This window comes from Kitasatospora aureofaciens, from assembly GCF_019192735.1.
Lineage (GTDB): Bacteria > Actinomycetota > Actinomycetes > Streptomycetales > Streptomycetaceae > Kitasatospora > Kitasatospora aureofaciens_A.
This window is the reverse complement of sequence record NZ_JAHTKP010000014.1, coordinates 1-115,343: the sequence shown is the minus strand read 5'-3', so window position 1 is coordinate 115,343 and position 115,343 is coordinate 1. Positions and strand designations below refer to the sequence as shown.

The window sequence follows — 115,343 nt, the reverse complement described above, 5'->3', positions numbered from 1 at the left end:
CGGCCGGTACGTCGACCCGGAGCTCGCGGCGGACGCGATCAGCGCGGGCGAGACCCCGCTGACGCCGCGCGAGACGGACGTCCTGGAGCTGGCCGCCGACGGCACCCCGATCGCCGAGATCGCCGTACGGGCGGCGCTGTCCCAGGGCACCGTCCGCAACTACCTCTCCTCGGCGGCCACCAAGCTGGGCGCGGAGAACCGGCACGCGGCAGTGCGGATCGCCCGCGAGCACGGCTGGATCTGAGCCGGGCCAGCGGGCTCTCACCAGGTCAGACCCAGCTGGTGCCGGTCAGCCGCTCGTACACCTCGATGTACTTGGCCCGGGTCTGCTCGACCACCTCGGCCGGCAGGGCCGGTGGCGGCTCCTCGCTGTAGCGGTCCCAGCCGGAGGCCGGGGAGACCAGCCAGTCGCGGATCAGCTGCTTGTCGAAGGACGGCTGCGAGCGGCCCGGCTGCCACTCGTCGGCCGGCCAGTAGCGGGAGGAGTCCGGGGTGAGCACCTCGTCGCCGATCACCAGTTCGCCGTCCAGCAGGCCGAACTCGAACTTGGTGTCGGCCAGGATGATGCCGCGGTCGCGGGCGATGTCCCGGGCCCGGGCGTAGACGTCCAGGGTGGTGCGGCGCAGCTGGGCCGCCAGCTCGGCGCCGATCCGGCGGGCGGTCTCCTCGTAGGGGACGTTCTCGTCGTGCTCGCCGACCTCGGCCTTGAGCGCCGGGGTGTAGATCGGGGCGGGCAGCTCGGAGCTGTTCTCCAGGCCCTCGGGCAGGGCGATGCCGCAGACCGTGCGGCTCTCGTTGTACTCGGTCAGGCCGGAGCCGGCCAGGTAGCCGCGGGCGACCGCCTCGACCGGGATCATGTCCAGGCTGCGGCAGATCAGGGTGCGGCCCTTCCAGTCGGCCGGGGCGCCGGCCGGGATCTCGGTGGAGATCACGTGGTTGGGCACGATGTCGGCGATCCGGTCGAACCACCACAGGGAGAGCTGGGTGAGGACGCGGCCCTTGTCGGGGATCTCGTTCGGCAGCACCCAGTCGTGGGCGGACATCCGGTCGCTGGCCACCATGACCAGTTCGCCCGACGCGGTGCGGTAGAGGTCGCGCACCTTGCCGGTGTGCAGGTGGACCAGGCCGGGTACCTGGACCGGCTCGGGCTTGGTGACAAATCCGCTCAAGGTGTTCAGTCCTCAGGGGTCGTTCGCGGGCGTGGGGCACCGCGAAAGGGGAGGTCACTGCCCCAGCAGTCTTTCACGAACGCCCGGAGCGGCCTCCGGCCCCCGTCGGCGGCCGGCATTCAGGGCTGGTTCTTGCAGAGCCGGTCGAGCAGGTTGGCGGTGGCGCGCTGGATGCGCTCGTCGGTGAGGCCGGGGCGGCCCAGCGCGGGTGACCAGGCGAAGGTGCCGGCCGCGAAGACGTACGCGCCGCTGGGCGCCCGGTACAGCGAGGTCTCCTGGTAGCGGGTGCGGCCCGCGAGGTCCCGGTACGGGGAGTGGGCGAGCAGGACCCGCTCGGTGTGCTGGGGCAGCGCCACCTTCGGGTAGTAGCGGTCGGCCTCGCCGGCCACCAGGCCGGGCAATTCGTCGCCCTCCTGGAGCCCGGTGCCGTCCCACAGCCAGTGCGCGGTGTGCCGGGCGATCAGCGGGACGGGGGCGGCGACCCGGCCCGAGTACTGCACCCCGAGCAGGTGCTGCTCGGGCTCGCCGGCGTCCCGCCACAGGGCGCTGGCGGCGCCGGGCACACCGGCGGCCGGGCTGCCGGGCTGGACCTTCTGCCGCTTGCGGCAGTTGAGCAGCCGGTTGGGCTCGCCCGAGGCCGCGGCGGTCAGCTCGACCCTCCAGTACATGGTGTTGGCGGAGAGGAAGACCAGCGAGGTGCCGCCGTCCCGGGCCCGCTCGACGGCGCGGCGCATCGGATCGGACCAGTACTCGTCGTGGCCGGGGAAGACCAGCGCCCGGTGCCGGGCCGGGTCCACCAGGCCGGCGTGCAGGTCGGTGGCGGTGGCGTAGGCGAGGTCGTAGCCGTAGCGCTCGGCCCAGCGGATGAAGTCGTACGCGTGGCCGACGTGCAGCGGCAGCCCGGCGGTGGCGTGCGGACGGTCGAAGGAGACGGTGACGGCGGCCTCCTGCTCGCCGACCAGCCCGCCGGCGTCGTCCCAGGCGTGGTAGAGGCTGGCACCGCTGCGGCCGTCCTCGGGGAACAGGTTGTAGGCCTGCCAGGTCACGTCGGGGACCACCAGGAGGAGCTCGGCGGCGTGCGCCTGGTCCTCGAAGTCCCGGACGGTGAACGGGATGTGGCTGCGGTGCAGCATGTCCGCGGTGGTCAGCACGGCGACGTAGGCGCCGGGCTTCCAGTGGCCGGGGATCTGCAGCCGCCAGGAGTGCCACCAGTGGTGGCAGGAGACGGTCCGCCCGACCACCAGCGGGGCGGGCTGGGCGAGGCCGGCGATCAGCGGGCTGGACGTCATGTGGTGGGCGCCGTCGCCGCCGTAGTGGCCGATCCGGTAGACGTCCACGGTGAAGTCGCGGGGCGGGTTCACGGTGACCCGGAAGTCCACCGAGCCGCCGGGGCGGATCACCCCGGCGGAGGCGAAGCCCTTGATCTGCTGGACGACGTCGTCGGCGCTCTGCGGGGTGCCGACCGGCGGCCTGGGCCGGGCGCCGCCGGCCAGCGGGCGCTGGCCGGGTGCGTCCACCGAGACGTACCAGGGCACGGTGCCCTCGGCGTCGGCCAGGTACTCGTCGGGGCTGCGCAGCCAGGGCAGCGGGCCCTGGCCGAAGGGGTCGGAGACGCTGTAGGCATGCGTTCCGGACTCCCAGCGGCGGTTGAGTTCGGTCCCCACGCGCCCCTCCCAGGTGCACTTCCGTCCGGTTGGCACGTGCCCCCCGGATGTGCGTGCGGTCTAATACACCACACTGTGCTGGCGCTGTGTCACTCCACGGTAGCAATTGGTGGCGGGAATCTTCCGGGCGTCCGCTGCCAGGTCTCCGGCCTGCGGAGACGGCCCCCGGCCGACCGGCCCGGGGGCGCGTGGGCGGGCGCCGAGCGCCGCCCGGAGGATCAGAGTCGGACGGGCTTCTCCAGGCGGACGTCGGCGGCGTCGAGCCAGGCGCGCAGGGGACCGTCCTGGCCCTGTTCGACGGCCTGGGCGACGGACGCGGCAAGGTCGGTGCGGCGGACGCCGCCGAGGAGCAGGACCGGGCCGTCCAGCCAGTCCAGGCCGGGGGTGGCGCCGGCGGTGTCGACGGCGGCGCAGCAGACCATCGCGGTGACGTGGTCGACCAGCAGGTCGCGGCCGCTCCGGGCGGGTTCGAGCAGCGGGGCGGGGGCGGTGGTGCAGGCCAGCTGGGCGGCGAGCGCGGCGGCCAGCTGCTCGCCGTCGCCGTCGGCGAGCCGGACCAGCAGCCGGGTGAGCGTCGGAGCGCCGGGGCGGGCCTGCGGGGCGAGCCGGTCCAGGGCGGACTGCAGGGCGGCGGCGCGGGCCCGCCAGCCGGCGTCCACGACCTCGGCCGGGTAGTCGGCCCACTCCAGCTCGTGCCAGGCGCCGGCGGCGGGGCGGCCGAAGAACAGCTCGGCGGCGAGCCGGGAGACCGCCCGGTCGACGGTTCCTGGCTCCTCCAGCAGGTCGCAGGCGGGGCGGTCGCCGAGCCGGGTGCCGTAGCCGTCGGCCAGCCGGTCGCGCCGGGACAGCTCGGTGAGGGCGGCGACCACGCCGGCGTTGAGGTGGGCGGGGTGGCGGCCGAGCCGCCAGGCGGGCAGCGCGACCCGGGTGAGCAGCCGGTCCCAGCCCGCGTAGGCGAGGCCGACCTGCTCCTGGGCGGCGATCCGCAGGCCGTAGTCAACGGCTCTGGCCTGCTCGGAGGCCCAGCTCGCGACGGACCGCTCCAGTTCGGCGGCGTGGCCGCGGCAGGCGCCGAGCAGGCGGCGGGTGATCCGGTCGGTGAGGACGGCCGGGCCGCGGCGCGGCGCCCGGGGCGGGCCGGCCAGGGTGGCGCCGCCGAGGCCGGCGGGGGCCGGACCGGTGTCCAGGCTGGCGTCGAGGCTGCGCAGGAAGCGGCGGGCGGCGGCGATCTCCGGGTCGGCGGAGGCGGCGGTGCCGGCCACCACGGGCGCGAGCAGGGCGCGCAGTTCGCCGGACCGCATCCACCAGAGGAACGGCGAGCCGATCACCAGGACGGGGGCGGGCGGCTCGTGCCGGTGGCGGGGGCGCCGCTGCGCGGGCGGGACGTCCTCCAGCCAGCTGTCGCAGTCCGGGGTGAGCGCGATGGCGGAGGGGGCGGGCACGTCCAGCCGCTCGGCCAGTTCGTCTATCAGCCGGTACAGCTCGGGGGCCTCGGCGCGGTCCAGCGGGACGGCCGGGGTCTGCGGCGGGACGGCCCGGCGGTAGGCGCGGGCGGTCAGGCCGGCCACCAGGAGGGTGAGCGCGGCCACCGCGCAGACCGCCCAGCGGGCGGCGTCCCAGCCGGCGGCGTCGGCGGAGCCGGGCGCGCCGATCCGGCCGGTGAACCGCCCGGCGAGCAGGACCACCGCGACGGCGGCGGGCAGGGTGGCGGCGGCCAGGGCGAGGCCCCGGATCCGCAGGACCACCTGGGCGTGAGCGCGCGCGGTGTCGACAGCGGCCATACGGTGCGGCACCCCCTTCGGAGCCCTCGGGCGCCCGGTGACGGGCCCTGAGCCGACTCGAAACGATCAGTTCCGACCGGGAAGCGGAGGTGTCCGATCCCGGTAGTGCATGCTGCGTGGCGCTTCTGACATGTTCGACGCCCCGGTCCGGGTGGGTGTTCCGGATCGCCCCGGTTTCCACTCGTCCCGGTGACGTTGCCCGAACTTCCGGACGACATACCGGACGACCCTCGACCGGTCCGGTGCGAAGCACCCGGGCGACCGCCCGGCCGGACGCCGTCCAGCATCCCCCCGCGGGGGCACCGCTACCCGGCGGCGACCCCAGCGCGCGGCCACGGCGCCGTGCGATCCAGCGCACCATAAGGCCGGGCACCCGGTTACGTCAGCCGGATGCGGTTGCTGTCACCCGATGTGCTGGATTCCGGCCGCCGAACGGTGCGCCGCCCACCACAGCCACTCCAGCCCCGGAACGCCACAGGGCGCTGCGCCCATGGGGTTGTTTCCCACGGCACGCGGCGCCCTGCGGGGTGCGCACGCAACGAACGGCTGCAGCAACGGCTAGGCGGTGGCCGCCTTGAGCGCGATGTCGGTGCGGTGCTGGCCGCCCTTGAGCGAGATCCGGTCGACCGCGGCGTACGCGCGGTCCCGCGCCTCGGCCAGGTCGGTGCCGGTCGCGGTGACGGACAGCACCCGGCCGCCGGCGCTCAGCACCCGGCCGTCCTCGTCCGCCCTGGTACCGGCGTGCAGGACGAACGCGGTGCCGTCCGCCTCGGCCTCGGCCAGGCCCTCGATCGGGTCGCCGGTGCGCGGCGCGGCCGGGTAGCCCTCGGAAGCGACGACCACGGTGACGGCCGCGCCCTCGTCCCAGCGCAGCGGCTCCAGCTGGTCCAGCGTGCCGGTGGCGGCGGCCAGCAGGACGCCGGCCAGCGGGGTGCGCAGCCGGGCCAGCACGACCTGGGTCTCCGGGTCGCCGAAGCGGGCGTTGAACTCGATCACCCGGGTGCCGCGCGAGGTGAGCGCCAGGCCGGCGTAGAGCAGGCCGGAGAACTCGGTGCCGCGGCGGCGCAGTTCGTCCACGGTCGGCTGCAGGACGGTCTCCAGGACCTCCTCGACCAGCCCGGCGGGCGCCCACGGCAGCGGCGAGTAGGCGCCCATGCCGCCGGTGTTGGGGCCCTCGTCGCCGTCCAGCGCGCGCTTGAAGTCCTGCGCGGGCTGGAGCGGGAGGACGGTGGTGCCGTCGGTGATCGCGAACAGCGACACCTCGGGGCCGTCCAGGTACTCCTCGATGACCACGCGCTCGCAGGACGCGGCGTGCGCCAGCGCGGCCGCGCGGTCGGAGGTGACCACGACACCCTTGCCGGCGGCCAGGCCGTCGTCCTTGACCACGTACGGCGCGCCGAAGGCGTCCAGTGCCTCGGCGGCCTCGTCCGGGGTGGCGCACACGTAGGAGCGGGCGGTCGGCACGCCGGCGCCGGCCATCACGTCCTTGGCGAATGCCTTCGAGCCTTCCAGCTGCGCGGCGGCGCCGGACGGGCCGAAGACGGGGATGCCGGCCGCGCGCACGGCGTCGGCGACGCCCGCGACCAGCGGGGCCTCCGGGCCGACCACGACCAGGTCGGCGCCGAGCTTCGCGGCCAGGTCGGTGACCTGGGCACCGTCCAGCTGGTCGACCGGGTGGACCGTCGCCACCTGCGCGATCCCGGCGTTGCCCGGGGCGCAGTGCAGCTCGGTGACGGCGGGATCTTGGGACAGAGAGCGGCACAGGGCGTGTTCGCGGGCGCCGCCGCCGATGACGAGGACCTTCACGGTTGGCAAGGGTAGTCGGTGGCCTGTTCCGGCCGCTCTCCGGTCCCGTCGGAACCTCCAGTCGAAGACCTCCGTACGCTCACGATGTCGGAGGATCCTCCAAGCCAGGGCTCGCCCGGTCGGCGGCGGGTGCCCGGGTCAGGACGGCAGGTGACCGGCCCCTCGCTCGGACGGGTGAAATCTCGCCGACCCCCGCATCCCTCCCACCTCGGGTTCCGGTGGCCGAATCCCATAACGATCAATGGGGAAGCGCCCCCACGGTCAGCCATTTGGCGGTAAGAAGTGCTGTTGGACAACCACCGGCAGACGTCACGTCGGCCGATGCGCCGCCAGACCCAGCCGCCCGCCCGCCACAGGGAGCCCCACAGGTGAGCCAGCCGGAAATGCAGCCCGAGGAGAGTGCCTGGGGCAAGGAGATCGGCGAGGAGGACCAGCCCGTCGCCGCCGTCGCCCGCCGGGCCTCCACCCGCCGGCGGACCGATCTGAGTGCCCGCCAGTTCCCGCTCGGGGACTGGGGCGAGCCCGCCGAGCGGCTGGAGGAGCTCTACCGCTGGTCCGAGGAGCGGGCGGTCGAGGCGATCGAGTGGTACCGCAAGGACCGGGTCTGGAAGCGCCGCTGGGCACGGCTGCTGCGGTTCGGCATGGCCGGCTTCGCGGTCGGCGGGGTGACCGCCCCGCTGGTGGACCTGACCGGCGCCGTCGCGCACGGCACCAGCTGGGGCTACGTCGGCCTGGCGCTCGCCGCCGCCTGCTACGGCACCGACCGGGCGTTCGGCCTCACCTCCGGCTGGATGCGGGACGTCAGCACCGCGCAGGCGCTGCAACGCCGCCTGGAGGCCTTCCAGTTCGACTGGGCGTCGGAGTGCGTGCGGGAGGTGCTCGGCCCGACCGAGGGCACCGCGGGCGAGGCCGCCGAGCGCTGCCTGGGCGTGCTGCGCCGGTTCTGCGAGGACGTCTCGGACATGGTCCGCACCGAGACCTCGGAGTGGATGCTGGAGTTCCGCGCGTCGATGACGCAGTTGCCCACCCAGGCCCCCGGGACGTGGGGCGGGCGCAGCGAGACCGGGGTGGGCGCCCAGGTGCGGGTGCTGCCGCCGCCGGGCACCCGGCCCACCATGCCGCGCCAGCGGCCGCCGGAGGGCCCGCTGCGCTGAGCCGCGGGCCGCAGCCGCAGCCGAACGGCCTCGGGCCTCAGGCGAAGACGATCATCGAGCCCTGGGTGAGGCTCCGGGTCGCCGCCGCGTACAGGCCCGACCAGGCGTGCCGCTCCCGGGCGAAGGGGTGCAGGTCGTCCAGCGGCGGGCCGAACGGCTGCTCCAGGCCGGTGGGGCCGAGCGGCTTGGTCGGGGCCGGCGGGTTGAGCGGGTCGATGCCCAGCGCCGGTGCCACGGCCTGGAGTTCGCGCAGCAGTCCGTGGCTGGAGCCGAGCGGCCCGCCCGAGCCGAGCAGCACCTCGTCCACCAGCGGCACCGCGAACTCGATCGGCACGTACGCGCCCGCGTGGTCGAAGTGCCAGACCAGGTGCGACTGTTCGGCGCTGCTCTCGAACATCTCCAGCAGCTGCTCGTAGTCGCCGCCGAGCGAGTCCACCGGCGTGATGTCCAGGCCGGTGAGGCCCAACAGGTAGGCGCGGCGCAGGAAGTGCAGCGAGTCGTAGTCGAAGGCGGCTATCGGCTCGACCGCCCCGCTGATCCCCGGGACGTACTGGTAGACCGGCACCTCGGGCAGGCCGCGCGAGGTCAACACCGCGTTGTAGAGCGCGAGATCGTCCCGGAAGGGGTTGTCGGGGCTGTGGCTCAGCACGTCCACCAGCGGGACGAGCCAGAGGTCGCAGGCCATGGCCGGCTCTTCCTCTCCGGGCGGGCAGTCGTCCGGCCGGGGGGGCGGCACGACGACAAGCGGGTACGGGGGCGGGGTCGGTACCCGGACGGCCGTTACGCGGGGCGCCCGGTTCGACGACCGCCCACCCTACCGGCCCGGCGCGCGGTGCGGGTCGGGCCGTCCCTGCGGGTGCTCGGGGGACGGCTCGGGCAGCCGCCGGCCGAACCGGCCGTACGGGATCGAACGCGGCTGTGGCACCAGGCCGAGCCCCAGCCCGAGTTCCCGGCCCAGTTCGCGGCCGACGTCCTCGCCCCGCCGGGGCCGGTCCTGCCCGGCCGCGCCCGGCGCGGGCGACGGCTCGGGTTCCGGTGGCGCCGCGGGATCCGGCACGGCCGCGGGGTCCGGCTCCGCGTCCACGAACTCGGTGAGCAGCCCCAGCACCGTCACCGACTCCAGCGGCTCCCCGGCCAGCCCGGCCAGCATCCGGACGGTGAACAGGTTGTACTCGCAGATGATCCGGTGCGCCCCGGCCAGGTCCCGCGCCTCGATCGCGTCCACCAGGTCGAGGTGGCGGTCCCAGCACACCCCGGCCAGCTTCGGCATCTCCCGCAGGTAGGCCGCCGCGAACATCCAGGACTGCACCCGCAGCCAGTCCAGGTAGGCGCCGATCCGGCGGTTGCCGAGCAGCCCGGCGACCTCCTGCCAGAACCGGCGGTCGCAGCCCACCATCACGTCCAGGTTCCCCGCCCGCGCTGCCCGCACCGCCGCGTCGGCCCGGCGGCGCAGCGAGGGCAGCCGGGTGACGTCGGGCAGCGCCCGGCGGGAGCTGAACTGGCGGTAGTAACTGTCGGTGAGCAGCACCCGGGACTCGAAGATCTCCAGGAAGTCGTCCCAGCCGAGTTCGGGCACGGTGAACCCGCGGTGGTGCTCGGCCCGCAGCAGCCCCTGCGCGCCGAGGTCGACCAGCGCCTCGCGGGCCGGGGTCGCGGAGACGCCGTACAGGTCGGCGATCTCCTTGACGGTGAAGTTGCGGCCGGCCTCCAGCCGGCCGGCCATCATCTCCTCGCGCAGCGCGCCCGCGATCTGCTCGCGCAGGCTGTTGCGCTGGATGACGGGACGGGTGTCGCCTGCGCCGTTGCCGGACATGCGCGCGACCTCCTCGGGCGGGCCGACCGGCCGCCCCTCGGCGAACCGGCCGAAGAGCGGCTGGGAACACGACGAGTGCTCATCTTCTCAAACCCGCCACGAGCAGGTACAAACCAACCCCCGGGGAACCCCCGCGGGCCCCCGGTGCCCCGCTCAGCGCTGGACCGGCGCCGGAATCCCCAGCAGGCGGTCCCGCAGCACCGGGAACTCCGCCCGGGCCTTGGCCACCTCGGCCGGATCGAACTCGACGGTCAGCACCTGCTCCCCCGACCCGGCCTCGGCCAGCACCCGGCCCCACGGGTCCACCACGATGCTGTGCCCGGCCTGCTCGACCCCGCCGTGCGTCCCCGCGGTGTTGCAGGCCAGCACGTACGCCTGCTCCTCCACCGCGCGCGCCCGGGCCAGCAGCGTCCAGTGCTCGCGCCGCCGCTCCGGCCAGGCCGCCGGGATCACCAGCAGCTGCGCGCCCGCGTCCAGCAGCGCCCGGAACAGCTCCGGGAAGCGCAGGTCGTAGCAGGTGGCCAAGCCCAGCGTGCCGAAGTCGGTGGCCGCCGTGACGATCTCCTGCCCGGCGCCCATCACCACCGCCTCGCCGCTGTCGAAGCCGAAGCGGTGGATCTTGCGGTAGGTGTGCACCAGCTCGCCGTCCGGGGCGAACAGCAGCGAGGTGTTGTAGATCGGACCGTCGGGATCGCGTTCGACGATCGATCCGGCGTGCAGCCAGACCCCGGCCGCCCGGGCCGCCGCCGCCATCGCGTCCGAGGTGGGCCCGTCCAGGGTCTCCGCACCCTCCGACCAGAGGTCGTACGCGAAGCCGCCGAGGGGCCACAGCTCGGGCAGAACCACCAGGTCGGCGCCGTGTTGGGCCCGTACCAGGGAGGCGGCTCTGGCCCGCCGCTCGGCCGGCGGCTCGGCGTCGGAGACCGCGAGTTGGATCAATGAAGCGCGCACAGTACCACCGTCCACGGCAAGAGTCCTACGATCGTCACCCGAAAGCGCTGCCCAGCTGTCTCCCGGCAGCGTAACGTGCGGTTAGCGTGTGCGCCCGAAGGCCGGACCAACCCGGCCGGCCGCGGAGGCAGGGTGTGCGCGGCAAGGCAGCTGACGGAGGGCCGGAGATTCCCGTGACGGACAACCAGACCGTGCAGGCTTACACCGAGGCGTGGACGCAGAGCATCGAGTCCATATCGGAGCTGGTGGCCCCCCTCCCCGAGGGCTCCTGGAACCGGGCCACGGAGTGCCCCGGCTGGTCCGTGCGGGACGTCGTCTCGCACATCATCGCCGTCGAGTCCGAGCTGCTCGGCGACCCCCGCCCGATCCACGCGCTGCCGCGCGACCTGCGCCACGTCACCAGCGAGTTCGCCCGCTACGTCGAGCTCCCGGTGGACAAGCGCCGCTGCCACACCGCGCTGGAGATGACCGGCGAGCTGGAGTACACGATCATCCGCCGCTCCCGTGCGTTGCGGAACGCCAAGCAGACGCCGCAGGAGCCGGTGCGCTGGCCGGCCGGCCCGTTCGCCCGGGACGTGCCGTACCACGAGCTGCTGCGCCGCCGGGCCTTCGACGTCTGGGTGCACGAGCAGGACCTGCGCCGGGCCCTGGACAAGCCCGGCAACCTGGACTCCCCGGGCGCCCTGATCACCCGGGACTTCCTGCTGGAGGCGCTGCCCAAGGCCGTCGCCCACAACGCCGGCGCCCCGGCCGGGGCGACCCTGGTGCTGGACGTCACCGGCCCGGTCGAGTTCCTGCGCACCGTCCGGGTGGACGCGGCCGGCCGCGGCAGCGTGGACGAGTCGATCAGCCTGGCCCCCGACGTCCAGCTGACCATGGACTGGGAGACCTACGTCCGGCTGGCCTGCGGCCGGGGCCGCCCCGGCCCGGTGAGCATCGAGGGCGACAAGGAGCTGGCCGAACGGGTGCTCGCCACCTTCGCCGTCACCATCTAGCCCGCGCGCCCCCGGCGTATACGTACGAGTGCGCGCCTGATAGGTGCGCCTCGTGCTTCCGTACGTCAACTTGGGACCAGTACCTCACCTGTTCGACCTCGTTGTTCCGGGCAGTCCTGCCATCACCCGGAAGAAGGAGGGGCGTCCTCATGGACGACGTACAGGAACAAGAGATGGTGCTGGTCCGGTCGAGCTTCCCGGTCACGGGGCAGCCGATCCGCGTCGTGATGATCGACGGCGAGCCGTGGTTCGCGACGACCGACGTGTGCGCCGTGCTCGATCGGGGCAGCCCGAGCTGGGCGAGCAGGATGGTCAATCCCAACGACACACGGACCGTCGATATGCGCTCGGTATGCCTGAGTTCAACTCAGGCATACCGCGTTTCCCCAGGTCAGAATGGACCCGTCCGCGGGAATCCATTCCTGAACGTGGTCAGCGAGGCGGGGCTCTACCTCCTCGTCATGAGGTCGAAGAAGCCCAACGCCCGGCCGTTCCAAGACTGGGTCACCGGAGAGCTGCTCCCTTCCATCCGCCGCGGGGACACCGACATCCCCACGCAGCAGCGGCGGATGGCGGAGACCCTGGCCGAGGCGATCGGCCAGCAGGTTCAGGTCATCGCCGAGATCGAGCACGAGGACTGGCCGGGGGTGACCATTCACTCGGACGGGACGGTGCACTGTCGGCACGGGGAGATGGTCTTCCACATGCCGACGCGGGAGGAGGACAGCGGGCCACCGTTCGGCGGGTACTACGCCTGCCCGGCCGTGGAGCGGGTCGGCATCCGGGGCAGTCGGGTGCTCCCGGGCTGCCCGAAGCTGAAGCTGGTGGACCTGATCCGCCTGCGGCGCGCTGCGCAGCCCGAGTCCGCGCCACCTGATTACGGGCTCATGCACGCGGAGCTGCACGACGCCCGGATCTACGGGACGCCACCGCAGATGGCCGAGATGATGCGGGAGTACGGTCGCTGATCAACGCGATTACCCTCAGAATTTCTGAGGGTAATCGCGCCGTATGCCTGACTTCTAGTCAGGCATACGGCGGCAAACTATCACTTGGGGTGATGGTTACCGACGTTTCCGCAGGTCGGAAACCCTACGTCGCCACCTTCCGCCGCAGCCGCAGGATCATCGCCGTCCCCACCGCCAGCGGCACGTACTGCCAGCAGAACGCCCAGCGGAAGGCGGCGGCCGAGTACGAGCCGGCGCCGGCCGGGGAGAGTGCGTCGAGCAGGACGCCGATGCCGAACAGGGTGATCATCGTGCCGATGAACCCGCCCATGTTGACGATCCCGGAGGCCGTCCCGAGCCGCTCCACCGGGTTCCGGGCCCGGGCGTAGTCCAGGCCGACCAACGAGGCCGGGCCGTTGCTGCCCATCACCAGGATGATCCCGGCCAGCAGCCAGAACGGCGGGTGCCCGCCGGGCCAGGCCAGCACCAGCGCCCAGCCGAGCCCGGTGGCCGCGATCACGGTGAGCACGATCGGCATCCGGGCCCGCGCCGAGACCGACAGCACCCGGCCGAACAGGAAGCCGAACGACATGTTGCTGAGCACCAGCAGGGTCAGCAGGCCGCCGGCCTCGGCGCGGGACATCCCCTGCGCCTCGACCAGGTAGGGCAGGCCCCAGAGCAGGCCGAAGGCGTTGCCGGGGAACTGGGTGGTGAAGTGCACCCACAGCCCGAGCCGGGTGCCCGGCTCCCGCCAGCACGCCCGGACCTGCCGCCCGATCCTCGGCCGCGGCCTCGGTCGGTGCTCGGCCGGGTGCACGGCCGCCGGGGAGTCCTTCAGGAAGAGCGCAACCAGCGCGAACACCGCGACGCCGAGCAGGGCGATGGCGGCGAAGGTCGGCGTCCAGCCCTCGCTGTGCAGGGCCTGCGCGAGCACCACGGTGGTGACCAGGTTGCCGCCCATCCCGGCGAGGCCGGTCAGCTGCGCGACGAACGGGTTCTTGGCGGCCGGGAACCAGCGCGCGGCGATCCGCAGCACGCTGATGAAGGTCATCGCGTCGCCGCAGCCGAGCACCGCCCGGGAGGCCAGCGCCGGGGCGAAGGAGGAGCTGAACGCGAAGGCCAGCTGGCCGGTGCTGAGCAGCAGGATGCCGAGCAGCAGCACCCGGCGCGGGCCGAACCGGTCGACGAGCAGGCCGACCGGGATCTGCATGGCCGCGTAGACCAGCACCTGGAGGATCGAGAAGGTGGAGAGCGCGGAGGCGCCGATGCCGAAGCGGTCGGCGGCGTCCAGCCCGGCCACGCCGAGGCTGGTGCGGTGGATCACCGCGAGGATGTAGACGCTGACGCCGATGGACCAGGCCAGCCAGGCGGCGCGCCCACCGGGCGGGGCGGGCGCGGGAACCGGGGCGACCGGCGATGCGGGCGCGGCGGCGGATAGAGGCTCGGCGGCGGATCGGGGAGCGGGGGCGGACAGGGGACGGGCTGAACGGGCGGGCTCCACGGGCATAGTGCGTCCACAGTAGTCATCCCATCATTGGACGCCCAGCGTGGGGTTCGGTCGATCGGCCACGAACCCGGCCTCAGCCGGTGACCGTCCAGGACACCGACCGGGTCATGTACCGGTCCCGGAACGCCTCGTCCCGCACCCAGTCGGTGGTGTCCCGGACGGTCGCGGTCACGGTGGCCGTGCGCCCGGGCACGAGGTTCAGCTGCGCGGTGTCCAGCCAGCTGCGGTCCACCGCCTGCGGCTCCACCGGGACGCCGTCCACCTTCCAGTCCACCCGCAGCTGGCGCGCGCCGGTCAGCGGCAGCGGACGGACGTCCAGCTTGGGGCGCCCGCTCACCTCGCCGGGCGGCGGCACCGGGGTGTCGGTCGGCCGGACCCGGCGGTACAGCTCCTCGATGATCGCCTCACGCGACGGCAGGTTGTAGACGCTGCCCAGAGTGCGCATCACCGAGTCCGGCGTCGGCCGGTAGAGCCCGTTGGTACTGCGGTACGCCCCCACCGTCCCGCCGCCGTCGGGGGACTCGGCGCCCAGCCAGCGCCACCACTTGGTCTGCTTCTTGCGCATGTCGTCGGCGTTGAGGGTGGCGAGGTTCGGGTAGTCGGCGTCGTCCGGGGCGCTGTCGTACTCGTCCCCCAGGTCCCCCACGGTGTGGCCGATCTCGTGCTGGATGATCCGCCCCGCGTCCGGGCTGCCGCCCGCCAGGGTGGTCACCCCGGTGCCCCCGGCGCCGCCGTATTCGCTGGAGTTGGCCAACGCTATCAGGTACTGCGGCCCGGCGCTGTCCCCCGCGTACCGGGCGGTGGCGGCCTCGTCGGCGCAGAGCAGCCGGGCGGTGCCCTCGCACCAGAAGTGCATGCCGAGCGGGGTCGCGGGGTTGCGTCCGCGGCTCTCGGTCTCGGCTATCCCGGAGGCCGGGGAGATCACCTCGACCCTCCGTATGTTGAAGAACCCCTGGTAGCTGCGGAACGGCTCGATCTCCATCAGCGAGCGCCAGGCCCGGTCGGCCTGCGCCCGGAACACGTCCTGCTCGTCGGCCGTGTAGCCGTCGCCGAGCAGGACCAGGGTGATCCGGTTGGCCGGGTCCCCGGTGCGCCGTATGTCGACGGTCGGGGCGGGCCCGGCGATCCGCGCGTCGGCGCGTTGCGCGGTGTGCGGCGGTACCGCCCGGTCGGCCGGGGCGCCCGGCCCGATCACGCCGAACGGCGAGGGCCCGGCCAGCTCCAGGGCGGCCGGGAGTACGGCGGTGGACACCAGCACGAGCGCGGCCAGACTCCGGACGAGACGGCCAGGGTTGCCAGACGGCATACGGGTGCGTCCTCGGGGCTCCGGTCACCCGGTGTCGCCCGGGTGGTGGAGCGGAGACGTACCCGGACCGGCGTGTCGCCCCTACCGGCCGACGAAAATGTCACCGACCTGGCCGAACGATCCGCAGCATCCCAGTCATACCAACGAATCCCTTCGGCGCCCCGAATCCTTCACCGGGCCCCCGAATCCTTCGGCGCCGGTCAGCGCCGCCGCAGGTTCAGCACCAGATGGGTCCCGAGACCGAACAGCAGCCCCCAGAACGCCGAGCCGATCCCGAACAGGCTCATCCCCGACGCACTCGCCAGGAACGTCACCACCGCCGCGTCCCGCCCCCGCTCCTCCGCGACCGCCGCCGCCAGGCTCCCCTGCAGCGACGCCAGCAGCGCGACCCCGGCGATCACCGCGATCAGCTCCTTCGGCAGACCGGTGAACAGGCTCACCAGCACCCCGCCGAAACTCCCCACCAGCACGTACAGCGCCCCCGAGGACATCCCCGCGATGTAGCGCCGGCGCGGATCCGGGTGGCTCTCCGGGCCCGAGCAGATCGCCGCCGTGATCGCCGCCAGATTCACTCCCGGCGAGCCGAACGGCGCCATCAGCAGCGACACCACACCGGTCGACCCGATCAGCAGCCGGTCGTCCGGCCGATACCCTAAGGCCCGCATCACCCCGAGGCCCGGCGCGTTCTGCGAGGCCAGCACCACGATCGTCAGCGGCAGTGCCAGCCCCACCACCGCCGACCAGGAGAACGCCGGCATCGTGAGCACCGGCACGGTCGGCCCTCCCGAGCCCAGGTGCAGCGGCAGCCCCGTGGTCACTGCGGCCAGCACCCCGCCCACCAGCAGCGCCACCGGGACGGCGTACCGCGGCGCCAGCCGCTTCGCCAGCAGGAACGCCGCGAAGCTTCCCACCACCAGCACCGGCGCGCTGTGCACGGCGCCGAAGATCCCGGCGCCGAAGGAGAACAGGATCCCCGCCAGCATCGCGTTGACGATCCCCACCGGCACCGCCGCGATCAGCCGCCCGAACCACCCGGTCACCCCGAACAGCGTCACCACCACCGCGCACACTGCGAACGCCCCCACCGCCTCCCGGTACGGGTACGCCCCCAGGCTCGTCACCAGCAGCGCGGCCCCGGGCGTGGACCAGGCCGTGATCACCGGCGTCCGGGTCCACCAGCTCAGCAGGAAGCCGCTCACCCCGCTGCCGATGGATATCGCCCAGATCCACGACGCGGTGTGCGCCGCGTCCAGCCGTCCGGCAGACGCGGCCGCGAGCACCACCACCAGCGGCCCCGAGAACGACACCGCTATGCAGACCAACCCCGCCAGCAAAGCCGGCCCCGACACGTCCCGCCGCAGCGACCGACGCTCCCCACTTCCGCCCGCCACCGTCTCCGGGCGGACCGTCAGCTCCTTCGTCATCCCGGCAGTATCCCGAAGCCCCGCCGAAGACTCCCGAAAAAACTTCTGAACCCACCTGCAACCCCCGGCGGGGATGTGCGTCTATACGGATGAAGGCACGGAGAGCGAGACCGGCAGAGCCGGGGGGCGCTTCCGCTCGACAAGGAGCGGGGCCGGTCGTCTTCACCCATCACACCGTCAGCACATGACCCTGGGGAGTCACGTCATGCGTATGCCCGTTATCACCGGTTTTGCGAAGAACACCCGCGCGCTCTCCGGCCGCCGCCGTATCGCCGCTCTGGCCGCCACCGTCGTCCTGGCGGGCACCGTCCAGGTGATGGCCAGTGACAGCGCCTGGGCCTGCGGCGACCCCGACAACGCCCCGGTCACCGCGGTCGATCCGGCCGTCGCCCAGGACCACGACTTCAGCCTCCACGGCCCGGGCGCGAAGGCGGACTTCATCAGCCCCGTCCCGAAGACGCTAACCATCGGCGGCCCCAAGGTCGAGTTCGGGGTCGAGATCGCGAACTTCAGCAAGGCCGACTACAACAAGGTCGCCGCGGGCTTCGGGCTCTTCAACCCGAGCGGCGCCACCCCGAAGCCGTCGCAGGTCACCGTGGAGGTCATGAACCACGGGCAGTGGAAGCGCCTTGCGATGAAGGGCGGCTGCGACCCGGCGCTGCACGCCACCGGGGTGGAGTCCCTGGGCGAGCCGCTCGCGGTCGGCCACGCCCGCCGCTACATGTTCCGGGTCTCGATCGCGGCCGACGCGCCCACGGACCTGAACGAGCTGGAGCTGTACGGCGGCAGCTTCGCCTTTGCCACGACGAAGGTCAAGGTCCTCCACCCCGCTGCCAAGCCCACGGCCACCGCCACCCCGAAGCCGACCGCCCCCGCCAAGGCCAAGCCCGCCCCGGCCGCCCCGGCCGAGCCCGCCGCCGACCGGACCCCGGCCGCCGAGGCGCCCAAGACCCCCGTGGCCACCCCAAGCGCCGCACCCGCCACCACCGCGCCCGCCGGCACGCCGGAGCTCGCGCAGACCGGGGCCGGCTCCGTCAACGGCTTCCTCCTCGCCTCCTCCGCCACCCTCCTCGCCCTCGGCGCGGGCGTCCTGATCGCCGTCCGCCGGCTCCGCACCCAGCGCTGACCGGACCACGGCACGCACGAAGGGGCCCCCTCCGCACGGCGGTGCGGAGGGGGCCCCTTCTTCGGTCAGACGTCCTACGAGGCCGTCAGCCCCAGGTGATCAGGCGCTTCGGCTGCTCCAGGAGCGCTGCCACGTCGGCCAGCACCTTGGAGCCCAACTCCCCGTCCACCAGGCGGTGGTCGAAGGAGAGCGCCAGGGTGGTCACCTGGCGCGGGACCACCTTGCCCTTGTGCACCCACGGCAGTTCCCGGACCGCGCCGAAGGCGAGGATCGCAGCCTCGCCCGGGTTGAGGATCGGGGTGCCGGTGTCGACGCCGAAGACGCCGACGTTGGTGATGGTGACGGTCCCACCCTGCATGTCGCCGGGCGAGGTCTTGCCCTGGCGGGCGGTGTCGATCAGCTCGCCGAGCGAAGTGGCCAGGCCCGCAAGGGTCTTGGCGCCCGCGTCCTTGACGTTGGGGACGATCAGGCCGCGCGGGGTGGCCGCGGCGATGCCGAGGTTCACCTGGCCCTTGATGACGATCTCCTGGGCCGCCTCGTCCCACTGGGCGTTGATCTCGGGGTGCCGCTTGATCGCGGTGAGCAGCGCCTTGGCGACGATCAGCAGCGGGCTGACCCGGACGTCCCGGCCCAGTTCGCCGCTCTCCTTGAGCCGGCGGACGAACTTCATCGTGCGGGTCACGTCGACCTGGACGAACTCGGTGACGTGCGGGGCGGTGAAGGCCGAGGCCACCATCGCCTGGGCGGTGGCCTTGCGGACGCCCTTGATCGGCACCCGGACGTCGCCCGCGGTGGGGACGAGCACCGGCGCCTCGACGGCTTCGACCGCCGCGACCGCGACGGGCTCGGCAGCCGGGGCCGCAGCGGCGGCGACGGCCGACGCGAAGGCGTGCACGTCCTCGCGGGTGATCACACCGTCCCGGCCGGTCGGGGTGACCGCGCGCAGGTCGATGCCGAGGTCCTTGGCCAGCTTGCGCACCGGCGGCTTGGCCAACGGCCGCTCGCCGGCGGGCTGTTCGGCCACGACGGGCGCCGGCACAACCGGCACAACCGGCACAACCGGCGCTGCCGGAGCTGCCGGGGTCACCACGGCGGTCGTGGTGGTCCGGCGGACCCGCCGCTGCGTCACGCCCGTGCGCGGCCCGTAGCCGACCAGCACCTCGCGGCGCTCCGGCTCCGCCGCCTCGGCGGGCGCGGGCGCGGCAGCGGCGACGGGCGCAGCAGGGGCGGCCGGAGCCGCGGCCCCGCCCTCCCCGGCGACCGCGACCGAGATGATCACGGTGCCGACGTCGACGGTCGCGCCCTCCGGGAAGAAGAGCTGCTCGACGACCCCGTTGAACGGAATCGGCAGCTCCACGGCGGCCTTGGCGGTCTCCACCTCGCAGACGACCTGGCCGTCCGTCACGGTGTCACCGGGCTTGACGTACCAGCTGAGGATCTCCGCCTCGGTGAGGCCCTCGCCGACGTCGGGCATCTTGAACTCGCGGAGCGAGCGAACTTCGGTGGTCATCTTCGCTCCCCGGGATCAGTACGCGAGTGCGCGGTCGACGGCGTCGAGCACGCGGTCCAGGTCGGGAAGGAAGGCTTCCTCGACCCGGGACGGCGGGTATGGCGCGTGGTAGCCGCCGACCCGCAGGACCGGCGCCTCCAGGTGGTAGAAGCACCGCTCGGTGAGCCGGGCGGCCAGCTCGGCGCCCATGCCCAGGAAGACCGGCGCCTCGTGCACCACGACGGCCCGCCCGGTGCGCTTGACCGACTCCTCCAGGGTGGCGAAGTCCACCGGGGAGAGCGAGCGCAGGTCGACGACCTCCAGCCGGCGGCCGTCCTCCTCGGCGGCCGCGGCGGCCTCCAGGCAGACCTTGACCATCGGACCGTACGCGAGCAGCGTCGCGTCGGTGCCGGGCCGGACGATCCGGGCGTCGTGCAGCGCCAGGTCGGCGGCGGCGCCGACCTCGCCCTTGTCCCAGTACCGGCGCTTGGGCTCCAGGAAGATGACCGGGTCGTCGGAGGCGATGGCCTGCCGCAGCATCCAGTGCGCGTCGTGCGCGCTGGACGGGGTGACCACGCGCAGGCCGGCGGTGTGCGCGAAGTACGCCTCGTGCGACTCGCTGTGGTGCTCGACCGCGCCGATGCCACCCGCGTAGGGGATGCGGATGGTGACGGGGAGCTTGACGTGCCCGAGCGCGCGGGCGTGCATCTTGGCCAGCTGGGAGACGATCTGGTCGAAGGCCGGGTAGACGAAGCCGTCGAACTGGATCTCCACGACCGGGCGGTAGCCGCGCAGCGCGAGGCCGATCGCGGTGCCGACGATGCCGGACTCGGCGAGCGGGGTGTCGATGACCCGGCCGTCGCCGAAGTCCTTCTGCAGGCCGTCGGTGATCCGGAAGACGCCGCCGAGCTTGCCGATGTCCTCGCCCATCAGGACGGTCTTCGGGTCGCTCTCCAGCGACTTGCGCAGCGCGTCGTTGAGCGCCTTCGCGATGCTGAGCTGACCGGCCATCAGAGGTTCTCCCCCGCCTCGAAGGAGGCCGCGTACTGGACGTACTCGGCCCGTTCCTCATCGACCAGCGTGTGCGGCTCGCTGTACACGTGGTCGAAGATCAGGGTCGGGTCCGGGTCCGGCATGCCGCGCACGCCCTCGCGCACCCGCAGCCCCAGCTTCTCGCTCTCGGCGTCGATCGAGGCGAAGAACTCCTCGTCGGCCAGGCCCTCCTTCTCCAGGAGGGCGCGGAGCCGGGTGATCGGGTCCTTGGCCTTCCAGGCCTCGGTCTCCTCGGCGAGCCGGTAGCGGGTGGGGTCGTCGGAGGTGGTGTGCGCGCCCATGCGGTAGGTGAACGCCTCGATCAGCACCGGGCCGTTGCCGCTGCGGGCGTGGTCGAGCGCCCAGCGGGTGACGGCCAGGCAGGCCAGCACGTCGTTGCCGTCGACCCGGACGCCGGGGAAGCCGAAGCCGGAGGCGCGGCGGTACAGCGGGATCTTGGTCTGGGTGGTGGTGGGCTCGGAGATGGCCCACTGGTTGTTCTGGCAGAAGAACACCACGGGGGCGTTGTAGACCGAGGCGAAGGTGAAGGCCTCGTTGACGTCGCCCTGGCTGGACGCGCCGTCGCCGAAGTACGCGATCACCGCGTCGTCGGTGCCGTCCTTGCTGATGCCCATCGCGTAGCCGGTGGCGTGCAGGGCCTGCGCGCCGATCACGATGGTGTACAGGTGGAAGTTCTTCTCGTTCGGGTCCCAGCCGCCGTGGTTCACGCCGCGGAACATGCCGAGCAGGTTCAGCGGGTCGACGTCGCGGCACCAGGCCACACCGTGCTCGCGGTAGGTCGGGAAGGCGTAGTCGCCGGTGCGCATGGCGCGGCCGGAGCCGACCTGGGCGGCTTCCTGGCCGAGCAGCGAGGCCCACAGGCCCAGCTCGCCCTGGCGCTGGAGCGCGGTGGCCTCGGCGTCGAACCGGCGCACGAGCACCAGGTCGCGGTAGAGGGCGCGCAGCTCCTCCGGAGTGGTGGTGAGGGGGTAGTCGGGGTGCTCGACCCGCTCGCCTTCCGGGGTGAGCAGCTGTACGAGCTCCGGCTGGGCGTCCGTCCCCGTGGCGCGGAGGGTGTCAGGGACGCCGGGGGTCGCCTTCTTGCGAGCCCTCGCCGTGCTTTTGACGGTCACGTTCACTCCTCGGTCTGTCCGGCCGCCCGGGGTCGCCGGTGACCGGTCCGGTCACCGCCTCGCGGGGCGCGCGTGGGTGTGCGCACCTACTGCGGGGCAGGTGGTGATCCTGTTCCGACGGCGTCCCTCACGAGAACGTTACCCAGCGTCCGCCCTTGGCGCGCCTGCGCTAGGACGTCCTACTTGTTCAGGGCCTACAACCCCGAGGGTGCCGCGGGCAGCGCGCCGTCGGATGGGTGGGGGTGACGGACCGCGTGACGCAGCTCTCAATTCGGGCGCCTTCAGGACACCAGCGCACGTTATCCGGGCGACGGCCCGTACGTAAGGGGGTTCTCGGTATCGGTTTCGGACCGGTCTGGCCGGATCGCACCCCTGGGGCTGTGGGGACGATAGGTCTTTCCTACGGTGATATGGGAGGCTTTGGGCGTGACTGATAACGGACAAATCAGGGTATTCCTGCTCGACGATCACGAGGTGGTCCGGCGGGGCGTGCACGATCTGCTCTCGGTCGAGGACGACATCGAGGTGGTCGGCGAGGCCGGCACCGCCGCCGAGGCGCTCACCCGGATCCCGGCGGTCCACCCGGACGTCGCGGTGCTCGACGTGCGGCTGCCGGACGGCAACGGCGTCGAGGTCTGCCGGGAGGTCCGGTCCCGGCTGCCGGAGATCAAGTGCCTGATGCTGACCTCGTTCTCGGACGACGAGGCGCTGTTCGACTCGATCATGGCGGGCGCCTCCGGCTACGTCCTGAAGGCGATCCGCGGCACCGACCTGATCACCGCCGTCCGGGACGTCGCGGCCGGGAAGTCGCTGCTCGACCCGGTCGCCACCAGCCGGGTGCTGGCCCGGCTGCGCGACGGCGGAGAGAAGGAGGACGAACGGCTCGCCCAGCTCACCAAGCAGGAGCGCCGGATCCTCGACCTGATCGGCGAGGGGATGACGAATCGTCAGATCGGCAACGAGTTGCACCTGGCCGAGAAGACGGTGAAGAACTACGTCTCCAGTCTGCTCGCCAAGATGGGAATGGAGCGGCGCACCCAGGCGGCGGCCTTCGTGGCTCGGCACCAGGCGGACCATCAGTACTGATCGGAACCAATCGCACAGTCTTGACTGTTTGTCAAGGGCCCCCGCCAGGGGGCCATAACCTCTGGCTGTGACTTTCAGCCAGACCCTCTCCTGCTCCCCGGCCCGCCCCGACCTCTCCGCCCCGCCGATAGGGACCCTCAGCCCGCCCGTCCCGCGCGCCACTCTGGCCGAGGTCCTGTGCCGCTACCGGGTGGGGCGGATACTGACCGCCGAACCGGTCGCCGAAGGGCTGCTGAACCGGGGGTACCGGGTCACCGCCGAGGCCGGAACGTACTTCTTGAAGTGCTACGTCGACGCCGCCACCGCCAACCGTCCGAAGATCGTCGCCCACCACCGCGCGATGGCCGCGCTGCACGCGCTCGGACTGCCCGTCGCTCCCCCGCTGGCCTGCGCGGAACGGGCCGGCACGGTGGCCGGCTACGGCGGCCGGCTGTTCGCCCTGTTCCCGTGGACCGTTGGCCGACACCGGCACGGTACCGAGCTCTCCCTCCCGCAGTGCGACGCGCTCGGCACGCTGCTCGGACATCTGCACGGCGCGCTCGACGACGTGTGCGCCCCCGTCAGCCAGCCCACCGGCTACCGGAGCGCCGACCCTCGCCACAGCGCCGACCTCGCCCGCGACCTGCTCGCACACGCCCGCGCCCACCACCCGTACGGCGAACTGGACGCCCTGGTCGAACAACGGCTCACCGAACGGCTGGAACTGCTCGCCGAACACGCCCACCGCCGGCCCGCCCCGCAGACCGCCCCGCCCACCGGCTGGACCCACGGCGACTTCCACGGACTCAACCTGCTGTACGCCGGCGAACCCGGGAGCGCCCCGGGCGGAGCGTCCGTCGCGGCGATCCTGGACTGGGACAAGCTCGGCCCGCAGCCGCGCGCCGAGGAGGCCGTTCGCGCCGCCACCCTGCTCTTCAACGACCGGACCACGGGCGCGCTCGACCTCGTCCGGGTCCGGCACTACTCACAGGCCTACCGGGCCACCGGCGCCGCCACCGCCGAGCACCTGGCCGCGGCCGCCCACCGGGTCTGGTGGGAGCGGCTGAACGACTTCTGGATGCTCCAGTGGCGCTACCAGCGGGCCGACCACCGGGCCGACCCGCTCTACCCCGCCTCGGCGGGCCAACTGGCCTGGTGGTGCCAGGAGTACGAACAGGTCCTGGACGCCTTCGCCAACTGACCCGGACGGTCAGGGCGTCGCCGGCGGCTGCGTGATCGGCGGCGGCGTCACCGGCGGGTTCGACTTGCTCGGCGCCGGGTTCGCGCCCGTCGGCGTGCTGCTGCCGCCGCTCGGCGTCGACGGCGCCGAGCTCGGAGTGCTGCTGGCCGAGGAGCTGGCCGTCGGGGTGTGCGACGCGGACGAGGACGGCGTCGGGGTCGGCGTGTGCCTGCCCGTCGGCTGCGGCGACATGTTGTTGCCGCCGTTGCTGCCGCCGTAGTTGCCGTTGTCGGTCGGCTGTGACGGCTTCCGGCTGCCCGTGTTGGCCGCCGGCGGGCTCTGGCTGCCGGTCGCGGGCGGCGTGGCGGACTCGGTCGTGCTCACGGCCGGGGCGGGCGTGCTGGGCCCGACGTTCGAACCGCCGCCACCACCGCCACCCCCGCCGCTGAGCGCGAGCGCGATGCCGACCCCGGACGCGACCAGCACGGCCGCGATGCCGGCCACCCAGCCCCACGGTCCGCGCCGCCGCCCGCCGCCGTGCCCGCCGTCGTCCCCGCCGTGGCCGTGGCCGCCGTCGTACGGGCCGCCGGCCCCCTGGTAGGGCGACGCCGGAGTGTGCGGGCCGCCCGGCGTGAGGCCGCCCCCGTGGTAGGGCAGCATCGAGGTCTGGTCGCCCGCGCCGACCGCGCCGAAGGCCGTGGTGGCCGCCGTCTCGTCCGGACGGATCACCTGGGTGGCGCCGGTGTTGCCCTGCCCCGCTGCGGCCAGCCCGGCCGCGGCGCCCGCCCAGCCGGCCCCGGCCGCGCCGTGCATCTCGCGCAGCGCGTGCTGGACGTGGGCGCGGAACTCGTCGGCGTCCTGGAACCGGTCGTCCGGGTTCTTGGCCAGCGAGCGCAGCACCAGCGGGTCCAGCCCGACCGGCACCCGGCGGTTCGCCTGCGAGGGCGGCACCGGCGGGTCCTGGACGTGCTGGTAGACCACCGAGAGCGGGGTGTCGCCGGTGAACGGCGGGCGCAGCGTCAGCAACTCGTAGAGCATGCAGCCGGCCGCGTACAGGTCGGAGCGGTGGTCGACCGGCTTGCCGAGGGCCTGCTCGGGCGAGAGGTACTGCGGGGTGCCCATGACCATGCCGGTCTGGGTCATGGTGCTGGCGGTGCCGGTCAGCGCCCGGGCGATGCCGAAGTCCATCACCTTGACCGCGCCCGTGGTCGTGATGATCACGTTGGCGGGCTTGATGTCGCGGTGCACGATGCCGTGCCGGTGGCTGTAGGCCAGCGCCTCCAGCACCCCGGCGATGATGATCAGCGCCTGGTCGACCGGCGGCTCGGCCTCGTCCACCAACAGCTCGCGGACGGTCCGGCCCTCGACCAGCTCCATCACGATGTACGGCGTGGACTCGTCCCCGACGTACTCCTCGCCGGTGTCGTAGACCGCGACGATCGAGTGGTGGTTGAGCGCCGCGACAGCGTGCGCCTCGCGGGTGAACCGCAGCCGGGCGATGTCGTCCTGGGCGAGCTCGCCGCGCAGCAGCTTGACCGCGACGGTCCGGCCGAGCCGGACGTCCTCGGCGGCGAACACCTCGGCCATGCCGCCGCGGCCCAGCCGGTGGGTCAGCCGGTAGCGGCCGTCGCCGACCGTGCCCAGCGGGGCCGCGGTGCCGCGCCCCGGGGTCTGCGGGCCGCCGGGGGGCACCGGCGGGAGTGCAGGGGTGGCGGCGCCGTCGCTCCCGGGCGCGGGCTGCTGCGGGGCCTGGCCGGCCGCCCGGGCACCCTCGTCATCGTCCGGATGGTGCGTCTGTGCCATCGCTCCTCGCCCCGGGCGTTCGCTCGGATCGCGGTGCCCTGTCGCTTACGTATCCCCGAACGCTACCGCTTCCGGGCAGCCCCCGTAGCACACCCGATCCGGCCGCAAACCTTCAGAGCAGGCCATTCCGGCCGGCCGGGACGTCCACCACCAGCACCGCGGCGGGCCGCTCGGCGTGACCGTACTTGGTCTTGGCGTTGTCGTTCTTCGCCTTGTTGATCACGATCGCGATGATGATGCCCGCCAGGACCAGCACACCGACGATGATCATGATGACCACGGCCGCCGTGGAGCAGCCGCCGCCGCTGGACGCCGGGACCGGGGCCGGCCGGTACGGCGGCACGGGCTGCGGCCGCGGCATCGGCTGCGGCGGCGGGGTGTGCGCCGGCTGCCGGAACGGCTGCGGGGTCTGGTACGCGGGCGGCGGGGTCTGGTACTGCGGCGGCTGCTGCTGCCCCTGCTGGAGATACTGAGGCTGCGGCGTGTGCGGGGCCTGCGGACGCGGGGTCTGGTAGGCCGGCGGCGGCGTCTGGTACTGCGGCGGCTGCTGCTGCCCCTGCTGGAGATACTGAGGCTGGGGCGTCTGCGGAGCCTGCTGCGCGGCGTGCACCGAGCGCGGACCCTCGTTGATCACCAGCGGCGTGCTGGCCTGCAGCGCGTGCCCGCCGCCGCCCTTCGCCGCCGCGATCAGCCGCTCCGCCTCGTCCCGCATCGCCGCCGCGCTCGGGAAGCGGTGCGCCGGGTCCTTGCGCAGAGCCTGGGCGACGAACGCGTCCACCGCCGGGGTGACCGACCGGTTGATCGTGGACGGCGCCGGCGGCTCCTCCTGCACGTGCTTGTAGGCGATCGAGAACGCCGAGTCGCCGTCGAACACCAGCTGGCCGGTGAGCATCTCGAACAGCATCACGCCGACCGAGTACAGGTCGGAGCGGGCGTCCACCGGCTTGCCGAGCGCCTGCTCCGGCGACAGGTACTGCGGGGTGCCGACCACCATGCCGGTCTGCGTCATCGACGTGACGCCGGATTCCAGCGCCCGGGCGATGCCGAAGTCCATCACCTTGACGTTGCCCTTGCGGTCGAACATGACGTTGCCGGGCTTGATGTCGCGGTGCACCAGGCCCATGTCGTGCGAGGCCTCCAGCGCGTTCAGCACGCCGACGATGACCCGCAGGGCCTCCTCGGTCGGCATCGCGCCGTACTGGGCGATCGCGTCGTTGATCGCCTCGCGCAGGCCCTGGCCGTCGATCAGCTGCATGACGATGTACGGCGTGCTGGAGCCGTCCGGCGCGATGTCCTCGCCGCTGTCGTACACCGTGACGATGTTCGGGTGCTCCAGGCGGGCCACCGCCTGGGCCTCGCGGCGGAACCGCTCCTTGAACGAGTCGTCCCGGCCCAGCTCGCTGTGCATGCTCTTCAGCGCGACCTGCCGGTCCAGCACGCTGTCGTAGGCGAGGTGCACGGAGGCCATGCCGCCCTCGCCCAGCAGCCGCTGCAACACGTAGCGGCCGTTGCCCAGGGAGAAGCCCTCGACCGCCGCGTTGCCGTGCTCGCTCATGGTCCTCTGCTCCCCCTCGGCGCGGGCGTCGCCGCCGCGACCGTGACGTTCGGTCTCGTCCGTGCGTGGTGCGGTCCCGGCCCGCCGGCCGGCCCGACCTCTGCCGCGGCGGCTCGACCGGCCTGCGACAGGGGGCCAGGGTATCGGCTCACGCCGACGGTGATCGGTCCAGGGCCGGTCCTCGTTCCGGACCGCGGCGGCTACCCGCCGGTACCGGGCTCCGGGGCGGACCGTCGCGGTACGACCGGTCCGCCGTGCGGCCTTACAGGTACGGACCGGAACGGATGCCGCGGCCCTGGCCCGGCTCGTCCTCGTCCGGCTCGCCCCCGTGCAGCCCGGGCGGCAGCGCCCGGCGCATCTGCTCCAGCTGCGCCCGCGCCGCCATCTGCTGGGCGAACAGCGCCGTCTGGATGCCGTGGAACAGGCCCTCCAGCCAGCCGACCAGCTGGGCCTGCGCGATCCGCAGCTCCGCCTCGGTCGGGATGCTGTCCTCGGTGAACGGCAGCGACAGCCGCTCCAGCTCGGCGACCAGCTCGGGGGCCAGGCCCAGCTCCAGCTCCTTGATGGAACTGGCGTGGATGTCCTTCAGCCGCGCCCGGCTGGCCTCGTCGAGGGGCGCCGCGCGGACCTCCTCCAGCAGCTGCTTGATCATGCTGCCGATCCGCATGACCTTGGCGGGCTGCTCCACCATCTCGGTCACCGGGAGCTCACGCGGCATGTCGTCGTCCCCGTCCCCCGCCGGGCCGGTGAACCCCTGGCCCACGGGCAGCCCGTCCGGTCCGACGATCAGCACCTTCTGGCCGTCCTGCGACTGCCCGCCCGCGGCCTGGTAGCGCTCCTGCGACGAGCGCTCGTTCATCGGATTCGTCATGAACAACATTCTCTCTCACTGGGGTTGGTCAGGCGGAAGCCCCCGGTCGACGCACCGCCCGCACCGCCGCTCCCGACGGTACGCCCCGACGCGGCGCCCGGGAATCCGTACGGATACTCAGTTCCCGCCCCACCCCGCCGAACCACCACGCCCCTCCCCCGCAATCCCCCCGCACCCCACACAACCACACACCCCCGAGATCGCCGACCCGCACCCCGAGCGGAAGCGACCTCCCCCTCCCCACTCGGTCATCAGCGTCTGCGGAGGCCGCGGCGACAGCCGGGCCATCCACTCCCGCCGAAGATCACCCCTTGCGGAGCCGGAGGCCGATGAGGCCCAGGCCGCAGCCGATGAGGCCGAGGCCGGCGCCCAGGGGGAGCTGGAGGGTGGAGGCGTCGCGCCAGCGGGCGGGGAGGACGGTGGGAACGGCTTCGGCGGCCTGGTTGGTCGCGGTGGTGGCGGTGTCCGGGGCGGCGTCGTCGGCCGGGGTCGGGGTGTCCGAGGTGCCGGGGTTTGTGTCGGCGGCGGGCCGGCCGGCGTCGGGCGCCTGCTCCGGGGACTGGACCGGCGCCTGCTCGACGGTCTGGTCGGGCGCCTGCTCCGGGACGGTGTCGACCCACTTGGGGGCTGCGGGCCGATGGCGGTGGGCGCGCGGGCCCCACCCGCCCGGCCGCTGGTGGATCTCCGGTCGTTCCTGCGGCGCGGCGGCCGGGGTGACCGTCGGGGCGACCGTCGGCTCGGGCGTGACCCGAGCGGTCGCGCTCGGCGCCGCCGACAGGAAGGCAGCCGGCGTCCCCGACGGAGACGCGGACGACCCCGCAGCGCTCGTCGCCGCCCCCGGGGTGGGGGCGGCGACGGCCGCCGTCGCGACGGCCAGCGGAAGTGCGAGCCCGAGCACGGCCGCCGCCATGAACCGGCGGCGACGGGTGCGAGGGGAGAGCGGAGCGGCGGGCAGCGGCCCGAGGAGCGTGTGCGTTGGTGCGGCCACGGTCGGAGTCCTTCCGACGGCCGACCGCGCGGGGCGGGGTCGGCGGCGGGACAGCTCCGGACCAGCCTCACACAATCCGACAATCAAGGCATTTCGGACAGCATGTGCAGCCCCCTCGGCCCACCCCTCAGGCCCGCAGCACCACCTTCCCGACCTGCTCCCCCGCCTCCAGCACCTGGTGCCCGGCCCCGGCGTCGGTCAGCGGCAGCACCCGGTCGATCACCGGCTTCACCACCCCGGACTCGACCAGCGGCCACACGTGCTCCCGCACCGCCGCCACGATGGCCGCCTTCTCGGCCAGCGGACGGCCGCGCAGGTTGGTGGCGACGACCGCGCCGCGCTTGCGCAGCAGCGTGTTGAGGTCGAGCTCGCCCTTCACCCCGCCCTGCAGCCCGATGATCACCAGCCGCCCGTTTACGGCGAGCGCGTCCACGTTCCGCTGCAGGTACTTGGCGCCCATGATGTCCAGGATCACGTCCGCCCCGGCCCCGTCGGTGGCCTCCCGGACGGCCTCGACGAAGTCCTGCTCGCGGTAGTTGATCGCGATGTCGGCGCCGAGTTCGGTGCACCGGGCGAGCTTCTCGGCACTGCCGGCCGTGACCGCCACCCGGGCGCCGACGGCCTTGGCCAGCTGGATCGCCATGGTCCCGATGCCGCTGGCGCCGCCGTGCAGCAGCACGGTCTCGCCGGGCCGCAGGTGGGCGGTGAGGAACACGTTGGACCACACCGTGCAGGCCACCTCGGGCAGCGCGGCGGCCTCCTCGAAGCTCAGCCCCTTCGGCAGCGGCAGCAGCTGCCCGGTCGGCACGGCCACGCGCTGCGCGTATCCGCCGCCCGCCAGCAGCGCGCACACCTCGTCGCCGACGGCCCAGCCGGACACGCCCGGCCCGAGGGCGGCGATCCGCCCGGAGCATTCGAGCCCGGGGTAGACCGGCGCGCCGGGCGGCGGGCTGTAGAAGCCCTGCCGCTGGAGCAGATCGGCCCGGTTGACGGCGGTGGCCGCCACGTCGACCAGGACCTCGCCCTCGCCGGGCTCCGGGTCGGGCACCTCGGCCCAGACGAGTGCCTCGGGACCGCCGGGTACGGGAATCGTCATCGCATGCATGCCCCGAAACCTACTGCGCGTCAGTCCCGGCCGGAGGCACCCGTCGGGGGCACCGGCCGCGTCATGCGGCCGACCTGATCACGATCACCCGGTCGGTGACCTGGAGCACGGCGGCCTCCGGCTCGGTGTAGTTGATCACCGCCGGCCGCGGACCACCGCGACCACCAGGTCCTCGCACGCACGCGGGCTGTGCCCGGCCTCGGCCCGGGTGACAGGCCGTTCGACCACGTCCAGCCCGTTCCCGTAGGTGAGCGGGTCCTCCATGGACGACTGCCTATGCGTCCGCCTGGGGGGACGTCCGTGCCGCCTCGTGCCCTCACGGAGCCTCCAGCAGCTCGACGGGATCGCCGGCCGCCGCGCCGCCTGGCGGTACGACGGCGAGTGCCTCGGCCCGGGCGAGGCCGCGCAGCATGGCGGGCCCGTCGAAGGCGAGCGGGACGACGCCGTCGGCGGTGCGCCGGACGGGCAGCAGCCGGGTGTCCGTCGGATGGCCCGCCAGGTCGACGGCGGCGGGTGCGGGGGCCGGTCCGCCGACGGTCCGTCCGCTGCGGGCATGCAGCAGTGGAAGCGCGAGGGTGACGGTCCCGGCGACGGCGGCCAGCGGGTTGCCCGGCAGGCCCACCAGGTGGCGCGCGCCGGGGAGTTCGGCGAGCAACATGGGGTGACCGGGGCGGACGGCGACGCCGTCGACCAGCAGCCGGGCGCCGGCCTCGGCGAGCGCGCGGTGCAGGAAATCGACCGGACCGGCGGCCGTTCCTCCGGTGGTGACGACGACGTCGGCGGTGGAGTGCCGAAGGGCGTCCCGCAACAGGCCGAAGTCGTCGCGGACGGCGCGGACTTCGGCCACCTCCGCCCCGCCGGCGCGCAGCCAGGGCGGCAGCAGCGGGCCGAGCGCGTCCCGGACGAGGCCCGGCCCGGGCACGCCGGATTCGAGCAACTCGTCTCCGAGGACGAGGAGTTCGACGACCGGGCGGCGGCGGACCGAGAGCCGGTCGTGCCCGCAGGCGGCGGCGAGCCCGAGCACCCCCGGGTCGACCGGGGTGCCACCGGGCAGCAGTGCCTCACCTCGCCGGCACTCCTGGCCGCGCGGGCGGACATCCTGACCGGTGGTCAGCGGTCGGGGGCCGCACTCGCGCAGCAGCGTGCCGTCCGTCGCGCCGTGCTCGCGGCGCAGGACGGCAGTGGCGCCGGGCGGTAGTTGGGCGCCGGTGGCGATCTCGACGGCGGCACCGTCGGGAAGCGGCGCGACGACGGCCTGGCCGGCCAGCAGCCGCCCGGCCACCCGCCACGGGCCGGGTCCGGCGACCGCCCAGCCGTCCATGGCGGAGGTGTCGAAGGCGGGCAGGTCGGTGAGCGCGGTGAGCGGTTCGGCGAGGGTGTGGCCGAGCGCGGCGGCGAGCGGCAGCCCGACCGGCGGCAGCGGGCGCAGCCCGGCCCGGCGGGCGGTCGCGCGGGCCTGCGCCCAGGACATGACGCCGGGCCCGGTCACGACGGCCTCCTCGACGAACTGCGCGACGGACTGCTCGACGGACTGCTCGAAGGTGCTCACGGCTCGCCCGGCCCGTCGGCGGCGGTCCACCGCTCGGCAAGCGCGGCAGTTCGCCGGGCAGCCTCGGCAACGGCCTCCGGCCCGCCACCCTGCTGGGCGGCCGCGTAGCCGATCAGAAAGGCGGTCAACGGCGCGGCCGGACGAGCCACCCCGTGCGCGACCACCCGGGCGAGGTCCAGCAGTCCACGAACATCGACGTCCAGGTCGATGCCCAGCTCGGCCCGGACCTCGGCGATCCAGTCATCCAGCGTGCGCTCCATGCGCCCCATGCTGCCCGATCGGCGGTTTCCCCGGAATGTTCACCCCATGTGCAGGGCGCGTCGTTTCCCTCACGGCCGCCGACACCCGAGGTGAGAAGCCCGGGAACGGCCTCCCCCGGCTGCTACCCCCGGTCGCGCTCCCGGGCCTGTTCGAGGTCCTCCCAGGTGTCGCAGTCGTACGCCACGTTGTCGGTGTCCGCGACCAGCAGCGTGGCGAGGCCTCCAGTGAGGCGGCGCAGGGGGAGGCCGGCCGGATCGCCGAGGCCGGCCAGGGCGGTGCGGAGGGCGGCGGTGCGGTACGCGGCGGCGAGGGGCTGGTCGCGGCCGCCGGCGTCGACCAGGACGGCGGCCTCGACGGCCGGGCCGCCGAGGTCGAGGGCGGAGGCGAGCCGGTCGACCGTCCGCCGGTCCAGGAACGGCAGGTCGGCGGCGAGCAGCAGCACCGCTTCCGCGGTGACCAGGTCGAGTCCGGCCGCGACGGCGGCGACCGGCCCGCCGCCGGGCGGCTGCTCGCGGGTCCAGCGGACGCCGGCAGCGGCGGTGGGCCTGGCCGGGCCGACCACCACGGTGGTGCGGGCGCCGGTGCAGGCGGCGAGGACCCGGTCGAGCAGGGTGGTCTCGCCGACGGTCAGCCCGGGCTTGTCGGCCCCGCCGAGGCGCCGGGCGGCCCCGCCCGCCGGAACGATCACGTCGTACGGCGTCATGCGGCCAGTATCCGCCCTACTCTGCCGGCCCCTCCTCGGCCGTCCCCTCCTCGAACGACTCCTCCGACTCCGCCGCCCGCCCGACGTTCGCCGCCGCGCCCAGCTCCAGGATGACCGGCAGCGTCAGCTCCCCGTACCGCTCGTTCACCGCCGTGGTCAGCGCCTCCGCGTCGTCCGGGTGCTCGGCCAGCAGCCGGTCGAAGTCCTGCAGGTACTCGCCGGTGAAGGCGAGCACCCGGGCCGCGTCGTCGCCCTGTTGCGGCGCCCGGTGCCCGGCGATCACCCGGTCCACGCCGAGGTCGGCGATCCGGCCGAGGTTGTGCCCCCAGGTGGTGCGCTGCGCGGGGGTGGTGTCGGCGGTCCAGACGTGCGTGCCGTTGTAGACGAAGTCGCCGGCGATCACGGTCCGGATGCTCGGCACGTGCACGACCGTGGAGTCGCCGCAGTCGCCCTGGCCGAGCAGGAGGACGGGAATGACCTGGCGGTCGAGCATCAGCGGCTGCGGCAGCAGCGGGGCCGGGATCAGCGGGTGGTCGGGGATGTCGTCGCCGTACACCGGCTTCCACTGGGCGACCTTGGCGGCGGCGGTGCGCCGGATGCCGTCGACCACGGCGGGTGCGGCGAGCAGCTGGGCCTCGGGGAAAAGCTTCAGCACTTCCTCGGCGCCGAAGTAGTGGTCCGGGTGGTGGTGGGTGACGACGATGGCGAGCAGGCGGCGGCCCTTGCCGGCCACCCATTCGGCGAGTTCGCGGCCGGCGCTGCGGGTGAGCTGGGCGTCGACCAGGATCGCGGTCTGCTCGCCGAGGATCAGGGTGGAGGTCGCGAAGAACGCCGATTCGGGGCCGGTGAAGACGTCGACCTCCAGCGGCCGGACGGGCCGGTCCCCCTCCTCGGCCGCCACGGCATCGGCGTCCGCACGCTCCGCGCCGGCGCTCTCCTCGGGCGGGGACGACGTCACGGGCTGCTCCCTCTGGGTCGGCGGTCGGACTCCCTGCGCCCTACAGCATGGGAGCACGGGCGGCCGAACACGCGGAAGGCGCGCCCGGCGGGGCGCGCCTTCCGGCGAGGGTCACATGCGGGTCGCCGGCGGGTCAGGCGGCGAGCGCCTTGGCCTTGCGGGCGGCGTCCTCCAGGGCCTTGGCCTTGGACTCGGCGGCCTTCGGAACGAAGTCGGCCATCGCCGGGACCTTCGGTGCGAGGGTGAACTCGGGGACGATGAAGTCGACCTCCAGCCCGAGCATGCCGGTCAGCACCTTCTCCAGGTAGGTGGTCACGAACTCGTACGGCTCGCGAGGGGCGCCGGGTCCGTACGAGCCGCCGCGCGCGGCGATCACGGTGACCGGGGTGCCCTTGGCGGAGGGCGTCTCCCCCGCCGTGCGGCCCATCAGGATGACCTGGTCGAGCCAGGCCTTGAGGGTGGACGGGATCGTGAAGTTGTACATCGGGGCGCCGATGACGATCGCGTCGGCCTGCTCCAGCTCGGCCATCAGCTCCTCGCGCAGCGCGAGGGCGGTGGACTGTTCGGCGCTGCGCCCCTCGGCCGGGGTGAAGGTGGCGGAGATGCCGTGCCCGTCGAGGTGCGGGATCGGGTCGACGGCCAGGTCGCGGTAGATCACCGTGCCGTCGGGGTGCTGGGCCTGCCAGGCGGCCCGGAACGCCGCCGAGACCTCGCGGGAGACGGAACCGTCGGCGACGGCGGACGAGTCGATGTGCAGCAGGGTGGGCATGACAGTACCTCCATGGGATTAGTAGCTGCTCTTTCCGCCGCAGCTATAAGTACCGTAGCAGCTTACTTTTCTGCAGTCACTAGGGATCGGTCCGGTAGGCTGGATGCATGTCCGAGCACGAGGTAGTGACCGACCGGGTCCCGACCGCCTCCGAGGCGTGCGCCGGGGATCAGGGCACCTGCTTCAACGTCGAGCTGGCCCTCACCCGCGTGTTCTCCCTGCTCGGCAAACGCTGGACGGGCCTGCTGGTGGGCGTGCTCAACCACGGCGGCCCCGCCTACTTCTCCGAGCTGCGCCGCGCCGTCCCCGGCATCAGCGAGCGCATGCTCTCCGACCGGCTGACCGAGCTGGCCGACGCCGGGCTGGTCCTCCGCGAGGTCGATGCGGGCCCGCCGCTGCGGGTCAGCTACCGCCTCACCGACGCCGGCGCGGCCCTGCGGCCGGCGCTCAACGAGCTGGCCGTCTGGGCCGACCAGTACCTCCCGGAGAGCGCCCTCAAGCAGGGCGGCTGCTGACCCCGCCCCCTGGCACGACACCCCCGGGCACAACACTTCCGGACACGACAAGGGCCCGCCTGCTGTCCCCCAGCAGACGGGCCCTTCGTCAGACGTCTCAGCGCTTCTTCGCGCCCCGCAGCCGGGCCACCCGGTCGGCGATGCCCCAGGAGGTCACCCGCCAGAGCGCCTCGATCACGATGTTGCGGCTCATCTTGGACGCGCCGAGCTCGCGCTCGACGAAGGTGATCGGCACCTCGGCCACCTTGAACCCGGCCTTCACCGTGCGCCAGGCCAGGTCGACCTGGAAGCAGTACCCGGCGGAGGCCACCTGGTCCATGCCCAGCCCGAGCAGCGTCTCCTTGCGGAAGGCCCGGTAGCCGCCGGTGACGTCCCGGATCGGCACACCCAGCATCAGGCGCGAGTACGTCGAACCGCCGCGGGACAGCAGCAGGCGGGACTTCGGCCAGTTCACCACCCGGCCGCCGGGCACCCAGCGGGAGCCGAGCACCAGGTCGGCGCCGCGCAGCGCGCTCAGCAGCCGGTCCAGCTCCTCGGGCTGGTGGGAGCCGTCCGCGTCCATCTCGACCAGGACGTCGTAGCCGTTGTCGATGCCCCAGCGGAAGCCCGCGAGGTAGGCGGCGCCCAGGCCCTCCTTGCCCTTGCGGTGCAGGACGTGCACGTTCGGGTCCTCGGTGGCCAGCTTGTCGGCCAGCTCGCCGGTGCCGTCGGGGCTGTTGTCGTCGGCGACCAGGACGTGCGCCTCGGGCACCGAGGCGCGGACCCGGCCGACGATCCGCTCGACGTTCTCCGCCTCGTTGAAGGTCGGGATGATCACCAGCACCTTGCCGAGGTCAGCAAAACGCGGCTGGTTCACGGTCACGTACAAACCTCTCGGCCAATGGCGGGAGTGCCAGTCACCGTCGCCCGCACTCCGGAATGCCGCTCCCGTCGGCGACCCGCCGACTGGGTGACCGCGGCGGAAACTGCTGCGCACGGTGGAAACTACTGCCTGGCATCCTACTACCGCGCCTGCGAACTGCCGGTCCGACCACGGCACTCCCACCGGACGCCCGCCGTTTCCCCTCAGGTGACACGGGTCGGCTAGGGTCGATGCCCTGCCCCGGCCCGGACCCGCCCGCCCGGCCCGTTTCCCGACGATCCGGCGCACCCCGCCACAGCAGCGAAGGAGTAGGACCGCGCGCATGGACCGGCTCATCAACACCATCCGCCCGTACGCCTGGGGGTCGGTCACCGCCCTCCCCGAGCTGCTCGGACAGGAGCCCACCGGCGAGCCGCAGGCCGAGCTGTGGATGGGCGCCCACCCCGGCGACCCGTCCCGTACCGACCGGGGCGACGGGCCGCGTCCGCTGGACGAGCTGATCACCGCGGACCCGGAGGGCGAACTCGGTGCCATGACCGTCGCCCGGTTCGGCCCCACCCTGCCGTTCCTGCTGAAGATCCTCGCGGCCGGCATCCCGATCTCCATCCAGGCCCACCCCACGCTCGACCAGGCCAAGGCCGGCTTCGCCGCCGAGAACGCCCTGGGCATCCCGCTGGACGCCCCCGAGCGGAACTACAAGGACGCCAACCACAAGCCCGAACTCGTCTGCGCACTGGGCGAGTTCGAAGGCCTCTGCGGCTTCCGCCCGGCCTCCGAGGCCGCCGAGCTGATGGCCGGGATCTCCGTCCCGGGGCTCGACCCGATCATCGACCTGCTGGCCGCCGAGGACGAGTCCGAGGCCCTGCGCGGCGCCCTGGCCGCCATCCTCACGATGGACGACAAGACCGCCGAGGAGACCGTCCGGGAGACCGCCGAGGTACTGGCGCTCACCAGCCCGGACGGGGAGTACGCCCCGTACCACCGGATCGCCCGGGACTTCCCCGGCGACCGCGGCCTGATCGCCGGAATGCTGCTCAACCACGTCCGGCTCCGCGCCGGCGAGGCCCTCTACCTCGGTGCCGGGGTGCCGCACGCCTACCTGCACGGCGTCTGCGTCGAGCTCCAGGCCAACTCCGACAACGTCCTGCGCGCCGGGCTCACCCCGAAGCACATCGACGTGCCCGAGCTGATGAAGGTGGTGGCGTTCGAGTCCGGCGCCCCCGCCGTCCTCCGCCCCACCCCGGTGCCTGCCACCTCCGGCGAGGAGCTCTACCCCGTCCCGATCGACGAGTTCCGCCTCTCGCGCTTCGTCCTGGACGGCCAGGACCGCGAGATCGACGGCCGCACCCCGCAGATTCTCCTCTGCACCGCCGGCGCCGCCCGCCTCACCGCGCCCGACGGCACCACGCTCACCCTCACCCGCGGCGAGTCCGCCTTCCTCCCCGCCACCGGCACCCCCACCCGTGTCTCGGGCACCGCCACCACCCTCTTCCGCGCCACTATCACCATCTGACGCGCCGGCCGGCGCCGGCCGGCGGTGGCGGCTCAGCCGACCTTGTCGCGGGTGGCGGCGAGCTCGCGGACCGCGTCGGCGACGGCTCGGGAGTCGTTGCGCAGGATCTTGGAGTGGTTGCTCGGGGCCTTCGCGCTGACCCGGATGTTCGGGTTGCGGGCGAGGATCGGGTTGAGGTTGGCGCGAAGTTCTTCCATCACCTTCGCGTTGGCGCCCAGGTTGCCGCCCGTGCCGAGGACGTACCGGGTGGGTGCGGTCACCTGGTCGAGGACCGGGCCGAGGGCGGCGGGCGCGCACAGGTCGATGAGTTCGAGGTTGATCTCGGCGTGCTGGGCGGCGCTCATCCGGGCGGCCAGGCCGAGCCGGCGGCAGATCGGGAAGAGCGGGCTCAGGCGGCGGAACAGCGTGCGGACCTGTTCGCGGGTGGCCTCGTCGAGCGGCTCGCTCGGCAGGGCGCCGTCCACGGACACCGCTGCCCGGACGCGGTCGGGGTTGCGGGCTGCCCAGTGCATCGCGATCAGTGCGCCGTAGGACCAGCCGACCAGGATCGGCCGCTCGACGCCCCGCGCCTTGAGGACGGCGTCGAGGTCGCGCAGGCAGGCCTCGAAGGAGTAGTCGGTGGCGGTGTCGGACTTGCCGCGGGCGCGCTCGTCGTAGGTGATGTGCCGGAAGTCGCCACCGAGGTCGGCCATGACGCGCCGCCAGTGCTTCTGGTCGGCGTAGGAGCCGTTGAGGTAGACCACGGGAGTGCCGGGGCCGCCGGTGTCGGTGACGGCCAGGGCGGTGTCGTCGACCGACACCATGCCGGTCCAGGCGGCAGCGGACTGCTTGATGGTCATGGTGTGCCTCTCTCCGGGGTCAGGGGTGGATCAGAAGCGGTGGATGGTGATGCCGCCGTAGGAGGTGCGGCCGCGGCTTCGAGCGCGGCCGCACCACGGGCTCCTCAAAGGCTGCGGGCGGTGATGTCGCCGTAGGCGGTGGTGGCGTGGATGTTCAGCTCGGCGGCGGCGCCGGCGGTGTTGTTGAGCGCGTTGTGGATCCGGCCGTAGCTGGTGCCGGCGTCCAGGGAGGCGGAGACCCCGCGGGCGGCGCCGACCGACACCTCGCCGGACTCGGTGCGCAGCACGACCGTGCCGTGCACGGCCTCGGCGATGCGGATGTCGCCCTTCTGGGTGCTGATCTGGGCGGGGCCGCCCAGTCGGCCGAGCGAGACGTCGCCGGCGAGGAGGGTGAGGCGGGCGCTCGCGGTCTCGTCGAGCTTGACGGAGGCCTGCGCAGCAGGAACGCCAGCAGATCGCGCTGGGACTGGCCGACGGCCTCGCCTATGCGGAGATCGCCAGACGCCTGGACCGTCCGACCTCGACGATCACGCGTGAGGTGATGCGCAACGGCGGCCCCACCGCCTACCGCGCCGACCTCGCCCACCGCGCCACCGAACACCGCGCCCAACGCCGCAGGCAGCCCGCACCCCGGGACCCGCAGGCGCCCCCGCAGCCCCACGGACGCGACGCCGACGCGGTGCGCGAGTACGAGGAGATGTTCACCACCGTCGTCATGCAGTCGGGCCTGGCCAAGATGATGTCCCGGGTGCTGGCCTGCCTCTACACCACCGACGCGGGCAGCCTCACCGCGTCCGAACTCGTCCAGCGCCTCCAGGTCAGCCCGGCGACCATCTCCAAAGCGATCGCGTTCCTCGAAAGCCAGGGCCTCGTCCGCCGGGAACGCGACGAACGCCGCCGCGAGCGCTACTTCGTCGACGACGACATCTGGTACCAGTCCATGATGGCCAGCGCCCGCGGCACCGCCCAGCTCGTCGAAACCGCACGCCAGGGCGTCGGCGTCCTCGGCCCCGGCACCCCGGCCGCCGCCCGCCTGGAGAACATCGCCCGCTTCCTCGACTTCATCTCCGAGAGCATCACCCGCGCCGCGGAGCAGGGCCGCGAAGTCCTCCACACGCAACCCGAAACGACCTCGGACAGCACTGCCTGAGCCACGCTCAGGCGGATCAGTCGCGGGTCATGTCGACGAAGCGGGAGTAGTGGCCCTGGAAGGCGACGGTGATGGTGGCCGTCGGGCCGTTACGGTGCTTCGCGACGATGAGGTCGGCCTCGCCGGCGCGGGGGGACTCCTTCTCGTAGGCGTCCTCGCGGTGGAGCAGGATGACCATGTCGGCGTCCTGCTCGATCGAGCCGGACTCGCGCAGGTCCGAGACCATCGGACGCTTGTCGGTGCGCTGTTCCGGGCCACGGTTCAGCTGGGACAGCGCGATGACGGGGACTTCCAGCTCCTTGGCCAGCAGCTTCAGGTTTCGGGACATGTCCGAGACCTCCTGCTGGCGGTTCTCGGCCCGGCGGGAGCCGCCGGACTGCATCAGCTGGAGGTAGTCGATGACGATCAGCTTGATGTCGTTGCGCTGCTTGAGCCGGCGGCACTTGGCGCGGATCTCCATCATCGACAGGTTCGGCGAGTCGTCGATGAACAGCGGCGCCTCGCTGACGTCGGGCATCCGGCGGGCGACCCGGGTCCAGTCGTCGTCCGTCATGTTCCCGGAGCGCATGTGGTGCAGCGCCACCCGGGCCTCGGCGGAGAGCAGGCGCATGGCGATCTCGTTGCGCCCCATTTCGAGCGAGAAGATCACGCTCGGCAGCTTGTGGTGGATCGAGCAGGCGCGGGCGAAGTCCAGCGCGAGGGTGGACTTACCCATGGCGGGGCGGGCCGCGATGACGATCATCTGGCCCGGGTGCAGGCCGTTGGTGAGCTGGTCGAAGTCGGCGAAGCCGGTCGGGACGCCAGACATCTGGCCGTTGCGGGAGCCGATCGCCTCGATCTCGTCGAGGGCGCCCTCCATGATGTCGGCGAGCGGCGCGTAGTCCTCGTTGGTGCGCTGCTCGGTGACGGCGTAGATCTCCGCCTGGGCCGCGTTGACGATCTCGTCGACGTCGCCCTCGGCCGCGTAGCCCATGCCGGCGATCCGGGTGCCGGCCTCGACCAGGCGGCGCAGCACGGCGCGCTCGTGAACGATCTGGGCGTAGTACTCGGCGTTGGCGGCGGTCGGGACGGAGTTGACCAGGGTGTGCAGGTAGGGGGCACCGCCGACGCGCTGGAGCTCGCCGCGCTTGGTGAGCTCGCCGGCCACGGTGATCGGGTCGGCCGGCTCGCCACGCGCGTACAGGTCGAGGATCGCGCCATGGATCATCTCGTGCGCCGGCCGGTAGTAGTCGGCCGGCTTGAGCACCTCGACGACGTCGGCGATGGCGTCCTTGGACAGCAGCATGCCGCCGAGGACGGACTGCTCGGCCGCGAGGTCCTGCGGGGGGACGCGCTCGAAGCCGTCGGTGCCGCCCGGGCCCTCGTCGTCGCGGCGGTCGCGGCCGCCGTCGCGTCCGCCCTTGCCACCCTTGCCGCCCTGGAAGCCGCCGCCCTTCTGGAAACCCCCGCCCTTCTGGAAACCGCCCTGGCCGTTGCCCTGGCCGTTGCCCTGGCCGTTGCCGCGATTGCGGGAGACCGGAAGCCGGTCACCGGGCCCGTCCGGGAACGGCGCGTCGTCGAAGGCGCCCGCGGGGAAGGGGTCCTCGGCGGTCTGCCAGTCCTCCTCCGGCGGCGGGGCGTCGTGGTCGTCGTACTGGGGGCCGGTCACGCGTGTTCCCCGATCAGCGAGTGGTGCGAGTTGGAGCGCACCTTGCCGGTTTGGCTGCGCTCCTCTTTGTACGGCACCGCACCGACAAATCGGACGCCGGGGCGGGTGGGAGTGTCGGACGGAGGGCCCACGCTAAGGCGCCGGACGCCGTTCAGCCAAGACGGTTATCCACAGGGGGTGTGGACGAGCGGCCCAGGGCTGTGGAGAACTGCGGCAAACCTGTGGACGCCCCTGTGGAAGACCCTGTGGATAACCACACCATCGATCCACCGTCAACCTGTTGACCTGGGATTACCTCTTCCGAGGCCTGTGCATGAGAAATTCTTCACACACTGCCGGGTGGCAGTGGGCACACAGGGCGTCGAGTGCCTCGCTCAGAATTTCGAGTAATAGACATATGCACATAGCAGCCATTACCTGTGGATGAGTAGCCTGGAGCCCATGACCGCCCCTCCCTCAGCGCCGACCCCGGCGAGACGCCGGCATGACCGCGAGATCCTCGCCCTGGCGATCCCGGCCTTCGGCGCCCTCGTCGCCGAACCGCTCTTCCTGATGGCCGACTCGGCGATCGTCGGCCACCTCGGCACCCCCCAGCTGGCCGGCGTCGGCGTCGCCTCCGCCGCGCTCACCACCGCGACCGGCGTGTTCGTGTTCCTCGCGTACGCCACCACCGCCGCCGTGGCCCGCCGGATCGGCGCCGGGGACCGCCGGGCGGCCGTCCAGCAGGGCATCGACGGCATCTGGCTGGCGCTGGCCCTGTCCACCGTGGTGGTCGCCCTCACCCTCCTGCTGGCGCCCCGGGTGGCGGACGTCCTGGGCGCCTCGGACACCGCCGCGCCGTATGCGGTGACGTATCTGCGGATCAGCGCCCTGGGCATCCCGGCGATGCTCATGGTGATGGCCGCCACCGGCGTGCTGCGCGGCCTCCAGGACACCCGTACGCCGCTGGTGGTGGCCGTCACGGGCTTCGCCGCCAACATCGGCCTGAACGCCGGCCTGGTGTACGGCGCCGGGCTCGGCGTGGCCGGTTCGGCCTGGGGCACCGTGCTGGCGCAGACCGGGATGGCCGTCGTCTACGTGGTCGTGGTGGTCCGTGGGGCCCGCCGGGAGCAGGCCTCGCTGCGGCCGGACGCCGCAGGCATCCGGGCCAGTGCCAGGGCGGGCGGCCCGCTGCTGGTCCGGACGGTGAGCCTGCGCGCGGTGCTGATGATCGCCACCGCGGTGGCCGCCCGGCTGGGTGACGACGAGGTGGCCGCGCACCAGATCACCATGACGCTGTTCAGCTTCCTGGCCTTCGCCCTGGACGCCATCGCGATCGCCGGCCAAGCGATCATCGGCCGCTACCTGGGCGCCTCGGACGTCCCGGGCGCGAAGGCCGCCACCCGCCGGATGGTCGAGTGGGGCATCGGCTCCGGCGTGGTGCTCGGCCTGCTGGTGGTGGCCACGCGCCCGCTGTACGTCCCGCTGTTCACGCCCGATCCGGCGGTGCAGGCGCAGCTGAACACCGTCCTGCTGCTGCTCGCGCTCAGCCAGCCGGTGGCCGGCCTGGTCTTCGTGCTGGACGGGGTGCTGATGGGCGCCGGGGACGGCCCCTACCTGGCCTGGGCGGCGATCGCCACCCTGGCGCTGTTCGCCCCGGCGGCCCTCGCGGTGCCGGCCACCGGGACCGGGCTGGCCGGGCTCTGGTGGGCGATGAACCTGTTCATGCTGGTCCGCGGTGCCTTCCTGAGCCGGCGCGCCCGCGGCGGCAAGTGGCTGGTCACCGGCGCCGTCCGGAACTGAGCCGGCACTGAACCCGGCACCGAACCCGCCACTGAAACCGCCACTGAACCCGACGCAGAACGCACCGAGGGCCGGACTCCGCGGAGGAGTCCGGCCCTCGGGCCACTGCTACGGAACTCAGGCAGCGACGACGGCGACGTCGAGGTTGGCCTGGACGTCGGCGTGCAGCTTGACCGAGACCTTGTGGGTGCCCACGGTCTTGATCGGCGAGGCGATCGCGACGGCGCGCTTGTCCACAGCCGGGCCGCCGGCGGCCTTGATGGCCTCGACGACGTCGGCCTGGGTCACCGAACCGAACAGACGGCCGGCCTCGCCCGAGCGAACGGCCAGCTTGACCTGGACGCCCTCCAGCTTGCCCTTGACCTCGTTGGCGGCCTCAAGGGTCTGGATCTCGTGGATCTTGCGGGCGCGACGGATGGCGTCGACGTCCTTCTGACCACCCTTGGTCCAGCGGATGGCGTAGCCACGCGGGACCAGGTAGTTGCGGGCGTAGCCGTCCTTGACCTCGACGACCTCGCCGGCGGAGCCGAGACCCGGCACCTCGTGCGTGAGGATGATCTTCATTACTTGGTCACCCTCTCTTAGCGCGCGGTGCTGGTGTAGGGCAGCAGCGCCATCTCACGGCTGTTCTTCACGGCCGTGGCGACGTCACGCTGGTGCTGGGTGCAGTTGCCGGTGACCCGGCGGGCACGGATCTTGCCGCGGTCGGAGATGAACTTCCGCAGCAGGTTCGTGTCCTTGTAGTCAACGTAGTTGACCTTGTCCTTGCAGAAGACGCAAACCTTCTTCTTCGGCTTGCGAGCAGGCGGCTTCGCCATTGTGTGCTCCATTTGGGGTTCACGGCCCGGCGGGCGTCACTCGACGCCGGCGGCCGGGCCGCACGAAATCTGTCAGCTCTTTAGAACGGGGGCTCTTCCGAGAAGCCGCCACCGGACGGGGCACCCCAGCCGCCGCCCTGGTTGCCGCCGGACGGGGCGCTGGACGCCCACGGATCGTCGGAGGGGCCGGACTGGCCGCCGCCGGAGTTTCCACCCCAGCTGCCGCCGCCCTGCTGGCCGCCACCGCCGCCCCAGTTACCGCCCTGGCCGCCGCCCTGCGGGCCGCCGCCAAAGCCGCCCCCGGGGCCGCCGGACCGGTTGGCCCGGGTGACCTTGGCGGTCGCCGAGCGCAGGCTCGGGCCGACCTCGTCGACCTCGACCTCGAAGACCGTCCGCTTCTCGCCTTCCTTGGTCTCGTAAGACCGCTGGCGCAGTCGGCCCTGCACGATGACGCGCATGCCGCGCTGCAGCGACTCGGCCACGTTCTCCGCCGGCTGCCGCCAGACGTTGCACGTGAGGAAGAGGCTCTCGCCGTCCTTCCACTCGTTCGTCTGGCGGTCGAAGGTGCGGGGGGTGGACGCGATACGGAACTTCGCGACCGCCGCACCGGACGGGGTGAAGCGCAGCTCGGGGTCGTCGACGAGATTGCCGACGAGGGTGATGACGGTCTCGCCTGCCATGGTGGTGATGACCTCTCGGGAAGATGTCCGTTCGCCGCTGTTTCACGTGAAACAGCGGACGCGAGCTACCCGAGACCCGAAGGCCTCAGAGGTGGCTCAGTGGGTGTCCGGGCGCAGGACCTTGGTCCGGAGAACCGACTCGCTCAGGCCAAGCTGGCGGTCGAGCTCCTTGACGACCTCAGGCGTGGCCTTCAGGTCGATGACCGAGTAGATGCCCTCGGACTGCTTGTTGATCTCGTAAGCCAGACGGCGGCGACCCCAGGTGTCGACCTTCTCCACCTTGCCGCCGCTGTTGCGGACGACGGTGAGGAAGTTCTCGATCAGGGGGGAGACAGCGCGCTCCTCGACCGAGGGGTCGAGGATGACCATCAGCTCGTAGTGACGCATGAGTAACCCACCTCCTTTGGACTCAGCGGCCACGGTCTCTCCGTGGCAGGAGGGTTGTGCAGCGTCGGCACCGGAGCTGTGACGACACCGGCCCACCGTAGCGGCCGGGTCCGACAGTCGGGCCCCACTCACCCGAACGGGCAGTCGCCCCGAAGAGGGCGCAAGGGGGCACAACTACACCAGTGCAGACGGCACAGCCTACCCGCACCCGTACGGCCGAACAAAACGCATAGGGGTTGTGAGACCCGTCCAACCGCCGCAATCTGGACGGAACGGGATTCCTGCCCGTTCGTCTCCACGCCAGGAGGTGGGACACATGGCCCAGTCCGTCCACCGCATGCCCGCCCTCACGCTCAACACCGACGGCCACCCGCACCCGCGGGAGAACACCCTGGTGGCGCTGACCGCCCTGCTGGGCGTGATCGCCTTCACCACCTCGTTCTTCCACAACCTGCACCTGCTGACCTCGTGGACCGGCCTGTTCGGCATCGTCGCGGGGCTCTGGGGCATGTTCGTCTCGGTCACCACCGCCGAGCGCTTCGTCCTGATGATCACGCTCGGCGCCTCCGCGGTCGGCTTCTACCTCGGCATCGCCCGCGGCGGCCTCTGGGGCTGACACTCCCCGCGAGGAACCCTCGGCGCCCCCGTCGCGTATCTGGAGAAGACAGGTACGCACGGGGGCGCCGTCGTGCCCGCACCGGCGGGGGCCCGTGCCCCGGACGATAAGGTCACCCCGAGAACCTGGGGCCACTGCAGCCCGACCAACGAGGAGCACCGAGCATGAGCCTGCGCCTGAGGACGATCACCCGCGAGGAGCACCTCGCCTTCATCAGGAGCCGCGCCTCGGCCAGCCACATGCAGGTGCCGGCCTGGGGCGACGTGAAGGCCGAGTGGCGTTCGGAGTCGATCGGCTGGTTCGACGACGCCAACCAGCTCGTCGGCGCCGGCCTGGTGCTCTACCGGCAGCTGCCGAAGGTCAAGCGCTACCTGGCCTACCTGCCCGAGGGCCCGGTCATCGACTGGTTCGACCGCGACCTCGACCGCTGGCTCTCCCCGATGCTGGCGCACCTCAAGTCGCAGGGCGCCTTCTCGGTGAAGATGGGCCCGCCGGTGGTCATCCGCCGCTGGAACGCCCCCACCATCAAGGAGGCCATCGCCGCCAAGCAGGCCAAGCGCCTGCGCGACATCGAGGCCGACTGGTACGAGCCGCGCGCCTTCGAGGTGGCCGACCGGCTGCGCAAGGCGGGCTGGCTGCAGGGCGAGGACGGCGGCGCCGGCTTCGGCGACGTCCAGCCCCGCTACGTCTACCAGGTGCCGCTGGCCAACCGCTCGCTGGACGACATCCAGAAGGGCTTCAACCAGCTCTGGCGCCGTAACATCAAGAAGGCCGAGAAGAGCGGCGTCGAGGTGGTCCAGGGCGGCTACGACGAGCTGCCGATCTTCCACCAGCTCTACCTGGTCACCGCCGAGCGCGACAAGTTCACCCCGCGCCCGCTGGCCTACTTCCAGCGCATGTGGAACGCCCTCAACGCCGAGGACCCGAACCGCATGCGGCTCTACATCGCCTACCACGACGGCGAGCCGCTGGCCTCGACCACGATGCTCGTGGTCGGCGAGCACGTCTGGTACTCCTACGGCGCCTCGGCCAACCACAAGCGCGAGGTCAAGCCGTCGAACGCGATCCAGTGGCGGATGATGCGCGACGCCTACGCCCTCGGCGGCGGCGTGTACGACCTGCGCGGCATCAGTGACACCCTGGACGAGAACGACCACCTGTTCGGCCTGATCCAGTTCAAGGTCGGCACCGGCGGTCAGGCGGCCGAGTACCTCGGCGAGTGGGACTTCCCGCTCAACAAGCTGCTGCACAAGGCCCTCGACCTCTACATGTCCCGCCGCTGAGGAGGCTGACCCGATGACGCTGTCGCTCTACCTCGAAACCGAACGCTGGCGCGCCCACCAGCGCTCCGTCCTCGCCGAGTTCCCCGGCCTGGTGCCCGTCGCCAAGGGGAACGGCTACGGCCTGGGCAATCACCGGCTGGCCGAGGAGGCGACACTGCTCGGCACCGGGGTGCTGGCCGTCGGCACCGCGTACGAGGCGGCCGACGTCGCCGAGTGGTACGGCGGCGAGCTGCTGGTGCTCACCCCGTACCGGGTCGGCGAGGAGGTGCTGCCACTGCCGCACGCCCGGGTGATCCGGACGGTGGCGAGCGTGGACGCGCTGCGGTCGCTGCACGGCGCCCGGGTGGTGCTGGAGTGCATGACCACCATGCGCCGGCACGGCGTGAGCGCGGCCGACCTGCGGACGGTGGCCGCCGAGCTCGAGGGCGTCGCCTTCGAGGGCCTGGCGCTGCACCTGCCGATGGACCGGCCGGACGGCTCCAGCCCGGTCGAGGAGGTGGCGTACTGGGTGGACACCGCCCGGGCGGCCGGGGTGCCGGTGCACACCGTGTTCGTCAGCCACCTCGGCGCGGCCGGCATGGAGCAGCTGGCCCAGCGCTACCCGGACACCGTCTTCCGGGCCCGGATCGGCACCCGGCTCTGGCTGGGCGACCACGGCGCGCTGGAGGTCCGGGCGACGGTGCTGGACGTCACCCCGCTGAAGAAGGGCGACCGCTACGGCTACCGCCAGCACCCGGCGCCCTCCGACGGCCACATCGTGGTGGTCGCCGGCGGCACCGCGCACGGCATCGGCCTGGAGGCGCCCAAGTACGTGCAGGGCATGTCCTCGCGGGCCAAGGGCATCGCCCGGGCCGGCCTGGCGACCGTCAACAAGACCAAGTCGCCGTTCCACTGGGCCGGCAAGCAGCTGTGGTTCGCCGAGCCCCCGCACATGCAGGTCTCGCTGCTGTTCCTGGACGGGGAGACCAAGCCGCCGGCGATCGGCGACGAGCTCGGTCTCCAGGTCCGGCACACCACCACGCACTTCGACCGCGTGGTGGACCGCTGACCCGACCGTCAGGCCGTCACGCCTTCTCGGCCGGCTCCGGCAGTTCGGGCTCGTTCAGCCACTGCTCGGGGCCGGCCGGCGCGTAGGCGGCGTAGCTCTCCTCCTCGCGCAGCCGCCGGGCGGTGCCGACCACGAACACGTCGGGGGCCCGGTCGAGCACCCCGCCGGACGGGTCGTCACTGCCGTCCCAGCGCACCGGGTCACGGTCCGGCAGCAGGAGGTCACGGACCACCAGGCCGACCAGGTAGAGCGTGCCGAGCAGGTGCAGCACGATCGCGAAGTGGTACCAGGCCTCGCCGATCCCGTGCTGCTTGGACCCGGTGACGAAGCCCAGGTGGGACCAGATGCCCAGGGTGTACAGCACCTCGCAGGCCTGCCAGATCAGGAAGTCCCGCCAGCGCGGCCGGGCCAGCACCGCGAGCGGCAGCAGCCAGAGCGCGTACTGCGGCGAGTACACCTTGTTGACCAGCACGAACAGGGCGACCACCAGGAAGGCCAGCTGCGCGAACCGCGGGCGGCGGGGCGCCGAGAGGCCCAGCCACGTTATGGCCACGCAGCCCAGCACCATCAGCGCCGCGACGTAGGCGTTGAGGTACTCCAGCCCGACCCCGCGGTTCTGCATCAGGATCAGCCAGAACGAGCCGTAGTCCTCGGTGCGGTGGTTGCTGAAGACGTAGAAGGTCGCCCAGCCCTGCCAGTCGGCGATCATGATCGGCAGGTTGACCAGCAGCCAGGCGCCGACCGCGCCGCCCAGCATCGCGCGGAACTCGCGCCACTTGCCGGCCCGCCAGCACAGCACCAGCAGCGGGCCGATCAGCAGCAGCGGGTAGAGCTTGGCGGCGGTGGCCAGGCCGATGAAGACGCCGGCCCAGACCGGGCGGGAGCCGGCCCACCAGGCCATCGCGACGGCGGCGAGCGCAACCGCGAGCAGGTCCCAGTTGACCGTGGCGTTCAGCAGCAGGGTGGGCGCGAGCGCGAACAGCAGGGCGTCCCACGGGCGGCGCCGGTGGGTGCGGGAGAGGGCCACCACGGCGACCACCGCGCAGGCCATCAGCAGGCCCGCGTTGATCGCCCAGAACCACTGCTCCTGGTCCTGCTGGCTGCCGCCGCCGGGCGTCAGCCAGGCCGCGATCTGCATGAACAGGCCGGTCAGCACCGGGTATTCGAGGTACTGGAGGTCCCCCGAGCTGCCCGGGATGCGGTCCACGTACGGGTGCAGCCCGGCCGAGAAGCCGCGGCCGGAGAACAGGTGCGGGATGTCGCTGTAGCAGGCGTGGATGTACTGCGGCGACCCCGGCTGGAACCAGGCCTGCTCGTAGCAGGGCGCCTTCTGCACCATGCCGAGCACCGAGACCACGATGACCGCGAGCGCCAGGAAGCGCGCCGGGATCCACCAGGAGACGCCCAGCAGCGCCCGGCGGCCGGGCGGGCCGCCGAACACCTCGCTGCCGGCCGCCGCCACCGCGTCCTCGTCGGCCGGGACCACCACGGTGTTGACCGGCGGGCCGGCCGTGGCGACGGGCGCCGGGGCCGGCCCGACGGCGTCGCTGGGCCCGGTCAGGCCGGCGGATTCGTCAGGAGCGCTCGACGTCATGCCGGACATCCTGCCGCACCCGACCCGGCAGGACGAGGAGGCCCCCGCAACGGGCCTGCGCGGGCGGCGGCGAAACATGACGAAACGGCGGTGGGGGGCCTCCGCGGAGGACCGCCACCGCCGTTCCTGTCGTTGCCCGGGCCGGTGTCCGGCCTCGGTCAGGGCACCAGGGTCAGGGCACCTACCCCGCGCTCTGGGCGCCGCCCGTCGAGGTACTCGACGGCGTCGGCTTGCCGGGCTTGCTCGGCGCGGTGGTGTCCGTCGGCTGCGTTGTGGGCTGCGGTGACGGGCACAGGAGCACCACGCAGCTGCTCGTCGGACCGGGGCGGGTCTTCGTCGGCTGGCTCGGCTGCGGGGCTGGGCAGTCGACGCCCGGGACGCAGCCGCCCTGGGTGGGCACCGGCGGCTGCGGCTGGTTGCCGCCGCCCGGCTGGGGCTGGTTGCCGCCGTTCGACGGCTGCGTGGCCGGGGCCGACGGGGTCTCGATCATGGTCTGCGTGGCGGTGGCGGTCGGCGACACCGGGGCGCCCGAGGAGTCCACCTCGCTGCCGATCGGGGTCGGCGACGGGAAGTCCATCTTCTTCTCGTTCGCCAACGCGTCCTTCATGTACCGGGTGAAGACCTCGGTCGGGATGTCACCACCGTGGACGGACTTGTTGCCGCCGGTGCCGTTGAGCGAGAGCCGCACGTGGTTGGACGGGTCCTCGCGCCACATCCCGACGCTGGTGACCAGCTGCGGGGTGTAGCCGACCCACCAGGCCGACTTGTTCTCGTCGGTGGTACCGGTCTTCCCGGCCACCGGGCGGCCGAGGGCGGTGCTCTTCGAACCGGTGCCGTTCTTCGCCACGTTGACCAGCACGTCGGTGACGTTGTCCGCGACGGCCGGCTCCAGCGCCTGCTTGAAGTCGGGCTTCTTGAAGCCGGGCCGCTCCACGCCGTTCACCTCGACCTTGGTGACCGAGTACGGGTCGGCCTCCTTGCCGCTGGCGGCGAGCGTCCCGTAGGCGGTGGCCATGCGGATCGGGCTGATGGTCGAAGTGCCGAGCGGGAAGGTCGGGGTCTTCGGGTCGGTCAGGCTGTCCTTGCGGATGCCCATCTGCACGGCGATGTCGGCCACGTTCTGGCCGCCGACGTCCTGGTTGAGCTGGACGAACGGCACGTTGTACGACCACTGCATGGCCTGCCGCAGCGAGACGTAGCCGCGCTTGCCGGCGTCCTCGTTCTTCTGGCGGTAGGGCTTGCCGTCGTCGCCGATCACCAGGGAGCCGTCCGGCTTGCGGATCTGGGACATGTCGTCGGCGAGGTAGCGGCTGTCGGCGCTGATCCGCTTCGGCTTGCCGTCGTCGCCCTTGGCGGTCTGCACGCCGACCTGCATCGCGGTGGCCAGCACGAAGGGCTTGAAGGTGGAACCGACCTGGACACCGCTCGCATCGGCGTTGTTGTCGAAGTGGCCGTTCTCCACACCGTCACCGCCGTAGAGGGCGACGATCGCGCCGTCGCCGGGGCGGATGCTGGCTGAGCCGAACTGGATGAACTTGTCGTTGTCGGGGCGCTTCTGCGGGTCGAGCGTCTCGGCCTTGACGCCGTCGACGGCCTTCTTCAGGGCGTCGACCTTGTCCTTCTCGAAGGTGGTGTAGACCTTCAGACCGCCCTTGTCGATCAGCTGCGGGGTGATCGAGGGGTCCTTGGTCACGATGTACTTGTTGACGGTGTCGACCAGGTAGCTGACCTCACCGTTCATGTTGCTGGAGGTCTTCGACGCGATCGGGTCCGGGAACGTGGTGCACTTGGCGCGCTCCTCGGGGGTGGCGTTGTGGGTGATCACCATCCGGTCGAGGATCCACTTCCACCGGTCCTCGGCCCGCGGCTTGTTGGCCGGGTTCGTGGGGTCGAAGTACGTCGCGCCCTTCAGCAGACCGGCCAGCATGGCGCTCTGGCAGAGGTTGAGGTCCTTGGCGTCGACGCCGTAGTACGCCTGGGCGGCGGCCTGGGCGCCGTTCGCACCGCGGCCGAACCAGCTGGTGTTGAGGTAGCCCTTGAGGATGTCGTCCTTGCTCTTCTGCTGATTGAGCTTCAGCGTGATGAAGAACTCCCGGAGCTTGCGGCTCAGGGTCTGCTCCTGGCTCAGGTAGGCGTTCTTCACGTACTGCTGAGTGATCGTCGAGGCACCCTGGGTCTGGCCGCCCTTCGCCATGTTGTAGACGGCGCGCAGCATGCCCTTGGGGTCGATGCCGCTGTCGGTGCGGAAGGTCTCGTTCTCCGCCGAGATCACGGCGTTCTGCAGGGTGGGGCTGATGTCGTTGAGCTCGACGATCTGACGGTTGGTCTCGCCCTTGCGGGTCATCTCCGAACCGTCGGCCCAGTAGTAGATGGTGTTCTGGTCCTTCACCAGGTCCTTGAGCTGCGGGACCGTCGTGGTCTGGTAGAGGTAGAACACGAGGCCCACGCCGGTGGCGAAGAACAGCAGGAAGGCGCTCAGCCACTGCTTCCAGGACGGCAGCCAGCGCCGGACGCCGGTCTTGCCCCACCGGGGGTAGTCGATGAAGCGCTTCTTGCCGGGGCCGGAGGCCGCCGCCGCAGCGGCACCGCGCCGACCACCGTCGCCGCCCTTCTGCCCGGCCTTGCGCATCTCGGCACGGGTCATCCGGGGTTGCTGAGCGGTCTCCCGCAGGCCCGAGGGCCGCCGGCGGCCCATTCCCTCCGAGCTCAGCTCGTCGCGACCGGGTTCGCCCCGACGGCCTCCGCCTCCCGGGGGCTGCTGCCCGTCACCGCCCGGGTTGGGCGACCTTCGCCGTCGTTCGCTCATGTTGCAGCCACTCCTCGCCAGGCGGTTCCAGCCTGAAGGCAGGGTTCACGTTCGATGCCCGCCAACCGCCCTAACCCCGGAGGTGGTCCTCGTGCACACGCGACAGCGTACGCAGCCGAGAATCACAACTAATCGGGCATCAGCTGCCAATAACCGCAAAACGGCGACAGATCATTACACGCCCGTTGCCAACCATCCCCGCGCGTCGGCTTGTGATCACATTCACGCGTGCCCCCCTTGCCCCTTTCGAGGGCCAGGTTTACTGTTCTCGATATATCGAGCCGATACATCGAAGCGGCATACCGCCGGACACGGCGGCCGGACACCGGTCGAAGGGAAGGAGGACGACAGCATTGGGCAGGCGCTCAGGAGTGCTGGAGTTCGCCGTTCTCGGCCTGCTCCATGACGCCCCGATGCACGGGTACGAGCTGCGCAAGCGGCTCAACGTGCTGCTCGGTTCGTTCCGTGCCTTCTCCTACGGAACGCTCTACCCCTGTCTGAAGAGCCTGGTCGCCCAGGGTTTCCTGGTCGAGGACAACCCGGACGTCGAGTACGTCCCGGCCACCGCGCTCAACGGCAAGCGGTCCAAGATCGTCTACCGGCTCTCCCCGGAGGGCAAGCAGCGCTTCGAGGAACTGCTCGCCGACTCCGGCCCCGACGCCTGGGAGGACGAGCACTTCGGCGTCCACTTCGCGTTCTTCGGCCAGACCGACCGGGCAGTGCGGATGCGGGTCCTGGAAGGGCGCCGCAGCCGGCTGGAGGAGCGCCTGGAGCGGATGCGCAACTCGCTGGCCCGGGCCCGCGAGCGGTTCGACGACTACACCGTCGAGCTGCAGCGGCACGGACTGGAGTCGGTGGAGCGCGAGGTCCGGTGGCTCAACGAGCTGATCGAGACCGAGCGGGCCAACCGCACCGGCCGGACCGGGCCCGCCACCGGCGGGAACACCACCGCCGTACCCCCCAAGACTTCGGACGGCCGTGGCCAGGAGGACGGGTCCGTGGACCCGCCCGGGCCACCGTACGACCGCCCGGGGCGCTCCGCCCAGGAGCGCTGACACCGCGTCAGCCCTGTGCCACGCGGCAGGAGTGGGCGCCTCGCGCCCGTACAAGCAGTCATCGAAGAAGCAGGACGAGTGCCGCCGACCTCGGCGGTCCTCATGAGATCACAGGGAGCAACCGGAATGGGTTCGGTTCGCGTAGCCATCGTGGGCGTGGGCAACTGCGCCGCGTCGCTGGTGCAGGGTGTCGAGTACTACAAGGACGCCGACCCGGCCGGCAAGGTCCCCGGGCTGATGCACGTCCAGTTCGGTGAGTACCACGTCCGTGACGTGGAGTTCGTCGCCGCGTTCGACGTCGACGCCAAGAAGGTCGGCTTCGACCTGGCCGACGCCATCGGCAACAGCGAGAACAACACCATCAAGATCTGCGACGTGCCGCCGACCGGCGTGACCGTCCAGCGTGGCCACACCCTCGACGGCCTGGGCAAGTACTACCTGGAGACCATCGAGGAGTCCGACGAGGCCCCGGTCGACGTCGTCCGGGTCCTCAAGGACAAGCAGGTCGACGTCCTGGTCTGCTACCTGCCGGTGGGCTCCGAGGCGGCCGCCAAGTTCTACGCCCAGTGCGCCATCGACGCCAAGGTCGCCTTCGTGAACGCCCTTCCGGTGTTCATCGCGGGCACCAAGGAGTGGGCGGACAAGTTCACCGAGGCCGGCGTGCCGATCGTCGGTGACGACATCAAGTCCCAGGTCGGCGCCACCATCACGCACCGCGTGATGGCCAAGCTGTTCGAGGACCGCGGTGTCATCCTCGAGCGCACCATGCAGCTGAACGTCGGCGGCAACATGGACTTCAAGAACATGCTGGAGCGCGAGCGCCTGGAGTCCAAGAAGATCTCCAAGACCCAGGCCGTCACCTCGCAGATCCGCGACCGCGAGCTGGGCGCCAAGAACGTCCACATCGGCCCGTCGGACTACGTGGCCTGGCTGGACGACCGCAAGTGGGCGTACGTCCGCCTGGAGGGTCGCGCGTTCGGTGACGTCCCGCTGAACCTGGAGTACAAGCTGGAGGTCTGGGACTCCCCGAACTCCGCCGGTGTCATCATCGACGCGGTGCGCGCCGCGAAGATCGCCAAGGACCGCGGCATCGGTGGCCCGATCCTGTCGGCCTCCTCCTACTTCATGAAGTCGCCGCCGGTGCAGTACTTCGACGACGAGGCCAAGGAGAACGTCGAGAAGTTCATCCGCGGCGAGGTCGAGCGCTGAGCGCAGCGAGGTTCGCGACTGTCGAGTACTGAGCGCTGAGCAAAGCGAAGTTCGCGACTGTCGAGTACTGAGCGCTGAGCAAAGCGAAGTTCGCGACTATTGAGCGCTGAGCGCTAAACGCTGCTGACGGTTCATAGCCGCTCATAGCCGCTCGGAAGGGCCCACGATCACGAGATCGTGGGCCCTTCACCGTTTTTCGGCGAATGTTTCACGTGAAACAGCGGCCGGATCCATGGCACTCTGGGCGGGTGGCGATCACCGAGAACGGCAGCACCCACCAGTCCGCGCACCACGCCACGCTTCTCGATCTGCTCCGGGGCCGCGACTTCCGGCGGCTGCTGACCGCCCGGGTGCTCTCCCAGCTCTCGGACGGCGTTTTCCAGGTCTCGCTCGCCGCCTACGTCGTGTTCTCCCCGGAGAAGCAGTCCTCCCCCGCCGACATCGCCTCGGTGCTGGCCGTGATGCTGCTCCCGTTCTCGGTGATCGGCCCGTTCGCCGGGGTCCTGCTGGACCGCTGGCGCCGCCGCCAGGTGCTCTACATCGGCAACCTGGCCCGCTTCGGGCTCGGGCTGGCCACCGGGGCGCTGCTGCTGGCGGAGGCGCCGACCTGGCTGTTCTTCGCCTCGGCGCTGCTGGTCACCGCGCTCAACCGGTTCATCCTGGCCGGCCTCTCCGCCGCCCTGCCCCGCGTGGTGCGGCAGGAGCAGCTGGTCACCGCCAACGCCCTCTCCCCCACCCTCGGCACCGTCGCCGCCGCCCTGGGCGGGGGCATCGGCTTCCTGCTGCACCAGGTGATGACCCCCGGGCCGAAGGCGGACGCCGCGCTGGTCACGGTGGCCGCGCTGCTCTACCTGTCGGCCGCGCTGGCCGCCCGCCGGATGGACCGCGACCTGCTCGGCCCCGAGCACCGCGGCGACCACCCGGCGCTCGGCCAGGCCCTGGTCCGGGCCACGGTCGAACTCGGCGCCGCGGTCCGCCACCTGGTGCGGGACTGCCGGCCCGCCGTGCACGCGCTGGCCGCCGTCACCGCCGCCCGGTTCTGCTACGGCGTGCTGATCGTGGTCGTGGTAATGCTCGCCCGGTACACCTTCAACAGCCCGACCGACAGCGCGGCCGGGCTCGTCACCCTCGGCCAGGCGGTCGGCCTGTCCGCCGCCGGGTTCTTCATCGCCGCGGTGGTCAGCCCGTGGTGCACCCGCCGGCTCGGCCTGGCGGGCTGGATGACGGCCTGCCTGGTGGCGCCGGTGGTCTTCGTCCCCGCGCTGGGGCTGAGCTTCGCGCTGGTGCCCTGCCTGGCGGCGGCGCTGCTGCTCGGGGTGGTCACCCAGGGCACCAAGATCTGCGCGGACACCGTGGTCCAGGAGTCGGTCGAGGACGACTACCGCGGCCGGGTGTTCGCCATCTACGACGTGCTCTTCAACGTGGCCTTTGTGGCAGCCGCCCTGGTCACCGCACTGGTGCTGCCGCTGTCCGGCCGGTCGGTCGCGGTGGTCGTGGGGGTGGCGGCGGTGTACGCGCTGACGGCGGTCCTCTACTTCCGGGCGGCCCGGCGGTCCGGGCCGCTGCCCGGTGACCGGACCTCCTGACATCCCGTGGGGCCTCGAAACGGGTAGCGTCCGAGCGGGTCGCTAAGGTACGTCAGACCTGTCGGAGCGACAGCACTCGGTCACGGGGGACTACCTGATGAGCACACCGCCCGGCCCGTTCGGGCCGCCACCGCAGTACGGGCCGCCCCCGCAGGCCCCGCAGTACGGCCCTCCGCCGCAGTACGGAGCTCAGCCGTACGGCCCGCCCCCGCAGGTGCCCGCGCAGCCAGGACCGCCCGGCTACGGGCCGCCGCCGCCCGCGTACGGTCAGCCGCAACAGCAGCCGTACGGCCAGCCGGCTCCGCCGCCGTACGGTCACCCGGCTCCACCCGCAGGCCCCAACGGCTACCCGCAGCCCGCCGCGCCCGCCACCGGGCCGGCCGGGAAGCGCAGCATCCGGTCCAGGCTGAAGCTCGTCGGCGTCGTCCTCAGCGCCATCGTGATCGCCGTCGGGTACTTCGTCAGCGGGCCGAGCGTCAGCAGCGCGAAGCCGGGCGACTGCGTCCGGGTGGGCGGCTCGCGCGATGTCGAAATCGTCAAGTGCACGGATTCCAAGGCGAATTACCGGGTGCTGTCGAAGTTCGACGACACCACCGACACCAACCGCTGCCGGCAGACGCCGGGGACCACCAGCACGGTCTCCGGCAAGAGCGGCCGCCGCTGGAACAAGAAGCGGTACGTGCTCTGCCTCGGCCCGCTGCGCCCTGCCGGCGTCCCGCCGGTCGGGACGTCCTGACCTCTCCTTACTCCGTCACCGTCACCTCTTCCCCGGGGGACCTCTTGTCCGTTCCGCCTCCCCAGATGCCCTACGGCGCCCCGCCGCCCAACGACGCCAACCCGTACGCCGCCGGCTGACCAGGCGTACGGCTACCCCCAGCAGGCCCCCGGCTACGGCTACCCGGCCGCGGCGCCCCAGGGCGGCGGCCCGGTCTGCCGGTTCTGCGGCGGTTTCCCCGCCGTGGAGACCACCGTCCGCGGGCACCAGGGCATCATCGTGATCATGCGGTTCCTGAAGCAGCACGGGCCGTTCTGCCGGGTCTGCGGCGACGCGACCGTGCGCAACATGTCCGCCCGCACCCTGGTCCAGGGCTGGTGGAGCTACCCGGGCGCGGTCTTCACGATCGTCACCCTGCTGCTGAACCTGGGCGCCCACAACAAGATCAAGCAGCTGCCGCCGCCCGCCCCCGGCACCCACGGCCCGCAGCTCGACCCCGGCGTCCCGCTGTCCAAGCGCCCGCACATGTTCATGCTGCTGCTGCCGGCCGGCTGGATCATCACGGTGATCGCCCTGATCGCCACCGGCGCCCTGTCCCCCAAGAACGACCCCGGCCCGGTCCACCCGATCGTGATGCCCAGCGTGTCGGTGCCGCCGATGCCCACCTATTCGCCGCAGCCGGTGCCCATGCCGACGTACACGCTCCCGCCGTTGGTCACGCCGACCCTGCCGCCCGTCCCCGTCGCGACGCCGGAGGTCATCGACCAGGCCAAGGCGGGCGACTGCCTGCGCAACGAGAACGGCACCACCGCGACACACGACCCCAACCCCAGGATCACGATGCTGGCGTGCAGCGACTCGCGCGCCCAGTACAAGGTGCTCTGGAAGTACCTGGCCACCTCGGACGAGAAGGTCTGCGACCAGCAGCCGAAGGCCGACAGCAACTACATCCGCAAGTACTCCGGGTCACCGGCCCTGAGCTACGTCCTCTGCCTGCAGAGCATCAACAACTGAGCAGACACACGTGAGGGGTGGTCCCGGGTCCCGGGACCACCCCTCGTCGCACGGCTCAGCTCATCGCACGGCTCAGCCCTGCTGCTCCGCCCACCAGGCGCGCAGCGCGGCCACCGCCTCGTCGTGCTCCATCGGGCCGTGCTCCAGCCGGAGTTCGAGCATGTGCTTGTACGCCTTGCCGACCTGCGGGCCGGGCTTGAGGCCGAGCAGCTCCATGATCTGGTTGCCGTCCAGCGCCGGGCGGACGGCGTCCAGCTCCTCCTGGGCCTTCAGCTCGCCGATCCGCTCCTCCAGGCCGTCGTAGGTGCGCGCCAGCGCCGTCGCCTTCTTGCGGTTGCGGGTGGTGCAGTCGGATCGGGTGAGCTTGTGCAGGCGCTCCAGCAGCGGCCCGGCGTCGGTGACGTAGCGGCGCACCGCGGAGTCCGTCCACTCGCCGCCGCCGTAGCCGTGGAAGCGCAGGTGCAGCTCGACCAGGCGCGAGACGTCCTCGGTGAGCTCCTTGGAGTACTTGAGCTCGCGCATCCGCTTGCGGGTCATCTTGGCGCCCACCACCTCGTGGTGGTGGAACGAGACCCGGCCGTCCGACTCGAAGCGGCGGGTCCGCGGCTTGCCGATGTCGTGCAGCAGCGCGGCCAACCGCAGGGTGAGGTCGGGGCCGTCCTGCTCCAGGTCGATGGCCTGCTCCAGGACGGTCAGCGAGTGCTCGTAGACGTCCTTGTGCCGGTGGTGCTCGTCCTTCTCCAGCTGCAGCGCGGGCAGCTCGGGCAGCACGTACCCGGCCAGGCCGGTGTCGACCAGCAGCCGCAGGCCCTTCACCGGGTGGGCGGCCAGCAGCAGCTTGTTGAGCTCGGCCTGGACCCGCTCGGCCGAGACGATGGTGATCCGCTCGGCCATCGCGGTCATCGCGGCGACGACGTCGGGGGCCGGGTCGAAGTCGAGCTGGGCGGCGAAGCGGGCGGCGCGCATCATCCGCAGCGGGTCGTCGGAGAAGGACTCCTCGGGGGTGGCGGGGGTGCGCAGCACCCGGGCCTCCAGGTCCTCCAGGCCGCGGTGCGGGTCGACGAAGCCGCGCCCGGGCAGGTCGACGGCCATCGCGTTGACGGTGAAGTCCCGGCGGACCAGGTCCTGCTCGATGGTGTCGCCGTAGGTGACCTCGGGCTTGCGCGAGGTGCGGTCGTACGCCTCGGAGCGGTACGTGGTGATCTCGATCAGGAAGGAGCCGTGCGGGGTGTCCTTGCGGGCCCCGACCGTGCCGAAGGCGATGCCGACGTCCCAGACCGCGTCCGCCCAGCCCTTGACCAGCTTGAGGACCTGCTGCGGGCGGGCGTCGGTGGTGAAGTCCAGGTCGTTGCCGAGCCGGCCGAGCAGCGCGTCCCGCACCGAGCCGCCGACCAGCGCCAGCCGGTGGCCGGCCGCCTGGAACCGGCGGGCGATCTCGTCGGCGACCGGCGACACCCGCAGCAGCTCTTGCAGTCCCAAGGCCTGGGCCTCGCTCAGGCCCGGTACGACCTGGGTCGCGGTGCTGGAAGGATGGGTGGCGGCGGTGGGCTCATTGGCAGTGGACACGGCTCACAAGGGTACGTGCCCCGGCAGGTCAACCGCCCGCGCGTTTTGGGCGTCTCACCCCAAGGCCCGCAACACCGCACCATGGGCTGCATCGTTACCATGCCGGTGGACGAGTCTCGGGCACCGGACAGGGGATGCGGTGCCGCGGGCCACCACGGCCGGCCGGGCGACCGGAGGCCGCACTCTTCACGGCTGCCTTTCCCGGCTGCTCCGCACGGCCGATCGCCTCGGCCCGCGGATCATCCGCGGCATCGAGCGGGCGGACAGCGTCAAGCGAACAGCACCAAGCGAACAGCATTCATCAGCAGCGAGCGAGAACGGCGAGGGCGAAACGAGTGAGTGAGCCGGCACGGCACTCGGGCCTGGGAGCGTACGGACGGCCTGGACGGCCCGGGAGCCCCGCCGACGGGCGGCGGCCGGGGCGCCGCACGGCCCGGCGGCTCGCGGCCGCCCTGGGGGCCGCGCTGGCACTGTTCACGGCCGCGCCGGCCGTCGCACTGCCCGCCGGGGGTTCCGTGCCGGAGGCGGACGGCGGGGTCTCGGCCGAGTCCCCGGTGGTCATGACGATCGACACGGTGAGCCCGCAGGTGGCCGCCCCGAACGGCACCGTGACGATCACCGGGCACGTCACCAACGGCGGCAAGTCGGTGCTCAAGGGCGCCCACGCGGCCGTGCGCAAGCCGTGGTCGGGCAAGCCGCTGCAGCAGCGCAGCGAGCTGTCGAGGGTGGCATCCCGCACCACCCCGATCGGCCAGGACGGCGTGGAGCTGGACAGCCCGCAGTACGCGCTGCCCGAGCTGGGCCCGGGCCAGAGCCAGCCGTACACCCTCGGCGTCGCGGTCAACGACCTCCAGCTGAGCGGCGACGGCGTCTACGAACTCGCGGTGGACGCCTGGGGCGCGACCGCCGAAAACCAGCGCGACCGGGCGCTGGGCATCGCCCGGACCTTCCTGACGTACAACGCGAACCCCGGCGACGCCCAGCCGACCAGGATCGCCACGCTCTGGCCGCTCGTGCACGGGCCGGTGCTGGCCGCGCAGACCACCTCCGACAACGACCAGACCGTGTCCGTCCTGCGCAACGACAGCCTCGCCACCGACTTCGCCCCGGGCGGCCGGCTCTACGAGCTGGTGGACACCGGGTCGAAGCTCTCCGGACTGACCTGGGTGATCGACCCTGACCTGCTGGACGCCGCGTTCGCGATGACCAAGCCGTACCGGGTGCAGAAGCCGAACACCGAGGAGTCGGGCAAGCCGGCCAAGGACGACAACACCGTCCCGGGCACCGGGACGGCCGCCGCGACAGCCTGGCTGGACAAGCTGCGGGCCGCCGTCGCCAAGTCCGGCAACCAGGTGGTGTCGCTGCCGTACGCCGACCCGGACGTCGCCTCGATCGCCCACAACGGCTCCGACCTGACCGGGATGAGCACCGCCCTGAACAAGGCCGCCACCGCGGGCCGGCTGACCGTCGAGGGCCGGCTGGCCGTCGACACCCGCTCCGACGTCGCCTGGCCGTACCAGGGCTACCTGGACCAGCAGATCGCCGGGATCACCCAGCAGGCGGGCAGCAGCCTGGTGCTGGTGAACGGCACGAGCATGCCGGAGCCGGACACGCTCAACCACACCCCGACCGCGGTGCGCCCGATCGGCAACGGGCAGAGCGCCGTGGTCGCCGACGACACCGTCTCCGCGCTCTTCGACACCGACCTGAACACCCCGCAGGCGCAGACCCAGGCGACCCAGCGCTTCCTCGCCGAGACCTACGCGATCACCCACGAGCAGCCGCAGAACCAGCGCGGCCTGCTGGTCATGCCGCCGCGCGAGCTGACCGCGAACACCGCCAAGGTGCTGGCGAACGCCCTCCAGACGGCGGCCGGCAAGTGGGTGGAGCCGGTGAAGCTGGACGTGCTGGCGCAGGCCGCGCCGGACCCGGGGGCCACCACCGCCGTCCCGGCCGCCACCGACTACCCGGCCCAGGCCCGCGCGTCCGAGCTGCCGGCGGCCGACCTGAGCGGCACCGACAAGATCCAGAACGACCTGGACACCCTGATGCAGGTGCTCACCCTGCCGCAGCGGGTGCGCGGACCGTTCAGCGCCGCCATGGTCCGGTCGCTGTCCACCGAGTGGCGCACCCAGGCGCCGGACGGCAGCACCTACCGCAAGGGCGTCGCCCAGTACCTCAAGGAGCTGACCGACGCGGTGAAGGTGCCGCCCAAGAGCGTGGTCACCCTCGCCGGGAACACCGGCCAGCTCCAGGTCAGCGTCCGCAACGACCTCACCCAGACGGTCACCAACCTCAAGCTGGTGCTCACCTCGCACCAGCCCAACCGGCTCCGGGTCGGCAAGGAGGAGGAGCTGGTCATCCCGGCCGCGCAGAGCGTCACCGTGCGCTTCCAGGCCGAGGCGCGCAACAACGGCCCGGTCCTGATGACCGCCCAGCTCTGGACCACCGGGCCGAACTCGCGGCCGTACGGCGAGGCGAAGGACTTCCGGGTGGAGGTCACCTCGGTGACCAACGGCGTGCTGTACGTCTTCGCCGGCGGCGTCGTCCTGCTGCTGCTCGCCGCGCTGCGCTTCGTCCGCCAGCGCAAGCGGCGGGCCGGGCAGCCGCACGAGGACGGCGACCAGCCGATCGGGGACACCGGGGCGGGCGGCGCGCCGGCTCCGGACGAGGACCCGGACAAGGACGCCGCCGAGGCTCCCTCCGAAGATCCTTCCGAAGATCCTTCCGAGGGTGCCGACGGCGACCCCGCCGGGGACGGTCCTGCACGGACACCGCGCGACAGCAGCGCGGATGGCCGGGATCGGGCCGCCAGTGATGAGAAGGTTGGTCCTTGAACCGCCGACCCCGCGCCACCGGGCCGGCCTCCCCCACGAACGCGAAGAGGTGACATGACCGGGCGCAGCGAGGAGCGGCCGCCGGGCCGCGGTGAGAACCGGCCGGGCGCCGAGTCGCCGTCCGGCGACTGGTACGTGGCCGACACCTACGCCCAGGACCCGTACGCGGCCGACGCGTACCAGGGCCACCAGGGCGGCCAGGACCCGTACGGTCTGGACACCGCCCGGCCGGCCGCGCCGCAGCAGCAGGCCGCCGCGTACGACGTGCCGCCGCAGCTGCCGCCGCAGGCCGGCGGCTACCCGACGCCCGTCCCGGCCTCGTCGTTCTCGCCTCCGGTGCCGCCGCTGCAGCCCGGCTGGGACACCCCGGCCGGCTGGCGGGAGCCCCGGGACGAGGCCCCGGCGGACGGCCAGTGGGGTGCACAGCAGCAGCCCGCATCGCCGTGGGAGCCGGGCCCGGCGCACTCGACGTGGGACAGCGAGACCACCGAGTACGTGGGGGTGGACGCGCTGTTCGGCGGCGGCCGGCCGGAGGCCGCGGCCCCGCCGCCGGTGCCCCCGCCCGCGCCCGTCCCGCAGACCGCGCCGCCGGTCGCGCCGGCCGCCCCCGTGCCGTTCCCGCCCATGGGCGGGTACCCGGCGCAGGAGGGTCACGGCAACGGGCCACGCCCGTTCGTGCCCCCGATCGAGTTCGACCCGCCGCTCTCCGAGGAGGAGGCCACCATGCAGGTGGCCGCCGTGGCGCTGCCGCCCGCCGTGGAGCCGCTGGAGGACCTCGCCGCCGAGGGACACACGGCACAGGCGGCCCCCGACACCGAGCCCGCCCCGGCGGGCGGCGGTGGCGGCGGCAAGGTCGCGAGCCTGCTGAACTCCAGCGCGATCATGGCGGCCGGCACGCTGGTCTCCCGCGGTACTGGCTTCCTGCGCACGATGGTGATCGCGGGCGCGATCGGCATCGCCGTCATGGGCGACTCGTACAACGCGGCGAACACCCTGCCGACCCTGCTGTACATCCTGATCGGCGGCGGCGCGCTGAACGCCGTCTTCGTGCCGCAGCTGGTGCGCAGCATGAAGAACGACGAGGACGGCGGCACCGCCTACGCGAGCCGGCTGCTCACCCTGGTGATGGTCGGGCTCGGCGGCGTGGTGTTCCTGGCGGTGCTCGGGGCCCCCCTGCTGGTGCAGCTGATCGCGCACACGATGATGGAGAACCCGGCCCGCGCGGAGACCACCGTGGCGCTGGCCCGGTACTGCCTGCCGACCATCTTCTTCATGGGCATCCATGTGGTGATGGGCCAGATCCTCAACGCCCGCGGCCGGTTCGGCGCGATGATGTGGACCCCGGTCCTCAACAACATCGTGGTGATCTTCACCTTCTCCGCCTACATCTGGGTCTACGGGGGCTTCAACGGCGTCACCCCGGAGAACATCACCCCCGAGGGTGTGCGACTGCTCGGCATCGGCACGCTGATCGGCCTCGTCGTCCAGTCGCTGGCGATGATCCCGTACCTGCGGGCGGCCGGCTTCCACTACCGGCCGCGCTTCGACTGGCGCGGCCACGGCCTGGGCAAGGCCGCCCGGCTGGCCAAGTGGACCTTCTTCTTCGTGCTCGCCAACCAGGCCGGGTACCTGGTCATCACCCAGCTCGCCACGGCGGCCGGCAGCGCCGCCGAGCAGGGCGGCCACGGCGGTGTCGGCCTCTCCGCGTTCTCCAACGCGCTGCTGATCTGGCAGCTCCCGCAGGCCGTCATCACCGTCTCGATCATGAGCGCGGTCCTCCCCCGGCTCTCCCGGGCGGCAGCAGACGAGGACGCCGGCGCGGTGCGCGACGACCTGTCGTACGGGCTGCGCACCACCGCGGTGGCGGTCGTCCCGGCCGCGTTCCTGTTCCTCGCGCTCGGCCCGGCGATCGGCCGCTCGATCTACGCGGTCGGCCGCAGCGGGGCGGCCCTGAACGACGCGACCAACGTCGGCCTGATGCTCTCCGCCTTCGCACTCGGCCTGATCCCGTACTCGGCGCAGTACGTGATGCTGCGCGGCTTCTACGCCTACGAGGACACCCGGACGCCGTTCTCCAACACCGTCTGGGTGGCGGCCTGCCAGGCCGGCTTCTCGCTGCTCTGCTGGTTCGCCCTGCCGCCGCAGTGGACGGTGACCGGCATGGCCTTCGGCTACGGCCTCGCCTACGCCGTCGGGGTGACGGTCGCGGTGCCGAAGCTGAAGAAGAAGATCGGCGGGCTGGACACCAAGCGGATCGGCAAGACGTACACCCGCCTGGCCACCGCCTGCGCCCCGGCCGCCCTGGTCGGACTCGGCGCCAGCCTGGGAATCCAGCGGGTGCTCGGCGGTTGGGCCGGCAGTGTGCTCTCCCTCGTCGTGGCCGGCGGCCTCCAGCTGGCCGTATTCGTGCTCATCGCGAAAAGGCTGCGGATCGAGGAGCTCAACGCGATGCTGGGCATGGTCCGCGGCCGACTGGGCCGCTGACCCGCCGCACCAACCAGCCGGACCGGCCGCCGCCCTGACCGGGCGTCAACCGCAACGATCGGCTCCCGCGCCGGTCCGGCCCCGTGCCGGGCCGCCACCCGCTCCCGGTCCACCCGGGCCGCGAGGTGGCGGCCCGGTGTCGGGTCTGCACCACATCTCTCCACCTTCACGCAACCGAGCGGACCACTCAGCGGTCGTACCCGGTGGAGAAGAGTGGGCACAATTGTCCTGGAGCACTGGGCCGCCAGCCCGCGCGCTCCAGCGACTCTCTCAGCCGGGGCGACACAAGGGGAGGCAGGACCACGGTGGCTGATGGCACCAAGGCGGTCGTCGACACGTCAGCAGCTGACGCGGCGGCGGACGAGGCCGCACTGGCCGCGGCAATCGACGAGTTCGCGGACGGGAAGGCCGCGCCGGCCGACGACTCTTCCTCCGACGACGACTCCTCCTCCGCCGACGACTCCTCCGCTGACGTCCCGTCCTCGGACGACCCTGCCGACGTCCCGTCCTCGGACGACCCTGCCGACATCCCGTCCTCGGACGACCCGGTCGGCGCCTCGGTCGGCGAGGAGACCTCGGAGATCACTGCGCCGCTCTCGGTCAACGAGATCGCCGCCGAACTGGCCGCCGGCAGCGCGTCCAAGCCGAAGCCGTCCGCCGCCCAGGCTGCAGAGCCCGCGGGCGCCGCCCGGCGGCAACCCACCGACCCGCAGCCCACCGTGGACCCGCGCGACACCGCCACCCTCCCGCGCACCCTCCCCGCGCCGCTGCGGCACAGCGGCGACAAGATCGGCCACCGGTACCGGCTGGAGGAGTGCATCTCCCAGACCGAGACCTTCAGCAGCTGGCGCGCCGTCGACGAGAAGCTGCGCCGGGCCGTCGGCGTCCACCTGATGGCCTCCGGCCACCAGCGTGCCCGCAAGGTGCTCGCCGCCGCCAAGTCGGCCGCCCTGCTCGGCGACCCGCGCTTCGTCCAGGTGCTGGACGCCGTCCAGGAGGGCGAGCTGGTCTACGTCGTGCGGGAGTGGCTGCCGCACGCCTCCGACCTCGCCAAGCTGCTCGTGAACGGCCCGATGGAGCCGCACGAGGCGTACCAGATGGTCCGCCAGGTGACCGACGCGGTCGCCGCCGCCCACCGGCGCGGCCAGGCCCACCTGCGGCTCACCCCGCGCTGCGTGCTGCGCACCGACAGCGGCCAGTACCGGATCAACGGCATCGCGGTGGACGCCGCCCTGCGCGGGCTGCCCGACGAGGACTCCGCCGACGACGCCGAGCGTGCCGACACCCGCGCGATCGGCGTCCTGCTGTTCGCCGCACTCACCCACCGCTGGCCCTACCCGGAGGACCGCTACGACCTCCAGGGCCTGCCGAAGGGCCTCCAGAACGCCGCGCCGGACCAGGTCCGGGCAGGGGTCCACAAGGGCCTGTCCGAGCTCGCCGCGCGGGCCCTGTTCGACCACCCGCCGCACCACGCCGAGCCGATCACCACGCCGGAGGAACTGGCCAAGGCGATCACGCTGCTGCCCCGTATCCGCCAGCCCGAACCCGAGCTGCCCGCCTTCACCGCCCCGCCCCGGCACAACACCCACGCCCTGCCGACCGCGCCCAACCCGACCCGGGCGATCGCCGACCCGGCCACCGCCCCACTGCCGCCCTCGTCCCGTCCTACCGCGGTCCGGCGCACCCGGCGGCGGCTGCGCCGGGTGGTCAAGGCGACGGCCTGGACGGTCGCGCTGGGCGCCATCGGCGTCGCCTCCTGGCAGCTGGTCGACAACCTGCGCCACAGCGGCCCCGCCATCGCGGCGCCACAGCCGTCGGTCAGCACCGCCGCGCCGAGCGCGCACGCCGCCGCGCACACGCCGGTGCCGATCCCGGCCAAGGCAGCCCTGTCGTACAACCCGAAGGGCGGCTCGGAGGAGTCCAAGTGGGCCCTCGACAAAGCCATCGACGGCGACCCGAACACGGCTTGGCCGACCTACGGTTACGACGATCAGTTCGCTCCGGGCGGTTACAAGGAGGGCACCGGTCTGCTGATCGACCTCGGCTCGCCGCAGCCCGTCAGCTCGGTGACCGTCCAGTTCGTCGGCACCACCACGGCCGAGCTCCGGATCCCGAACGCCCAGGCCACCGAAAACCTGCAGAAGGCCCCGCTGAGCGACTTCACGGTGGTGGCCTCGAAGAAGCCCGGCAACAGCGTCGACTACACCCTCGACAACCCGGTCACCACGCGTTACCTCTTGATCTGGCTGACCGCTCTGCCGAAGGATACGGACGGCAAGTACCGTAGCGGGGTCGCCGAGGTCAAAGTCTCCGGCTGACCGCACGGCCCGCGCACCGGAACGACGGCAAGGGATCAACGGGTGACAGTGGCGGACGACGACGCGGCGCTGCTCGCCCGGCACGTCGCCGGCGACCCGGACGCCTTCGGGCTGCTGGTGAACCGCCACCGCGACCGGCTCTGGGCGGTCGCCCTGCGCACCCTGGGCGACCGCGAGGAGGCCGCCGACGCGCTCCAGGACGCCCTGGTCAACGCCTTCCGCGCCGCGCCCGGCTTCCAGGGCCGCTCGGCGGTCACCACCTGGCTGCACCGGATCGTGGTCAACGCCTGCCTGGACCGCGCCCGGCGCAGCGCCACCCGGCGCACCACCCCGCTGGACGACGACCCGCAGCGGCTGGACACCCTGGTCGGCTCCGCCGAGCCCGCCGACTCCCCCGTCGTCCGCGCCGAGGTGCACCGCGAGCTGACCGCGGCGCTCGCCGAACTGCCCGCCGACCAGCGGGCCGCCCTGGTCCTGGTCGACATGCAGGGATACCCGGTCGCCGAGGCGGCCGAGCTGCTGGGCGTCCCGGTGGGCACGGTGAAGAGCCGCTGCGCCCGGGGGCGGGCCCGGCTGCTGCCTCTCGTCCGTCATCTGCGCGAGGGCGGCGACGGAGCGGATGTTTCACGTGAAACAGCGTCCGTCCCGGGCGCGGCGCCACCGCGGCGGAGCCCGCCAGGGAACCCGAAGGGCGCCCGCACCGTCACAGGGACAGGCCCGGACACCGGCCGGACGATTCTGGAAGGAGATACGAGCACGCGATGACGGCCCCTTTCTCCTCCCCCGACTTCTCCGATTCCCCCGACTCCCCCGACTCTCCGGACTCTCGCGGCTTCCACCCCACCGTCGACGAGCTCGCCGACCTCGCCGAGGGGCTGATCGACTCCGCCGACACCGCCGGCGCACTGCGTCGGCACCTGGACGGGTGCGCCGAGTGCCGTGAGACGGCCGACGCGCTGAGCGAGGTCCAGGTACTGCTGGGCGAGGTCGAGACCCCACCGATGCCGGCCGACGTCGCCGCCCGGTTGGACGCCGCCCTCGCCGAAGCTGCGGCCGCTTCCGCCGCTGCCGACGGCGAGGCCTTCGATCGCCCCCAGGAGGCCCCCGGCCGAGCCGCCGGGGCTCCCACCCCGGCCACCCCGTCCCGGCCCGCCACGGCCCCCGCCGCACCGCCCGCACGGCCCGCCGGCGCCACCGGTCCGGGCCGCCCCCGCCCCCGGCGGCGGCGTGTCGGCCTGCTGCTCGGCGCCGCCGCCGCGCTGGCCGCGATCGGCCTCAGCGGTGCGCTGCTGCTCCCGGCGGATTCCGACTCCGCCAAGTCGGCCGTCTCGGCCGGCGCCCCGGCAGCCGCCGACGCCGGCCACAGCACCCGGGGGGAACACGCCGTGGGCGCCGGCCCCGCCTACCGCGACGACCAGCTCGCCACACAGATCCAGCAGTTGCTCGCCCGCTCCGGCACCACCACCCAGGGCCGGACGACCGGTCCCGCCAAGCCGTCCGCCGCCGCCCCCGTCGAAGGCCAGCAGGCGCTGACGCCCGAGGCGCCCCGGACGTGCCCGGCCCCCGCCGAGGGCACCCCGCTGGCCACCGACCACGGCAGCTACGCGGGTGCCCCGGTGGACGTCCTGGTGTACCCCGTGCCCGGCAAGCCCGGGGTGGTCGACGTCTATCTGCGTTCCCCTGACTGCGGCCCGGTCCAGCTGCACCGCACGGTCCCCGCACGCTGACGGCCGGTTCCCATGCGATCGACGCCCAACCCGGGACGCCGCTCCCACACTGCGGGCACCTGGTACTGATCCGCCTGGGAATGCGAGACACTGGTCAGTCGTTGTCCCGGGCGGCGGAGCAGGACCGCCCTCCCCGCAGCAAACGCGGGTCGCGATGCGAACCAGGAGATGCAGTGAGCGACGTCCGTAACGTGATCATCATCGGTTCCGGCCCCGCCGGCTACACGGCCGCGCTCTACACGGCCCGTGCCTCCCTCAAGCCGCTGGTCTTCGAGGGGGCCGTCACCGCCGGTGGCGCGCTCATGAACACCACCGAGGTCGAGAACTTCCCCGGCTTCCGGGACGGCATCATGGGCCCCGAGCTGATGGACAACATGCGGGCGCAGGCCGAGCGCTTCGGCGCCGAGCTGATCCCGGACGACATCGTCGCGGTCGACCTCACCGGTGACATCAAGACCGTCACCGACTCCGAGGGCAACGTGCACAAGGCCCGCGCGGTGATCGTCACCACCGGCTCCCAGCACCGCAAGCTCGGTCTGCCGAACGAGGACAAGCTCTCCGGCCGCGGCGTCTCCTGGTGCGCGACCTGCGACGGCTTCTTCTTCCGCGACCAGGACATCGCGGTGGTCGGCGGCGGCGACACCGCCCTGGAGGAGGCGACCTTCCTCTCCCGCTTCGCCCGCAGCGTCACGATCATCCACCGCCGGGACACCCTGCGCGCCTCCAAGGCCATGCAGGAGCGCGCCTTCGCCGACGAGAAGATCCGCTTCGCGTGGGACAGCGCCGTCGAGGCCATCCACGGCGACCCGAAGCTGAGCGGCGTCACCCTGCGCGACACCACCACCGGCGAGACCCGTGAGCTGGACGTCACCGGCCTGTTCATCGCGATCGGCCACGACCCGCGCACCGAGCTGTTCAAGGGCCGGCTGGAGCTCGACGCCGAGGGCTACCTCAAGGTCGAGGCCCCCTCCACCCGGACCAACATCCCGGGCGTGTTCGGCGCCGGCGACGTCGTCGACCACACCTACCGCCAGGCCATCACCGCGGCCGGCACCGGCTGCTCCGCCGCCCTGGACGCCGAGCGCTACCTCGCCGCGCTGGACGACCTGGAGGCCAAGGCCGCCGCCGTCGCGGTCTGAGCCCCGCCGCACCGACCGATTCCCCGCGGGGGTGTCGAACGTTGTTTCACGTGAAACACCCCCCGCACCACCCAGGCCGAAACAGAACGGGCCCGCCCGTTGTTGACCTGGCAGCAGCCCTCACCCTCCGAACCCGAGGAGTTCCCGTGGCCGGCGCCACCACCACCGTCACCGACGCGTCGTTCAAGGCCGACGTCCTGGACAGCGACAAGCCCGTACTGGTCGACTTCTGGGCCACCTGGTGCGGCCCGTGCCGCCAGGTCGCCCCGATCCTGGAGGAGATCGCGACCGAGCACGGCGACAAGCTGACCATCGCCAAGCTCGACGTGGACGCCAACCAGGCGACCGCCGCCCAGTACGGCGTCATCTCGATCCCGACCCTGATCGTCTACAAGGGCGGCGAACCGGTGAAGTCGATCACCGGTGCCCGTCCGAAGGCCGCGCTGCTGCGCGAGCTGGCCGAGTTCATCTAGGTCCTCGACCACCCGCGAAGGCGGGGCTCCCCAGAACCGGGGAGCCCCGCCTTCGTCGTTCCCACGCCGGCCCGCACCCTCACACGGGCCCTCGTTCTCGCGCCTGTCCTCGTAGTCACGCCTGCCGAACCTCAGAACGGCCGCAGCGCCGGCTCCTTGCGCCCTCCGCCCAGCAGCCGCTCCAGCGCCACCTCCACGTCCCCGCGCCAGGAGAGCGTCGTCCGCGCCTCCAGCCGCAGCCGCGGGTAGCGGTGGTGCGGCCGTACGGTCTTGAAGCCGACCGCGAGCAGATGATCGGCCGGCAGCACGCAGCTCGTCGGCACCGGCCCCGCCGCTCCGAAAGCCTCGATCGCCCGCACCCCGCGCCCCAGCAGGTCCTTGGCCACGGTCTGCACCATCACCCGGCCGAGCCCCTGCCGCTGGTAGCCCGGCAGCACCCGGCTGATCATCAGCTGAACGGCGTCCGGCGACACCGGGCTCGTCGGGAAGGACTGCGAGCGGGGGACGTACGCCGGCGGCGCGTAGAGCACAAACCCGGCGGGCTGGTCGTCCACGTAGACGATCCGGCCGCAGGACCCCCACTCCAGCAGCACCGCGGAGATCCACCCCTCCTTCTCCAGCTCCGGCTTGCCGGACTCCACCGCCGCCTTTCCGCTCACCGGGTCCAGCTCCCAGAACACGCAGGAGCGGCAGGTCGTCGGCAGATCCGCGAGATTGTCCAGTGTCAGCGGAGCGATCCGGCGTCCCATGCCCCACACCTCCTCGTCCACTCCACAGTCGAGCATTCCCCCCGAACGCCGATGGGTGCATGTTTCACGTGAAACAGCGCTCACGCGGAACATGCACCCATCGGGTCATGCCTCTTCGGCCCGGCTCAGCTCTGCGACAGCCGCAGCCCGTCCTCGCCCGGAGCCAGGCTGTCCAGGATCCGGTTCAGGTCCTCCACCGAACCGAACTCCAGCACCACCTTGCCCTTGCCGAGCTTGCCGCCGCGCTGCGAGACCTCGACCTTGACCCGGGTCTCGAAGCGGTCCGAAAGGCGGCTCGCCAGATCGTTGAAGGCCGGGGAGATCAGCTTGCCCGCCTTCGGCGTCTGGCGCTTCGGCTTCTCCTCCTGGTCCATGATCGCGACGATCTCCTCGGTGGTGCGCACCGAAAGGCCCTCCGCGACGATCCGCTTGGCCAGCTGCGCCTGCCGCTCGCCGTCGGGCACGCCGAGCAGTGCACGCGCGTGCCCAGCCGTCAGGACCCCGGCGGCAACCCGGCTCTGCACGCCCGGCGAGAGCTTCAGCAGCCGCAGCGTGTTGGAGACGTGAGAGCGCGAGCGGCCGATCCGGTCCGCCAGCTCCTCGTGGGTGCAGGAGAAGTCCCGCAGCAGCTGGTCGTAGGCGGCCGCCTCCTCCAGCGGGTTCAGCTCCGCCCGGTGCAGGTTCTCCAGGAGGGCGTCCAGCAGCAGCTTGTCGTCCTCGGTGGCCCGGACGATCGCCGGGATCCGCTCCAGCCCGGCCTCGCGGGAGGCACGCCAGCGACGCTCGCCCATGATCAGCTCGAAGCGCTCGGCGCCGATCTGGCGCACCACGACCGGCTGGAGCAGGCCGACCTCCTTGATGGAGGCGACCAGTTCGGCCAGCTTGTCCTCGTCGAAGACCTCGCGCGGCTGGCGCGGGTTGGGCGTGATCGCGTCCAGCGGCAGCTCGGCGAAGAAGGCACCGGCCACCGGCGCGGGCTGCGTCTGGTCGGCCTGTTCCCGCAGGCTCCCCGCGGCCGCCCTGGCCGCCACCGTGGCGCGGCCTCCCGGCAGCACCGGCATCGAAGCCGGCGACACCGCGCCCGGCACCACCGAGGCCGGTGCGAGCGTGGCCGCCGCGGGCTGCGCCGCCGCCCCGCCGTCCGCCGGCGTGGCGGGGCCGATCAGCGCCCCAAGCCCTCGTCCCAGACCCCTGCGACCACTCACTGATGACCCTCCGTCGTGCCGTGCTGTGCCACCGGGGCGCCGTGCCCCGTACCGCTGCCGTCCCGCTGCTGGCCCACCAGCGAACCGCCCAGGCCCACCGCGCGCAGCGCGAGCTCGCGGGCGGCCTCCAGGTAGGAGAGCGCCCCGGTCGAACCCGGGTCGTAGGTGAGCACCGTCTGCCCGTAGCTGGGCGCCTCCGAGATACGCACCGAGCGCGGGATCGCCGTGCTCAGCACCTCCTGCTGGAAGTGGGTCCGGACCTCATCGGCGACCTGGGCGGCCAGCCTGGTCCGGGCGTCGTACATGGTGAGCAGGATGGTCGAGACGTGCAGCGTGGGGTTGAGGTGCGCGCGCACCAGCTCGACGTTGCGCAGCAGCTGGCCGAGGCCCTCCAGCGCGTAGTACTCGCACTGGATCGGGATCAGCACCTCCTGGCCGGCCACCAGGGCGTTGACCGTCAGCAGGCCCAGCGAGGGCGGACAGTCGATCAGGATGTAGTCCAGCGGCTGCTCGTAGGCGGCGATGGCGCGCTGGAGGCGGCTCTCGCGGGCCACCAGGGAGACGAGTTCGATCTCCGCGCCGGCCAGGTCGATGGTGGCGGGGACGCAGAAGAGCCCCTCGACGTCCACCACCGGCTGCACCACGTCGGCGAGCGGCTTGCCCTCCACCAGGACGTCGTAGATGGACGGCACCTCGGCGTGGTGGTCGATGCCGAGCGCGGTGGAGGCGTTCCCCTGCGGGTCGAGGTCGACGACCAGGACGCGCAGTCCGTGCATCGCGAGCGAGGCGGCCAGGTTGACGGTGGTGGTGGTCTTGCCGACCCCGCCCTTCTGGTTGGCGACCACGATCACCCGGGTGGCAGCGGGTCGGGGAAGGCCCTCACCCGCCCGGCCGATCGCCTGGACCGCAGCCTGCGCAGCACGCGCGATGGGCGTGTCATCGATCTGGTCGATGGTCTCCGAGTCCTGCATGGGGGTCAGTGTTTCACGTGAAACCGGAGCGGCAACAGTCGCCGCCCGGAATAGGCCGAGCCCGCGGCGGAGCCGCAGATCGAGACTGTCCGAGAGCAAGGAGCGACGTTTCACGTGAAACACCATGCCCTTTATGCCCGAAATCTGACGTTGCGACACTCCGGTGCCCCACCGTCGGCCTGCCGTCACCCGGGACGTCACCGAAACGACGACGGGCGGGCGATCCTCCCGTTCGGAAGGACCACCCGCCCGTCGCGGTGAGTGTCGAGCACCAGCAGGGTCAGCGACTCCGGCGACGTCCGCCCCGGCTGCCCGCGCCGCCGGTGGCACCCCCGGCGCGCGTGCCCGCGTTCCGTCCGGCCCGGGCCGCCTTGGCCCGCCTGGTCGCGGCCTTCACCCCGCCGGGGCTCTCCCCCGCCTTGACCTGGATCACCCGGGTCGAGGTCTCCAGGGTGCCCTCGCCCACCGAGATCACGCTCCACTCGACCGCGCCCAGCTTGGTCAGCCCGGCGCGCGAGTCGGCCAGCTCCTGCTCCGCGCTGTCGCCCTTGAGCGCCAGCATCTGCCCGTGCGGCCGGAGCAGCGGCATGCCCCAGCCGGCCAGCCGGTCCAGCGGCGCCACCGCCCGGGCGGTCACGACGTCCACCGCGAGCTTGCCGACCATCTCCTCGGCCCGGCCGCGCAGGACGGTGACGTTGTCCAGCCCCAGCTCCCGGACGACCTCCTCCAGGAAGGTGGTCCGGCGCAGCAGCGGCTCCAGCAGCGTCACCGAGACGTCCGGACGGGCCAACGCCACCGGGATGCCCGGCAGGCCGGCGCCGGAGCCGACGTCGCACAGGGTGGAGCCGGCCGGCAGCAGCTCGGCGAGCACCGCGCAGTTCAGCACGTGCCGGTCCCAGAGCCGGGGCACCTCGCGCGGCCCGATCAGCCCGCGCTGGACACCCGCGGTGGCCAGCAGCTCGGTGTAGCGGACCGCGGCGTCGAAACGGTCGCCGAAGACCTCCCGGGCGGCGGCCGGCGCCTCGGCCACCTCGATCGCGACCGGTACCTCGGCGGCCTGCCCCTCAGCGGCCGGATTGACGGCACCCGCCCCCGGCTGGCTACCAGCCGCGTTCTCCGTGTCCATCTCGACCTCTCCGATCCCCGGATCCACCGACCCGCTCTCCGCACCGTTTCACGTGAAACATCTCTCGCCGGGCCACCGCCCCGCGAAGGGACGACGACCCCGCCCGCACGAAGCGGACGGGGTCGCGTCCTGTGAAGCCCGCCGACCGCCGGAGCGGCCGGTCATCGACCAGTCTGACCTCAGGCCGGCAGCACGACCACACACCGCTGGGGCTCTTCGCCCTCCGACTCGCTGCGCAGACCGGCCGCGGCGACCGCGTCGTGGACCACCTTGCGCTCGAAGGGCGTCATCGGCCGCAGCTTGATCTGCTCGCCGGTACGCTTCGCCTGCTCCGCGGCCTTGGCGCCGAGCGCGGCCAGCTCCTCGCGCTTGCGGGCCCGGAAGCCGGCAATGTCCAGCATGAGGCGGCTGCGCTCGCCGGTCTCCCGGTGGACAGCCAACCGGGTCAGCTCCTGCAGTGCCTCCAGCACCTCGCCGTCCTGGCCGACCAGGCGCTGCAGCGCGCGGTCGTTTCCGTCGCTGACGATGGAGACCAGGGCGCGGTCGCCCTCGACGTCCATGTCGATGTCACCGTCGAGGTCGGCGATGTCGAGCAGACCCTCCAGGTAGTCCGCCGCGATGTCGCCCTCCTGCTCCAGGCGGGCGACGAGGCTCTCGTCGGCGCTGGCGGCGGCCTCGGCCTCGACGGCGGAGGTGGTGCCTTCCGTCACTGATGGACTCCTTCGGAGATGAGGCCCAGGTTGGTGGGCCGGGAACGAAGCTCTGCGCGAACCTCGTCAGGACTTCTTCTTCGGCCGCTGGCCGCCACCGCGCTTCGGCTGCTGCCGGGCGCCCTGCTGCCGGACGGTACCGGGCTTGGTGCCCCCGGGCTTGGCCGCGCTCTGCTTGGCGGCGGCCGGCTTGGCACTGCCGGCGTCGGCCGACACGGCCTCCGCGGGCTCCTCCTCCGGGGCATCCTTGGTCAGGCTCGCGGTCTGCCCGCCGCTCTGGCGCTGGGCCTTGGTCTGCTTGCGGGGCTGCTGGCGACGCGCCTGCACCGACTCCTCGACCACGGCCGCCGCGGCCGCGTCGATCGCCGCCTTCTTCGGGGGCAGCAGGCCCCACAGCGCGCCCTTGATCACGGTGCCGTCCGGGTTCAGCCGGCCGGCCTTCTTCAGCCGGGCCTGACGCTCGTCCCAGGCCTTGCTGCCCGGCGTCGGGTTGTTGCGGATGACGATCAGCTGCTGGCCCATCGACCAGACGTTGGTGGTCAGCCAGTAGACGAGCACACCGACCGGAAAGTTGATGCCCATCACGGCGAACATGACCGGGAAGACGTACATCAGCATCTTCTGCTGCTGCATGAACGGCGTCTTCACCGTGAGGTCGACGTTCTTGGTCATCAGCTGGCGCTGGGTGATGAACTGCGACAGCGACATCATGATGATCATCACCGCGGTGACGATCTTGACGCTGGTCTCGCTGCTGCTCAGGAACGTCGCGGAGAGCGGGGCACCGAAGATGTGCGCCTTGCCGGCGCTCACCAGCAGGTCGCCGTGGATGACGCCGATCTGCTGGCTCTTGGCGACCTTGGCGAGCACTCCGTAGAGAGCGGTGAAGAACGGCGCCTGCACGATGATGGGAAGGCAGCTGGAGAACGGGTTGGTACCCGCCTCCTTGTACAGCTTCATCATCTCTTCGGACTGGCGCTGCCGGTCGTTCTTGTAGCGCTCCTGGATGGCCTTCATCTTCGGCTGGATCGCCTGCATGGCCCGGGTCGCCTTGATCTGCTTCACGAAGAGCGGGATCAGGCAGATCCGGATGACGACCACCATCGAGGCGATGGCCAGACCCCAGGCCCAGCCACCGTCCGGGTTGAAGATGTGGCTGTACAGCGAGTGGAACTGGACGATGATCCAGGACACCGCTGTGTACAGGGGGTTCAGGAAGGAGAAGGTCACCGGTCAGGCTCCTTGGACATATGGATTGGCCGCTCGGGGCCAATGGTCGCCGGGCCCTCGGGGTCCGGACCGGCGGGGGTGGGGGTCACCGGCGCTCCGGCGGCGGACCGGCGGCTCAGCCAGTCACGCAGCCGGCGGTGCCACACCGGATGCTTGCGAGGCGGGACATGATCGACCCCGCCGGGCGTCCACGGATTGCAGCGCAGGATGCGCCACACGGTCAGGCCGCCGCCCTTGACCGCCCCGTGCACCTTCACGGCCTCGTAGCCGTAGTGCGAGCAGGAGGGGTAATAGCGGCAGACCGGACCGAGTAGTGGGCTGATCGTCCACTGGTAGACCCTGATCAAACCCATCAGCAGGTACTTCATCGCCCTGCTCCCGTCGGCGCCGTCGCGGCGGGCTCTGCCTTCAGCAGCCGCTTGAGCGCCGCGTCCAGGTCACGTTCGAGGTCCTGGTACGAGGCGGACGCGGCCTGGGGCAGCGCACGCACCACTATCAGGCTACCGGCGGGCAGCCTGGACAGACGATCACGAACGAGGTGGCGCAACCGGCGCTTGACCAGGTTGCGAACGACCGCCGGGCCGACGGCCTTGCTCACGACGAAACCCGCACGCGCCGAAGGAGTCCCCTCGGCGACGTGCGGGCGGGAGTCGCTGGTCCGGTCGGTCTGGCCCTTGGGGTCACCGTCTCTACTGAGATGGACGACCAACAGGGGCCGGCCGGCCCGGCGACCGCGTTTCACCGCGGTCGCGAAGTCCTGGCGCCGCCGCAGCCGATTCTCGGAGGGCAGCACAACAGACTCTGGCGCGGATCAGGCGGACAGGCTGGCGCGGCCCTTGCCACGGCGGGCGGCCAGGATGGCGCGGCCGGCGCGGGTACGCATACGCAGCCGGAAGCCGTGGGTCTTCGCGCGACGACGGTTGTTCGGCTGGAAGGTGCGCTTGCTCACTCGGGGGCTCCTGAGGTGAATCGTAGGATGACGAGGAGTCGCTTGGCCGTCACCGTGCGTCCGCGTGATCTCCCCTGATACGGAAATCCGGCCCATCGCCCCAGTTCGGCTGGGGTTTCAGGCAATCCACGGCGCCCGTGCTGCGCGCCTTATGGAGCGGGTGGACCCGCGGACATGCGGCAGCGGCCATCGACAACTCGACCTGGTTACGGTACGCGGGACGGGGCACGAGGGTCAAACCAGCCGCTTTGCCCGGCCGCGCGCCGGTGCCACTCTGGGGTTGTCCACACCCCCTTCGCCCACAGCCTGTGGACAACGACTTGATCCGGCTCTGTTCGCTGACTACCGTTGCAGGACTTGTCTGGTTTGTTCTTCGTGGTCGGGTCCCCCGGAGGCGGACCCGCCGATCCACAGTCTCTTGATCCACCACCCCCTGCTGGAGCCGCGGGGAACCGAGAAAGCGTGCACCAGTGGCTGATGTCAACAGCGACCTCGTCCCGGTCTGGGCGAGGGTCGTCGAGCGGCTGGTCAGCGACCCGGACGTCGGGGAGATGGACAAGCAGTGGGTGCAGCGCACCCAGCCGATGTGGATGATGCACGACACCGCCCTGCTGGCGACCCCCAACGAGCGGGCCAAGCAGGTGCTGGAGGGCCGGCTGCTGCCGCAGCTGACCGAGGCCCTCAGCCGCGAGCTCAGCCGTCCGGTCCGGATCGCCGTGATGGTCGACGCCAACGCTGTCCCCACCACCCCCGCGCCCGCCGCACCGGCCCCCGCCGAGCCCTACCCGGGCCCGGCCGGCGAGGACACCGGCGGCTACGGCGGCCAGGGCTACCAGCAGCCGTACGAGCAGGACTACGAGCGCCCCCGGTACGACACCGGCGGCTACGAGCAGCGCCCCGCGCCCTACGGCGGTCCGGCGGCGCAGCCGTGGCAGGGCTACCAGGACCAGAGCGGCTACCAGGACCACGGCGGTTACCCGGAGCCCCAGGCCCCCTACCGCGAGCCCGACGAGCCCGCCCCCCGGCAGGCGCCGCGCCCCCTTCCCGGCGGGCCGCCCTCGACCACCCAGGGCGACCTCTTCGGCGGCGCGTACGGCCCCGGCCCCGGCGAGCAGCCGCGTGGCGGTGCCGGCCGCCGCTCCCCCGGCTCCCGCCCCGTCGGCGGGCGGCCCGCCGACAAGCCCGCGCCGGAGCGCGCCACCGAGCGCCCCGCCGTCCCCGGCGTACCCGCCCCGCCCGGCGCTCCCCCGGCCGGCGGCTCGCGCAAGGACGAGCCGGCCGCCCGACTGAACCCCAAATACCTCTTCGACACGTTCGTCATCGGTGCGAGCAACCGCTTCGCGCACGCGGCGGCGGTGGCGGTCGCCGAGGCCCCGGCCAAGGCGTACAACCCGCTCTTCATCTACGGCGAGTCCGGGCTGGGCAAGACCCACCTGCTGCACGCCATCGGGCACTACTCGCGCAGTCTCTTCCCGGGCACCCGGGTGCGCTACGTGTCCTCGGAGGAGTTCACCAACGAGTTCATCAACTCGATCCGGGACGGCAAGGCGGACACCTTCCGCAAGCGCTACCGGGACATGGACATCCTGCTCGTGGACGACGTGCAGTTCCTCGCGAGCAAGGAGTCCACGCAGGAGGAGTTCTTCCACACCTTCAACACCCTGCACAATGCGAACAAGCAGATCGTCCTCTCGTCGGACCGGCCGCCCAAGCTGCTGACCACGCTGGAGGACCGGCTGCGCAACCGCTTCGAGTGGGGCCTGATCACCGACGTCACCCCGCCGGAGCTGGAGACCCGGATCGCGATCCTCCGCAAGAAGGCGATCCAGGAGCAACTCAACGCCCCGGCCGACGTGTTGGAGTTCATCGCGTCCCGGATCACCCGCAACATCCGGGAGTTGGAGGGCGCCCTGATCCGGGTCACCGCCTTCGCCAACCTCAACCGGGCGCCGGTGGACCTGGAGTTGGCCGGCATCGTCCTCAAGGACCTGATCCCGGGCGGGGACGAGGACGCCGGTCCCGAGATCACCGCGCAGGTCATCATGCAGCAGACCGCCGCGTACTTCGGGCTGGGCGTGGACGACCTCTGCGGATCGTCGCGCAGCCGCGTGCTGGTGACGGCCCGCCAGATCGCGATGTACCTGTGCCGGGAGCTCACCGATCTGTCGCTGCCGAAGATCGGCGCGCAGTTCGGCGGCCGGGACCACACCACGGTGATGCACGCGGACCGCAAGATCCGCTCGCTGATGGCCGAGCGACGGTCGATCTACAACCAGGTCACCGAGCTGACCAACCGCATCAAGAGCTAGTCCTTCCACGGCCGTTGGGGACGGCTGCCGGGCAGCGCGCCGAGGGCGTCAGGAGCGATCCTGGCGCCCTTTTGGCACATCCACAGGTGTGTGGCGCGCCCGGGCGGGGCAGAGATGCGTCGACGGACGCTCCACCAGTCCACAGCCCGCGCCGAACATCTGACCGGTGATTCGAAAACCGGGGTCGCGCCAGGCGGTTATCCCCAGGTGAGGGGCTTTCTCCACCGTCCACAGAGTGGAGAGTCCGGAGTTATCCAGAATTCCTCCACAGGCGGCTCGCCGCTACGCTCTTCCGCGCAGGTCAAGTGCCTGTGGACTTGTGCACAACAGTTATCCACAGGGTGTGGACAATTGAGGGGTCGCCAGTAGGCCGTCCGGGTTATCCACCGCTTGTCCCCAGGCTCGGGCCGGTTATCCCCAGGTTGTCCACAGTGACGTCCACAGTTCGACAAGCTTGGGCCCGCGTTCATGCCCTGGTGTGAAAGGCGTCACGAAAAGTTGACCGGCGCCCGTGGATAACCGGGCCCGGATCTGGGGACAGCGCTGGGGAAAACCTGTGGATACCCAGCGTGCCCTGTGGGTAACGCTCCGCCGTCCACAGCGAGGCCTGTCCGTCCACAGCCGCCGTCCACACGCGCTGTGGACAAAACTTGGGCGCTGACCTGCGGAAACGGGGTTATCCACGGTTTCCACAGGCCCTACTACTACCACTACACAGTTAGACCCATCGATGCGTTTCAAGGCAGGTGGGCTCGAAATCTGTGGACAACGGATCCCCGACATCTGTTCGGGTTGCTTCCGCCCGTCTGCCCCGTCTGTCGGCGGAGTACGTCAGACTGTCCTCTGCGACTGGAAGCGGAGTGGTAGCGCTCGGCGGACAGCCCAACCGACGATCAAGATCAGACGAACCAGAGTGCGAGCGGGAGCGCTCGATCCAGGAGGCGGTTACCGGTGAAGTTCCGGGTGGAGCGTGACGTCCTCGCGGAGGCGGTGGCCTGGGCTGCCCGCAGCCTCCCGGCACGGCCGCCGGTGCCGGTGCTGGCCGGCCTGCTGCTGACGGCACAGGACGGCAGCCTGGCCCTGTCCGGCTTCGACTACGAGGTCTCGGCCCGGGTCGAGCTGGAGGCCGACATCGAGGAGGCCGGCACCGTCCTGGTCTCCGGCCGGCTGCTGAACGACATCTCGCGGAACCTTCCCAACAGGCCTGTGGAGATCTCCACCGACGGCCAGCGGGTCAGCGTGGTCTGCGGCAGCTCCCGGTTCACCCTCCCCACCCTCCCGGTGGACGAGTACCCGGCGCTGCCCCAGATGCCGACCGCGACCGGCACCGTCTCCGGCGACGTCTTCGCCTCCGCGGTCAGCCAGGCCGCCGTGGCCGCCGGCCGCGACGACACCCTCCCGGTGCTCACCGGTGTCCGGGTGGAGATCGAGGGCGACCGGATCACCCTGGCCGCCACCGACCGCTACCGCTTCGCCGTCCGCGAGCTGCTGTGGAAGCCCGAGCAGTCGGACATCTCCGCCGTCGCCCTGGTGCCCGCCAAGACCCTGCAGGACATCGCCAAGTCCCTGGGCAGCGGCGACAACGTCTCCATCGCGCTCTCCTCGGGCGGCGCGGGCGAGGGCCTGATCGGCTTCGAGGGCGCCGGCCGCCGCACCACCACCCGGCTGCTGGAGGGCGAGTTCCCCAAGTTCCGCAGCCTCTTCCCGACCGAGTTCAGCGCCGTCGCCGCGATCCAGACCCAGCCGTTCCTGGAGGCGCTCAAGCGCGTCTCGCTGGTCGCCGAGCGCAACACCCCGGTCCGGCTCAACTTCGAGCAGGGCGTGCTGACCCTGGAGGCCGGCTCGGGCGACGACGCCCAGGCCACCGAGCGGGTCGACGCCGACCTGGAGGGCGACGACATCTCGATCGCCTTCAACCCGGGCTACCTGGAGGAGGGCCTCAAGGCCATCGACTCCGCCTACGCCCAGCTGAGCTTCACCACCCCGACCAAGCCCGCCCTCCTCAGCGGCAAGGCCTCGGTGGACGCCGAGGAGGACAAGGCGTACCAGTACCTGATCATGCCGGTCCGCCTCTCCGGCTGATCCTCGGGACCGGCATGATCCCGGGGGTGTGGGGGTCGTCCCCCACCGGACTCGGCATGCCGGTCCGCCTCTCCGGCTGACACCGGACGCGCGATACCCACAGGCCGTACCCACAGCCTGTGGACGGTCTCCCCCGGTCGGCCCGACCGGGGGAGTCTCCGTCTCTCCAGCGCGTAGGCTCGGGGAGTGCGGCAACGGCGCCGCCGGCAGGCACGTCACCACAGGTAAGGACTTGGTCATGGAGCTCGGCCTCATCGGTCTCGGCAAGATGGGCGGCAACATGCGCGAGCGGATCCGCCGCGCCGGCCACACCGTCATCGGCTACGACCGCAACCCGGACATCTCCGACGTCGAGAGCCTGCAGGAGCTCGTCACCAAGCTCCAGGGTCCGCGCGTGGTCTGGGTGATGGTCCCGGCCGGTGCCGCCACCCAGGCGACCGTCGACGAGCTCGCCGAGCTGCTCTCCCCCGGTGACGTGGTGGTCGACGGCGGCAACTCCCGCTGGACCGACGACATCAAGCACGCCGAGGCGCTGGCCGCCAAGGGCATCGGCTTCGTCGACTGCGGCGTCTCCGGCGGTGTCTGGGGCCTGGAGAACGGCTACGCCCTGATGTACGGCGGCGACGCCGAGCACGTCGCGCGCGTCCAGCCGATCTTCGACGCACTCAAGCCCGAGGGCGAGTTCGGCTCGGTGCACGCGGGCGCGGTCGGCGCCGGCCACTTCGCGAAGATGGTCCACAACGGCATCGAGTACGCGATGATGCAGGCCTTCGCCGAGGGCTGGGAGCTGCTGGAGGCGGCCCCCGAGGTCACCGACGTGCGCGAGGTCTTCCGCAGTTGGCAGGAGGGCACCGTCATCCGCTCCTGGCTGCTGGACCTGGCCGTCCGCGCCCTGGACGAGGACGAGCACCTGGCCAAGCTGCGCGGCTGGGCCGCCGACTCCGGCGAGGGCCGCTGGACCGTCGAGGCCGCGATCGACCACGCCGTGCCGCTGCCGGCGATCACCGCCTCGCTGTTCGCCCGCTTCGCCTCCCGCCAGGACGACTCGCCGCAGATGAAGATGATCGCCGCGCTGCGCAACCAGTTCGGCGGCCACGCGGTCGAGTCCAAGTAGCCCCTCCCGCACGGTCCATAGAAGGCGAGCGCAGTCCACAGCCATGCACGTCGCGCATCTGTCGCTCGCCGACTTCCGGTCGTACGCCCGGGCCGAGGTCCCCCTCGACCCGGGCGTGACGGCCTTCGTCGGTCCCAACGGCCAGGGCAAGACCAACCTGGTCGAGGCGATCGGCTACGTCGCCACCCTGGGCAGCCACCGGGTGGCCACCGACACGCCGCTGATCCGGCTGGGCGCCGAGCGGGCGGTGATCCGCACCTCCGTGGTGGACCGCGGCCGGTCCACCCTGATCGAGCTGGAGCTCACCCCGGGCAAGGCGAACCGGGCCCGGATCAACCGCTCCGACAACGTCCGCCCGCGCGATGTGCTGGGCCTGCTGCGCACCGTGCTGTTCGCCCCCGAGGACCTCAGCCTGGTCAAGGGCGACCCGGGCGAGCGCCGCCGCTTCCTGGACGAGCTGCTGACCGCCCGCGCCCCCCGCCTGGCCGGCGTCCGGCAGGACTACGAGCGGGTGCTGAAGCAGCGCAACGCCCTCCTGAAGACCGCCGCGATGGCCCGCCGGGCCGGCGGCGGCAAGGGCGCCGACCTCTCCACCCTGGAGGTGTGGGACGGTCATCTGGCCCGCTCCGGAGCCGAGTTGACGGCCTTCCGGATCCAGCTGGTGGCCGCCCTGCAGCCGCTGGTGACCGCCGCGTACGGGCAACTGGCGCCCGGCGGAGGGGAGACCACGCTGGAGTACCGCAGCTCCTTCGAGGGTGAGCTGCCGACCAGCCGCGAGCAGGCCGAGGAGCAGCTGCTCCAGGCCCTCCAGGCGATCCGCCGGCAGGAGGTCGAGCGCGGAATCACCCTGGTCGGCCCGCACCGCGACGAGCTGGTGCTCAAGCTCGGCCCGCTGCCCGCCAAGGGCTACGCCAGCCACGGCGAGTCCTGGTCGTTCGCGCTCGCGCTGCGGCTGGCCTCGTACGAGCTGCTGCGCGCGGACGGCGGCGAGCCGGTGCTGATCCTGGACGACGTCTTCGCCGAGCTGGACGCGGCCCGCCGCGACCGGCTGGCCGAACTGGTGGCCGACGGCGAGCAGGTCCTGGTCACCGCGGCGGTCGCCGAGGACGTGCCGAAGGCGCTGGCCGGCGCCCGGTTCGCGGTCGCCGACGGCGCGGTGCGCCGGATCGACGCCTGACCTCCACCGTTCCCTCACCGTCCCTCCGGGGACCCCGCCGTCCCGCGGATCCCCGGCGTCCGACCGCTCCCGTACGCTGGACCGTTCACCGGCGCGCACCCGCGACCGTTGTCCACAGGCTGGGGAAAGGAGATCGCCGTGAGCGAGCCGGCCGAGTCCTCCCCACCGCCCGGCGGCGCGGAGCTGACCGGCGCCGACCTCGCCCGCTCGGCGCTGCGGGCGGCCCGGGCGCAGGCGCGCCAGCGCGGCGAGCAGGTCCGGGAGAAGCGCGAGGCGAAGCGGCACGGCCTGCGCAGCGGCGCCCGCTCGGACGGCCGCGACCCGGTCCCGCTGGGCGCGGCGCTGAACCGGCTGCTGACCGAGCGGGGCTGGGAGTCCTCGGCCGCGGTCGGCGGAGTGATGGGCCGATGGAGCCAGATCGTCGGCCCCGACATCGCCGCGCACTGCCAGCCCTCGTCGTACGACGACCAGACGGCGGTGCTCACCGTGCAGTGCGACTCCACCGCCTGGGCCACTCAACTGCGCTGGCTGGCACGGCAGTTGGTGGCACGTCTGAACCACGAGCTGGGCCACGGCACGGTCCGCAGCATCAAGGTGCTGGGCCCCGCCGCGCCCGCCCGCGGCTACGGCCGGCTGCGCGCGCCGGGCAGCAAGGGCCCGGGCGACACCTGGGGCTGACCGCCGCCGGCCCGCCGTCCAGCGGACCACGATCTTCCGGAACCCCTGACGGCCCTTCCAGGCGCTCTGTGCCCCCGGGTCGAGTATCGGGACATGTGCAGAGGGGATTCAGGGCGGCATATCTGCCCTCAAGGGCTGCCAAACGCCCATCTCTGTCAGTCGTACCGGTAGACTGAGAGCCAAACACTGTTGCTAGTGGCAACCGAGTCGAAACGCCGTGGTCGCACGCCCGCCCACACGGGGTGGGAATGCGGCCCGTGCTGTGCCAGAGAGGGCGCTTCGTGGCCGATTCCGGCGATTCCAGCCAGTCCCCCGTCCCCACCGACCCCGGCAAGTCTTACGACGCCAGCGCGATCCAGGTGCTGGAAGGACTCGACGCGGTCCGCAAGCGCCCGGGTATGTACATCGGTTCCACCGGTGAGCGCGGTCTGCACCACCTGGTCCAGGAGGTGGTGGACAACGCCGTCGACGAGGCCATGGCCGGCCACGCGGACACCATCGACGTGAGGATCCTGCCGGACGGCGGGGTCCGGGTGGTCGACAACGGCCGCGGTATCCCGGTGGGCATCGTCCCCGGGCAGGAGAAGCCGGCCGTCGAGGTCGTGCTGACCGTGCTGCACGCCGGCGGCAAGTTCGGCGGCGGCGGCTACGCGGTCTCCGGCGGTCTGCACGGTGTCGGCGTCTCGGTGGTCAACGCGCTCTCCACCCGCCTCGCGGTGGAGATCCACACCGACGGCTACCGGTGGACCCAGGACTACAAGATGGGTGCCCCGACCGCGCCGCTGGTCCAGCACGAGGCGACCGACCGCACCGGCACCAGCGTGACCTTCTGGGCCGACGGCGAGATCTTCGAGACCACCGTCTACTCCTTCGAGACGCTCTCGCGCCGCTTCCAGGAGATGGCCTTCCTCAACAAGGGCCTGACCATCGCGCTGACCGACGAGCGGCCCGAGCACACCGACGACGAGGGCAACCCGCTCTCCGTCACGTACAAGTACGACGGCGGCATCGCCGACTTCGTCGCCCACCTCAACTCCCGCAAGGGCGAGGTGATCCACCCCTCGGTGATCGACTTCGAGGCGGAGGACAAGGACAAGTCGATCTCGGTGGAGATCGCGATGCAGTGGAACTCCTCCTACACCGAGGGTGTCTACAGCTTCGCCAACACCATCCATACCCACGGCGGCGGCACCCACGAGGAGGGTTTCCGCGCGGCGCTGACCGGCCTGGTCAACCGCTACGCGCGGGACAAGAAGCTGCTCCGCGAGAAGGACGACAACCTCTCCGGCGAGGACATCCGCGAGGGCCTGACCGCGATCATCTCGGTCAAGCTCGGCGAGCCGCAGTTCGAGGGCCAGACCAAGGACAAGCTCGGCAACACCGAGGCGAAGACCTTCGTCCAGAAGGTCGTCCACGAGCACCTGAACGACTGGCTGGACCGCAACCCCAACGAGGCCGCGGACATCATCCGCAAGTCCATCCAGGCCGCCACCGCGCGCGTCGCCGCCCGCAAGGCCCGCGACCTCACCCGCCGCAAGGGCCTGCTGGAGTCCGCCTCGCTGCCGGGCAAGCTGTCCGACTGCCAGTCCAAGGACCCGTCCGAGTGCGAGATCTTCATCGTCGAGGGTGACTCCGCCGGCGGCTCGGCCAAGCAGGGCCGCGACCCGCGCACCCAGGCCATCCTGCCGATCCGCGGCAAGATCCTGAACGTCGAGAAGGCCCGGATCGACAAGGTGCTGCAGAACACCGAGGTCCAGGCGCTGATCTCGGCCTTCGGCTGCGGCATCCAGGAGGACTACGACGAGACCAAGCTCCGCTATCACAAGATCGTCCTGATGGCCGACGCCGACGTCGACGGTCAGCACATCCGCACCCTGCTGCTCACCCTGCTGTTCCGCTTCATGCGGCCGCTGGTCGAGGCCGGGTACGTCTACCTCGCCATGCCCCCGCTGTACAAGATCAAGTGGGGCAAGGAGGACTTCGAGTACGCCTACTCCGACCGCGAGCGCGACGCGCTGATCGCCGCCGGTGTGGAGGCCGGGCGCCGGCTCCCCAAGGACGACGCGATCCAGCGGTTCAAGGGTCTCGGCGAGATGAACGCCGAGGAGCTCCGGGTCACCACCATGGACGCCGAGCACCGGCTGCTGCTCCAGGTCACCCTGGAGGACGCCGCCCGCGCCGACGAGCTGTTCTCCGTGCTGATGGGCGAGGACGTCGAGGCCCGCCGCTCCTTCATCCAGCGCAACGCCAAGGACGTCCGCTTCCTGGACGTGTGACGCCGCCCGAACGGCAGCCGCACGTACCAGTCCGCGTGAAAGGAAACTGACCACCAGTGGTCGACGACAACCGTCCCGAAGGCGAACAGCCCGAGACCCCCGAGGCACCTGAGGCCACCGCCCAGGCGACCATGCGGATCGAGCCGGTCGAGCTCGAGACCGAGATGCAGCGCTCGTACCTCGACTACGCGATGAGCGTGATCGTCAGCCGTGCGCTCCCCGAGGTCCGCGACGGCCTCAAGCCGGTGCACCGCCGCGTGCTCTACGCGATGTACGACGGCGGGTACCGGCCCGAGAAGGGCTACTACAAGTGCGCCCGCGTCGTCGGCGACGTGATGGGTAACTACCACCCGCACGGCGACACCTCGATCTACGACACCGTGGTCCGCCTGGCCCAGCCGTGGTCGCTGCGGATGCCGCTGGTGGACGGCAACGGCAACTTCGGCTCCCCGGGCAACGACCCGGCCGCGGCCATGCGCTACACCGAGTGCAAGATGATGCCGCTGGCCATGGAGATGATGCGCGACATCGACGAGGAGACCGTCGACTTCGCCGCCAACTACGACGGCCGCTCGCAGGAGCCGACCGTCCTGCCCGCGCGCATCCCCAACCTGCTGATCAACGGTGCCACCGGCATCGCGGTCGGCATGGCCACCAACATCCCGCCGCACAACCTCCGCGAGGTCGCCTCCGGCGCGCTCTGGGCGCTGGAGCACCCGGACGCCTCCAACGAGGAGCTGCTGGAGGCCCTGATGGAGCGGATCAAGGGCCCGGACTTCCCGACCGGTGCCCTGATCGTCGGCCGCCGCGGGATCGAGGAGGCCCACCGCACCGGCCGCGGCTCGATCACCATGCGCGCCGTCGTCGAGGTCGAGGAGATCCAGGGCCGCCAGTGCCTGGTGATCACCGAGCTGCCCTACCAGGTCAACCCGGACAACCTCGCGCTGAAGATCGCCGACCTGGTGAAGGACGGCAAGATCGCGGGCATCGCCGACGTCCGCGACGAGTCCTCCTCGCGGACCGGCCAGCGCCTGGTCGTCGTGCTCAAGCGCGACGCCGTCGCCAAGGTCGTGCTGAACAACCTCTACAAGCACACCGAGCTGCAGACCAACTTCGGCGCCAACATGCTGGCCCTGGTCGACGGCGTGCCGCGCACCCTGTCGCTCGACGCCTTCATCCGGCACTGGGTCAACCACCAGGTCGAGGTGATCGTCCGGCGCACCACCTTCCGCCTGCGCAAGGCCGAGGAGCGCGCCCACATCCTGCGTGCGCTGCTCCGCGCCCTGGACATGATCGACGAGGTCATCGCGCTGATCCGGGCCTCGGCCAGCGCCGACGCGGCCCGCACCGGCCTGATGGAGCTGCTCGCCATCGACGAGCTCCAGGCCAACGCCATCCTGGAGATGCAGCTGCGCCGGCTGGCCGCGCTGGAGCGCCAGCGGATCACCGACGAGCACGACGAGCTGCAGCGCAAGATCGACGAGTACAACGCGATCCTGGCCTCGCCGACCCGCCAGCGGGAGATCATCTCCGAGGAGCTCACCGCGATCGTCGAGAAGTACGGCGACGAGCGGCGCTCCACCCTGATCCCGTCCGACGGCGACCTCTCCATCGAGGACCTCATCGCCGAGGAGGACATCGTCGTCACGATCACCCGTGGCGGCTACGTCAAGCGGACCCGCTCCGACCTCTACCGCTCGCAGAAGCGCGGCGGCAAGGGCGTCCGCGGCGCCCAGCTCAAGCAGGACGACATCGTCGACCACTTCTTCGTGACGACGACCCACAACTGGATCCTGTTCTTCACCAACAAGGGCCGGGTCTACCGCGCCAAGGGCTACGAGCTGCCGGACGCCGGGCGCGACGCCCGCGGCCAGCACGTGGCGAACCTGCTGGCCTTCCAGCCGGAGGAGCACATCACCCAGGTGATGGCCGTCCGGACCTACGAGGACAAGCCGTACCTGGTCCTCGCCACCCGGGCCGGCCTGGTGAAGAAGTCCCCGCTCAAGGACTACGACTCCCCGCGCTCCGGCGGCCTGATCGCGATCAACCTGCGGCAGGACGAGGAGGGCCGGGACGACGAGCTGATCGGGGCCGAGCTGGTCTCCGCCGAGGACGACCTGCTGCTGGTCTCCAAGAAGGCCCAGTCGATCCGCTTCACCGCGACCGACGACGCGCTGCGGCCCACCGGCCGTGCCACCTCCGGCGTCAAGGGCATGGCCTTCCGTGAGGACGACGAACTGCTCTCGATGAACGTCGTCCGTCCGGGGACGTACGTCTTCACTGCCACGGACGGCGGGTACGCCAAGCGCACGGCGGTGGACGAGTACCGTGTCCAGGGACGCGGCGGCTACGGCACCAAGGCGGCGAAGATCGTCGAGGGCCGGGGCTCGCTGGTCGGCGCGCTGGTGGTCGACGACACCGACGAGATCATGGCGATCACCCTGTCGGGTGGAGTGATCCGCACGAGGGTTTCCGAGGTTCGTGAAACCGGACGTGACACCATGGGCGTCCAACTGATCAACCTCGGAAAGCGCGATGCGGTCGTGGGCATGGCCCGCAACGCGGAGGCCGAGGACGAGGAGACGTCGGAGGACGAGGTCGAGGGCACCGAGTCCACCGAGATGGCCGAGGGGACGGGGACGGTGGCCGGCGGCGACGCCGACGCCTGAATCGAACCGTAGGCCGGTGCCGCCGCGTCCATAGAACGGGGATGCGGCGGCATCGGCCGCCGACCAGTTCCGGGCAATCCCGCCGGGCGCTGGATGTCGAATGACGAAGCAGGGCGGTTCCGCCGTCCTGGTGGGAAGTGCGGGAGGACCAGGTGAGTGGAGCCACGGGTGCTGCGGGAGGAGCCTCCGGCGGCCGTCCGGGCGCGCAGGGCGGGGGTGGGTACGGTGTGCCGCAGCCGCCGGCGGAACACCCGGCCGCGTCCACCTCGCTGATGCCACCGGTCGGTGCGGCGGGCCAGAGCGGCGTCGGCTACGGAGGCCAGACGCCTCCGGCACAGGGTGGCCAGGCCCCCGGGGCCAGCGGCTTCTCGCAGCCGACCACCTACGCCAAGGGGCAGCCGACCCCGGCCCGGGGCACCCGGACCGGCGGCAACACCCCGCCCGGCGGCACGCCCGTCCCGGGGGCCGCGCGCCGTCCCTCCGGCGGGCCGGCCACCGGCGCCGGCCAGGGCCAGGGCGCTGGCCTGGGCCGCACCCGCAAGGCCCGGCTGCGGGTGACCAAGGTCGACCCGTGGTCCGTGATGAAGGTCAGCTTCCTGCTGTCGCTGGCGGTCGGGATCATCATCATCGTGGCCGCGGCCGTGCTGTGGATGACGCTGGACTCGCTCGGCGTCTTCGACTCGCTGACGAAGACCCTCAAGGACGTCACCGGCGGCGGCGCGGACACCACCAGCACCACCAGCAGCCTCAACCTCATGGACTACATCGGCTTCGGCAAGGTGATGACCTTCACCTCGCTGATCGCCGTGGTCGACGTCGTGCTGCTGACCGCGCTGTCCACGCTCTCCGCGTTCATCTACAACGCGGCGGCCGGCTTCACCGGCGGCGTCGAGCTGACCCTGGCCGAAGAGGACTGATCCCGGCCGGATCCTGACCCTCGCTCAGATATCCGTCCGCGGACGGAATGTACGGGCCCCGGAGGCTGTTGCAGCCTCCGGGGCCCGTCGGCATTCGGGTGACAGCCGGCTGCCCGCGGCGTGCCGCCCGGATTCGGGCCGGCCGCGGTGGGATTAGCTGGATGCTCCCGTTCCGCGTCAGGTAGTGCCGCAGGCCGCCCCCGGTCCGACCGACCGGGACGTGCAGGACGACTGGACGGAGGCTCGCTCAATGGCACAGCTCGCAGCTCAACTGGTCGAGGCCCTGGACGGGCTGCTGGGGGTCCCCGCACCGCTGCGCGTGCAGGCCTGGGACGGCAGCGTCGCCGGGCCGCCCGGCGCGCCCACCATCGTCCTGCGCAACCGCCGCGCGCTGCGCCGCCTGCTCTGGTCGCCCGGCGAGCTGGGCCTGGCCCGCGCGTACGTCGCCGGGGACCTTGAGATCGCCCCCAGCAGCGACCTCTACGAGGTGCTTGCGGCCGTGGCCCGGTTCGCCGAGCTGCCCGAGATCCGCACGCTCCACCTCGGCCCGCGCGACGTGCTCGGCGCCAAGGGCCGCCGGGCCCTCGCCGCCGCCCTGCGGGCCGGTGCGGTGGGCCTCCAGCCCACCCCGCCCCCCGAGGAGGCCAGGACGGGCCACGGGCGGCTGCACAGCCGCAGCCGGGACCGCGCGGCCATCAGCCACCACTACGACGTCGGGAACGACTTCTACGGGCTCGTGCTGGGCTCGTCCATGGTCTACTCGTGCGCCTACTGGACGCCCGAGGCGAAGAGCCTGGAGGCCGCCCAGGAGGCCAAGCTCGACCTGATCTGCCGCAAGCTCGGCCTGCGGCCCGGGATGCGTCTGCTCGACGTCGGCTGCGGCTGGGGCTCGCTGCTGCTGCACGCGGCCCGGTACTACGGCGTCGCCGCGGTCGGCGTCTCCATCTCCGGGGAGCAGGTCGCGCTGGCCCGTCGCCGGGTCGAGGAGGCCGGGCTGGCCGACCGGGTGGAGGTCCGGCTCCAGGACTACCGGGAGATCACCGACGGCCCGTTCGACGCGATCTCCAGCGTCGGGATGGCCGAGCACGTCGGCGAGGAGCAGTTCCGGATCTACGCCGAGGGCCTCCACCGGCTCCTGGTGCCCGGCGGCCGACTGCTCAACCACCAGATCGCCCGCCGCCCTGATCACCCCGGCGAGCCGCACCGCACCAGCCCCTTCATCGACCGCTACGTCTTCCCGGACGGCGAGCTCTCCCCCGTCGGCTCGACCGTGGCCCGGCTGGAGGAGGCCGGCTTCGAGGTCCGGGACGTCGAGTCGCTGCGCGAGCACTACGGGCTGACGCTGCGCGAGTGGGTGGCCAACCTGGAGGCGAACTGGACGGAGGCGGTCCGGCTGGCCGGCCGCGGCCGGGCCCGGGTCTGGCGGCTGTACATGGCCGCCTCCGCGCTCGCCTTCGAGCAGAACCGGATCGGGATCAACCAGATCCTCGCCGTGCGAAGCAGCGAGGAGGGCGGGGCCGGGCTGCCCGCCACCCGCGAGGCGTGGCTGCTGCGCCCGGCCGCCCGAGCACCGCAGCCGGTCACCGGGGTCCCTGCCGCGACCCCCGCCTCGACCCCTGCCGACCTGGATTTGGGGGATCGGCGGTCGGTCCGCTAATCTTTCAGTGCGGCAAGGGCCTATAGCTCAGACGGTTAGAGCGCTTCCCTGATAAGGAAGAGGCCACAGGTTCAAGTCCTGTTAGGCCCACCACCGCGAAGGGCCCGGAGTGATCGACTCCGGGCCCTTCGGCGTTCCCGCGCGCAGGTCCCGCCGCGCAGGCCGGGAGCCGCCGAGGAGCGGCCGGATGTGAATGTGGGCCGGTTGTTCCGGTAATCTCTCCGCGTGGCAAGGGCCTATAGCTCAGACGGTTAGAGCGCTTCCCTGATAAGGAAGAGGCCACAGGTTCAAGTCCTGTTAGGCCCACCTCCACGAAGGGCCCGGAGTGATCGACTCCGGGCCCTTCGGCGTTCCCGCGCGCAGGTCCCGGCCCACCGGCCGGGCCGCACCGACCGTACGAGAGGAGGTGCGGCGTCAATCCTCGGGTCGGACCGCCGGGTTGGCGGCAGCGGCGGCTGGTCACGATTGGGACACCGGTGTGTATCATCGGCCGCAAGGGCAGTCTGGCACCCGGCCGCCCCGTTGGCGTTCGAAACCATCTGGACTCGTCGGCCCGGTCAGTCCGGCCGGAGCACCGGCTCCTGAGTCCGCTTACGCAAGAAGGACGAGGTCCCGCGGTGAAGAAGCTTCTCCTGGTCGCCCTGGTCGCCCTCGGCGGCTTCTTTGTCTACCGTCAGGTCCAGGCGGACCGCGCCGAGCAGGACCTGTGGACCGAGGCCACCGACCCGGTCCCGGCCGGTCGCTGAGCCCCGGGCGATCTGACGATCGACGATCTTCGGAGGCGCCCTGCGCGCCTCCCGGGCCGGCCGGCCCGGTCATCCCGACCGGGCCGGCCCGGCTCTTTCAGGGGGACGGCGCCGGATCCGCGCCGGAACCCGGTACGCTAGTGCCCGTTGGCACGTGCGGTGCCGTGAGGGGCATTAGCTCAGTTGGTAGAGCGCTGCCTTTGCAAGGCAGATGTCAGGAGTTCGAGTCTCCTATGCTCCACAGTTCGTAGCAGACGCCGATCGGCCGCTGACCAGAGTTCAGGTCAGCGGCCGATCGGCGTTTCGCGTCAGTGCGGCTTGCGCGGGTCGTGCGGCTTCGGGCGGTCGTCGTCGGCCGGCTGGTCGGGCTGGGGACCGGACTCGGGGGCGGAGGTACCGGTCCCAGGCCCTGATTCGGGCCCCGATCCGGGCTCGGCGGCGGTGCCCTCGGGGCCGGAGCCGTTCACGGGCGCCGCGGTGGCGCCTGCGGCGTGGGCGCCGGCCGGCTGGGCCGTCTGCGGCGCCGGGGGTTCGACCAGCCAGTCCGGGTTGCTGTGCCGGCGCCACCACTGCCAGACCAGGACACCGCTGCCGATCGCCACGGCACCGGCCACGGCGAGGCCGGTGGTCCAGCCGTTGCGCTGCTCCTTCCGGAGGTTCCGGGCGGCGAGGTCGCTGATCTCGGCGGAGCTCACATGCCCGTGGAGGGCGGTGATCGCGGCGGCACCCCGGACCTGGGCTTCGTGCGCGACCGGGACGACGGCGGCGCGGGCGTCCTCGACGGCCTGGGCGACCCTGGGGCCGACCGTGGAGCGCGCCTGGCCGGCGGCGCGGGTGGCGGAGACGCGGGCCGCCAAGGCGGCCTCCTGGGCTCGGTGGAAGGCCTTCAGGGCGTTCTGCTGGGCGTCGGGCGGCAGGCTGGCGAAGGCGTGACCGAACTGTGGGGCGAGGTGCCGGTCGTACTGGACGCGGAGGCTCTGGGCGGCCTGGGCGGCCTTCGGCCCGAGGGTGTCCAGGGCCGGGCCCAGGCGCTGCTTCGCGCCGTCCGCGAGATGCACGGCGGTGTCCCGGGTCTTGGCGGCCGTCTCACGAGCTGAGTCCAAACGGGTCACGAGTCTCTCCTCCTGGGTGGCATCCTTATATGCACATATCCACCTGAATGCTGATCATGCATGCTGATTTGTCCGACGGCATTCCGGAGTGGGCCGTACGCGGTGCGGAGGGGTGGAGCACGGGGTGGAGGAGGGGGCGACGGGCAGGGGTGCCGCAGTAGGCTGGCGGCTCCGGTGGTCCTGTACGGGAAGGGGAAAGTGCTGATGCTCCCGAACGAGCCGAGGCCGCCGGTCGACCGGATCCAGCCGCCCGCGCCCGAGGCCGGGCCGCCCGGGTGCTACCGGCACCCGGAGACGGCCACCGGCATCTCCTGCACCCGCTGCGGGCACCCGATCTGCCCGCTGTGCATGGTGCCCGCCTCGGTGGGCTTCCAGTGCCCGGAGTGCGTCAGCGGCGGCCACGCCCAGGTGCGGCAGGCGACCACCCGGTACGGCGGCGCGCTGACGGCGGACGGCGCGCTGGTCACCAAGGTGCTGGTCGGCCTCAACGTGGTGGTCTTCGTGCTGGCCGCCTATGTGCTCAAGCCGTGGCTGGTCCAGGACTGGTCGCTGTTCAGCGCCGGGCGGGACATCCCCGGGGGCCCGGGGGGCGTCGCCGACGGCCCGGGGCAGTGGTATCGGCTGCTGACCGCGACCTTCCTGCACGTCCAGCTCTGGCACGTCGGCGTCAACATGCTGGCGCTGTGGTGGACCGGCCCGGTGCTGGAGGCGGCGCTCGGCCGGCTCCGCTTCCTCGCCCTCTACCTGGTCTCCGGCCTGGCCGGCAGCGCCTTCGCCTTCCTGATCGCCGGCAACCTCATGAACTCGGTGGGGGCCTCCGGGGCCATCTACGGCCTGTTCGGCGCGACCGTGGTGATGCAGATCCGGAACCGGGGCCCGCTCGGGCCGGTGATGGCGCTGCTGGTCTTCAACCTGATCCTCACCTTCTCGGCGGCGGGGGTCATCGACTGGCGGGCGCACCTGGGCGGCCTGGTGGTGGGCGCGCTGACCGCGACTGGGCTGATGTTCGCCCCGCGCGAGCGCCGCGGGCTGGTCCAGGGGCTGACGGTGGCGGGGGCGGCGGCCGTCGTCCTGGCGATGGTCCTGATCGGTATGGCCCGCTACGGCGCGTGACGCCGCGGGGTCGTTGTCCACAACGGGTACGGGGTTGTGCACAGCCTGTGCGGCACCCGGGGTGTGGACTGCTGTTCTACGCGTGTCCTGCTGTGCGGTTTTGGAGCGCACGAAGTGCCGTCCACGCCTGTGGACAGGGGATTGGCGGCAAGTTATCCACAGGCTGGGGACACTTTTCCCCAGTGTGGATAACCATGTGGATAAGCATGACAGTGCGATTGTGTGGACAGCTGCACGGGTTGTACCGGCCTCCGGGCACGCCTCGACGCCGCCCCGGGTCGAGCAAGCCGGGACGGCGGAGGCACCACGGAAGGGGCCGGGAAGAGCAGGATCAGCGGCGGAATCCGGCCGGGGCGTGCGCCCCGGGCGTCACTTCCACTGGGTGGAGACGCCGAAGCCCGCCGCGATGAAGCCGAAGCCGACCAGGATGTTCCAGTTCCGCCAGCTCTCGACCGGGTAGTTCCCGCTGGTCACGTAGTACGTGACGATCCACACCAGACCGATCAGGAACAGTGCCAGCATCAGGGGCGCGACCCACCCGCGGCCCGAGCTGATCTTCACCGTGGCCGTGGTCGGCGGGGTGTAGTCGGACTTCTTGCGGAGTCGAGACTTCGGCACGAGGAGCTCTCCTGTCGATGCGCTGTGAGACCGCGCAGAGGTGCAGCGGGGGGTCAGTCGGCCGGCGATCGCTCGTGGAGAACGCTTGGGACCGCTCCCGCACGTGCCACCGGCGTCCGTTAGCGTAGTGGCTCGGCGGGTCTTAAGGAGATAAGGGTACGGTGCCTAATTTGTCGATTCCCCCTCGGCCGACCCGTACCCGTCGATCCGGCATCCGAATTGTCGGGCGTGCCCTGACCTGCGCCGTCTTCGCGCTCGCCGGTCTGCTCTTCTACATCAGCGCGCAGACCGCCCGCGGTACCGATCTGCGGACCGACAACTCGCTGCTGAGCCTCGGCGACGTGATACGCCAGCGCAGCTCGCAGAACCAGCAGGCGCAGTCCCAGCTCGCCGACCTCCAGGCCCGGGCCCAGGAGCTCACCGGGCAGCAGAGTCACAACCCGGCCGACACGGCCCGGATGGACGCCCTCCGGCTCGGCGCGGCCCTGGAACCGCTGCAGGGCGGCGGCCTGAGCATCACCCTCAACGACGCACCGCCGAACGCCACCGCCCGCATCCCCAACGTCCCCGAGCCGGGCGTCAACGACCTGGTCATCCACCAGCAGGACATCCAGGCCGTCGTCAACGCCCTGTGGCGGGGCGGCGCCGAGGGCGTCCAGGTGATGGATCAGCGGCTGGTCTCCACCAGCGCCGTCCGCTGCGTCGGCAACACCCTGCTGCTCCAGGGCCGGGTCTACTCGCCGCCGTACGTCGTCAAGGCGGTCGGGAAGACCGACGACTTGCGGTCGGCGGTGGACGCGGACCCGACCATCCGCAACTACCTGCGCTACGTCCAGGCTTACGGGCTCGGCTGGAAGGTACAGGAGAGCGGCGACCTCACCCTGCCCGGTTACACCGGCACCACCGACCTGCGGTCGGCGGGCGGACAGCAGTAGCGGACCGGCCTCGGCGGTGTGGAAGGCGGGTCTACTCTTGACCCCAGTCTGCTACGTCGAGGGAGCACCATGTACGGCTGGATCTGGCGTCACCTGCCGGGGAACACCCTGGTCCGGGCCGTCATCTCGCTGCTCCTCATCCTGGGGGTGGTCTACCTCCTGTTCACGTATGTCTTCCCGTGGGCGGAACCGCTGCTCCCCTTCGGTGACGTCACAGTGGACGGCGGCGCCGGTGCCGCGGCCGGCTGAGCCGGCGGGCCCTGATCTTCCTCCCAGTCCCCGCATCCCACGGAGATAGCGCGCGAATGACCACCCAGCCGACATCGCCCCGCATCCTGGTCGTCGACAACTACGACAGCTTCGTCTTCAACCTGGTCCAGTACCTGTACCAGCTCGGCGCCACCTGCGAGGTGGTGCGCAACGACGAGGTGACCGTCGAGCACGCCGTCCGCCGCAACCGCGACGAGGGCTTCGACGGGGTGCTGCTCTCCCCTGGCCCCGGCGCGCCGGAGGAGGCCGGGGTCTGCATCGAGATGGTGCACCACTGCGCGCGGATCGGGCTGCCGGTGTTCGGCGTCTGCCTCGGCCTGCAGTCGATCGCGGTCGCGTACGGCGCGGTGGTCGGCCGGGCGCCGGAGCTGCTGCACGGCAAGACCTCGCTGGTCGAGCACGAGGACGGCGGGGTTTTCGAGGGCCTGCCCTCGCCGCTGACCGCGACCCGGTACCACTCGCTGGCGGTCGACCCGGCCACCGTGCCGGACGGGCTGGTGGTCACCGCCCGCACCGAGAGCGGCGTGATCATGGGTCTGCGCCACCGTGAACTGCTGGTCGAGGGCGTGCAGTTCCACCCCGAGTCGGTGCTCACCGAGGGCGGGCACCGGATGCTCGCGAACTGGTTGGCCGAGTGTGGGTACCCGCAGGCCGTGGACCGGTCGGCCGGGCTCGCCCCGGTGATCGGCCGGGGCTGAGCGGCGTGACCACGCTGCGTCCGGAGGGGCGTTACCAGCCGGAGGCGGGCCCGTACGGCGCCGGGCAGCAGGCCAATGGCCAGCAGGGCGACAGCCAGTACGGCAACGGTCAGCAGGGCGACAGCCAGTACGGCAACGGTCAGCAGGGCGACAGCCAGTACGGCAACGGCCAGTACGGCAACGGCCAGTATCAGCAGGCGTACCAGGCCCAGCCCGTTCAGCCCGGGCAGGGCCCTGCCGAGGACGCCTGGGGCGTGTACGAGCAGGCCGAGCAGGCCGCCGCCGGGCCCGAGTACCCCTGGCTGCCCGACCAGACCATGCAGCTGCGCCTGCCGGCCGAGGCCGGCGAGCCCGCCGCGGAGCCGGCCCCGCCCACCGGCGGCCGGGCCGAGCGCAGGCGTGCCGCTCAGGGCCGGACCGCGGTGCGCTCGGGCGGCGGGCGGCGCCGGGCGTCCGGCCGGGGGGCCGGGGCGCGGGTTCGGCCCAAGGAGTCCCCGGTCGTCGTGGCCGCGCGCCTCGTCGGCGAGCTGTGCATCACGCTCGGCGTGGTGATGCTGCTCTTCGTCTCGTACCAGCTCTGGTGGACCAACGTGCAGGCCGACGCCGCCGCCAGCGGCGCCCGCAACCAGCTGGAGCAGCAGTTCGACGCCGCACAGGGGGCCGGCAAGCCGGGGCAGCCGGCGCCGGACCCGGCCAAGCCGGAGACCTTCGAGCCCGGCAAGGGCTTCGCCATCATCTACCTGCCGAAGCTGGGGCTGAAGTTCCCGATCGCCGAGGGCACCTCCAAGTCGGCGGTGCTCGACAAGGGCCTGGTCGGCCACTACCCGGGCACCGGGATGCCGGCCGACAAGGCGGGCAACTTCGCGCTCGCCGCGCACCGCAACACCCACGGCGAGCCGTTCCGGTACATCAACCAGCTCGGCAAGGGCGACCAGGTCGTGGTGGAGACCGCCACCGCGTACTACACCTACGAGCTCACCGGCGGCATCCCGGAGACCTCCCCCAGCAACGTGAGCGTGATCAAGCCCGTGCCGAACGGCTCCGGCTACGCCGGGCCGGGACGCTACATCACGCTGACCACCTGCACCCCGGAATTCACGTCCAAGTTCCGCCTCATCGTGTTTGGCAAGATGATCGACGAACGGCCGCGCAGTCAGGGCAAGCCGGCTGCGATCTCGGGCGGGTAGCCGCCCGGCCACCAGGGGACAGAAGGGGAGCAGCGGTGATCCAGGACGAGACGGCGGAGTCGTCCGATCCGGCGGCGGAGGCCTTCCCGCCGCCGGAGCCCGAGCCCCGGCCCGCCCGGCGCGGGCGGGCCCGGGCGCTGGCCGCCCTCGGGGTCTTCGGCGAGCTGCTGATCACCCTGGGCCTGGTGCTCGGCCTGTTCGTCGCCTACTCGCTCTGGTGGACCAACGTCGAAGCGGACCGATCGGCCGCCCAGGCCTCCGACAAGCTGCGCAGCGCCTGGGCCGCGGGCCCGACCGGCACGCCCTCGGCGACGGCCCCCGGCGCGACACCCTCCGGCGCCCCGGCGGCCCCGTACGCGGCCAGGGACGGGGTCGGCTTCCTGCACGTCCCGGCGATGGGCGAGGACTACCAGGTGCTGATCCGGATGGGCTCCGACAACGCCACCCTGGCCGAGGGCGTCGCGGGCGTGTACGAGCAGCCCTACCGTGCGGCGATGCCCTGGGACGCGGCCGGCAACTTCGCGCTGGCCGCCCACCGGGACGGCCACGGCGCCAAGTTCCACGACCTGGACGCCGTCCACAAGGGCGACGCGATCGTCGTCGAGACCAAGGACAAGTGGTACGTCTACAAGGTCGACAACACCCTGCCCGAGACGTCCAAGTACGACACCGGCATCGTCGCCCCCGTCCCGACCGGCTCCGGCTACACCGGCCCGGGCCGCTACATCACGCTGACCACCTGCACGCCGGTCTACACCTCGCGGTACCGGATGGCGGTGTGGGGGAGCCTGGTGCGGGTGGACGACGTGGACGCCAAGCGCACCCCGCCGCCGGAGCTGCGCCACTCCTGAGCCCCGTGGCGTTCCCGAGCCCCGCGGACCGAATGCCCGAGGGCCCGTCGCAACCGCTGCGACGGGCCCTCGGGCGTTCCTGCTCGGGACAACCAGGCCTCAGAACCAGGGGAACCAGGGCTTAGTTGTTGTTCCCCCCTTTGGGGTTGGAGGGTGAGGGGGCGGGGTCGCCCCCTTTGGGCGGATCGGCCGGCTTCGTGAACAGCTGCACCTGGGTGTTCGGGTCCAGCTGGGTGCCGGCCGCCGGGTTGCTCAGCTGGACCACCGCGTTCGGGTCCTGCGGGCCGACCACGGTGTAGCCCAGGCCGGCCTGCTGCAGTTTGGCGATGGCGTCCGACAGCTTCTGGTTCTGCAGCGGCGGGACGGTGGCCTTGTCCGGCGCCTTGTAGACGGTCAGCGCGACCTTCGTGTTGGCCGGGGCCTTGGTGTTGGCCGCGGGCGTCTGCGAGGCGACGGTGTCGACCTTGGCCGGGTCGGTGGTCGGCACCGTCTTCGAGGCGTCGACCTGGAAGCCGGCGCCCTGCAACTGCGCCACCGCGGCGTCCTTCTGCATGCCGACGACGGACGGGACGGCCGTCTTGCTCTTGCCCTGCGAGATGGTCAGCTTGACCGGGGCGCTCGGGTCGGCGGGGGTGTTGGCCGCCGGGTCCTGGGCGGTGACGTTGTCCTGCGGGGCGGTGTCGTCGTCCTTGTACTCGGTGGTGACGTTGGTGAAGCCGGCCGCGCTGAGGGCCTGGGTCGCCTGGTCCTTGGTCTTGCCGACCACGCTCGGCACGCCCGCCTTCGCCGGACCGGAGGAGAGCTGCACGGTGATCGTGGCGGTCTCCACGACCTGGCTGCCGGCCTGCGGGTTCTGGGTGCAGACCTGGTCCTTCTTGACGTTGGCGTCCGGGCAGGCGATCTTGTCGCCCTCGGTCACCACGAGCTTGGAACCGGCCTGCGTGGCGGCCGTCTTGGCGTCGGCCAGGCTCTTGCCGACCAGGTTCGGCGCGGCGATCTTCGCGGCCGCCTTGTCGCCGCCGCCGTTGAACATCGCCTGGGCCACGAAGAAGGTGCCCACCAGGACCAGCACGGCGGCCACCGCCAGCACAATCCACGAGGTGTTGCTCTTCTTCGGCGGCTCCTCGCCGCGCCGGCCGCCCTCGCGGCCGTAGCCGTCGTCGTAGCCGTCGTGGCCGCCGCCGCCCGGGGCGCCGGCGTAGGTCTGGCCGTAGCCGTCGTCGTAGCCGCCCTGCTGCCCGTAGCCGGGCTGACCGGAGGCCTGCGGCAGGATGGTGGTCGGCCCGCCGCCGGGCTGCTGCGGCAGCACGTTGGTCTGGCCGTACGGGTCGTGCGCCGGGTAGCCGTTCTGGTCGTAGCCGTACCCGGCACCCATGCCGTAGGCGGCGGCCTGCTGGGCGGCGGCCACCGGCAGGCCGTCGAGGAAGCGCTCGATGTCGTCGCGCATCTCGTCGGCGCTCTGGTAGCGGTAGTCGCGCTCCTTGGCGAGCGCCTTCAGCACGATCGCGTCGATCTCGGGGCGAACCTCGGGGTCGAAGACGGACGGCGGCTGCGCCTCCTCCCGGACGTGCTGGTAGGCCACCGCGACCGGCGAGTCGCCGACGAACGGCGGGCGGACGGTCAGCAGCTCGTAGAGCAGGCAGCCGGTGGAGTACAGGTCGGAGCGGGCGTCGACCTGCTCGCCCTTGGCCTGCTCGGGGGAGAGGTACTGGGCGGTGCCGATGACGGCCGAGGTCTGCGTCATGGTCATCCCGGCGTCGCCCATCGCGCGGGCGATGCCGAAGTCCATGACCTTGACGTTGCCCTGCCGGGTCAGCATCACGTTGGCCGGCTTGATGTCGCGGTGCACGATGCCGGCCCGGTGCGAGTACTCCAGGGCCTGCAGGATGCCGATGGTCATCTCCAGCGCGCGCTCCGGCAGCAGCCGGCGGCCGGAGTGCAGCAGCTCGCGCAGGGTGGACCCCTCGACGTACTCCATCACGATGTACGGGATGGAGATGCCGTCGATGTAGTCCTCGCCGGTGTCGTACACGGCGACGATCGCGGGGTGGTTCAGGGACGCCGCCGACTGTGCCTCGCGGCGGAAGCGGGCCTGGAACGACGGATCCCGGGCCATGTCGGCCCGGAGCGTCTTCACTGCGACGGAACGGCCGAGCCGGGTGTCATGGGCGAGGTACACCTCAGCCATGCCGCCGCGTCCGAGGACGCCGCCGAGCTCGTACCTGCCGCCGAGGCGACGAGGCTCTTCCATAGTTCCGACCCTCTCCCTCACCCGCCGGTGAGGTTGTGACGTAGGTGTCCCCGCACGCTCTGGGTGACGCCGCGCGGCCCGTGACCGGTTCTCCGGCCGGGTCGTGCGCCGCATCGCGGGCGGCAACGGGCACACCCGCTGCTGGCGGATACGCTACCGGTCGTACCGCGTCGGGCCGGAGTCAGCCGTCGGCCGATATCAGACCGGTATCCGGATGGGGGTGCCGATCGTGACATTCCACTCACCGCGGCCCGCACCCGTCACTTGCCGAGTACGGCCTGCATCACCGACTTCGCGATCGGGGCGGCGAGCCTACCGCCGCTGATGCCGTCGCGGTTGTTGGAGCCGTCCTCGACCACGACCGCGACCGCGACCGACTGGCCGTCCGAGGTCTTGGCCCAGGACGTGAACCAGGCGAACGGCAGGCCGGCGTTGTCCTCGCCGTGCTGGGCGGTACCGGTCTTGCCGCCGACCTGGAGGCCGGGGATCTGGGCGTTCTTGCCGGTGCCGTTCTGGACCACCGAGACCATCAGGTCCTGCATCTTCTGCGCGGTGGCCGGGCTCATGGCCTGCGAGAACTGCTTCTCGGTGTGCTTGGAGATCGTGGTCAGCGAGGCCGAACGCTCCTGGTCGACCAGGTAGGGCTGCATCAGGCTGCCGTTGTTGGCGATCGCGGCGGAGACCATGGCCATCTGCAGCGGGGTGGCGCGGGTGTCGTGCTGGCCGATCGAGTCCTGGGCGGTGCCGTCCAGGCCGGCGCTGTTCGGGAAGATGCTCTTCTCGGAGCGGATCGGGGTGTCCACGGTGCTGTTGAAGCCGAACTTCTCGGCCTGCGCACGCATCTTGTCCTTGCCGAGGTCGGCGCCGATCTTGGCGTAGACCGTGTTGCAGGACTGGTCCATCGCTGCCTTGAGGGTGGCGTTCTCGCACTTCTCGTTCGGCGACTCGTTCTTCAGCACGGTCTGGGTGTTCGGCAGGGTGTACGGATCCGGCGTCTGGGTCTGGTCGTCGATGTTCTGGAACATGCCGTTCTCGAACGCGGCGGTCGCGGTGACCAGCTTGAACGTCGAGCCGGGCGGATAGGTCTCCTTCAGCGCCCGGTTGAGCATCGGCTTGTTCGGGTCGGCGTTGAGGTCCTGCCAGGCCTTGGTGTCGGAGTCCTCGCTGCCGGAGATGGTGCTCGGGTCGTAGGACGGCGTGGAGACCAGCGCCAGGATCGCGCCGGTCTTCGGGTCGAGCGCGACCACCGCGCCCTTCTTGTCACCGAGGCCGTCGAAGGCGGCCTTCTGGGCCTTGGCGTTGATCGTCGTGACGACGTCGCCGCCCTTCTTCTGCTCGCCGGTCAGCATGTCCAGGGTGTTGCGGAAGAACAGCCGGTCGTCGGTGCCGGAGAGGATGCTCTCCTCCAGGTTCTCCAGGCCGTTGGAGCCGAAGACCTGGGAGGAGTACCCGGTGACCGGGGCGTACATCGGGCCGTCGACCCAGGAGCGCTTGTACTTGTAGCGCAGGCCGTTGACGAAGTCGGACTTCGTGACCGGCTGGCCCCCGACGATGATGTTGCCGCGCGGGTGGGCGTAGCGGTCGAACTGCTGGCGCTTGTTGTTGGGGTTGCCGGCCCAGGAGTCGGCCTGGACTCCCTGCACCCAGTTGGTGCGCAGCATCAGGGCCAGGATCAGCACGAGGCAGAAGATCGAGACCCGGCGGATCGGCTTGTTCATCTGGCGGGTCCTCCCTGGCCCTCGGTGGCGGGGGCCGGTTCGACCCCGGGTCGGCGGGCGCTGTCGCTGATCTTCAGCAGGATCGCGATCAGCGCCCAGTTGGCGACCACTGACGAACCGCCCTGGGCGAGGAACGGCATGGTCATACCGGTCAGCGGGATCAGCCCGGTGACCCCGCCGGCCACGACGAAGACCTGCAGCGCCATGGCCGAGGCGAGGCCGACGGCGAACAGCTTGCCGAACGGGTCGCGGGCGGCGAGGGCGGTGCGCAGGCCGCGCTGGACCAGCAGTGCGTACAGCAGGAAGATCGCCATCAGGCCGGTCAGTCCGAGCTCCTCGCCGAAGGAGCCCAGGATGAAGTCGCTCTTGGCGGCGAAGTTGATCAGCCAGGACCGTCCCTGGCCGAGGCCGGAGCCGGTCACGCCGCCGGAGCCGAGCGCCATGAGCGACTGGCCGATCTGCTCGGTGGAGCCCTTCGGCGGCTTCGGGGCGAAGGCGGCCATCGGGTCGAGCCAGGCGTCGATCCGGGTCTTCACGTGGCTGGTGGTCATCGCCACGGCGGTCGCGCCGCCGACCGACATCAGCAGGCCGAACAGGATCCAGCTGGTGCGCTCGGTGGCGACGTAGAGCATCACCACGAACAGGCCGAAGAACAGGAAGGACGTGCCGAGGTCGTTCTCGAAGATCAGGATCAGCAGGCTGAGCAGCCAGATCACGACGATCGGGCCGAGGTCGCGCCCGCGCGGCAGGTAGAGGCCCATGAAGCGGCGGCTGGCCAGGGCCAGGGCGTCCCGCTTGACCATCAGGTAGCCGGCGAAGAAGACGGTCAGGATGACCTTGGCGAACTCGCCGGGCTGGATGGAGAAGCCGCCCATCCGGATCCAGATCTTCGCGCCGAAGTCCTCCGCGCGGGCCGGGAAGAACGCCGGGGCGGCGAGCAGGACGAGCGCCGCCACCATCGAGATGTAGGTGTAGCGCTGGAGGACCCGGTGGTCCTTGAGGAAGACCATGACACCGATGAACAGCGCGATCCCGAGGGCCGACCACATCAGCTGGTTCTGGGCGGCCCTGAAGTTGCCGCTGAGCAGCTTCCCGGCCTTGTCGAGCCGCCAGATCATCACCACGCCGAGCCCGTTCAGCAGGATGGCGAGCGGCAGCATCAGCGGGTCCGCGTACGGCGCGCAGCGGCGCACCAGCAGGTGCGCGACGAGCGCGAGCGATCCCATGCCGAGGCCGTATTCGAGCATGCCGCCGGGCAGCTCGGAGTCCATGGCGAGGCCCACGTTGGCGTACGCGAGGACCGGCAGCAGCACGGCGAAGACCAGCAGCGCCAGCTCGGTGTTGCGCCGGTTCGGCGCTTCCTGCGGGGAGATGGTGGTGTTGCCCCGGCGTCGGCTGACGGGCCGGCCGGCCGGCGTCCGGCGCCGGACGGGCCGGCCCGCGCCGCTGCTCAGGTCGTAGGTGCTCACGCGGTGGCCGCTCCCTGACGGCCGGCGGGCCCGGGACGGGCGGGTCTATGTCGGATCACGGGCGTCACGGCTTCGGGCAGGAGTCGGCGCGCTGCCGCTCCTCTTCGCTCAGGCCCGGCAGCTCGCCAGGCGACCCGGCGGTCGGGGCGGTGGCGGCGGGCGGTGGCGTGCTCGGGGCGGCCTGCGTCGGGGCTGCCTGCGTCGGGGTGGCCGAGGGGGTGGGCGTGGTGGTGGGCGCGGCAGCCGCGGGGCCCTTGCCCTTCTCGGTCGGGGTGGGCGCGGTGGCGGCCAGCAGCACGACGGGCGCGGCCTGCGCCGCCTGCGTGGCCGCGGTCTGGGTCGCCTGGGTGCCCGGGGTCTGGTTGGCGTTGCCGCCGGTCCTGGCGTCGGCGACCTTCCTGCAGAGCTTGACCCAGCCGTCGAGCTCCTGGACGGTCGTGTTGGCGTCGTTCAGGCTGTTGACCGAGATGGTCTTGCTGACGTGGGCCCGCTGGTCGGTCGGCAGGTACTTGAGCTCGATGTCCTTGTACGAGGTGTGCACCGAGGAGAGGCTCAGGCCGGCCAGGTTCTGGTTGATGCCCTGGTAGACCGCGACGTGCTCGCCGTCCGCGCCGACGTAGTACTGGTCCTGGGTCCACTGGTAGCCGAAGTACCCGGCGCCGCCGAGCAGGCCGAGGGTGACCAGGACGGCCAGCGAGATCTTGAGCCCCTTGCGCTTGGGCTTCGGCTGCTCCTCGTCGTCGAAGTCCTCGGTGCCGTACACCGAGGGCTCGGCGCCGTTGTAGCCGCCGTACTCCTCGCCGTAGCCCTCGGCGGGGCCGAAGCCGCCCTGGGCGTTGCCGTAGCCGCCGTTGTAGCCCTCGGCCGGGCCGAAGGCGCCCTGCGGGGCGCGGCCGAGGCCGGCCGCGCGGCCGGCCGGGGTGTCGGCGATCGAGCGGTCGGTGGCGGTCGAGGACGGCGGGGTGTCGGCGACCGCGCCGACCACCACCGGGACGTCGTTGAACTGGCCGCTCATGGTGTCCGTGGCGCCGACGTCGATGACGTCCGCCACGATGCAGGTGATGTTGTCCGGACCGCCGCCGCGCAGCGCGAGCTGGATCAGCTCCTGCACGGTCTGCTCGGGCGAGTAGTAGCTGCCGAGGGTGTCCTGGAGGGTCTGGTGGCTGACCGGGCCGGAGAGGCCGTCGGAGCAGATCAGGTAGCGGTCGCCGGCCCGGACCTCGCGGATCGACAGGTCGGGCTCGACCTGGCCGCGGCCGTCCAGGGCCCGCATCAGCAGCGAGCGCTGCGGGTGGGTCTCGGCCTCCTCGGGCGTGATCCGGCCCTCGTCGACCAGGCGCTGCACCCAGGTGTGGTCCTGGGTGATCTGCACCAGCGAACCGTCGCGCAGCAGGTAGGCGCGGGAGTCGCCGACGTGCACCATGCCCATCCGCTGGCCGGTCCAGAGCATGGCGGTGAGCGTGCAGCCCATGCCCTCCAGCTGCGGGTCCTCCTCGACCATCTGCCGGAGCCGGTCGTTGGCGCCCTGGACGGCGTCTCCGAGCAGGGTCAGCAGGTCGGCGCCCGGCACGTCCTCGTCCAGTCGGACGATCGAGCCGAGCACCTCGGAGGACGCGACCTCGCCGGCCGCGGCGCCGCCCATGCCGTCGGCCACGGCCAGCAGCCGCGGCCCGGCGTAGCCGGAGTCCTCGTTCCCCTCCCGGATCAGTCCCTTGTGGGAGCCGGCGGCGAAGCGCAGCACCAGGGTCATGCGACCTGTGCCCCCCTCTGGGTCATGGACGGGATGCTGTCCCTCATGCGCTACTACTTCCGCAGTTCGATGACGGTCCTGCCGATACGGATCGGCATGCCCGGCTGGAGCGGGGTCGGCGCGGTCAGGCGCTGCCGGTCCAGATAGGTGCCGTTGGTGGAGCCTAGATCCTCGACCGTCCACTGCCCAGTCTGATCCGGATAGATCCTGGCATGCCGGGACGACGCGTAGTCGTCGTCCAGCACGATGGTGGAGTCGTGCGCCCGGCCCAGCGTGATGGTCTGGCCCTGCAGCGCGACGGTGGTGCCGGCCAGCGAGCCCTGGACCACGACGAGCTGGGTCGGGGCGCCGCGGCGTCGGCCGCCGCCGCCCTGGGTCTGGGTCTGGGCCGCCGCGTTGCCGCCCGGCCCCGGCCCCGGCGCGGGGCGTCCGGCGGTGGGGGCGGTGCCCGCCCCGGCTCCGGCCGCGGTCGGCGCACCGCCGCGACGCGAGGAGCGCGGGTTGACCTTGGTGCCGAAGAGGTCGCTGCGGATCACCTGGATCGCGACGATGACGAACAGCCACAGCACGGCCAGGAAGCCCAGCCGCATCACTGTCAGGGTCAGTTCGGACATGGCCGGCCCGCATGTGGGTGAGCGAAGCGAGCGAACAAATCGGACACTACCCTTCGACCTGTCGGTAGACGATGGTGGTGGAGCCCACGACGATTCGCGAGCCGTCGCGGAGCGTAGCGCGCTGGGTGTGCTGTCCGTCCACCACGATGCCGTTGGTGGAGCCCAGGTCGAGGACCATCGAAGGGGTGCCGGGGCGGATCTCGGCGTGCTTGCGGGAGACGCCGGGGTCGTCGATCCGGACGTCCGCCTCGGTCGAGCGGCCGAGCACGCAGGCGCTGCCGGAGATCTGGTGCCGGGCGCCGTTCACCTCGATCCAGCGGCGGACCGAGGCGCCGTGGCCGGCGCCGGGGAACGCGCGGACGTTGCCGCCGGCGGGCGCGGGCGGGCCCGGGGGCATGGCGGGGGGCGCGGCCGGTGGGGGCGGGGGCGCGTTGAACTGGCCGGCGCCCGGCTGCTGCCACGGCGCGCCGGGGGCCGGAGCGGCCGGCGGGCGGTCGTAGCCGGGCTGCGGCGGGGCGTACTGCTGGGGCTCCTCGGCCGCCAGGGTGCGGCTGCGCACCCGGTACAGGCCGGTGTCCAGGTCGTCGGCCTTCTCCAGGTTCACCTGGAGCGGTCCCATGAAGCTGTACCGCTGGGCCTCGGCGTACTCGCGGACCATGCCGGCGAGCTCGTTGCCGAGCTGCCCGGAGTAGGGGCTCAGGCGCTCGTGGTCGTGCGGGCTCAGCTCGACGATGAAGTCGTTCGGCACGACGGTGCGGTCGCGGTTCCAGATGCTCGCGTTGTTGTCGCACTCGCGCTGCAGCGCTCCGGCGATCTCCACGGGCTGGACCTCGGACTTGAACACCTTCGCGAAGGTGCCGTTGACGAGACCCTCAAGTCGCTGCTCGAACTTCTTCAGCACTCCCATGGGGCACCCCCTTCCAGGGTTCGTTCGCCTGCCTGCCGACCGGATCCGCGGGAGCCGGTCACGCCTACTTGCGGTACTTCCGTACTGATCGTATCCACGCCGGGCCCATCCGTACGGTTCCCGGACCGCGTGGTGCCCGGGGGTGGGCTCGGACACACAGGGTGACGCATGTCGGGTACGGCACGCCAGGTGTGCCCGTCCGAAGGGCCTTCCACGCTTCGCTCGCGCGTTCGGAACACATCCGTTCGGACGCGCTCCGCTTGCCGGGATACGGATTCGGAGCAGCCCTCCGGGTCGTGCTAATGTTTTCCACGTCGGAAGGGCCGCCCGCAAGGGAGGCCGGTCGAAGAACCGCAAGGGCCGCAAGGCTTCGGGCGGGGCGGAGATCCGGTCGGCACGGAAGACGCACCCATGCGCGGGTGGCGGAATAGGCAGACGCGCTGGATTCAGGTTCCAGTGCCCGAAAGGGCGTGGGGGTTCAACTCCCCCCTCGCGCACAGCGAAGCCCCGCAGATCTTCGGATCTGCGGGGCTTTCTTGTTGCCCTCGTGCTATCCCCTTGTTCTGTCCCCGGGTTTGTTCTGTCCCCGGGGCGTTCCCGTGCTCAGCAGCGGGAGGCGGGGAGCTCGGCGCGGACCTCGAAGCCACCGTCCTGGGTCGGGCCGGCGATCAGGGTGCCGCCGAGCAGCTGGGCGCGCTCGCGCAGGCCGACCAGGCCGTGGCCGCCGCCCGGCAGGGTCTCGGCCGGACGGACCGGCGGGGGCTCGTTGCGCACCTCGACCCGCAGCCGGCGCCCCTTGGCCCGCACCCTCACGTGCACCGCCGCGTCCGGCGCGTACTTGGTGATGTTGGTGAGCGCCTCCTGGACGGTCCGGTAGGCGGCCCGCTCGACCGCCTCCGGCCACGGGCGGTCGCCCGGGGACAGCTCGGCGTCGGCGGCCAGGCCGCTCTCCTCGATCAGCCGGGGCAGGTCGGCCAGCCGGGGCTGCGGGGCGAGCGGGGTGTTCTGGTGCGGTCCCGAGGTGCGCAGCACCCCGACCATCTGGCGCAGCTCGTCGAGGGTGCGGACGGACAGTTCGCGGATGGTGCGGGCGGCGGATACCGCGGCCGGGTCGGGGGTGCTCACCTGGAGTGCGCCGGCCTGGATGCTGATCAGGCTGACCTGGTGCGAGACCACGTCGTGCATCTCGCGGGCGAGCCGGCCGCGCTCGCTGGTCAGCACCCGTTCGGCGAGCAGCCGGCTCTCCCGCTCCTGGCCCCGAGTCAGCTCGTCGACGCGGGCCGCCAGCTCCCGCCGGGTGCGGGCGAGCAGGCCGGTGGCGGCCGGGCCCGCGGCCAGCATGACCGACTGGATGGCGTAGAGCGCGGTGTCCCGGCTCAGCCAGACGGTCTGGTCGGAGATCGGCCAGTGGAAGAACTCGACCAGGGTGAAGAGCGTCCCCAGGGGGACGACCACGCGGGGGCTGGGGCGTTCGGCGGCGACCGTGTAGACGGCCGTGATCGGGGCCAGCCAGATGTCGTTCACGTAGCTGCCGGGCATGGTGAGCAGCAGCACCGTCACCGGGAAGCGGCGGCGCCAGAGCAGTGCCACCGCTGCCAGCACCGAGAGCGCCGTCTGCCACCACGGGGTGTCCCGGGCGACCAGGGCGGCGTCCAGCAGGGAGTACAGGACGGGCAGCAGCAGCATCAGCCAGGGCGCGGTGCACCAGGCCGGCAGCCGTCTGGACGGCAGCTGGTCGGCGGCGGTCATGCCCCGTCGCCGGGTTTCGGCCGGACGAGTCCGGCCCGGTGGGCGAGGACGGCGGCCTGGACGCGGTTGGCGGCGCCGAGCTTGCCGAGGATCGCGCTGATGTGGTCCTTGACGGTGCCGGTGCCGAGGAAGAGCCGGTCGGCGATCTCGGCGTTGGACAGGCCCTCGCCGAGCAGCGCCAGCACGTCCAGCTCCCGGCCGGTGAGGGTGCGGGCGAGCGCGGCGGCGTCGGCGTCCGGGCCGCCGCCGTCCACGTAGCCACCGATCACGGTGCGGGTGACGGTCGGGGAGAGGATGTTGCCGCCGGCCGCGAGCACCCGGACGGCGTGCACCAACTGCTCGGGAGCGGTGTCCTTGAGCAGGAAACCGGAGGCGCCGGCCCGCAGCGCGGTGCCGATGTACTCGTCGGTGTCGAAGGTGGTGAGCATCGCGACGGCCGGCGGGTCGGGCAGGGCGCGGACGCGGCGCAGCACCGAGATGCCGTCGAGATCCGGCATCCGGATGTCGAGCAGCACGACGTGCGGGCGGAGCCGCTGGACATGCTCCTCGGCCTGGCCGCCGGAGCAGTCGCCGACCACCTCCAGGTCGGGGGCGGAACCGACGATGAGGCCGAGGCCGGAGCGGACCAGGATCTCGTCGTCCACGATCAGCACACGCGTGGTGGTGATGGTGCCTCCTCGGGTCTGGCGGCCGGGTTGTGGCGGTCCGCGCGGTCGATGTCGAGGGTAGGGGTAGCGGGGGTGGGCCGCCGAACGCATGGCGGGTCTGCACCCCCGCCGTTCGGCGGGGTGTGAATCCGCTACCCGGTTCACGCGATTCTCATGTCGAGTGGGGAACCATGGAATTGGCTGCCTTTTTGTCGGCCTGCTCCCCAGGTGGGCTACGGCAACACCGAGGGCCGCCGGTCAGTCCGTCGGGCCCGTGCGGGCGCCCGGCGCCGGGCCGTGTGCGGATGCGCCCCACCATCTGATCGTTTGGAATTGAGCTGTGTCGTCCACTGTGAAGTCGGAGCCGTCCGCCACGTCCGCCGGGCCCCGGCCCGTCGGGCTGCTCGACCGCTGGCGCCCGAGGGCCGCCGCGGCCTCCGTCTGGTACCTGCGACTGCTGGCGCTGCTGAACGTGGCCACCGTCCTGCTGGTGCCGTGGGGCAACCAGGTCGCCGAGCACAACGAGGGTGAGTACTTCACCCCGTACCTGATGACCTCGGGCCTGGCCGCCGCGGTGCTGTCGGTGTTCCTGGCCGTCGCCATGCGGCGGCGCAAGCGGGCCGCGTGGATCTTCAACGCGGCGCTGGCCGGCCTGTTCGCGGCGCTGTACCTGCTGGTCATGGTGCTGCCCGGCGAGCGCTTCGACCGGCACCCGCTGAACTACATCTCCACCGTGCTGACCTGCGCGTTCGTGCTGGCGCTGCTGATCGGGCGGAAGGAGTTCACGTCCAAGGGCGACCGTTCCAACCCGAAGACCGCCGCCGCCACCTTCGTCGGCGGGCTGCTGTTCGGCGGCGCCGTCGGCGCGCTGCTGGTGTGGCTGACCAACGGGCTGAGCGGCGCGGGCTCCTGGGACCTGTTCCGCTACTCGGTCGGCCGGATGATCACCATCACCCCGTCCGAGCACCTGCGCTCGGTGATCTCCGCGCCGACCTGGGTGAACGCGGTGATCAACGCGATGGGCGCGGTGCTGTTCCTGCTCGTCCTGTACGTGGCCTTCCGCAGCCCGCGCGGCAAGGAACTGCTGAACCCGGAGGACGAGGGGAAGCTGCGGGCGCTGCTGGACAAGCAGGGCGAGCGGGACTCGCTCGGCTACTTCGCGCTGCGCCGGGACAAGGCCGTGATCTTCTCCCCCAGCGGCAAGGCGGCGGTCACCTACCGGGTGGTCGGCGGGGTCTCGCTCGCCTCGGGCGACCCGATCGGCGACCCGGAGGCCTGGCCGGGCGCGATCGACGCCTGGCTGGCGGAGGCCCGCGAGCACGCCTGGGCGCCGGCCGTCATGGGCGCCTCCGAGGAGGCCGGTGTGATCTACGCCCGGCACGGGCTGGACGCGCTGGAGCTGGGCGACGAGGCGATCGTCGAGCTGGACGAGTTCTCGCTGGAGGGCCGCGCGATGCGGGTGGTCCGACAGGCCTACAACCGGGTCAAGCGGGCCGGGTACACGGTGCGGATCCGGCGGCACGAGGACATTCCCGAGGCCGAGATGGCCGAGCTGGTGGCCAAGGCCGACCAGTGGCGTGACGGCGCGACCGAGCGCGGCTTCTCGATGGCGCTCGGCCGGCTCGGCGACCCGGCGGACGGCCGCTGCGTGATGCTGGAGTGCCACGACGGGGACGGTGAGCTCCAGGCGCTGCTGAGCTTCGTCCCGTGGGGCCCGGACGGGCTCTCGCTGGACCTGATGCGCCGGGCCCGGGACACCGAGAACGGCCTGATGGAGTTCATGGTGATCGAGCTGCTGCAGAAGGCCGACCAGGTCGCGCTGAAGCGGGTGTCGCTGAACTTCGCGATGTTCCGCTCGGTCTTCGAGCGCGGTTCGCGCCTCGGCGCCGGCCCGGTGCTGCGGCTGTGGCGTTCCGTCCTCGGATTCTTCTCGCGCTGGTGGCAGATCGAGTCGCTGTACCGCGCGAATGCCAAGTACCGGCCGATCTGGGAGCCGCGGTACCTGCTGTTCGAGAAGAGCAGCGAGATTCCGCGGATCGGTATCGCGAGCGCGCGGGCCGAGGGCTTCATCGTCGCGCCGAGCCTGCCCGCCCTGTTCCGGCGCCGGCACGCGGGTGTCGCCGTGGTGGCGCCCCGGATGCCGGTGGCGGCGCGGGAGGGGAAGGGGTAGCCCTCCGCCGGGGGGCGGAGGGGGGCCGGTCGGCCGGATGGGGGGATCCCTATGGGGGATTCCCTCCCCCCAGAGGATGACCCCGATCCCCATCCATGCCGATGTGGATTTGTTAAGGGGCTTCTAATGTTGAGGTGGCTGAGGAAAAACGTTCGCAGCTTCGGGGTTTCGGGAGAGGACGGCTGTGATTCACAGGACCCACGCGGGGGGCGTGCGAAAGGGGCCGATGGCGACAGCCAGAGCGGCCGCTGTCGCCGAGTGGGGGACGTTGTTCGGGGCGGTCCGGGACCGGGTGGTGCGCAAGAAGTTCGCCGCCGTTCCGCTGGCCACCACGGCGACGTTTCTGATCCTGCTGTTCAGCATCGTGCAGCACCTGCCGGGCGGGGAGCGCTTCGTCAACCACATCGGGGTGGTGCGGGCCGCGCTGCCGCTGGACGTCTCGCTGCTGCGGACCCCGCTGTCGCTGTACGTGCCGGCGCTCGACCTGCCGGTCTGGGGCGCGCTGGCCCAGGTGTTCGTGGTCTTCGGCATCGCCGAGATCGTGCTCGGCCGGCGGATGACCCTGGTGGTGGCCTACGCGTGCACCGTGGCGGGCACGCTGTTCGCCCGGGTCGGCGTGGCGATCGGCCCGGACCACCTGTTCGGCTTCCCGAAGTGGGTCGCCTACGTGCGGGACACCGGGCCGTCGGCCGCGGTGGTGGCGCTGGCGATCTGCATCGCGTTCCGCTGCCGGGCCTGGCTCACCGCCGGGCTGGTCGTGGTCACGATGGGTGGCGAGGCGGTCTTGCTGCCGAACCTGGCCGGTCTGGAGCACGTCGTCGCGGTGATCACCGCGCTGCTGATCGCCGTCTCGGTCGAGGTGTTCGGGGACTTCTGGCCACGGGTGCTGGCCGGGGTCGGGGCGGCCACCGCGGTGGCCGCGGTGGCCGCGGTGGCCTCGCGGGAGGTCGCGGTGGAGGCCCGCCGGCGGACGTCCGCGGGCGCCGTCATCCCCTGAGAGACGAGGTTTCCGGCCTGTCGGCCGGGTGTGGACTGCTTCCGCACCCGGCCGTCAGGCTGTGGGGGGCTCGGGGGGCAGTGGCAGTTCGAACCAGACGACCTTGCCGACTGCCTTGCGGGCGGTGCCCCAGCGTTCGGCGAGTTTGGTGACCAGGGTGAGGCCGCGGCCGGTCTCGCCCAGTTGCTCGGCCGGCTCCAGCGAGGGCAGGTTGTGGTTGTCGTCGCTGACCTCGACCAGCAGCTTGTCCACCCGGATCAGCTGGAGCTGTACCCGGTCCCTGGCCACCCGGACGGCGTTCGTCACCAGTTCGCTGACCAGCAGCTCGGTGGTGTCGCTGAGCGCCTCCAGGTGCCAGCCGGCCAGTTGCTCGCGGACCAGGGCGCGGGCCCGGCGGACCTCGCGGTGGTCCACGGTGAGGTCCCAGGTGGCCACCTCGGACGGGGCGACCCCGTCGAAGCGGGCCACCAGCAGGGCGACGTCGTCCTTGCGGTCGTCCGAGTGCAGCCGCTTCAGCACCACGTCGCAGGCCTGCTCGGGGCTCTGCTGCGGGTCGATCAGGTTGCCGCAGAGCGCGGCCAGGCCCTCTCCTATGTCGCCGCCCCGGACCTCGACCAGGCCGTCGGTGCAGAGCACCAGCATCGAGCCGTCCGAGACGTCGATGGTCTTGGCGACGAACGGCACCCCGCCGACCCCGATGGGGGCGCCGGCCGGGATCTCCAGCAGCTCGCCGCTGCCGTCCGGGTGCACCAGCACCGGCGGGACGTGGCCGGCGCTGGCCAGCTCGCAGGTCCGGTTGATCGGGTCGTAGACCGCGTACAGGCAGGTGGCGAGGTGGTCGTCGCCGAGCTTGTGGGCCAGGTTGTCCAGGTGCCGCAGCAGCTGGCCGGGCGGCAGGTCGAGCGCGGCGAGGGTCTGCATCGCGGTGCGGAAGCGGCCCATCGCGGCGGCCGAGTGCAGGCCGTGGCCCATCACGTCGCCGACCACCAGGGCGACCCGGCTGCCGGGCAGCTGGATCGCGTCGAACCAGTCGCCGCCGACCTCGGCCTTCGGATCGCCGGGCAGGTAGCGGTGGGCGATCTGCACGCCGGGGATCTGCGGCGGGCGGGTCGGGATCATCGAGCGCTGCAGGGTGGTGGCGACCCGGGCCTCGGCGCGGTGCAGCCGGGCGTTGTCCAGCGAGAGTGCGGCGCGGACGGCCAGCTCCTTGAGGGTCGCGGCGTCGCTCTCGTCGAAAGGGGTGCGGTCGGGCAGGCGGAGCAGCTTGAGGATGCCCAGCACGGTGCCCCGGGCGGAGAGCGGGACGACCAGCATCGAGCGGCCGGAGACCACCGGGGCCAGCCGGGCGCCGCCGAGCGCGATCGCGTAGTCGACCGCGACGTCCTCGCTGACCACCGGCACCAGGACCGGCTGGTTCAGCTGGAGGGCCATGCCGGGCGGGGTGCGGCGGGGCATGCTGACCAGCGAGCCCTCGGCGAGCACGTGGTCCCAGGCGCCGCCGGTCTCGTTGTAGACCAGGGCGACCCGGCGGAGCATGGTGTCGTCGTCCGGCCGGGCGGCCGGCAGCTCCGAGTCGGAGATCAGCCCGTCCACCAGGTCCACGCAGGCGAAGTCGGCGACCCGGGGGACCAGCACCTGGCAGAGCTCGTGCGCGGTGAAGCCGAGGTCCAGGGTGGTGCCGACCTTGCCGCCGACCTCGTTCAGCAGGGCCAGCTGCTCGCCGGCCTGCCCGTTGGTCAGGAACGGGCCGAGCCGGCCGGCCGTGGGCGGGCCGTCGGTGCTCGCCGGGGCCCGGACGGCGGGTGGGGCCTGGTCGCCGCGGCGGGCCTGGTGGCCGTTGGCGGCCTGCTCGACGGCGGACGACTCGACGGCGGCCTGCTCGATGGCGGCGCCTCCTCCGGTGGCGGACGGGACGGACCGAGCGGCGGCCGGCCGGGCAGCGGGCCGCTCGGCG

At 72.1% G+C, this 115,343-nt stretch carries 96 protein-coding genes, 4 tRNA genes and 2 pseudogenes (1 of these 102 running past the window's edge); 48 read left to right on the top strand and 54 right to left on the bottom strand.

What is annotated here, in order from left to right:
- Positions 1-244, top strand: partial view of a response regulator transcription factor gene (locus KV557_RS17165; protein ID WP_218201101.1) — the 3' end only. It extends 377 nt beyond the left edge of the window; the window shows 244 of its 621 coding nt (coding positions 378-621); the start codon falls outside the window, past its left edge; its stop codon occupies positions 242-244.
- Positions 245-269: 25 nt separating this feature from the next.
- On the opposite strand, the gene KV557_RS17160 is transcribed toward KV557_RS17165, so the two are convergent.
- From KV557_RS17160 to purD, 4 genes are all read right to left on the bottom strand, one after another.
- On the bottom strand, positions 270-1,169 hold the full coding sequence (locus KV557_RS17160) for a phosphoribosylaminoimidazolesuccinocarboxamide synthase (RefSeq protein ID WP_218201098.1): 900 nt from the start codon (positions 1,167-1,169) through the stop codon (positions 270-272).
- A gap of 119 nt (positions 1,170-1,288) precedes the next feature.
- A complete protein-coding gene (locus tag KV557_RS17155; RefSeq protein ID WP_218201096.1) occupies positions 1,289-2,833 on the bottom strand; it encodes a N,N-dimethylformamidase beta subunit family domain-containing protein in 1,545 nt (514 codons plus the stop codon).
- A gap of 218 nt (positions 2,834-3,051) precedes the next feature.
- Entirely contained in the window at positions 3,052-4,614 is a 1,563-nt protein-coding gene (locus KV557_RS17150) for a hypothetical protein (RefSeq protein ID WP_218201094.1), read from the bottom strand.
- A gap of 558 nt (positions 4,615-5,172) precedes the next feature.
- Positions 5,173-6,420, bottom strand: coding sequence for a phosphoribosylamine--glycine ligase (gene purD / locus KV557_RS17145; RefSeq protein WP_218201092.1), 1,248 nt, complete (start codon positions 6,418-6,420; stop codon positions 5,173-5,175).
- A gap of 368 nt (positions 6,421-6,788) precedes the next feature.
- On the opposite strand from purD, the gene KV557_RS17140 reads away from it, so the two are divergent.
- Entirely contained in the window at positions 6,789-7,574 is a 786-nt protein-coding gene (locus tag KV557_RS17140) for an SLATT domain-containing protein (RefSeq protein ID WP_308129936.1), read from the top strand.
- Positions 7,575-7,611: 37 nt separating this feature from the next.
- On the opposite strand, the gene KV557_RS17135 is transcribed toward KV557_RS17140, so the two are convergent.
- The 3 genes from KV557_RS17135 to KV557_RS17125 form a co-directional block, all read right to left on the bottom strand.
- A complete protein-coding gene (locus KV557_RS17135; protein ID WP_218201090.1) occupies positions 7,612-8,259 on the bottom strand; it encodes a hypothetical protein in 648 nt (215 codons plus the stop codon).
- A gap of 129 nt (positions 8,260-8,388) precedes the next feature.
- Positions 8,389-9,387 (bottom strand): GntR family transcriptional regulator, encoded by a 999-nt coding sequence (locus KV557_RS17130; protein ID WP_308129935.1) that lies wholly within the window; start codon positions 9,385-9,387, stop codon positions 8,389-8,391.
- 153 nt (positions 9,388-9,540) lie between these two features.
- Positions 9,541-10,338, bottom strand: a complete 798-nt coding sequence (locus tag KV557_RS17125; protein ID WP_218201088.1) for a carbon-nitrogen family hydrolase — start codon at positions 10,336-10,338, stop codon at positions 9,541-9,543.
- A 173-nt stretch (positions 10,339-10,511) separates the two neighbouring features.
- Here KV557_RS17125 and KV557_RS17120 point away from each other — a divergent pair, with 173 nt between their 5' ends.
- Both KV557_RS17120 and KV557_RS17115 read left to right on the top strand, forming a co-directional pair.
- Positions 10,512-11,333 (top strand): maleylpyruvate isomerase family mycothiol-dependent enzyme, encoded by an 822-nt coding sequence (locus KV557_RS17120; RefSeq protein ID WP_218201085.1) that lies wholly within the window; start codon positions 10,512-10,514, stop codon positions 11,331-11,333.
- A 149-nt stretch (positions 11,334-11,482) separates the two neighbouring features.
- Positions 11,483-12,301 carry a BRO-N domain-containing protein gene (locus KV557_RS17115; RefSeq protein ID WP_218201083.1) on the top strand — a complete coding sequence of 273 codons (819 nt, stop codon included), beginning with the start codon at positions 11,483-11,485 and terminating at the stop codon, positions 12,299-12,301.
- A gap of 124 nt (positions 12,302-12,425) precedes the next feature.
- Here the strand turns inward: KV557_RS17115 and KV557_RS17110 are convergent, their stop codons facing one another.
- The 3 genes from KV557_RS17110 to KV557_RS17100 form a co-directional block, all read right to left on the bottom strand.
- Positions 12,426-13,787 carry an MFS transporter gene (locus KV557_RS17110; protein WP_218201081.1) on the bottom strand — a complete coding sequence of 454 codons (1,362 nt, stop codon included), beginning with the start codon at positions 13,785-13,787 and terminating at the stop codon, positions 12,426-12,428.
- Between the two features lie 73 nt (positions 13,788-13,860).
- Complete coding sequence (locus tag KV557_RS17105; protein ID WP_218201080.1) at positions 13,861-15,093, bottom strand: M64 family metallopeptidase; 1,233 nt, start codon at positions 15,091-15,093, stop codon at positions 13,861-13,863.
- A gap of 200 nt (positions 15,094-15,293) precedes the next feature.
- Complete coding sequence (locus KV557_RS17100; RefSeq protein ID WP_218201078.1) at positions 15,294-16,517, bottom strand: benzoate/H(+) symporter BenE family transporter; 1,224 nt, start codon at positions 16,515-16,517, stop codon at positions 15,294-15,296.
- Positions 16,518-16,722: 205 nt separating this feature from the next.
- Between KV557_RS17100 and KV557_RS17095 the strand changes: the two genes are divergently transcribed.
- On the top strand, positions 16,723-17,643 hold the full coding sequence (locus KV557_RS17095) for a hypothetical protein (RefSeq protein WP_218201076.1): 921 nt from the start codon (positions 16,723-16,725) through the stop codon (positions 17,641-17,643).
- An 85-nt stretch (positions 17,644-17,728) separates the two neighbouring features.
- Here KV557_RS17095 and KV557_RS17090 read toward each other — a convergent pair whose 3' ends face one another.
- The 3 genes from KV557_RS17090 to pdhA are packed head-to-tail and all read right to left on the bottom strand — an operon-like array spanning position 17,729 to position 21,297.
- A complete protein-coding gene (locus tag KV557_RS17090) occupies positions 17,729-19,153 on the bottom strand; it encodes a dihydrolipoamide acetyltransferase family protein (RefSeq protein WP_218201073.1) in 1,425 nt (474 codons plus the stop codon).
- A gap of 15 nt (positions 19,154-19,168) precedes the next feature.
- Complete coding sequence (locus KV557_RS17085; RefSeq protein ID WP_374106638.1) at positions 19,169-20,143, bottom strand: alpha-ketoacid dehydrogenase subunit beta; 975 nt, start codon at positions 20,141-20,143, stop codon at positions 19,169-19,171.
- Positions 20,143-21,297: a pyruvate dehydrogenase (acetyl-transferring) E1 component subunit alpha gene (pdhA, locus tag KV557_RS17080; protein WP_374106637.1), complete on the bottom strand. Its 1,155-nt coding sequence runs from the start codon at positions 21,295-21,297 to the stop codon at positions 20,143-20,145. The genes KV557_RS17085 and pdhA overlap by 1 nt, the downstream gene beginning before the upstream one ends.
- A 426-nt stretch (positions 21,298-21,723) precedes the next feature.
- Between pdhA and KV557_RS17075 the strand changes: the two genes are divergently transcribed.
- Positions 21,724-22,383 carry a response regulator gene (locus tag KV557_RS17075; RefSeq protein ID WP_218201070.1) on the top strand — a complete coding sequence of 220 codons (660 nt, stop codon included), beginning with the start codon at positions 21,724-21,726 and terminating at the stop codon, positions 22,381-22,383.
- A 67-nt stretch (positions 22,384-22,450) separates the two neighbouring features.
- Entirely contained in the window at positions 22,451-23,563 is a 1,113-nt protein-coding gene (locus KV557_RS17070; protein ID WP_218201068.1) for a phosphotransferase, read from the top strand.
- 9 nt (positions 23,564-23,572) lie between these two features.
- On the opposite strand, the gene KV557_RS17065 is transcribed toward KV557_RS17070, so the two are convergent.
- The 10 genes and pseudogenes from KV557_RS17065 to KV557_RS17020 all read right to left on the bottom strand — a co-directional run bounded on the left by KV557_RS17065 (position 23,573) and on the right by KV557_RS17020 (position 34,104).
- Complete coding sequence (locus KV557_RS17065; protein ID WP_218201066.1) at positions 23,573-25,345, bottom strand: protein kinase domain-containing protein; 1,773 nt, start codon at positions 25,343-25,345, stop codon at positions 23,573-23,575.
- Positions 25,346-25,457: 112 nt separating this feature from the next.
- Positions 25,458-26,900, bottom strand: coding sequence for a protein kinase domain-containing protein (locus tag KV557_RS17060; protein WP_218201065.1), 1,443 nt, complete (start codon positions 26,898-26,900; stop codon positions 25,458-25,460).
- Between the two features lie 262 nt (positions 26,901-27,162).
- Positions 27,163-27,771: a bacterial proteasome activator family protein gene (locus tag KV557_RS17055; protein WP_218201063.1), complete on the bottom strand. Its 609-nt coding sequence runs from the start codon at positions 27,769-27,771 to the stop codon at positions 27,163-27,165.
- A gap of 304 nt (positions 27,772-28,075) precedes the next feature.
- Positions 28,076-28,759, bottom strand: coding sequence for a hypothetical protein (locus KV557_RS17050; protein ID WP_218201061.1), 684 nt, complete (start codon positions 28,757-28,759; stop codon positions 28,076-28,078).
- A 127-nt stretch (positions 28,760-28,886) separates the two neighbouring features.
- Positions 28,887-29,864 (bottom strand): NAD(P)H-quinone oxidoreductase, encoded by a 978-nt coding sequence (locus KV557_RS17045; protein WP_218201059.1) that lies wholly within the window; start codon positions 29,862-29,864, stop codon positions 28,887-28,889.
- 135 nt (positions 29,865-29,999) lie between these two features.
- Positions 30,000-30,128 carry a hypothetical protein gene (locus KV557_RS42660; RefSeq protein ID WP_256177522.1) on the bottom strand — a complete coding sequence of 43 codons (129 nt, stop codon included), beginning with the start codon at positions 30,126-30,128 and terminating at the stop codon, positions 30,000-30,002.
- Between the two features lie 52 nt (positions 30,129-30,180).
- Positions 30,181-31,335 carry a molybdopterin molybdotransferase MoeA gene (locus KV557_RS17040; protein ID WP_218201209.1) on the bottom strand — a complete coding sequence of 385 codons (1,155 nt, stop codon included), beginning with the start codon at positions 31,333-31,335 and terminating at the stop codon, positions 30,181-30,183.
- A gap of 74 nt (positions 31,336-31,409) precedes the next feature.
- A pseudogene (locus KV557_RS44870) lies at positions 31,410-32,377 on the bottom strand (NTP transferase domain-containing protein).
- 16 nt (positions 32,378-32,393) lie between these two features.
- On the bottom strand, positions 32,394-33,335 hold the full coding sequence (locus tag KV557_RS17025; protein WP_218201053.1) for an MBL fold metallo-hydrolase: 942 nt from the start codon (positions 33,333-33,335) through the stop codon (positions 32,394-32,396).
- A gap of 133 nt (positions 33,336-33,468) precedes the next feature.
- Complete coding sequence (locus KV557_RS17020) at positions 33,469-34,104, bottom strand: FMN-dependent NADH-azoreductase (protein ID WP_218201050.1); 636 nt, start codon at positions 34,102-34,104, stop codon at positions 33,469-33,471.
- Between the two features lie 107 nt (positions 34,105-34,211).
- Between KV557_RS17020 and KV557_RS17015 the strand changes: the two genes are divergently transcribed.
- Positions 34,212-34,619 carry a winged helix-turn-helix transcriptional regulator gene (locus tag KV557_RS17015; protein ID WP_218201049.1) on the top strand — a complete coding sequence of 136 codons (408 nt, stop codon included), beginning with the start codon at positions 34,212-34,214 and terminating at the stop codon, positions 34,617-34,619.
- A 97-nt stretch (positions 34,620-34,716) separates the two neighbouring features.
- On the opposite strand, the gene KV557_RS17010 is transcribed toward KV557_RS17015, so the two are convergent.
- A complete protein-coding gene (locus tag KV557_RS17010) occupies positions 34,717-35,481 on the bottom strand; it encodes a polyprenol monophosphomannose synthase (protein WP_218201047.1) in 765 nt (254 codons plus the stop codon).
- A gap of 322 nt (positions 35,482-35,803) precedes the next feature.
- On the opposite strand from KV557_RS17010, the gene manA reads away from it, so the two are divergent.
- A complete protein-coding gene (gene manA, locus KV557_RS17005; protein ID WP_218201045.1) occupies positions 35,804-36,994 on the top strand; it encodes a mannose-6-phosphate isomerase, class I in 1,191 nt (396 codons plus the stop codon).
- A 32-nt stretch (positions 36,995-37,026) separates the two neighbouring features.
- Here manA and KV557_RS17000 read toward each other — a convergent pair whose 3' ends face one another.
- Together KV557_RS17000 and KV557_RS16995 are read right to left on the bottom strand one after the other, a co-directional pair.
- The gene (locus tag KV557_RS17000) at positions 37,027-37,833 is read right to left on the bottom strand and encodes an alpha/beta fold hydrolase (RefSeq protein WP_218201043.1); all 807 of its coding nucleotides are present in this window, start codon (positions 37,831-37,833) and stop codon (positions 37,027-37,029) included.
- 104 nt (positions 37,834-37,937) lie between these two features.
- A pseudogene (locus KV557_RS16995) lies at positions 37,938-38,270 on the bottom strand (DUF4097 family beta strand repeat-containing protein); the annotation flags it as partial.
- Between the two features lie 17 nt (positions 38,271-38,287).
- Here KV557_RS16995 and KV557_RS16990 point away from each other — a divergent pair.
- Positions 38,288-38,983, top strand: coding sequence for a GbsR/MarR family transcriptional regulator (locus KV557_RS16990; protein WP_218201207.1), 696 nt, complete (start codon positions 38,288-38,290; stop codon positions 38,981-38,983).
- A gap of 16 nt (positions 38,984-38,999) precedes the next feature.
- Here the strand turns inward: KV557_RS16990 and dnaB are convergent, their stop codons facing one another.
- On the bottom strand, positions 39,000-40,631 hold the full coding sequence (gene dnaB / locus KV557_RS16985) for a replicative DNA helicase (RefSeq protein WP_218201042.1): 1,632 nt from the start codon (positions 40,629-40,631) through the stop codon (positions 39,000-39,002).
- Positions 40,632-41,072: 441 nt separating this feature from the next.
- On the opposite strand from dnaB, the gene KV557_RS16980 reads away from it, so the two are divergent.
- A complete protein-coding gene (locus KV557_RS16980; protein WP_218201040.1) occupies positions 41,073-42,413 on the top strand; it encodes an MATE family efflux transporter in 1,341 nt (446 codons plus the stop codon).
- A 117-nt stretch (positions 42,414-42,530) separates the two neighbouring features.
- Here the strand turns inward: KV557_RS16980 and rplI are convergent, their stop codons facing one another.
- The 4 genes from rplI to rpsF form a co-directional block, all read right to left on the bottom strand.
- Positions 42,531-42,977, bottom strand: coding sequence for a 50S ribosomal protein L9 (gene rplI, locus KV557_RS16975; protein ID WP_153461394.1), 447 nt, complete (start codon positions 42,975-42,977; stop codon positions 42,531-42,533).
- Between the two features lie 17 nt (positions 42,978-42,994).
- Positions 42,995-43,231, bottom strand: coding sequence for a 30S ribosomal protein S18 (gene rpsR / locus KV557_RS16970; protein ID WP_030304537.1), 237 nt, complete (start codon positions 43,229-43,231; stop codon positions 42,995-42,997).
- An 80-nt stretch (positions 43,232-43,311) separates the two neighbouring features.
- Positions 43,312-43,911 carry a single-stranded DNA-binding protein gene (locus KV557_RS16965; protein WP_218201038.1) on the bottom strand — a complete coding sequence of 200 codons (600 nt, stop codon included), beginning with the start codon at positions 43,909-43,911 and terminating at the stop codon, positions 43,312-43,314.
- A 96-nt stretch (positions 43,912-44,007) separates the two neighbouring features.
- Positions 44,008-44,298, bottom strand: coding sequence for a 30S ribosomal protein S6 (rpsF, locus tag KV557_RS16960; RefSeq protein ID WP_218201037.1), 291 nt, complete (start codon positions 44,296-44,298; stop codon positions 44,008-44,010).
- 316 nt (positions 44,299-44,614) lie between these two features.
- On the opposite strand from rpsF, the gene KV557_RS16955 reads away from it, so the two are divergent.
- The 3 genes from KV557_RS16955 (at position 44,615) to KV557_RS16945 (ending at position 47,245) form a co-directional block, all read left to right on the top strand.
- Positions 44,615-44,914, top strand: a complete 300-nt coding sequence (locus KV557_RS16955; RefSeq protein ID WP_218201034.1) for a hypothetical protein — start codon at positions 44,615-44,617, stop codon at positions 44,912-44,914.
- 164 nt (positions 44,915-45,078) lie between these two features.
- Complete coding sequence (locus KV557_RS16950) at positions 45,079-46,197, top strand: lipid II:glycine glycyltransferase FemX (RefSeq protein WP_218201032.1); 1,119 nt, start codon at positions 45,079-45,081, stop codon at positions 46,195-46,197.
- Positions 46,198-46,210: 13 nt separating this feature from the next.
- Positions 46,211-47,245 carry an alanine racemase gene (locus KV557_RS16945; RefSeq protein ID WP_218201030.1) on the top strand — a complete coding sequence of 345 codons (1,035 nt, stop codon included), beginning with the start codon at positions 46,211-46,213 and terminating at the stop codon, positions 47,243-47,245.
- 16 nt (positions 47,246-47,261) lie between these two features.
- Here the strand turns inward: KV557_RS16945 and KV557_RS16940 are convergent, their stop codons facing one another.
- Positions 47,262-48,839 carry a glycosyltransferase family 87 protein gene (locus tag KV557_RS16940; protein ID WP_218201027.1) on the bottom strand — a complete coding sequence of 526 codons (1,578 nt, stop codon included), beginning with the start codon at positions 48,837-48,839 and terminating at the stop codon, positions 47,262-47,264.
- A 181-nt stretch (positions 48,840-49,020) separates the two neighbouring features.
- On the bottom strand, positions 49,021-51,483 hold the full coding sequence (locus tag KV557_RS16935; protein WP_218201025.1) for a transglycosylase domain-containing protein: 2,463 nt from the start codon (positions 51,481-51,483) through the stop codon (positions 49,021-49,023).
- Between the two features lie 515 nt (positions 51,484-51,998).
- On the opposite strand from KV557_RS16935, the gene KV557_RS16930 reads away from it, so the two are divergent.
- The 5 genes from KV557_RS16930 to KV557_RS16910 all read left to right on the top strand — a co-directional run bounded on the left by KV557_RS16930 (position 51,999) and on the right by KV557_RS16910 (position 57,224).
- Positions 51,999-52,700: a PadR family transcriptional regulator gene (locus tag KV557_RS16930; RefSeq protein ID WP_218201023.1), complete on the top strand. Its 702-nt coding sequence runs from the start codon at positions 51,999-52,001 to the stop codon at positions 52,698-52,700.
- A gap of 126 nt (positions 52,701-52,826) precedes the next feature.
- On the top strand, positions 52,827-53,909 hold the full coding sequence (locus KV557_RS16925) for an inositol-3-phosphate synthase (protein ID WP_218201021.1): 1,083 nt from the start codon (positions 52,827-52,829) through the stop codon (positions 53,907-53,909).
- Between the two features lie 248 nt (positions 53,910-54,157).
- On the top strand, positions 54,158-55,495 hold the full coding sequence (locus KV557_RS16920) for an MFS transporter (protein ID WP_308129934.1): 1,338 nt from the start codon (positions 54,158-54,160) through the stop codon (positions 55,493-55,495).
- A 97-nt stretch (positions 55,496-55,592) separates the two neighbouring features.
- Entirely contained in the window at positions 55,593-56,231 is a 639-nt protein-coding gene (locus KV557_RS16915) for an LppU/SCO3897 family protein (protein ID WP_218201017.1), read from the top strand.
- Between the two features lie 222 nt (positions 56,232-56,453).
- Positions 56,454-57,224: an LppU/SCO3897 family protein gene (locus KV557_RS16910; RefSeq protein WP_218201016.1), complete on the top strand. Its 771-nt coding sequence runs from the start codon at positions 56,454-56,456 to the stop codon at positions 57,222-57,224.
- Positions 57,225-57,296: 72 nt separating this feature from the next.
- On the opposite strand, the gene KV557_RS16905 is transcribed toward KV557_RS16910, so the two are convergent.
- Positions 57,297-58,721, bottom strand: a complete 1,425-nt coding sequence (locus KV557_RS16905) for a CCA tRNA nucleotidyltransferase (protein ID WP_218201205.1) — start codon at positions 58,719-58,721, stop codon at positions 57,297-57,299.
- Between the two features lie 404 nt (positions 58,722-59,125).
- On the opposite strand from KV557_RS16905, the gene KV557_RS16900 reads away from it, so the two are divergent.
- From KV557_RS16900 to trxA, 7 genes are all read left to right on the top strand, one after another.
- Complete coding sequence (locus tag KV557_RS16900) at positions 59,126-61,627, top strand: DUF6049 family protein (RefSeq protein ID WP_218201014.1); 2,502 nt, start codon at positions 59,126-59,128, stop codon at positions 61,625-61,627.
- Between the two features lie 54 nt (positions 61,628-61,681).
- Positions 61,682-64,111 (top strand): murein biosynthesis integral membrane protein MurJ, encoded by a 2,430-nt coding sequence (murJ, locus tag KV557_RS16895; protein WP_218201012.1) that lies wholly within the window; start codon positions 61,682-61,684, stop codon positions 64,109-64,111.
- A 305-nt stretch (positions 64,112-64,416) separates the two neighbouring features.
- Complete coding sequence (locus KV557_RS16890; RefSeq protein ID WP_218201010.1) at positions 64,417-66,429, top strand: protein kinase family protein; 2,013 nt, start codon at positions 64,417-64,419, stop codon at positions 66,427-66,429.
- Positions 66,430-66,471: 42 nt separating this feature from the next.
- Positions 66,472-67,194, top strand: coding sequence for an RNA polymerase sigma factor SigM (sigM, locus tag KV557_RS16885; protein ID WP_218201009.1), 723 nt, complete (start codon positions 66,472-66,474; stop codon positions 67,192-67,194).
- Positions 67,191-68,156, top strand: a complete 966-nt coding sequence (locus KV557_RS16880) for a hypothetical protein (RefSeq protein WP_218201007.1) — start codon at positions 67,191-67,193, stop codon at positions 68,154-68,156. The genes sigM and KV557_RS16880 overlap by 4 nt, the downstream gene beginning before the upstream one ends.
- A 173-nt stretch (positions 68,157-68,329) precedes the next feature.
- Entirely contained in the window at positions 68,330-69,295 is a 966-nt protein-coding gene (gene trxB / locus KV557_RS16875; protein WP_218201004.1) for a thioredoxin-disulfide reductase, read from the top strand.
- 146 nt (positions 69,296-69,441) lie between these two features.
- Positions 69,442-69,768 carry a thioredoxin gene (trxA, locus tag KV557_RS16870; RefSeq protein WP_218201002.1) on the top strand — a complete coding sequence of 109 codons (327 nt, stop codon included), beginning with the start codon at positions 69,442-69,444 and terminating at the stop codon, positions 69,766-69,768.
- A 131-nt stretch (positions 69,769-69,899) separates the two neighbouring features.
- Here trxA and KV557_RS16865 read toward each other — a convergent pair whose 3' ends face one another.
- The 9 genes from KV557_RS16865 to rpmH form a co-directional block, all read right to left on the bottom strand.
- On the bottom strand, positions 69,900-70,517 hold the full coding sequence (locus tag KV557_RS16865) for a GNAT family N-acetyltransferase (protein ID WP_218200999.1): 618 nt from the start codon (positions 70,515-70,517) through the stop codon (positions 69,900-69,902).
- A gap of 125 nt (positions 70,518-70,642) precedes the next feature.
- On the bottom strand, positions 70,643-71,722 hold the full coding sequence (locus KV557_RS16860; RefSeq protein ID WP_218200998.1) for a ParB/RepB/Spo0J family partition protein: 1,080 nt from the start codon (positions 71,720-71,722) through the stop codon (positions 70,643-70,645).
- Positions 71,719-72,666, bottom strand: a complete 948-nt coding sequence (locus KV557_RS16855; RefSeq protein ID WP_308129942.1) for a ParA family protein — start codon at positions 72,664-72,666, stop codon at positions 71,719-71,721. Before KV557_RS16855 ends, KV557_RS16860 begins: the two co-directional genes overlap by 4 nt.
- A 307-nt stretch (positions 72,667-72,973) precedes the next feature.
- Positions 72,974-73,819, bottom strand: coding sequence for a 16S rRNA (guanine(527)-N(7))-methyltransferase RsmG (gene rsmG / locus KV557_RS16850; protein ID WP_218200995.1), 846 nt, complete (start codon positions 73,817-73,819; stop codon positions 72,974-72,976).
- Positions 73,820-73,998: 179 nt separating this feature from the next.
- Entirely contained in the window at positions 73,999-74,529 is a 531-nt protein-coding gene (locus tag KV557_RS16845; RefSeq protein ID WP_218200994.1) for a Jag family protein, read from the bottom strand.
- Between the two features lie 66 nt (positions 74,530-74,595).
- Positions 74,596-75,759 carry a membrane protein insertase YidC gene (yidC, locus tag KV557_RS16840; protein WP_218200993.1) on the bottom strand — a complete coding sequence of 388 codons (1,164 nt, stop codon included), beginning with the start codon at positions 75,757-75,759 and terminating at the stop codon, positions 74,596-74,598.
- Positions 75,756-76,127, bottom strand: coding sequence for a membrane protein insertion efficiency factor YidD (gene yidD / locus KV557_RS16835; protein ID WP_256177519.1), 372 nt, complete (start codon positions 76,125-76,127; stop codon positions 75,756-75,758). The genes yidC and yidD overlap by 4 nt, the downstream gene beginning before the upstream one ends.
- A complete protein-coding gene (rnpA, locus tag KV557_RS16830) occupies positions 76,124-76,552 on the bottom strand; it encodes a ribonuclease P protein component (RefSeq protein WP_218200992.1) in 429 nt (142 codons plus the stop codon). The genes yidD and rnpA overlap by 4 nt, the downstream gene beginning before the upstream one ends.
- Before the next feature lie 18 nt (positions 76,553-76,570).
- Positions 76,571-76,708 (bottom strand): 50S ribosomal protein L34, encoded by a 138-nt coding sequence (rpmH, locus tag KV557_RS16825; protein WP_030059672.1) that lies wholly within the window; start codon positions 76,706-76,708, stop codon positions 76,571-76,573.
- 470 nt (positions 76,709-77,178) lie between these two features.
- On the opposite strand from rpmH, the gene dnaA reads away from it, so the two are divergent.
- From dnaA to KV557_RS16760, 13 genes are all read left to right on the top strand, one after another.
- Positions 77,179-79,017 carry a chromosomal replication initiator protein DnaA gene (gene dnaA / locus KV557_RS16820; protein WP_218200991.1) on the top strand — a complete coding sequence of 613 codons (1,839 nt, stop codon included), beginning with the start codon at positions 77,179-77,181 and terminating at the stop codon, positions 79,015-79,017.
- 951 nt (positions 79,018-79,968) lie between these two features.
- On the top strand, positions 79,969-81,099 hold the full coding sequence (gene dnaN / locus KV557_RS16815) for a DNA polymerase III subunit beta (protein WP_218200990.1): 1,131 nt from the start codon (positions 79,969-79,971) through the stop codon (positions 81,097-81,099).
- Between the two features lie 238 nt (positions 81,100-81,337).
- Positions 81,338-82,213, top strand: coding sequence for a phosphogluconate dehydrogenase (NAD(+)-dependent, decarboxylating) (gene gnd / locus KV557_RS16810; RefSeq protein WP_218200989.1), 876 nt, complete (start codon positions 81,338-81,340; stop codon positions 82,211-82,213).
- A gap of 43 nt (positions 82,214-82,256) precedes the next feature.
- Positions 82,257-83,390: a DNA replication/repair protein RecF gene (recF, locus tag KV557_RS16805; protein WP_218200988.1), complete on the top strand. Its 1,134-nt coding sequence runs from the start codon at positions 82,257-82,259 to the stop codon at positions 83,388-83,390.
- Between the two features lie 138 nt (positions 83,391-83,528).
- A complete protein-coding gene (locus KV557_RS16800; RefSeq protein WP_308129933.1) occupies positions 83,529-84,068 on the top strand; it encodes a DUF721 domain-containing protein in 540 nt (179 codons plus the stop codon).
- 281 nt (positions 84,069-84,349) lie between these two features.
- Positions 84,350-86,344, top strand: coding sequence for a DNA topoisomerase (ATP-hydrolyzing) subunit B (gene gyrB / locus KV557_RS16795; RefSeq protein ID WP_374106636.1), 1,995 nt, complete (start codon positions 84,350-84,352; stop codon positions 86,342-86,344).
- Between the two features lie 131 nt (positions 86,345-86,475).
- Positions 86,476-89,013, top strand: coding sequence for a DNA gyrase subunit A (gyrA, locus tag KV557_RS16790; RefSeq protein WP_256177538.1), 2,538 nt, complete (start codon positions 86,476-86,478; stop codon positions 89,011-89,013).
- A gap of 227 nt (positions 89,014-89,240) precedes the next feature.
- Positions 89,241-89,930, top strand: a complete 690-nt coding sequence (locus KV557_RS16785) for a DUF3566 domain-containing protein (protein ID WP_308129932.1) — start codon at positions 89,241-89,243, stop codon at positions 89,928-89,930.
- Between the two features lie 250 nt (positions 89,931-90,180).
- A complete protein-coding gene (locus KV557_RS16780; RefSeq protein WP_218200983.1) occupies positions 90,181-91,587 on the top strand; it encodes an SAM-dependent methyltransferase in 1,407 nt (468 codons plus the stop codon).
- Positions 91,588-91,603: 16 nt separating this feature from the next.
- Positions 91,604-91,680, top strand: a tRNA-Ile gene (locus tag KV557_RS16775).
- A gap of 139 nt (positions 91,681-91,819) precedes the next feature.
- Positions 91,820-91,893, top strand: a tRNA-Ile gene (locus KV557_RS16770).
- Between the two features lie 311 nt (positions 91,894-92,204).
- Positions 92,205-92,333: a DLW-39 family protein gene (locus tag KV557_RS16765; RefSeq protein ID WP_014137031.1), complete on the top strand. Its 129-nt coding sequence runs from the start codon at positions 92,205-92,207 to the stop codon at positions 92,331-92,333.
- A 168-nt stretch (positions 92,334-92,501) separates the two neighbouring features.
- A tRNA-Ala gene (locus tag KV557_RS16760) sits at positions 92,502-92,574 on the top strand.
- A gap of 67 nt (positions 92,575-92,641) precedes the next feature.
- Here KV557_RS16760 and KV557_RS16755 read toward each other — a convergent pair.
- A complete protein-coding gene (locus KV557_RS16755) occupies positions 92,642-93,445 on the bottom strand; it encodes a DUF5324 family protein (RefSeq protein WP_218200981.1) in 804 nt (267 codons plus the stop codon).
- A 204-nt stretch (positions 93,446-93,649) separates the two neighbouring features.
- Between KV557_RS16755 and KV557_RS16750 the strand changes: the two genes are divergently transcribed.
- Complete coding sequence (locus KV557_RS16750) at positions 93,650-94,558, top strand: rhomboid family intramembrane serine protease (protein WP_218200979.1); 909 nt, start codon at positions 93,650-93,652, stop codon at positions 94,556-94,558.
- Between the two features lie 369 nt (positions 94,559-94,927).
- On the opposite strand, the gene crgA is transcribed toward KV557_RS16750, so the two are convergent.
- The gene (gene crgA, locus KV557_RS16745) at positions 94,928-95,176 is read right to left on the bottom strand and encodes a cell division protein CrgA (protein WP_218200977.1); all 249 of its coding nucleotides are present in this window, start codon (positions 95,174-95,176) and stop codon (positions 94,928-94,930) included.
- 170 nt (positions 95,177-95,346) lie between these two features.
- Here crgA and KV557_RS16740 point away from each other — a divergent pair, with 170 nt between their 5' ends.
- The 5 genes from KV557_RS16740 (at position 95,347) to KV557_RS16720 (ending at position 99,117) form a co-directional block, all read left to right on the top strand.
- A complete protein-coding gene (locus KV557_RS16740; RefSeq protein ID WP_256177518.1) occupies positions 95,347-96,111 on the top strand; it encodes a DUF881 domain-containing protein in 765 nt (254 codons plus the stop codon).
- 69 nt (positions 96,112-96,180) lie between these two features.
- Entirely contained in the window at positions 96,181-96,360 is a 180-nt protein-coding gene (locus tag KV557_RS16735; RefSeq protein ID WP_218200975.1) for a hypothetical protein, read from the top strand.
- Positions 96,361-96,416: 56 nt separating this feature from the next.
- Positions 96,417-97,079 carry an aminodeoxychorismate/anthranilate synthase component II gene (locus KV557_RS16730; RefSeq protein ID WP_218200973.1) on the top strand — a complete coding sequence of 221 codons (663 nt, stop codon included), beginning with the start codon at positions 96,417-96,419 and terminating at the stop codon, positions 97,077-97,079.
- A 5-nt stretch (positions 97,080-97,084) separates the two neighbouring features.
- Positions 97,085-98,266: a class E sortase gene (locus KV557_RS16725; RefSeq protein WP_308129931.1), complete on the top strand. Its 1,182-nt coding sequence runs from the start codon at positions 97,085-97,087 to the stop codon at positions 98,264-98,266.
- 38 nt (positions 98,267-98,304) lie between these two features.
- The gene (locus KV557_RS16720; RefSeq protein WP_218201196.1) at positions 98,305-99,117 is read left to right on the top strand and encodes a class E sortase; all 813 of its coding nucleotides are present in this window, start codon (positions 98,305-98,307) and stop codon (positions 99,115-99,117) included.
- Positions 99,118-99,238: 121 nt separating this feature from the next.
- Here KV557_RS16720 and pknB read toward each other — a convergent pair whose 3' ends face one another.
- The 6 genes from pknB to KV557_RS16690 all read right to left on the bottom strand — a co-directional run bounded on the left by pknB (position 99,239) and on the right by KV557_RS16690 (position 107,826).
- Positions 99,239-101,368, bottom strand: coding sequence for a Stk1 family PASTA domain-containing Ser/Thr kinase (gene pknB, locus KV557_RS16715; protein WP_218200971.1), 2,130 nt, complete (start codon positions 101,366-101,368; stop codon positions 99,239-99,241).
- 260 nt (positions 101,369-101,628) lie between these two features.
- Positions 101,629-103,086 carry a peptidoglycan D,D-transpeptidase FtsI family protein gene (locus KV557_RS16710; RefSeq protein WP_218200968.1) on the bottom strand — a complete coding sequence of 486 codons (1,458 nt, stop codon included), beginning with the start codon at positions 103,084-103,086 and terminating at the stop codon, positions 101,629-101,631.
- Positions 103,083-104,459 carry an FtsW/RodA/SpoVE family cell cycle protein gene (locus tag KV557_RS16705; protein ID WP_218201194.1) on the bottom strand — a complete coding sequence of 459 codons (1,377 nt, stop codon included), beginning with the start codon at positions 104,457-104,459 and terminating at the stop codon, positions 103,083-103,085. The genes KV557_RS16710 and KV557_RS16705 overlap by 4 nt, the downstream gene beginning before the upstream one ends.
- Before the next feature lie 160 nt (positions 104,460-104,619).
- The gene (locus KV557_RS16700; RefSeq protein WP_218200967.1) at positions 104,620-106,305 is read right to left on the bottom strand and encodes a PP2C family protein-serine/threonine phosphatase; all 1,686 of its coding nucleotides are present in this window, start codon (positions 106,303-106,305) and stop codon (positions 104,620-104,622) included.
- A gap of 53 nt (positions 106,306-106,358) precedes the next feature.
- Complete coding sequence (locus KV557_RS16695; RefSeq protein WP_218200964.1) at positions 106,359-106,919, bottom strand: FHA domain-containing protein FhaB/FipA; 561 nt, start codon at positions 106,917-106,919, stop codon at positions 106,359-106,361.
- A 46-nt stretch (positions 106,920-106,965) separates the two neighbouring features.
- The gene (locus KV557_RS16690; RefSeq protein ID WP_218200962.1) at positions 106,966-107,826 is read right to left on the bottom strand and encodes an FhaA domain-containing protein; all 861 of its coding nucleotides are present in this window, start codon (positions 107,824-107,826) and stop codon (positions 106,966-106,968) included.
- A gap of 413 nt (positions 107,827-108,239) precedes the next feature.
- Here KV557_RS16690 and KV557_RS16685 point away from each other — a divergent pair.
- Positions 108,240-108,323: transfer RNA gene (locus KV557_RS16685), tRNA-Leu, on the top strand.
- Positions 108,324-108,429: 106 nt separating this feature from the next.
- Here KV557_RS16685 and KV557_RS16680 read toward each other — a convergent pair.
- Together KV557_RS16680 and KV557_RS16675 are read right to left on the bottom strand one after the other, a co-directional pair.
- Entirely contained in the window at positions 108,430-109,575 is a 1,146-nt protein-coding gene (locus KV557_RS16680) for a sensor histidine kinase (RefSeq protein WP_218200959.1), read from the bottom strand.
- Positions 109,572-110,222 carry a response regulator transcription factor gene (locus KV557_RS16675; RefSeq protein WP_308129941.1) on the bottom strand — a complete coding sequence of 217 codons (651 nt, stop codon included), beginning with the start codon at positions 110,220-110,222 and terminating at the stop codon, positions 109,572-109,574. The genes KV557_RS16680 and KV557_RS16675 overlap by 4 nt, the downstream gene beginning before the upstream one ends.
- A gap of 340 nt (positions 110,223-110,562) precedes the next feature.
- Here KV557_RS16675 and KV557_RS16670 point away from each other — a divergent pair, with 340 nt between their 5' ends.
- On the top strand, positions 110,563-112,392 hold the full coding sequence (locus KV557_RS16670) for a phosphatidylglycerol lysyltransferase domain-containing protein (RefSeq protein WP_374106635.1): 1,830 nt from the start codon (positions 110,563-110,565) through the stop codon (positions 112,390-112,392).
- 226 nt (positions 112,393-112,618) lie between these two features.
- Positions 112,619-113,389, top strand: coding sequence for a hypothetical protein (locus tag KV557_RS16665; protein WP_218200954.1), 771 nt, complete (start codon positions 112,619-112,621; stop codon positions 113,387-113,389).
- A gap of 54 nt (positions 113,390-113,443) precedes the next feature.
- On the opposite strand, the gene KV557_RS16660 is transcribed toward KV557_RS16665, so the two are convergent.
- A partial coding sequence (locus KV557_RS16660) for an ATP-binding SpoIIE family protein phosphatase (protein ID WP_218200952.1) occupies positions 113,444-115,343 on the bottom strand: 1,900 nt, incomplete at its 5' end.

Bases quoted from the DNA above. Each gene is read 5' to 3' on its own strand.
- KV557_RS16730 (WP_218200973.1), top strand. From the start codon at position 96,417: ATGACCACCCAGCCGACATCGCCCCGCATCCTGGTCGTCGACAACTAC.
- KV557_RS17095 (WP_218201076.1), top strand. From the start codon at position 16,723: ATGCGTATGCCCGTTATCACCGGTTTTGCGAAGAACACCCGCGCGCTC.
- KV557_RS17110 (WP_218201081.1), bottom strand. From the start codon at position 13,787: ATGCCCGTGGAGCCCGCCCGTTCAGCCCGTCCCCTGTCCGCCCCCGCT.
- KV557_RS16950 (WP_218201032.1), top strand. From the start codon at position 45,079: ATGAGCCTGCGCCTGAGGACGATCACCCGCGAGGAGCACCTCGCCTTC.
- KV557_RS17100 (WP_218201078.1), bottom strand. From the start codon at position 16,517: ATGACGAAGGAGCTGACGGTCCGCCCGGAGACGGTGGCGGGCGGAAGT.
- pknB (WP_218200971.1), bottom strand. From the start codon at position 101,368: ATGGAAGAGCCTCGTCGCCTCGGCGGCAGGTACGAGCTCGGCGGCGTC.
- KV557_RS16955 (WP_218201034.1), top strand. From the start codon at position 44,615: ATGGCCCAGTCCGTCCACCGCATGCCCGCCCTCACGCTCAACACCGAC.
- KV557_RS16945 (WP_218201030.1), top strand. From the start codon at position 46,211: ATGACGCTGTCGCTCTACCTCGAAACCGAACGCTGGCGCGCCCACCAG.
- KV557_RS17000 (WP_218201043.1), bottom strand. From the start codon at position 37,833: ATGACCATCAAGCAGTCCGCTGCCGCCTGGACCGGCATGGTGTCGGTC.
- rsmG (WP_218200995.1), bottom strand. From the start codon at position 73,819: ATGGACACGGAGAACGCGGCTGGTAGCCAGCCGGGGGCGGGTGCCGTC.
- KV557_RS17060 (WP_218201065.1), bottom strand. From the start codon at position 26,900: ATGAGCGAGCACGGCAACGCGGCGGTCGAGGGCTTCTCCCTGGGCAAC.
- gnd (WP_218200989.1), top strand. From the start codon at position 81,338: ATGGAGCTCGGCCTCATCGGTCTCGGCAAGATGGGCGGCAACATGCGC.
- KV557_RS17150 (WP_218201094.1), bottom strand. From the start codon at position 4,614: ATGGCCGCTGTCGACACCGCGCGCGCTCACGCCCAGGTGGTCCTGCGG.
- KV557_RS16680 (WP_218200959.1), bottom strand. From the start codon at position 109,575: ATGACCGCCGCCGACCAGCTGCCGTCCAGACGGCTGCCGGCCTGGTGC.
- KV557_RS17130 (WP_308129935.1), bottom strand. From the start codon at position 9,387: ATGTCCGGCAACGGCGCAGGCGACACCCGTCCCGTCATCCAGCGCAAC.
- KV557_RS16940 (WP_218201027.1), bottom strand. From the start codon at position 48,839: ATGACGTCGAGCGCTCCTGACGAATCCGCCGGCCTGACCGGGCCCAGC.
- rpsF (WP_218201037.1), bottom strand. From the start codon at position 44,298: ATGCGTCACTACGAGCTGATGGTCATCCTCGACCCCTCGGTCGAGGAG.
- KV557_RS42660 (WP_256177522.1), bottom strand. From the start codon at position 30,128: ATGGAGGACCCGCTCACCTACGGGAACGGGCTGGACGTGGTCGAACGG.
- KV557_RS17115 (WP_218201083.1), top strand. From the start codon at position 11,483: ATGGACGACGTACAGGAACAAGAGATGGTGCTGGTCCGGTCGAGCTTC.
- KV557_RS17105 (WP_218201080.1), bottom strand. From the start codon at position 15,093: ATGCCGTCTGGCAACCCTGGCCGTCTCGTCCGGAGTCTGGCCGCGCTC.
- KV557_RS17090 (WP_218201073.1), bottom strand. From the start codon at position 19,153: ATGACCACCGAAGTTCGCTCGCTCCGCGAGTTCAAGATGCCCGACGTC.
- yidD (WP_256177519.1), bottom strand. From the start codon at position 76,127: ATGAAGTACCTGCTGATGGGTTTGATCAGGGTCTACCAGTGGACGATC.
- KV557_RS16935 (WP_218201025.1), bottom strand. From the start codon at position 51,483: ATGACCCGTGCCGAGATGCGCAAGGCCGGGCAGAAGGGCGGCGACGGT.
- KV557_RS16665 (WP_218200954.1), top strand. From the start codon at position 112,619: ATGGCGACAGCCAGAGCGGCCGCTGTCGCCGAGTGGGGGACGTTGTTC.
- KV557_RS16865 (WP_218200999.1), bottom strand. From the start codon at position 70,517: ATGGGACGCCGGATCGCTCCGCTGACACTGGACAATCTCGCGGATCTG.
- KV557_RS17085 (WP_374106638.1), bottom strand. From the start codon at position 20,143: ATGGCCGGTCAGCTCAGCATCGCGAAGGCGCTCAACGACGCGCTGCGC.
- KV557_RS16735 (WP_218200975.1), top strand. From the start codon at position 96,181: ATGTACGGCTGGATCTGGCGTCACCTGCCGGGGAACACCCTGGTCCGG.
- rpsR (WP_030304537.1), bottom strand. From the start codon at position 43,231: ATGGCGAAGCCGCCTGCTCGCAAGCCGAAGAAGAAGGTTTGCGTCTTC.
- KV557_RS16880 (WP_218201007.1), top strand. From the start codon at position 67,191: ATGACGGCCCCTTTCTCCTCCCCCGACTTCTCCGATTCCCCCGACTCC.
- KV557_RS17015 (WP_218201049.1), top strand. From the start codon at position 34,212: ATGTCCGAGCACGAGGTAGTGACCGACCGGGTCCCGACCGCCTCCGAG.
- KV557_RS16700 (WP_218200967.1), bottom strand. From the start codon at position 106,305: ATGACCCTGGTGCTGCGCTTCGCCGCCGGCTCCCACAAGGGACTGATC.
- manA (WP_218201045.1), top strand. From the start codon at position 35,804: ATGGACCGGCTCATCAACACCATCCGCCCGTACGCCTGGGGGTCGGTC.
- KV557_RS17045 (WP_218201059.1), bottom strand. From the start codon at position 29,864: ATGCATGCGATGACGATTCCCGTACCCGGCGGTCCCGAGGCACTCGTC.
- rplI (WP_153461394.1), bottom strand. From the start codon at position 42,977: ATGAAGATCATCCTCACGCACGAGGTGCCGGGTCTCGGCTCCGCCGGC.
- KV557_RS16780 (WP_218200983.1), top strand. From the start codon at position 90,181: ATGGCACAGCTCGCAGCTCAACTGGTCGAGGCCCTGGACGGGCTGCTG.
- murJ (WP_218201012.1), top strand. From the start codon at position 61,682: ATGACCGGGCGCAGCGAGGAGCGGCCGCCGGGCCGCGGTGAGAACCGG.
- gyrA (WP_256177538.1), top strand. From the start codon at position 86,476: ATGCGGATCGAGCCGGTCGAGCTCGAGACCGAGATGCAGCGCTCGTAC.
- KV557_RS16980 (WP_218201040.1), top strand. From the start codon at position 41,073: ATGACCGCCCCTCCCTCAGCGCCGACCCCGGCGAGACGCCGGCATGAC.
- KV557_RS17135 (WP_218201090.1), bottom strand. From the start codon at position 8,259: ATGGCCTGCGACCTCTGGCTCGTCCCGCTGGTGGACGTGCTGAGCCAC.
- KV557_RS16695 (WP_218200964.1), bottom strand. From the start codon at position 106,919: ATGTCCGAACTGACCCTGACAGTGATGCGGCTGGGCTTCCTGGCCGTG.
- KV557_RS16690 (WP_218200962.1), bottom strand. From the start codon at position 107,826: ATGGGAGTGCTGAAGAAGTTCGAGCAGCGACTTGAGGGTCTCGTCAAC.
- KV557_RS17055 (WP_218201063.1), bottom strand. From the start codon at position 27,771: ATGACGAATCCGATGAACGAGCGCTCGTCGCAGGAGCGCTACCAGGCC.
- KV557_RS16915 (WP_218201017.1), top strand. From the start codon at position 55,593: ATGAGCACACCGCCCGGCCCGTTCGGGCCGCCACCGCAGTACGGGCCG.
- KV557_RS16965 (WP_218201038.1), bottom strand. From the start codon at position 43,911: ATGGCAGGCGAGACCGTCATCACCCTCGTCGGCAATCTCGTCGACGAC.
- KV557_RS16925 (WP_218201021.1), top strand. From the start codon at position 52,827: ATGGGTTCGGTTCGCGTAGCCATCGTGGGCGTGGGCAACTGCGCCGCG.
- KV557_RS17040 (WP_218201209.1), bottom strand. From the start codon at position 31,335: ATGTCCTGGGCGCAGGCCCGCGCGACCGCCCGCCGGGCCGGGCTGCGC.
- KV557_RS17065 (WP_218201066.1), bottom strand. From the start codon at position 25,345: ATGGCACAGACGCACCATCCGGACGATGACGAGGGTGCCCGGGCGGCC.
- KV557_RS17020 (WP_218201050.1), bottom strand. From the start codon at position 34,104: ATGCCCACCCTGCTGCACATCGACTCGTCCGCCGTCGCCGACGGTTCC.
- KV557_RS16710 (WP_218200968.1), bottom strand. From the start codon at position 103,086: ATGAACAAGCCGATCCGCCGGGTCTCGATCTTCTGCCTCGTGCTGATC.
- KV557_RS16750 (WP_218200979.1), top strand. From the start codon at position 93,650: ATGCTCCCGAACGAGCCGAGGCCGCCGGTCGACCGGATCCAGCCGCCC.
- recF (WP_218200988.1), top strand. From the start codon at position 82,257: ATGCACGTCGCGCATCTGTCGCTCGCCGACTTCCGGTCGTACGCCCGG.